This is a genomic window from Acinetobacter sp. WC-141 (assembly GCF_000313935.1).
Classification (GTDB): Bacteria; Pseudomonadota; Gammaproteobacteria; order Pseudomonadales; family Moraxellaceae; genus Acinetobacter.
The window spans coordinates 1-115,343 of record NZ_AMSS01000066.1 but is presented as its reverse complement, the minus strand read 5'-3'; the positions used below and the strand labels follow the sequence as shown (position 1 = coordinate 115,343).

The following is a 115,343-nucleotide window of genomic DNA, read 5'->3' as shown; positions in this document are numbered from 1 at the left end:
TGTGTCTGATACAGCTCAAGCATTAACGACAATGCATATGAAAAAAGTGGTTGATGTAAATGAAGTGACTGCCGCTGGTATTGGTAAAAAATTAGGTACGATTAGCTTTCAAGATAGCGACAAAGGTTTAATTATTACTCCAGCTCTAGCAGACTTACCAAGTGGTACACGCGGCTTCCATATTCATGAAAATGCCTCATGTGCGCCTGCCGAGAAAGATGGGAAACCTGGCGCTGCGTTAGCTGCGGGTAGTCACTATAACCCGAACCAAGCTCCTCATCACGGTACTCCAACAACTGGTCACTTAGGTGATTTACCTGCATTAGTAGTCGATAATACGGGTGTTGCGACGACTGCCGTAATCGCACCTCGATTGAAACTTGCTGATATTCAAGGCCGAGCTATCATGATTCATGCGGGTGGCGACAATTATTCAGATTCACCTCTTCCTCTTGGCGGTGGCGGAGCACGAATTGCATGTGGTGTAATTAAATAATTTATGTCTTTTTCAAATTGTGGGTATCTAAAAAGATATCCACAATTTTGTTAATTTATTGACCGTTACAACTTCGTTTCACCCTAATAAAACCTTAAAAAGTGACTGACTTTTGTAGATAAAAAGAATAATATTTTTGAAGTAATAAAAATTTAAAGTTACATACTGCTTTCTCACGTATTCTCTAATTTAGAACAAAAGCCGTGAATTATCTGACCCAAATATTTAATAGTTTTAAGACAAACTCCATTTTAATTTATTGCCTGCAAATTTTGATTGTACTCACAGGTACAACTTTAGGTTTGCTTTGGCTAGGCCATAACGAACTCATCGTTCCCGTAACTTTAGGTGCGATTGCAGCAGCATTAACCGACTTTGATGATCGCTTAAGTATTCGATTACGAAACTTGATTTACGTCTGCCTCCTATTCTTTACAGTCAGTACTATTCTTGGCTTTTTAGCCCCTTACAAAATTTTCTTTATTTTATATCTTTCTCTTTCGAGCGCTTTTTTCATTTTATTAGGGGCTTTAGGGCAACGTTATGCCACGATTTCTTTTGGCACGATTCTGCTTTCCATTTATAGCATGTTCGGTTTGGGCGAATATGCTCATTGGTATCAGCAGCCCACCTATTTTGTTTATGGAGCTCTGTGGTACGGTTTCACTTCTATTTTATTTTTTATTATTAAACCGACACTTCCCTTACAAGATAAACTCTCACAAATTTTTAAAGAAATTTCTGTTTTACTTCAAGCAAAAGCACGTTTGTTTGATCCCGATAATAAAGAGAATGTTGAACAGCTTTTATATGAATTATCCCTACAAAATACACAAGTTGCTCAAAGCCTCAATCAGATACGTAGCTCCCTACTCACTCGGCTCAAGGCTTCACGTGTTAGTAATAAAAGTATTTATTGGTTAAATCTGTATTTTTTTGCGCGAGACATTCACGAACAAGCAACCTCTAATTATTTACATTACGAACGTATTCAACAGAACTTTAGCCGTAGCGATCTTATTTTCCGTTTCCAGAAAAACCTGCACCTACAGGCACAAGCATGCCAAGATCTAGCACAGTGTATTTTACATAATCGACCATATCAGCCTTCACAAGAAAGCCAAACCGTACTAAATCATTTAGAAAGTTCTTTAAAGGACTGGATACAGCAGCATCCACAAAATTTTGAAGTTAAAAACTTAAAACTTATTTTTGATAATTTAAAAGGAATGCATGAACAGTTTGAACAACTACAATATGCACAGCCCTTCCCTGAAAATAATACTCAAACAAGACAGGAACACTTAAATTTACTTGATGATGATATTCAAGGATTTTCAGATCTGATTTTGAAACTTCGGCAGCAACTTACGCCGCAGTCAGCCCTATTTAGGCATGCCATACGAATTGCCGTCGTTTTCGCAGCAGGTTATGCCATTTCATTATTACCATTTGCTCAGCATGGCTATTGGATTTTACTGACTAGTTTATTTGTTTGCCAAATCACTTATTTTGCGACTAAAAGCCGTCTTAAACTAAGAACTATTGGCACCTTACTCGGGGTTTTATTAGGAATACCTATTTTATATTTTGTACCGAGTATTGAAGGCCAACTCATTCTTACCATTATTTGTGGAGTTAGCTTTTTCTACTTACGCCAGAAGAAATATGCCCTAGCAACACTGATGGCCACCCTCATGGTGCTATTAATTTTTAACTTAAAAGGTGCAGGTTACAGCATTATTTTACCTCGCCTAATCGATACCTTATTAGGCTGTTTGATTGCATGGCTTGCCGTAAACTTTATTTGGCCCGACTGGAACTTCCGCAATATTCCTAACAATATTAAGAAAAGTAGCAAAGCGACGCTAGATTATTTCAATGTGATTGCTCAGCAATATCAATATGGTAAAAATCAGGATATAGAATACCGTCGAATTCGTCGTGCTGCCCATAATGCTCAAATCGAACTATCTAACATGATCTCGAGTTTAAGTGCTGAGCCGAATCCAAATCCTCAACTCATTCATTACGCTTTTCGTTATCTGGTTTATAGCCACAGCCAACTAAGTTACGTGGCAGCGTTAGGAAGCCAACGTCAGAAAATTGATGAAGAGCAGGTTTTACAGTTATTACTACGTTGCCAAGAAATTTTGAGCCAAAGCGTACTTGAACAAACCCGACCCGACCAGATGCTTATTTCTCAAATATTAAAAGAAATTCAAGACTTAACGGCTCAGGAACAATTAGCTGAGAAATACACTTTGGTCTTGAAACAAATCAGTTTATTGTTAGAAACATTACCAGAATTGCTCATGCTTAAAGACAAACTTTTAGAGCAAGAAATTACCTAATATTGAAAAAATACCGGAATATCGATTCCGGTATTTTTAATTTAGTCATTTCCTTCGAGCTTTCTTTCTTGCATTTCCTGCTTTAAAGCACTTCGTGGTTGAGTAAACCAAAGAGCAATAAAGGTAAATGCAGATAAGACAAAGGCCCATAAATGAAATTGCGTGTAGAGATAACGTACAAGTTCAATCATTGCAAAGAAGCTCATCATCAGTAACATCGAAACTGCTGCGGCAACCGTTCCTTTTGATACCTCAGATGACATGAGTGCAAAGCGATATAAGACTGAAAAGCTAATTCCTTCACCAAAACAGATGAGCGTCATGCCTGTAAGCAAACAAGGAATTAAATAAGTTTGCCAAACTACACCTAATATTAAAATAACTGTACCGAGGAGCATAATCGGTAAACCAATCAGGATGGTTTTACCTAAAGCGAGACGGTCAATAATTTTAATTAAAACGATGTTGCCTACAATCAAACCTAGAAATACTGGAAATTGAGCCAAGCCATATTGCACACTGGTCAGCTTTAACTCATCTACCAAAATGATTGGAGATAAAGCAATCCACAGCATTAAAGGCATGCCCACTAACGGTAAGGCGAGACTTAAACCTAAAAACCGGCGGTTAGTGAACACCTTTTTAAAATCATCAAAAAGATAACTAAAAGGTTGCCGAGTTACACTGGCCTGCTGGCTTGGCATTTGTTTTTTCAAACCTATCCAACTCAGTAAAGCTAATACGGCGATGCCTACAAATCCCCAATGCCAAGACACATAATCAATTAAGAAAGCGCCAAGTACAGGTCCGAGCAAGGGCGCAAGCAGAGAAATATTTGCCATGAGTGCCATAACTTTAATAGCATCACGCTCAGCAAAGCTCTCTTGAATGGCAGCATAACCCACTGCGGAGATTACAGTTAAACCAATTCCCTGCAAAAATCTTAATGCTAGAAATTGTTCTATTTGCCGCGTTAGTAAAATTAAAAAGCAGCATAGAGCAAAGAATAAAACCCCTGCTAACAATACTTTTTTACGTCCGAGACGATCCGACAACGGCCCAAGTAACCATGCAACCGTAGCACCGCCTAATAAATAAAATGACATTGAAGACGGTGCCCAAGTAGCACTTACACCAAAATCTTCAGTAATTGCCAACATCGCTGGCTGAATAAGGTCATTACCAATATAAACCGCAAATTCAAATAGCACTAAGGCCAAAGGAAACATCAACGTTGTACGGTTCAACGTTGCCGTTTGAATATTTTTCATGAGTTGGACACTTCAAAATAGCGGCCATATGTCTCTATGACTACATATTAAATAGGATGTAGTCATGATGACAGTATGGTCAATCAATCTTTAGATAAGTTTTTATATGCCGTGAGAGTGCATGTTTAGAATGTGAAACACCGTATTCACAAGGTGTTTAAGAAAAGAAAAATATGATGTGAGATTCGGTAATTCTTACCAATTGGCACAATTGCCGAGCGCAACAATAGCACTTTTTAAATTGCTCATCAATCATGCAATTTCAAGAATCTCAAATTTCAGTTTTTTGCTCTAAGAAACCTACAAATTTCTGTTGTGTACAAACTCAAAGTTATCCACATATTCGATAAAAAATTAAGCATCAAGGGCAAGGGTTAACTTGAAAGTCTGAGGTTTCCTCTCCTTTTGTACATTGATAGCTTTGCTTTTTATTCACAATTTTCCAGACTTGCTGGTCTCGCTTTAATAAATATTCTGTACGGACTTTTGTTATTGCATCATCGCTAGGCTCTGTCTGTAAAATAGTGACTTGAGCATTAGAGGGATCATCGGCAGCATTCATTTGCTGTGAAATATCCAAATTGTTTGCAGCATTTAAAAGATCGGGTTGATCAAGTAATACTGCTTGGATCGGGCTATCAGCAAGTTGAGCAGAAGAATTTTTAGCTGGTGTACAAGCCGTTAGTGCTGCTAGGCTAAAAGCAATCAGCAAACTCATTTTTCTCATACGTGATATCTCCGATTTACCCAAATTTAATGCTAAAGTCTACAAACAATTTATTCCGTTCAACATTGTAACCGTGTTTATAAATATAAAGCTCTTCTTCAAAGCACCTAACTCAGTGTGAGCTAGCAAGCCAATATTACTGACTTTTAGTCAACAATATTTTTCCAATTCATGCATTTTTCAACAAGAGTAAATCCCGTAGAGTACACATCAAATTTAGGAATTTAATTAGAGTGACTCCCATGAGTAAGATTTTAGTGATTAATGGTGCCAAACAATTTGCACATTCAAATGGTGAATTAAATGACACATTAACCACGCTCGCAACCACCCATCTCAAGGAACTTGGCCATGACGTTCAAGTGACTCGCGCAGATAGCGATTACGATGCAGAAAATGAAGTTGAAAAATTCTTATGGGCAGATGTCGTTATTTACCAAATGCCAGGTTGGTGGATGGGTGCCCCTTGGACTGTAAAAAAATATATTGATGATGTATTTACTGTAGGCCACGGTTCACTTTATGCAAATGATGGTCGTAGCCGTTCTGATGCATCAAAAAAATATGGTTCAGGTGGTTTAATTCATGGCAAAAAATATATGCTGTCATTGACTTGGAATGCACCAATGGAAGCATTTGAAGATGCAGATCAATTTTTCCATGGCGTGGGTGTAGATGGTGTTTATTTACCATTTCATAAAGCAAATCAATTTTTAGGTATGAGTACATTACCGACTTTTATTGTTAATGACGTGATTAAAATGCCTGACGTTGATAGTTATGTTGAAGAATATAAAGCACACTTAAATAGTGTATTTGCAGCAGCTTAATAAGGAGAAATCCATGCTAACCATTATTGCAGAAATTCGCACCAAATCAGCTGGACAGCATCGTCAAAACGTACTGGATGCTTTTCAAAAAATTATTCCAACGGTTTTAGCAGAAGATGGTTGCCATGGCTATGAGCCTTTGGTTGATCACAAATCAAATGCGAGCTTTCAGACTCAAGAACCTGACACAATTGTGATGTTAGAAAAATGGGCAAGCGTTGCCCATCTTGAAGCACATTTGGCTACACCTCATATGCAAGCCCATCATGCAGCAGTTAAAGATGATGTAATTGATGTCAAAATTAAAATTTTAGAAAGCGGCGTATAATTTAGCCCATAAAAAAAGACGATATATTTATCGTCTTTTTTTTGTTTTTATGAGCAAAGCTGTGTTTGGAATCCTCTAGAGCCTTTCCCTCTCGCACACTGATAGCTTTTTTGCTTATTTTGTAATTGCCATTTTTCATCGACTAATTTAAATGCATATTCTGTTCGAGTGGCAGAGACGGAATCATCCATTAAACCGGTTTGAATGACAACAATACGGGAAACAGTTGGAGATTCTACTCGGTTAAACACTTGCTGAACTGAGGTGTTATTGTGCTCTTTTACAATCTCAGGTTGAGCTTTAAGTACTTGTTGCATTGGGGTTTCGGAGCCCACAAAAGGAATTAATTTACTGGTCGTTGCACACCCAGTGAAAAGTCCAGCACAGAGCGCTGAAATTAAAAATAAACGTTGCATTTTTATCACCAAAAACAAAAGGCATAGCTTTATCATGCTATGCCTTTGCTGGTTACTCTGTAGAAACTATGTAGTTCTAAAGATTGCTGCTCTGTTACAGATCAAATAATTTGCCTGGGTTCATAATCCCGTTCGGGTCAAACGTCAACTTCAATGCCTTCATATATTCAATTTCTTCAGCTGAACGTGAATATTCCAAATATGGTTTTTTCGTCATGCCTACACCATGTTCAGCAGAGATTGAACCGTCGTATTTTTTAACGGTATCGAACACATATTTATTGACGACCTGACATTTCGCAAAGAACTCATCTTTAGTTAAGTTTTCAGGTTTTAAAATATTTAAGTGCAAGTTACCGTCACCAATATGACCGAACCAGCAAATTTCAAAATCAGGATAGTTCTCTTGAACAATGGCATCAATCTCGCGAATAAATGCAGGTACGTGAGTAATTAATACTGAAATATCGTTTTTATATGGAGTGAACGGCGCGATTGATTCAGAGATATCTTCGCGTAAACGCCATAAACTTTCGACTTGGTCAAGGCTCTGGCTCATTACGCCATCAAGTACCCAACCCTGCTCCATACAATGCTCAAAAATCTCCATCGCTTTATCGATAATCGGCTCATACGGTGCTTCAAACTCAAGCAATACATAGAATGGACATTCAGTTTCAAATGGACGTTGTACATGACCATTGTTTAAAACTTTTTGCATTGCAAGTTCACCAAAGAACTCAAACGCAGTTAAATCAATATCTTTTTGGAAAGCATGTAGTACAGGCATTACTGCATCAAAATCAGGAACACCTAAAACTAAAACTTGTAAGTTTTGTGGTTGACGCTCAAGTTTAATTTCTGCTTCAGTCACCAAACCTAATGTACCTTCACCACCAATAAACAAATGCTGTAATGCATAACCAGTTGCATTTTTAACCATGCCTTTGTTTAAACGTAAAATATCACCTTTACCAGTAACAACGGTTAAACCAAGTACCCAGTTACGTGTCATGCCATATTTAATGACTTTAATACCACCAGCATTGGTTCCGATATTACCGCCAATCTGGCTAGAACCCGCTGACGCGAAGTCAACCGGATAATACATCCCTTGTTCTTCTGCATAATTTTGCAATTGTTCAGTCACAACACCAGCTTGAACACGCACCATACGGTCTGCCGGGAAGAACTCAAGAATCTGGTTCATTTTGTCCATGCTAATGACAATTTCACCATTGGTTGCTACAGCACCAGCAGAGAGACCAGTACGACCACCTGATGGTGTAATCGCAATATTAAACTGGTTCGCAAGCTTCACAACAGCTTGTACTTGCTCAGTAGTCGATGGAAAAACGATGACCGATGGGTTCGGATTAAAATGCTTGGTATGATCTTTACCCCAGTTTTCGAGACTATCAGCATCGGTTTTAATACGGTTTTCACCGACGATTGCTGTTAATTGGGTAAGTAACTCAGGTGTTAAAGCGACTGGAGCATTCATCGTTTGCAGACCTAGCAAGAAGTAAACTGTGGTGGGACTATGACCTCATATTTCTCAAGGTTTTCACCTGAGCAAAGCCATAATGTTCAAGGAACAGCTATATTCTACATGCAACAGCTCAAGCGATAAAGTTCAGAATAGAGATACTGTCACTACAAAACATGTTTAACGTTCATAAATAGCGTTTTATAAAGCCGCCAAATAACAATCTTTCAGAAGTTATATGACAAGCATATTTTCAAAAGATCGACAAGCCATAAACAGAAGTGATTAGCCATAGATAAAATTGCCATAAGACGAGGGCGCAAACGAAATATCTATAGCACCGCCCAGTATGTTATTATACCGCCACCAAATTTGGCCTTTGTAGCGGAGCCGTAATGAGCCAACATCTTTCACTACCTAAAGATAAAATCCGTTTCCTTTTGTTAGAAGGCGTTCACCAAAACGCAGTCGATACTCTAAACGCTGCGGGTTACACCAATATTGACTATCGCAAAACTGCTCTTGAAGGCGAAGCGCTAAAAGAAGCTGTTAAAGATGCTCACTTTATTGGTATTCGTTCGCGTACCCAATTGACTGAAGAAGTTTTCGAAGCTGCAAATAAATTGATCGCTGTAGGCTGTTTCTGTATCGGAACAAACCAAGTTGATCTTAAAGCAGCAATGGCACGTGGTATTCCTGTATTTAACGCACCGTATTCAAATACGCGTTCGGTAGCAGAGCTTGTACTTGCTGAAACGATTCTTCTTCTTCGCCGTGTTCCTGAAAAATCGGCGGCTTGTCATCGTGGTGGTTGGGATAAGTCTGCTGTCGGTTCTTTCGAAACTCGTGGGAAAACTTTAGGTATTGTAGGTTACGGTTCCATCGGTTCTCAGCTTTCTGTTCTTGCTGAAAGCTTAGGTATGCATGTTATTTATTATGATGCAGTGACTAAATTACCAATGGGTAATGCTCGCCAAGTGGGTTCATTAGACGAACTTTTAGCGACTGCTGATGTCGTTACATTACATGTGCCTGATGTTCCATCTACACGCAACTTCTTCACTAAAGCACAATTTGCAAAAATGAAAGAAGGCGCAATCTTCCTAAATGCTGCACGTGGTACATGTGTAGTTATTGAAGATTTAGCAGATGCAATCAAGTCTGGTCATATTGCTGGTGCAGCAGTTGACGTATTCCCTAAAGAACCAAAAGCAAATGGTGAGGAGTTTGTTTCTCCACTACGTGGTTTAGACAATGTGATTTTGACTCCTCACGTTGGTGGTTCAACCATGGAAGCGCAAGCAAACATCGGTTTAGAAGTTGCAGAGAAATTTGTTGCTTACTCTGACAAGGGTATGACGCTTTCTGCCGTGAACTTCCCAGAAATCGCGTTACCATTGACTGCTGGCCAACATCGTTTATTGCACATCCACAAAAACGTACCGGGCGTATTGTCTAAAATCAACAACTTGTTTGCTGAACAAGGTATCAACATTTCTGGTCAATCGCTTATGACTAAAGGTGACATCGGTTACCTCGTAATGGACGTTGACGCTTCTGCTTCTCATGAAGCTTTAGATATGTTGCATGAAGTTGAAGGTACAATTCGCGTGCGCGTATTGTTCTAATACGAACTGTAAATTTAAAAGCCACAGCATTGTCTGTGGCTTTTTTATGGGTATTTACATTATCATGTGAAAAGTATACCAATCGATCTAATAATAAAATGTCCATTTCAAGCCAAAGAACTCAGCTACACGCTTTGGGCTTTCTCATTCTTGCCATGTTAAGCGTTCAAAGTAGTGCATCCTTGGCTAAATTTCTGTTCCAGAGCTTTCCTACCCTTACCGTTTCAGCAATGCGCTTATGCTTAGGTGCAATTATTCTTGCCTTTATTTTTAGAATTTGGCGAATTAATTTTAGTCAGGTCCGTTGGAAAGCTATTTTAGCGTATGGCTTTGCTCTTGCAGGAATGAACGCACTTTTTTATCTGTCAATTGAGCGATTACCGATTGGTATTGCAGTTGCTTTTGAATTTATTGGACCCTTAAGTGTAGCCTTATATCACGCACGCCAAAAATATGACTTCATTTGGGTCAGTTTAGCGATTGTTGGCCTCATTTTACTTTTTCCTTTCAATCAGGCTCATAGTCTTGATTGGATCGGAGTATTATTTGCAGTTAGTGCTGGTGCATGTTGGGCACTTTATATTATCGCTGGACAGAAACCTTCAGGTATATCAGGGAACCACACCGTGTGTTTAGGAATGAGTGTGGGCGCATGCATACTATTACCCATTACTTTTTTCTCAGGCTCAATAGGGCAAGTGATAGAGTTCCCCTATATTTTTTATTTTATTGGTTTAGCAATTTTAGCCAGCGCATTACCATTCTCTTTAGAAATGCTAGCACTACGTAATTTAACACCTTTAAGTTTCGGGACATTGATGAGCCTAGAACCTGCGGTTGCCGCACTTTCTGGTTTTATCTTTTTAGGTGAATATTTGTTATGGAATCAATGGCTGGCACTCGCAACAATTATTGCAGCTTCGGTCGGTTGTACCATAACCACCCAAAAAGCACGGCTAGAACGTGAAAAAACAGTAAGTTAAATCGGCTAAAACTGCGAGTTAAAACGTGGCATTCGCTATAATTGACCATTGTTAGTTTTAAATAATATTAGATGAGGCTCTACGGTATTTCCATGCAGAATCTTCCCATTATTGCTGTGCTATATATGATTCTGTCGATGGTTTCATATCAAATTAGTGCTTCATTTGCTAAGCAGCTCATTGCAACATTAGATCCTCTCACCGTTACAATTTTAAGGCTGAGCTTTGCAACGTTTATTGTCGCTATCATGTTCCGCTCATGGAAAATCTGGTCACGCTTACCTCATTTAAAATGGCGTGATTTATTGATGTATTGCGCGTCTCTAGGCCTCATGAATATTTTATTTTATACGTCGCTTGGAAAGTTACCTCAAGGAATTGCAGTGGGTTTAGAGTTTATTGGCCCGTTAGGACTTGCTCTACTTTCCATTAAACAAAAGAGTGACTACATTTGGGTGGCACTTGCGATTTTAGGTATTGCACTCATGGTTCCTTGGCAAGATCCAACCCAACATCACTTTTCATATGTGGGCGCTGCCTGTGCACTAGGCGCGGGGCTTTGCTGGGCATTTTATATTTATTTTGGTCAAAAAGTCGTGACCCAAAATATCGGGATGCATGCGTTAACTATCGGAATTGGATTATCCGCACTAACCTTATTACCAATCGGGATCTGGCATAATGCTCCTGCATTACTTGAGACCGAGTACTGGGGTAAAGCTTTAATTATTGCGGTTTTAGCAACCGCTATACCATATGCACTTGATTTGATGGCGCTCAAACAACTCACTAAATTAACTTACGGCACCTTGTCGAGTTTAGCACCAGCATTAGCAGCATTAACGGGTTTCTTATTACTTCACGAAGAAATCAGCATGCTGCAATGGGTAGCTTTAGCTTGCGTAATGCTCGCCTCTATAGGTGTTACTTTAAGAAGTACTAAAAAAGTAGCGTAGTTAAATACTATTGCTGTTTTTTATACTTTTTATATTCCTTTAAATATTTATTACCGAGCGTTTCTTTTTCACTATCTTTAAGAATTTTTCCCGCCTGTTGGAAAAACTTATGCTCTTCTTCTTTTAAATGGTGATGGACTTTTTCACTCAACTGTTTGGCGGTTGCTAACCAGCTTGGGCTACTCATATCCGTTTTTTCGAGCTGCTCGACCAACTCATCCATTTCATGATGCTCAGATAAAGCATGTCTTGTAATATCTAAACCGACATCATCAAACATTAAAGGGATATATAAATAACGGTCTTCAGCAACAGAATGCGCATACAGTTCATTTTTTAATGCATCAAATAATTCTTTTCTTTCTTCGGTTAAACCATGTGTCTGAACGAGTTGTTCAGAAAGGTTGCGTTGATTTTCGTGGCTTTCTCTTAATGCTTCGAAAATATTCATTCTCTTCCTCATTTTTTAGCTAAAAAATCTTTTTTATTTCAAGGATTATCATACGTTGAAATTTATATTGTCTAAGTAGCTTAAAATGAGACTATTTTTTACACAGTTTTATTTCTAGTAAACTTCTGTAATGATTTTTATACTTCTAGCTTTAAATGATACATAAAAGTATGAACTGCATTTTAGGGACAGTTCATACTTTCAATTTTATTTAACCCGTAACAAACATTTGATAGCCCAAACGGCAAATCAGAATACTCACTAAAATTAAAAAGATAATACGGACAAAACCACTACCGTATTTAAGCGCGGTACGTACCCCAACAACAGAACCAAGCACGTTTGCAACAGCCATCATTAAACCAATATGCAAAATAGCGTGACCAGTTGGAATGAGGAAACTCAGCGCGGCTAAGTTCGTCATAAAGTTACCGATTTTTGACAACGCTGAAGCATGCAAGAAATCAACTTGTAAAAAACGAATAAAGAAGAAGATAAAGAAACTACCTGTACCCGGCCCAAAAATACCGTCATAAAAACCGATCGCTAAACTACCAATAGCCGCTAAAATTAGCATCTTATTGGTAATTTTTTGCTCAGTATGAACCTGTCCGAAGTTCTTTTTAACTAGCGTATAAACTGCAATCACAATCAACATCACGAACACGAAAGGACGCAATACAGATTGAGGTATAAGTGATAAACAAGCTGCGCCAGCAAAAGAGCTAATCAAAGCACAAATAGCAATAACCGCTAATAGTTTCCATTGCAACTTTACTTTTTTAGCAAATGTATAAGCCGCCGACGCCGTACCAAAAATAGATGAGACTTTATTGGTACCAATTACCGTAGCAGTCGACATGTTGGGAAAAGTGCTCATGATCCCAGGAATCTGGATGAGTCCACCACCGCCAACAGCAGCATCGATGGCTCCCGCAGTAAACGCAAAAAAGATCAAACTAAGGATAACATCCCATTCCATGCCCATGCTCTATACTCTACATCTACTACAAATTTAAGATACGTTTCGGTACCAACCGTTTTTTATCGGTAATCTCAGCTAAGCCTAAACAGCGCTCAGCCGAAAAAACCAAAACTTCTGCTTCTGCAGAATGCTCAATATTGCTTTCTAAACCGTTGCAAAAATATTTTTCACGCCCTTCAGGCACCTGAATTTTTAAGAAATGATCAACTGGAGCATAAACTGGAAGCAGCAAAGCTTCTCTTTGCTCTTCTGTTAAGCTTTCCAGATATTCAATGGTATAACTCGGAATAAGCTCAAAATGTCCTGTTTGAGTTCGGTTTAGCATCGTTAAATGCCCACCACAACCAAGTGCTTCACCAATATCTTCACCTAATACACGGATGTATGTTCCTTTAGAACAGGTTACATCTAGAGTGATACTATTTTCGGTAAATTCGATTAACTCTAAAGCATAAATGGTGACTGGGCGTGCTTCACGCTCAATTTCAATACCTTTTCGGGCAAGCTCATATAACGGTCTGCCTTCTTTTTTCAAAGCCGAGTACATCGGCGGAACTTGTTGAATATCACCTCTAAATTTTTCTAAGGTTTGTTCAATAAGCTCTTGGTTGAGAACAGGAACAGAGCGTTCTTGTAGAATCTCCCCTTCCACATCACCTGTTGTTGTGGTTTGTCCCAATCGAACGGTGGTTTGATAGCGCTTTGTTGAGTCCAGCAAATAATGTGAGAACTTGGTAGCTTCTCCCAAACAAATCGGGAGTAAACCTGTCGCCAATGGATCTAAAGCTCCAGTATGACCTGCTTTTTGGGCGCGATATAACCAACGCACTTTTTGCAAAGCCGCATTTGAACTTAAGCCTAATGGTTTATTTAATAGAAATACACCACTGATATGGCGACGAGAAATTTTTTGATTTTTTGTCGTCATTTTTACTGGAACACAAAGCTAGAAAAAAGTGCCGACATGTTAGCAAATTCGGCAAGATATTTTCATAATATTTAGATGCCTTTTCACTTATTTTATGGCACATTAATGATCGAGTAAAAAAACAACAAATTAAAACTTAAGGAAGATATCTTTATGCAAGGAATGCAGAAGAAGGTATTGTGGTGTGTGCTCGGATTTTTTATTTTGAGTCTCATTGCATGTGTATATTGGCTAAGTCCTGACTCAAAAAATACCTCAGCTCATATCAATGAAAATAAAGCTCAAAATTTAGTATCAGCTCCTCAGACAAATCATTCATCGCTAAACGAAGATGCGTATCATAGTAAAAGTCAGCAAGATACAGAAGTTAACTGCCAGTTAAAAATTGATAGTTCTCAACATTTGGTCGTAAATAGTCAAACCCGCGACTGTTTTGAATATTTTATTACCCAATATGGGGAAAATGATTTAGAACAAATCAAAAATCACTTTGGGAAATTTATTCAGGGCCAATATTTAGAGCCAGCTCGCTCACAAATTATGGACTTATGGACCCGTTATTTAAAATATCGTGAACAGCTTGCCCAAATCCAGCCACCTTCAGCAAAACAACAAGATAAAAATTATTTTCAAAAGATTTTTAATTCAATTCAAGATATAAGAAAACGCTTCTTTTCTGCTTCTGAAATTGAAGGACTTTTCTCTACTGAAGATATCTATCAGAACTATACGCTTGATCGTATGCAAATACTTGAGGACTCTTCTTTAAGCGAAATTGAAAAAGCAGAAAAGCTTAAAGAGCGTTTTGAAGAACTTCCAGAAGACTGGCAACAAAATCTACAAGAACTCTCTAAACTTGATGATTTACATACGCTGACCAAACAAATTAAAGCTCGTCATGGTTCAGCAGAAGAACTTCGACAAATGCGTACAGCACTTGTTGGAGCCGAGGCGACTCAAAGATTAGAAACGTTAGATAGCCAGCGTAGTGCTTGGCAGCAAAGAGTCACCAGTTACCTCGATAGTCGAGATGAAATTATTAAAAGCAATATGAGTGATAGCACCAAAAATCAAGCTATTCAGCAGTTACGCCAACAACAATTTAACTCATCACAAGAACAACTAAGACTTCGAACTTTTGAAACGGTCCATGATCAGGGAGGTGAACTGCCATTTAATTATTAAGCCTTTTCTTTTAGGAATAGGCTAAACATTCACTAGCAGTAAGAAGCTGCTTTTCATACAAAATAAAAATAGTGAGTAAAAAATGAAAAGGAAGTTAATGTTTTTCTGCACTGCAATGCTCTCAGGACTGAGTATTTCAGTGGCCCATGCTACAAATGCTGAACAAGTTAAAAGCTCGTTCGTCTATTCATCTTACGCACAAACCAAATACCCAATGGTTTTTAATCACGGTATGGCGGGTTTTAACAGAATTGGAACAGATACGCTTGGTCTCGATTACTGGTATCAAATCCTTCTGGATCTTGCTCGTAATGGAGGAAATGTCTGGGCTACAAGAGTGTCACCTTTTAACTCTACAGAAGTGCGTGGAGAACAACTTGCCCAGCAAGTAGAAGAAATTATTGCCATTACAGGGAAACCTAAGGTCAACTTAATCGGTCATAGCCATGGGGGCCCGACAATTCGCTATGTAGCAGGTGTCATGCCAGAAAAAGTAGCGTCACTCACCACGATTGGTGCACCTCATAAGGGATCACCAATGGCAGATGTCATCCTGAACGTTGAGGGTACCCCTCTGTCTGGACTGGCAACGTTAGTAAACTGGTTTTCAGCAGCTATTACTTGGGCAGGAGGCCTAGATCCAACAAGCTATCCGCATGACTCTTTAGCAGCTGCTCATAGCTTATCAACTCAAGGCTCAGCTCAATTTAATGCTCAATTCCCTATGGGTCTACCAACCACTTCTTGTGGCGAGGGGACATATCAAGAGAAAGGCATTTATATGTACTCTTTCTCAGGAAATAAAGCACTAACCAATCCATTAGACCCATTTGATATTGCCCTTACTGGCAGTAGTTTAGTGGTTGATCCATTTGGTGATAATGATGGGCTTGTTTCCCGATGTAGCGCCAAATTTGGTAAAACAATTCGTGATGATTACAACTGGAATCATTTAGATGAAGTGAACCAAGTACTGGGGATACGCTCTATTTTTGCCTCAGATCCAGTTTCGGTTTACCGTCAACACGCAAACCGTTTGAAGCTCCAAGGACTATAATTTTTAAACAAAAAATGCGCCAATTGGCGCATTTTTTTACTCGCTATAAGCTTACGCTTTACGAGCTGGTAATTTTTCACGAATACGTGCAGCTTTACCAGACAAGTCACGGAGGTAGTAAAGTTTAGCACGACGAACGTCACCACGACGTTTCACTTCGATTTTAGCAACAACTGGTGAGTGAGTTTGGAATACACGCTCAACACCAACACCGCTAGAAATTTTACGAACTGTGAATGCAGAGTTTAAACCACGGTTTTTCTTCGCGATTACAACACCTTCAAATGCCTGAAGACGCTCACGCTCACCTTCTTTTACTTTAACTTGGACAATAACAGTGTCACCAGGAGCAAAAGCAGGGATATCAGTTTTTAACTGTGCATTTTCAACAGCTTGAACTAAAGGATGTTTACCACTCATTGTGGGAATCTCCAATATGTGCGGAGTCAGAAGAGGTCTGAGGTTCCGCTGGGGATAGAGGCTAAAGCGCATATCACCCGTTTATCTTTCCCTTTACGACAATATGTCTATAAAGAGCCTTAGAATATACATAAAACTATTCATTAAATAGAATCATGCTTTAACTCGAAGCATTGCTTCTCGTCTTGTTGCAGAACTTTCGTTCCTAAGAATAGTGGTTAAGAATTACCACCATTCCCTTGTGCATCTTTTAGCCATTTTTTTTGCTGCTTATTCAACTCTACTTTTTCGGCCAACTCTGGTCGACGTTCTAAAGTTCGTTGATACCGCTGCAAAAAGCGCCATTTTTCGATATTGCCATGATGTCCAGATTTTAAAACGTCTGGCACATCCAGCCCCTCAAAATGGTCTGGCTTTGTATATTGTGGACAATCTAAAAGACCATCAACAAAAGAATCTTGTACTGCTGACTGTTCATCTGACATTACATTCGGCAAACGGCGAATAATACTGTCAAGTAACACCATAGCGGGCAATTCACCACCAGATAAAACATAATCACCAATTGACCATTCCTGATCAACATAATGCTGGATCAAACGTTCATCCACTCCCTCATAACGTCCACACAGTACAATTAAGCCGTCGTAATCTACAAACTGCTGTACTGCCTGCTCATTTAAGGTTTTGCCTTGTGGAGACATATACACCACAGGAACATGAACATGTCCTGCTTGTGAGGCAAGCTGTTTGGCATGTGCAATTGCTTTCGCCAAAGGCTCAGCCATCATCACCATACCTGGGCCACCACCAAATGGACGTTCATCCACTCTTCTGTAGTTACCCTCAGCAAAATCACGAGGATTAATACAAGTGACTTGTACAATATCCCGTTTTGCCGCACGTCCGCTGATGCCGTAGGCTGTAATCGCTTCAAACATTTCAGGAAAAAGCGTAATGACTGCAAAAAACATCACAGACTCCTCTATTTTCCTGCTGTATTAATCCTAAAAGGATTAATAATCTACGCCCCAATTGACGTAAATACGACCAGCTTCAAGATCAACACGTTGTACTACATCTTTATGCCAAGGAATCATGCGTTCTTCTGAATCAATGCTGTCTGGGGTCGCATGTACCACCATCACATCATTAGCTCCAGTTTCAAACAACTCATGAATTTTACCTAAGTTTACTTCCTGCTCTTCATCGTCTAGGCCAAACACTGTTAAGCCTTTTAAATCTGACCAGTAGTACTCATCTACATCTGCTTTTGGCAGTTGAGACTTAGCAATCCAGATATTAGCGCCAACCAAGTTTTCTGCTCCAGTGCGATCACTCACACCTTTCAAAGCAACAACCAAGCCTTTGCCATGTGGTTTCCAACGTTTTACATCTATTGTTTGCCAACCAGCCTTGGTCTCAATGTACCAAGGCAGATAGTCAAACATGTTGCTCATAGGTTCTGTATTTGAATACACCCAGAGCCACCCATTCAATCCATAAGCTGAACGTAACTGTCCAATCTGAATACGATCTTCTGGAACATTCTGTGTTGATGTCATGGGTTACCTACTACAAAAAATTATGCAGTAGCTTTTTTAGCTTGAGCAGCTAAAGAAGCAACACGTTCAGAAGGTTGAGCACCTTGTGAAACCCAGTGAGCAAAACGGTCTGCATCTAAACGAAGTTTTTCTGCTTGACCTTGTGCAGTCGGGTTAAAGAAACCAATACGCTCGATGAAACGACCATCACGTGCATTGCGGCTGTCAGTCACAACGATTTGATAGAATGGACGTTTTTTTGCGCCGCCACGTGCTAAACGAATAACAACCATGATAAAAGCCTTATAATTCTTACGGATTATCCCTGCGCCGACCATCGGCAACACTTCAAACCCCTTTCATAGAGGGCGACATTCTACGTGATTTTCGCCCTGAAAGAAAGATTATTTTTTGAGTTATCCGCAGTTTTGAATTTAAAATTACTGTAGCCAATTTGATGTGGCAGATAACGCACAATTCGTTGCCCCTTTTGCCCAAAATTTTTGCCCTTGATCATTAAGACAAATGATCCCATCCCCAGCTTGAGAAGTAGTAGGAATAGGCGTAGCAGTTAACACCCAGCTTGAATCAGTTATGCTAGCAAAAGCTAAGTTATATAAGGCTTGGCCTTGTTGAGGACTTACATTTGAGCCATAAATCGAAGTAATGGTCGCATTTGATGGGTAACGATTGTGAACCATTTTTTCTGATTCTAATGTTTGGGCAATATTCATCATTTCAGATTGAACAGCTGCACGATGTCCTTTACGTAAATATTGCAAATATGAAGGGGTAGCTATAGCTGCTAAAATCGCAATTATCGCTACTACAATCATGAGTTCTATTAAGGTAAAACCATTCTTCATTGCCAATTCTCACTGTTTGTTTCACATACATTGCAAGTGGCTGTTCCGCCACAGTCATTATCAACAGCAGTAACTGTTAAACTTTGGCAACGTAAGCCTGAATTCTTAGCAATAAAATTGAAGTTTTTTGAATCTGTAGTTGTCGCTTTAATGACCCATGTCTGCCCATTGGCAGCGCCATTCGTCAATAAATTTTGTGCCGTCGTATCATCGCTAATTTCAATCGTATAACCACCCCGTGGCAACGTTACAGATGTGGTCGTAAATCCTCTATAAGTAAAGTTCTTGGATTTATGTCGTTCTAATTGTTCCGCCAATTTTAAAATTTCACCTTTGGCAGCAGAGGCAGTCGCTCTGCGGCTATAACTTTGATATGAAGGGATAGCAATCGCAGCAAAAATAGCGACAATCACAATGACAACCATGAGCTCAATCAAGGTAAAACCCTGATTGAACCGTAAAATGTAGTACTTATTCATAAGTCATCCCTTCTAGCGATAACGTTCATACCAACGCGTAGGAACTAAATGACTCGTACATTGCCACTGTCCAGTCCCTTGCTCATTACCAGACAGCTTTAATTTCCCACAACTATTTGTCGCAGGTGGGTTATCCTCCGTTGGTACAAATGTTACGCTACGAATACCTGCACCTATGACGTTTGTATTACATTCAGAGGCCCCTGCTGGGCAGTTACTACCAGTTTGTGTTTTAAATCCATTACCATTCTCTTTATTCTGATCAATTGATCCATCAGAATTAAGACAGGCGCCAAATGGTAGGCAGTAAGTCTGCTGGTCTGTTTCACCGACTACACGTGGTAAACATGGGTCTGCCGCTACAATACCTGTTCCCTGCGGATCATAAACAGGCACAATTAAAGTCCCCGTAACGGCCATAGGCTCTTCAAAAGCTTTTAGCCCACCTTTAATACGAAAACTATTATTAGCTTTCTCTGTGCCATCGCTCATACTAGAAAGTGAGCGATACCAACCACCTTGTCCCGTCCCAGTGTTTGGAAAGAAAATCTGGGCTACTCGTGTTTCTCCAGATCTTAAAATTTGTGGATTTTTTCGAAGCGTTGATCGAGTAATATCTTTCGTTTCAAGCTGGCTATCCGTTAAAGACATTAAATTCTTTTTGATAAAGTCTTTATCAATAATTCCATAGACGTTGTTTACAGGTCTTCCGCTTAATGCCGTGCTAGGTGACATTCCCTCACGGCCTGTAAGGGGGTAAACATCTAACGGAGTACTGCGGTCCCCTGAAGCAATGCCTACAGTAATAAAAGTGCGGATTCCATAATCGTGAATTGTCACTGTGGGCGGTTCATAAAAACGCGGCGCATTCCCAGCGGTATAATCGTTTGAGCTATCGTAAGTTGAATCATTCGTTGCCAAATTCGCTAATCGAACAACTCGAACACCGAAACTGCTATAAGTCGAATTTGTTTTTGTCTGATTATTATTAAGATCGATACGGAAAACTTGTCCCCCTAAATCGCCAAAATATAAATGGTCTACCAAACCATCAGCATCTCGATCTAAAGTACTAATGCGACTAACAATACTGTGCTTCATATTAGAGTTATCTATATTAGAGCCTGTATCACTAGTCCACCATAAGCGCTCCCCAGTTTTAGCATCAATAATATAAACAGCGTTTCCTTTTGCTTTTCCATTCGTAAAGCAAGAATTACTCAAGGTAATAGTGGGGTTTTCATAACACTGGTCGTAGCCACCACCAACAATCATGACCCGTTTAATAACTCCGTTATAACGAATATTTGCAAGTACAGGTTTAGACCAACTCTGCCCCATACGACTATAATCAGTTTGATCTGCACCTACTCTAAAGAGGAGCTTAGGTGAAGCAGGATTTAAGATATTTAAACCATAATAACTGCTTCCCCCCATTCGCATACCGCCATAAATATTCATTTGCTTTGCAGTTACTTTTGATACTGCTGAGCTACCGCTTCCCGTTGTAGTAATACTATATGCAGGGTCAGATACCCAAGCCCCATCCATACCGTGAGCAGGAGCTGTAGCATCACTTTGCCCAACAACTAAAGCTTTTGAAGCGACTGGATCATTTAATATATCAGCAGGGACGAAAGCCATTTGTTCTACACCAGTTGAGGCATCCACAATATGCAGACCACCTTCCATCGTTCCATAGAGAATGGATTGTTCACGCGCAGATGTTAAATTCCCACTCTCATCTAATGTTCCATTATAGGTAAGCTGTACTGGTAAAGAATGAATACTACCACCCATCGATAAATAGGGTTCATTCGATGTAACTAATGACGAAGGTAAAGTCGTAGCGCTAATATCAGTTGAGTAACCTAGATAATTTAATATTTTTAATTTCAAGCTAATAGGGAAAGTTTTTAAAATATCTTGTCCAGTTGAGGCATCAAATTTTCCTAATACATAGCTTGCTGTATTACTTGCGCTATCAAAAGGATTAGCTCCAGTGGCCGGAGCAGCTGGGATCTTTAATAAATTAGTGCCAGTAGTCGATATTTTGGTGAGACTACCATCTGCTGCAACAGCAGAAACATCGGTAAATAAGTTCCGGATTTTATTTTGTACTGCATAGTAATATTTAGTGATATTTCCTACGCTATCCACTACTTCTGATTGTCCCGCAATCGGTAAAGGTACGTTCGAATATGAGCCACCTAAAAAGACTTTACCTCCGTCATTGTAATTCGAGCTATTCCAATAATCTTTCGTACCCGTTCTAAATGCCCCAGTTGCGTTGTAAACCAACCCACCAGTGTTAGCTTCAAAAGCGCCCGCATTTGTTCCCGATAAAACAACATGATATTTTTTTAAATTGCCACGCCACGTTAAATATGGGTTGGCAGGATTGGGCTCTAAAGCACGTAAATAACCATATTCCTGTAAATTTTTAGGATTCAGTGCATCATAAGGAACTGAGATAGCACCTGTGGTTAGTGGTTGTAAAGGAACTTTATTCAAATTACCAATAAATGCAACTACACTATCTGTTACCCCCTGAGCACTTTGAGTTGAAAAAAAACCACCATTCCCATAGCCAGGTGTTGTTACCGCATTTGTAGCTTGATTTGGCGAACATAGATCATCCCCCCCACGGTCGAATTGGGTTCTCGAACTCAAACGACAGGCATTTTTTACATCAGAAGAACTTAAACTAGAAAAGTCACTACCAAAACCAACAAATGCTGTTTGAATAGAAACTCCGGCAGGATTCTTTGTTTTATCAAATAGTCGTTTTGCAAACTCCCCCATACAGGCCCAACCAGAGTCTGCTGTAGTGTTAGATAAACCTCCAGAACAATTAAAATCAGCTCCAAAAGTACTACCTAAAGCAGTCGACATCACGGTTGCCGAACGTGTATTTGTTGTATTGTTCGGCTCACCATCTGATAAAAAGTAAATACCCTGCCCGTCACAGCTTTGACGATTGGCCACTGCCGGCAAAGGAGATTGGTAAATGGCATTTAAGTTAGAAGCATTTCTATCTAAAACAATATTCGGATTGCTTGTCGTATCATTTGTTTTTGATTTTGGAGTTCCGCTATCTGCGTTTGCTATCGCATAGTTAAAAGTGGTGTAGTAATAAGTATAAGAATAGGTTGAATCAGAGGAAGTATCATAAGCAATTGCCGTATTTACACCTGGATTAGATGTCGACCAGTTACTCCAATAGCTACTAGAGCGACAGGGCTGCCATAAATTTGCCGTATCAATCTGTGAATCGCGATAATTCGTACAATATGAGTATTCTGTTCTATTATCAAATTTCCGAACACGTTTTATATAACTATCTTTTCGAATAAGATAATTTGTTTCTGAATAGGTCGTTGTACCCATCAAGTAAGCCGCAGCTTCCGCATAAGCATGTGCTGAGGGCGTTGATCCACCAGCAGTTAAATTTGCAACAGCCTGTTTTAATTTATAACGCTGAGAACCTACCGTATTTAAAGTACTTGCATCCCCTAAAGGAGCAGCGGCCACCAAAATTTGTCCACTTCGACTATCACCATTTGCAGAGAAATTCCCTAAACCCACACGGGTATCATTTAGAACAGGATTATTGCTAGCTAAAAAAGCATTCATACCATTTTTAAGCATAGCCAAACGATTTTCGTTATAACTATTAGATGTCATACTTCCCGAAGTATCTAACATCATCACAATGGTTTTTTTTCCTGCTGTAGGTGATGCATAGATTTGTAAATCACTCGCCTGCGCGACGGAGCTTGTTACCAGCCATGTAAAAGCAACCGAACTCGAACAAATGGCATACCATAAATTATTTGGTTTAAAATTCTTCAATTTTAGTTTCACGATATTCCCCATTATGAACCTGGTGCCGCAATTTGAGTGAGCTTATTGGTATAGTTAAATTCTTGAACTTGAGCACTAAAAGGCACGTTATGATTTGCCAAACACTCCGCTAGTGTTTGTTTAGCCGTTAACGCGGTATCAAAATTGTCACTAATTTTTGCTGAACTCGTACTTAAGCAATCACTTTGTAAAGTTTCGATAGAGGTAGAAGCGTAGGCTGGCAAAAAAGCAGTTGTAATCACTCGAATACGTTGCGTAGACAGCATGCTTTTAGGTAATTGTGTCCCTTCAGAGGTATTTGTTCCCCTCGGTAAATTTGAACCTGGAATATCGCTTGCAGCATCTGTTGGAATACTTACAGCGACTTGGGTAACTACTGCTTGGCGATTACTTCCATAGTCACTTGTTAAGTCACAAAAACCTGCTACCCCACCATCTTCAACAACTGCATTATTAGCGCTTCCTGCCCGAAGTAAACTTGCACCTCTTGTCTGAGCAAAATTTGTTGATGTAGAAATAGGCTTATAACAAAAGTTATATTCTGCGCCTGGGTTACTTTCATGCTCTTTGAGCGCAGCACCAATCACATTAGTAATATTAGTCAGAGTGTTAGGATTCATCTGCACAATGAGTTCTAAAGGTGTGTCAGATGATTGAAAATTTAATTGACTGACTTGGCTATTCGTAGCAACTTTTAAAGAAACAATAGCCACTCTTATTGCTAACACACCTACAGAAATAACAACCAACAAAATAATAAGCACAACAATAAGGGTTGCCCCTTTTTCTTTAGGTTTACTTATATGAATTAAATGGGTCATAGACTTTCTCCCATCGCATTACGCAAAGCAATTGTTACGTTATAAACGCGGCGTAAGAAACGAGTTGTATTGTCAGAAGCATGCACGGTTTGATCTAACATAAGAAAAGACTGTGCGGGATCTATTGCTTTGTTTTGGGCATTGTTAGTAGAACGGGCTAATACGGATATTTGTATTGAAAGAATCCGCGGTGCCATTACAGATGGTGTGGCATCTCGAGCAGCCTGTGCGGCAGCCCGATATTGGGGAATCGTATAATAAGCAAAATTGCCAGCCGCATTTTTTGCACCAAATAGAACATGAAAATGATCAATTCGCGGTAATACGATTTGGCCAGCATCCCCTAACCCAGCAATACTGGCAGGCTGAGCTGTGGCAACACCAGAGGGTGTATTTGCATCACATGCAAGTGCATAATCTTGCTGGGAACTACCATTACTATCCAGACGTAAAAAATAACGCTCTACAATTAAATCCCCTGCAAGTACATTCACACCTTCGCAATTGGTCATATTAGTAGGAGCAATAAATTGAATCGTCAGCTGATCACTTTGCACAGTAGCGTTTGAACTATTCTGTATATTTGAAAGGCCTTTCCAGTGATTACTAACGGTACTTACCGTATCCCCTGCACCACGACTTAATAATGTGTCAGCAATATAGGTATTTGTTCCAACATTAGAGACGAAATTGACACTATCATTATTGGTTGCAGTTGAGCCTGTTAATACAACACCGCCCCAAGGGGTTGTATCAGTTAAAATCGGGTTGGTTACATTTCCATAATTTAGAAGGCGTATATCACGTGCGATATATTCCAAACCAAAAATACCGCTATCTTGTATTTCAGCATTTGCTTTTTGTAGACGACTTGATAGAAGTCCGCCAATAAACAATTGAGTCGCCGCAGCTACTAAAATTAGGCCTAAAGCCAATGCAACCATAAGCTCAATTAATGTAAAGCCTTGTTGCTTCCACGATACAAATGAGTGAGTCATTAATATGCCTCCATCATTAAACAATTCGAATTATTGGTATAAACGCCATTCGTACTCATACAGCTCGACACATCCGCACTAGTGGTACCCCCATTTGTTGTAATTACTGGAGAGGTTTTCCCCCAAAAAACAAATAGACACTGCCTCTGCTGGGCCATTGTGCTTGTAACCCCTGGACAATTTGACATCGTGATTTTCATGCCGAGTTGATCTGCATTTCTTGCAGCTTGATAGGCGTCAAATTGGGCAAGTTGAGAAGGTGTACATATAGCGTTAAAACATAATGTCGGAGCTGTGGTAGTAGATGAATAATTGCTATAACTACGGACAAATGCAGGATATTGATTAGCTTGAGAACTATTTATGCGAATATTTTCTGCTAATCCTCTCATAATCATAATAGCTTGAGATTTACTTAATGCTTCTGAAGAAGCATCCATAGCCCGAACTTGCAAAGCAACATATCCTAAAATTCCTATTGCAAGTAAAATTAAAGCGACCAACACTTCTAATAAACCAACCCCAGCTTGAGCTTTTTGCTTAGAGCTCTGCATTAACATGTCTCCTCAGCTTTAAAAATTAATGTGCCAAGCTTTGTTAAAATAAGAATTTTCTTTTTATTTATTTTTGAATTACAAATAGATAAAAGCGTATCTTGGGTGATATTGGTGCTCACCCCATTCGCATTAAAAGTTAAAGTCGTCGCTGTTAATGAACTCTGCGTACCATCAGCAGCTATATTTTTGAGCTCAAGAGTGTTATTGGAAGCAGCTTTCCAATTGAAAGAAGTTGGTGTATTTGAGGCTATTGAATTCAGATTAATGGATACATCTTGACGACCAAGTATGGCTTGGCTCTTCGACTCCGACAAAATATTGATTAAGTCTCGTTGATTTTCATCTAGTCGTTTGCGTTCTAATAAATTCGACATAGACGGCGCAGCCATCATTGCAATAATAGCCATGACCGCAATCGTCACCATAAGCTCAACTAAGGTGAACCCTTCTTGCGGAATAACTCCCCTCATCCCCAGAACCCCAAATAAACTTAAGAATTTTTTATTTATTATTTAAATTTTACGGCTTAGATTTACAAAACAAATACAAAGCAGATAAAGGGTATAAAAAAACAGATAATCGTCACATCAACAATTATCTGTTTAACTATTTTAAAATCAGTATGTTAAATAAGTCACACTTTATGCTTGAGTCACGTGAATGCGTAATTCTTTAGGAAGGCTAAAGGTTATGTTCTCTTCACGTCCATCTAATTCTTTAGGTGCTTGCGCGCCCCAGTCTTGTAAACGTTGAATCACTTGCTTAATTAGAATTTCCGGTGCTGAAGCACCCGCTGTTACACCAATTTTGCAAGTGTCATTGAACCATGACTGTTCTAACTGATCAGCATTATCTACAAGGTAAGCAGCTTTGCCCATACGCTCTGCAAGCTCACGTAAACGATTTGAATTTGATGAGTTAGGTGAACCTACGACCAATACCACATCACACTGTTCCGCCAAGTCACGTACAGCATCTTGTCTGTTTTGAGTTGCATAGCAAATATCATCTTTACGCGGCCCCTGAATATGAGGAAATTTTGCACGCAAAGCATCAATAACTTTAGCCGTATCATCAATAGATAGAGTTGTTTGGGTCACAAATGCAAGTTTTTCAGGATGTCTTACTGCAAGTGCAGCAACATCAGCCTCATCTTCAACCAGATAAATGTCACCACCTTTCAATTTGTCATATTGACCCATTGTTCCTTCAACTTCAGGGTGTCCTTCATGACCGATTAAAATGGCTTCTGTACCTTCTCGCGCATATTTAGTGACTTCAATATGAACTTTAGTAACCAAAGGACAAGTTGCATCAAACACTTTTAAGCCTCGACGCTCAGCTTCTTGCTGAACTGCTTTTGAAACACCGTGAGCACTAAAAATTACAATTGAGTCATCCGGAACCTGATCTAGCTCATCAACAAAAACCGCCCCTCTTTGACGTAAGTCATCTACAACAAATTTGTTGTGTACAACTTCATGACGTACATAAATAGGAGGATTAAAACATTCTAAAGCCCGATTGACGATTGCTATGGCTCGATCAACACCGGCACAAAAACCACGCGGATTAGCTAACACAATTTCCATAACAGCCTCAAAATTAATAAAACAGGGGAATTTCTCTTGAATATTTGCAATTAAAACTATTCAGTTTAAACGCACGGTACACTACAATAGCGAAGATATTTTATCATATCAGGAAAAATATCATGTCGGGTCTATTGTTTGTCGTTTCTGCTGCATCAGGAACAGGCAAAACATCTTTGGTGAAAGCCCTGCTTGACCGTGTGAGCAATTTACATGTTTCAGTCTCGCATACTACCCGAGGTCAACGTCCCGGTGAGTTAGATGGTGTTCACTATCACTTCACCACAAAAGATGAATTTCTAGACCAAGTCAACCATGAAGGTTTTATTGAATACGCTGAGGTATTTGGTAATTACTATGGCACTTCTCAAGCAACTGTAAAACAACAGTTAGCTCAAGGACATGATGTTCTACTTGAAATTGATTGGCAAGGCGCAGAGCAAGTACGCAAACTTTTTCCTGAATCTAAGCAAATATTTATTTTACCGCCAACACAGTTTGACCTACGTCAGCGTTTATCTAACCGTGGTACAGACTCAGTTGAAGTCATTGAACATCGTTTAAGCTGTGCAGTTGAAGATATGCAGCATTACACGAATTTTGATTACATCATTATTAATGATGACTTTAATAAAGCTTTACATGAGCTTGAAGCGGTAATTACAGCAAACCGTTTAGTATTATCTCAGCAAGCGAAACGTCATCAAACATTAATTCAAGACTTGATTACTCCTCAACCAAAACAGGAATAACTTGAGTCTAGATCGAAAGCCTTTTATACTGTTTAGTCTGTTCAAATTCACCATTCCAAAACGAGAACTTTTATGGCACGCGTCACCGTTGAAGATTGTTTAGATCATGTAGACAACCGTTTTGAGCTTGTGCTCGTTGCAAGTAAACGTGCTCGTCAATTGGCACGTCAAGGCATGGAGCCAACTGTAGAATGGGATAACGACAAACCGACTGTAGTTTCTTTACGCGAAATCGCGGCAGGGCACGTTACGAAAGAAATTCTTAAACAACGTGAACAAGATTATCAAACTTCTAGTCTTGATCTTGCTCTTTCTACAAACAGCTTGAATTTAGAAGGTTTTTCTTTCTAAATAATTCTGTTTCATAAAAAAACCATCGTTTTTCTGCGGTGGTTTTTTATTTGGCTTTGTCTTGTATTTAAAGATATTGAAAAAAGCAATTATTTTCATTGAAAAAAAAATACACTTTTTCAAATGAAAAAATTGACAAGTTCCGCAATATGCTTTTCATTAAGAAGTAGATAGATTTAGTTTTTCAGCATTAGGAAAAAGGGTGATTTATGCCAGGCGAAGAGGTCAGCCAAGCCAAGCAACAGCTCAAATTGATTATCGACCCTTACTTATCGGTAAATGAGGTCGAGAAAGTGCTTGCTGCCTGTGATTTTGCCGATCTAGCACATACTGGCATTACACGTAAAAGTGGTGAACCCTACATTTTGCATCCGATTGCTGTCAGCTGTATTCTTGCCAACATGCGTTTAGATGCTGAAACCTTAATGGCTGCACTTTTGCATGATGTTATTGAAGATACTCAATATACAAAAGAAGATATTACTGAAAAATTTGGCCTGACAGTTGCAGAACTAGTTGATGGTGTAACCAAACTTAGCCAGTCAAGTGATAAAGAATTTAACAAGGCCGCTTCATTCCGAAAAATCTTGCAAGCGACCTTACAGGACCCACGTGTCATTATTATTAAATTAGCCGACCGCTATCATAATATGACAACGCTAGGTGCTTTACGTCCAGATAAACGTGCCCGCATTGCTCAGGAAACTTTTGATATATTTGTGCCAATGGCAAGATTAGTCGGCATGAATGAAATGGGCGATAATCTAGAAAATCTTTGTTATCAAAACCTTGATCTTGATATGTTTGATAACGTGCAAAATGCACTACGTCTAACCAAACCAGAGCGATGTAAATATCAAAGTATCTGGGAACAAAATCTTGCCGAACTTCTCCATAATTATCATATTCACGGTCGCATTAAAAAGAAAAACAACAATATCGAATTATTACGCCATTTCGTTAAAAATGAGATGGATTTACAAGAACTTACTCATAGTCATGCGTTTGAAATCGTTTTACAATCAATTGCCGACTGTGACCGCCTAGTTGATGCTTTAAGAGAAAACTTTCAGGTCATTCAATATCAGGACCATATTCGTCGTCCGTTACCTGGTGGTAACCAGTCTTTATTAATTAAGCTCAAAGGCGAAAAAACCACACTATCTCTTACCATTCAAACCGAGCTTATGCGTAAAGCTGCCCGTTTTGGGGTAGTGCTTGGTGAAAATGCACCACAAACTTGTCGTTCAGCCATTCAGGCTTCAATGCAGAACTTAAATACATTGATTGATGGAGAATGTGCAAAAACGACTTTTAATGATTTATTAGATTACTTACACCAAGAAAAAATTTGGGTTTACACACCACATGGTCAACTCCATGAGTTACCACAAGGTGCTACCGTAGTTGATTTTGCTTATTCAGCAAGTTTATTTTTAGGTAATCATGCAGTTGGTGCAAAAGTAGATGGCGAGATTAAACCACTATCGACCCCATTAATTAGCGGTCAGGTTATCGAAGTTATTACAGATGTTTTAGCAACACCAAATCCAGACTGGTTGAGTTTTATTAATACTCAAAAAGCTCGCCGTGCGTTACAGCATGTTCTTAAAGACCAAGACATTGAAGAACAGCGTTTAGTCGGTGCACAGGCACTTTCTCGAGCACTAAAACTCTTTAACCGTTCAATTAATGATCTCTCTGAAGCCGACTGGTTAGATTTACTACAATGGCGTCATATCGATAATAAAAATACATTATTTGAACAAATTGCGGTTGGTGACTTACTTCCTCAACTTGTAGCTAATCACCTATTTGCTCATGACAAACATCCACAAATAGAAAATTCGGATCGACTCATTCAAAGTACTGAAGGTGTCGACGTTAAATATGCGCATTGCTGCAATCCAGTTTTAGGTGACCCAATTCAAGGACATTTAACACGTCGTGGGTTAATTGTGCATCGCATCCGCTGTCATAACTTACTACATGAACAACATCTGCATCCTGAAAATATTATGCCGCTTCAATGGAAAGCAGATGATGTAGATGATGTACGTTTTACAGCCTACCTTGCTATAGAAATGGCAATGAATGATGAGCAGGTATCTGACCTGATCTATCAATGTCGTAAAAATAATGCAGGGGTAGAAATGGTTCACTCAAATGAGCAAAGAACTTTTGTTAATATTGTAGTCAACAACCGTAAACATATTGCAAAAGTCATCCGTGACTTACGTATGCATTATGGTTTTCCACGTATTGAGCGTTTGGATGCGCCTAATCCACAGATGGAAATTTCAAAAGTAAGCTAAGTCTTTACAAGGGCTATTGGTCAGATTCATGTTTCTTTAACAAAATCAAACTTTCCAAATCCACTTAATCATTTAAATCGATGATACTTTTGTCCAAACCTATCATCGATTATGATGGAAAGAGATTTAATCAAGGAGAACCAAATGTCCCGCCAAGTGATACATACTGAAAATGCCCCTGCTGCTATCGGCACATACTCTCAAGCTATTTTAGTAGATAATACGTTATATCTTTCAGGGCAAATTGGTTTAGACCCATACAGTATGGAACTTGTAGAAGGTATCGAAGCTCAAATTCGCCGTGTGTTTGATAATTTAAAAGCGGTTTGTGAAGCTGCTGGCGGATCACTTGCAGATATTGCTAAGCTCAATATTTTTCTAACTGATTTATCAAATTTCCAACTTGTAAATCAAATTATGGGTGAATATTTTGCTCAACCATATCCTGCCCGTGCAGCTCTTGGTGTAGCAAGCTTACCAAAAGGTGCGTTAGTAGAAATGGACGGAATAGTAATAATTAATCAATAAGATATAAAAAATTTAAAAATCTATATCTCAATAATTAGCTTTTAAAATATGAACCATCTTTGCATAAAAATCTAAATTCTTCTTAGATTTCCGCTTAGGTGGTATTTTTTTATCCAAAATCCCAATGATGATAAATGAGATTTTAAATGAATTTCATTGACAAACGATAATAATTATCAATAATATCTATTATCGCATTTATATTTGGGGATCACTCCCATGTACGTTTGCTTGTGTCGTGGCATTACCGATCAAGATATTAAAGACGCTGTTGAAAATGGCGCTGAAAGCTATCGCGAAATTCGTGATTTGCTTGATCTTGGTACATGCTGTGGACGCTGTGCACCAGAAGCACGTGCTATCATTAGTGAAGAATTAGCAGAAATCGCTGCTCGTATTTCTGTAGCGGCGTAAAAAAATTATAAACATTTAACAGTATTTTATGAGCTCCTCCACCGCTTTTTGCGGAACATTAATAGTTCCTCATTCAAGCGGTTTTTTTTGGCTGCAAAATCTCCTTTCCTAATATTGTGTTGTTTTTGATTGCGATTTTCATTTGCTGTTCCATAAATTACTCGCCATATCTATGATTGTTCACTAAAATGGTTTTTTATAGATTGCCTTAATTAAATTGAGGCAGAAATTGTTTTGGAGTAGCTACAATGAAAGGCAATCGTGATGTCATTAATCAGCTTAACCAAGTGCTGTATCATCATTTAACTGCAATTAATCAATACTTTTTACATTCACGCATGTTTAATGATTGGGGAATTGAGCAACTTGGTTCTGCCGAATATAAAGAATCAATTCGTCAAATGAAACATGCAGACAAAATTATTGAACGTATTTTATTTTTGGAAGGCCTACCTAACCTTCAACATTTAGGAAAACTTTATATCGGCCAACATACAGAAGAAGTTCTGCAATGTGACATTCGTAAAGTGAAAGAAAATATAGAAGCGATTCAAAAAACAGTTGTACTCGCTGAAACAGAACAAGACTATGTGACTCGTGATCTCGTGCAAGAAATTTTAGAAAAAGAAGAAGAATATTGGGACTGGTTAGATACTCAAATTGATCTTATTGGCAGCGTAGGCATTGAAAATTATATCCAGAGCCAAATGTAATTTTTCATAAAAAAATCCCCTTGAGCACAAGGGGATTTTTTTATTACTTTTCTTTTAATAACTCTGATAGCGTTATTTTTTGCTTATAAAGATGCTGCAAAATAAATATTTGTTGCTCTGCCTGCTCTACTTTTCCATTGTAAGCTAACAATTTTGCATATTTACGTAAGTTATAGGGAGTTGCTTTATTCTTTACTAAATTTCCCCATTGGACTAAATCAGCTTCAGGTAATGTAGTTTCTGGATTAAGTTCAATCCATTTTAAACGTTGCTCAAACTGAGTTAAAACAAAAATTTTACTGCTTCCCATAAATTCTGCATTTGGTCGCTTATTACTAAAAAGCAAATTACTATTCAGAACATAGACATTGTAATCACGTAAAATCGCAATAATCAGTAGTAAACTTACACCTACTATTAAACGAAGAAGACGTTTATTAAGTACCACTCCCTTGAGTACTGGAGTTTGCGCCTGAACAATACCGAGCAAAAAACCACAGGCAAGCAAGAAATAAGCATAGCGCTGTGGGAATTCCAACATGGCATGAATAAGTACGGTACACACCATCATAATCGCTACAATCGAGATGGTTTCTTTAGCTTGTTGATTTAACCAAAGAAACCAGCAAGTAAAGTAAGCAATGATTATAGTCGCTAATGGAATGCCATTCCAAATAATTAAATCAAGTAATACGTTATGGGCACTGGTGGTCCACTCTCCTGTCGGAAAAGCATGATAAACCGTCATTTGCGCCACACTGGTTTGATTCCAGCCATACCCTAACCAAGGATGCTGCTGCACCGCCAGCAACATTTGTGACCAGATGTTAAATCTTAAATATCCAGAGCTTGCTCGCTCTACTAAAGTACTTGCTTCAGTTACATTTGTATTTGACCATGCTTCAATTAGGCTTGTTGCAAAGGGTAGAATTATCCCTGCAACCACAAAAAAACCTACACACCACAAAAGGCTTTGAATAAATCCAAAACGCTTTTGCTGTCTAAATTGCTTAAACACCCAATAAGCGAATAAAAATGGGAAAACAATCCATGAGGTCCGTGATTGACTCAATGCAACCGTAAATAAAATTATGAGTGCCGAAGGTAGGAGCAACCAGACCGTAGCCTTATTCTTTTCATATAAATACAAACAACCTAACAACCCAATAATTAAAAAGGTTGCCATATTATTAGGTTGACCGAAGTTCCCGTAAGGACGATTACCAATCAGATTGAGCATGTAAATAAAATCTGACTCTAAATTTAACCATTGGCAAATCGCGATAAAGCTTGTGCCGACAGAGACTGCTAATACTAAAATACTAAAACCAGAAAAAATTTGGTCGCGCTTTTGTGGATCTAAAGATAAGTTGTAGCCAGCCAAGACCATAAACCAAAAGCCAAGTAAGTAAAATGCACTCAGTAAAGCTGTACTTAAATCAAAAACTAAACCAAAACCCCATTGTATTATTGGTATTAAAGTAAATGGCAACAATAAGAGCTGTGCTCTAGGAATTTTAATATCTTGCTGAACTAGAGTAACCAATACACACAACCCAGCCCCAAAAGTACTCACTTCACTTGAGAACATCACCCAAGGACTATAATGAAATGGTGACAACCATGCAAAACCCAACAGAATTGCAGCGAAGAATAGAAAGAATACTTGCATAGCAGAAGCTAGTAACTATTAAGAAAATTATAGAAATTATACACTTTACTGATGAGCAAATTTGTTGTTTTAAACTAATCAAAAGTTTAATAAAAAAGAGGGAACTAACCCTCTTTTTTATTTACAATAATTTATTAAGAAACTGAACATGACTTCGGAGCAATAGCGGCTGTAATTTCTGATGAGCCAGCGTTTGCAATCGAACATGCCCAACCACCTGTATCAGTAGTTGCTCCTGAAGCATCTGTAGCCTCAGCTGTACGTGTTAATGTAATAACTCCACTAGTAATTGTCGCGGAACCTTTTAATGTACAGGTAATAGTTCCAGTAGTACCTGCATTTGAAGCTGCCGTAACCGCACTACAATTATTAGTAGTCGAATTTAAGCCAATATTAGCAGGAGTTGTAACAGTTGTGCCTTCTGATAAAGCTAATTCGAACTGAGTTTTCCCTGGACTGATTTCTGCTAATGCCGCTGTGATTTGAGAACGAGCAGTATATTTTTGATATTGCGGAATCGCAATTGCTGCCAAAATACCGATAATCGCAACTACGATCATGAGTTCAATTAATGTAAAACCTTTTTGTGCATTCATAGCCTTTTCCCCAAAGATTGTATGTATGTTTTTATATAAGCTTTTTCAGCTATCAACTATATTGCAGCATCCATGCCAACTTTTCTTTTTATTAAAAAACAGAAACTTATACTAATTTTTTAATTTACTAAATATAAAATCACTGTAAATAAATGACAAAAATTGTCATATTACTTTTCGTTAAAACATATCACAGATCAGAATAAGTAAACAAAATCTATCAAACTTTATATTTATTTTTGTGAACAAATTCTCTTTAAAAATAAACAAATAGGTGACATTTTTTGTCAGTCACCTTTAAAAGTAAAATTATGAAAATTAGCTAATATAGGAATGTTCAAGGCGAGTTAATTAAGAATAATCGGAGTATTACCCAATTCATTGGTTTGATCTGGCATGTTTTCATCATAAAAACGTGACATCACCTCTCCAATTTGCTGCACACCAATCACTACAGCTTGTTGATATTGTTTTTGTGTAAGAAGTTGAACGATAGATTCACAAATCTGTTGCCAGACCTGATCATTGGTGGCATTTCTAATACCACGGTCAAATATAATTTCTACCGTACGTTCACATAAATTTAGGTATAACAATACGCCACTATTTAATTCGGTGTCCCAAACGCCTAACTCTGCAAATAACTGCTGTGCTCTTAATCGTGTATTTTGTCTATAAGCTTGTGAACATGGAATATGGCCTTCAATTACAACCTGTATTTCTCCAACATGGCCATGTTCTGCTTGCTGTACAGCATCGGCAATACTTTGCTTATCTTGTTTCGAAAAATAACGACTACTCGCCGGAAAATAGCATAAATGTTTAAACCAACGTTTTAGGCTTGGCTCTACAGATTCCTCAATTTTGGGATGAGTAATAATTTGTGTTGTTTCTGATGTTGTTACCATGAGCCTGAAGCACCTCCACCACCAAAACGACCTCCGCCGCCGCCATAGCCTCCGCCACCACCGCCGAAGCCGCCTCCACGGCCACCGCCGCCAGAACCACTCAGAATGGCCTGTAAAATAAGTTGGGCAATTGAAGTAATGAGTAAAAAGAAAATTCCAAAACCAAGTAGTAAGCTAGTTACTAAACCTGCGCCATTTACAAAACCTGCCACTGCCGCAGCAACACCAGCAGTAGATGCACTAAGAGGTCGCCCTACAATGAATGATCCTACAATTCCGGCAATAAGAATAAATAAAGCCATTGTGAGCGTTGTTTGCTTGGCTTGTTGTTCTTCTGCAGCTTGATGTTGTCGTTCTTTTAAATCTTGAGCAGCTTGCTGAGCTACTTCTGGATCAAGGTTTAAAATTCTTCCAATTTCATCGAGGCCTGCATTTAAACCCTGTGCATATTGGGCTTGTTTAAAATAAGGAGTAATTTGGTTTCGAATAATCCGACTTGCGATAATATCGGGCAATACGCCTTCTAAGCCATATCCGGTTAAAATTTGTATACGGTGGTCATTTACTGCAACTGCAATGAGTAATCCATTGTCTCGCTTAGCTGAGCCCAATTGCCACTGTTCACCTACTCGTAATGCATAATCAAAAATATCTTCTTGACCAGTAGTGGGAACAATGACAATACCAATTTGTGTTTTGCCTTGTTGATATAAACTTAGAATTTTTTGATTGAGCTGCTGCTTCTCTGTCTCGCTTAAAATGTTAGCTTGATCAATAACAGGCTGGTTTAAAGTTGGCAAACCACGAATTGATTCACCATCTGCCATATCGTTAGAAACTTGAGGCTGAGCAGCAATACTTGAAGCAGATTGTTCATCCGCTTTAGAAGCAGTGGTTTGATTTTGCTGCTTTTGAATAATTTTGCCAGCGACTACTGCATCGGTCTCATCAGTAGCAGTTGCAATATTACTTTCACTCCATGCCGTATTCTGAAAAAGAACACTACAACAGAGCAAAATTAAGGTCCCAATAAAGGCCTTAATTTGCTTAGACTGAAGCAATATAGTATTTCTCATATGGCACTCCTTTGATTTATAAGACTAATCAAAAGAAACTTTTGGGGCCTGTTGTGCAGAAGCTTCTGCAGAGAAATTGGCTTTTGGATGCATACCAATTACTTTTGCTGTCACTGCTTGCGGGAATTGGCGTACATATCCGTTGTAATCTTGCACTGTTGTAATATAACGATTACGTGCAACTGCAATACGGTTTTCTGTACCCTCAAGCTGAACTTGTAATTCTTGGAATTGAGTATTGGCTTTTAAATCTGGGTAATTTTCAGACACAGCAATCAGTCGAGATAAAGCTCCAGTTAATTGACTTTGAGCCTGTTGATATTTTTCAAGTAGAGCTGGGTCTTCTAAGACTTCTTTATCAACTTTTAAACCAGCAACATTTGAACGTGCCTGTGTCACTTCGGTTAATACTTGTTCTTCATGTTTAGCATAACCTTTTACCACATTCACAAGGTTCGGTACCAAATCTGATCGACGTTGATATTGGTTTTGTACTTCAGACCAAGCTGCTGTTACAGCCTCATCTTTTACTTGTAACGTGTTATAGCCACACCCCGAAAATAGTAAGGTACTGGCAAGTGTCGTTGCGATCGCAAGTTGTTTCAAATTTTTCATCGTCACATTATCCTCAAGTTTTTCTTTATATTTTTAACCTCTTTATTCGATTGTATGATGAATTTGGCATTGTTGTGTTGCTTTTATTTTATTGATTTTTAAAAAACCGGATTTTTAAATCCGGTTTTCTATTAACTTAATCTTTGGTCTTTTTCTTGTTGGAAACTTGCCATTTGATATTCGTCTGCTAAAGAACTTTTCCAGTAATCGACCATTTTGCCGTAATCCTTTTGGCTAGGATGAAAATCTTTTTTGTAATATGCGAAGTATTCAGGCATTAATTGCACAAGCATTTTTATGAGTAAATATGACCCAAATAAATTACCTCCGATCTTAGGTAAGCTATTCCACTTATCTTGCCAAAATAAGCGGGTTGTCCCATAAAAAGCGAGACTGGCAAATCCTGTCGTAACACTGCGCATGAGTAAACGACGCACACGATCATCTCCATATACATGCTGATAGACATCGAATGCGACTGAACGATGTTCAATTTCTTCAATCGCATGCCATACCCAAAGTTTTAGTGCATCTTCATCTAGTGTTTTTAATAACTCAGGATGCTGTAAAACATATGCTCCAAGTAATGCAGTAAAGTGTTCAAAAGCACAGGTAAGAGCCAACTGTAATTTAGGCGGAATCGTTCTTAAATATTTATCACGCTCATTTAGCCAGTTTTGAAATCTGTCCAGATTATAATCATCACGACGCCAAGCTTCATTAAACTCACTATGCGCTTTGGAATGCATAGCTTCTTGCCCAATAAAAGCTGCAATTTGTGCTTGTAGTTGAGGATCTGAAACCTTATCACGTACATTACGTACGCTATTTACGAAAAATTGCTCGCCTACCGGAAACGTTGATGAGAGTGCAGTTAAAAAATGAGACATGAGGGGAGAATTGGCAAAATAGTGCCGTTTAATCGCCGTTGGATTAAATTCAAGACGACGCACGGTGATACCCAACGCTTTTCGACGATTTAAATATGATTTTTCTGTCGTCATACCTGCGATGTTCATATTCAACACCTATTGCATTGAAGAAGGAAGTTTCGAGTATGTCGCGAGCTTAAAAAGCTAAAAAGGGCAAAAAAGCTTATTGTATTTGCCAAAAACATCAAACTGACTAATGGTAGACAGTAAAAAAGCCTACTTGAAGTAGGCTTTTTTTGAGTCTTTTAACACATGGCTTTATTAAACGCCAAGGTAATCTAAAATACCTTCGGCAGCTTGGCGGCCTTCCCAAATCGCAGTCACGACAAGGTCTGAACCACGCACCATATCACCACCAGCAAAGATTTTCGGGTTTGATGTCTGGAATTTAAATTCTTGCTGTTCAGCTGCGACAACACGACCTGAACCATCAAGATTAATATTCGCGTTACCGAACCAATCCGCTGGGCTTGGACGGAAACCGAATGCAAGTAAAACCGCATCGGCTGGCAGCACTTCTTCAGAACCCGGAATTGGCTCAGGGCTACGGCGGCCACGACTATCTGGTGCACCCATTTGTGTCGTTACCACTTTTACGCCTGTCACTTTGCCATTGTCGCCAACAATCTCGATCGGTTGACGATTGAATAGGAATTTCACACCCTCTTCATAGGCATTTTTTACTTCACGTGCAGAACCCGGCATGTTGCTTTCATCACGACGGTATGCACAAGTTACATCGTGAGCACCTTGACGTAAAGAAGTACGGTTACAATCCATAGCGGTATCACCACCACCAAGAACAATCACCTTTTTACCATCTAAGCTGATGTATTCACTTGGATCTTTTTCCCAACCTTGGCAACGGTTCACGTTAGAGATTAAGAAATCAAGTGCGTCATAAACGCCGTCAAGATCTTCACCCGGGAACCCACCCTTCATATAGGTATAAGTTCCCATACCCATGAATACTGCATCGTATTCTGCAAGTAATTCATCGATGGTTACATCAGTGCCAATTTCAGTATTTAAACGGAATTCAATGCCCATACCCGTGAAGATTTCACGGCGGCGTTTCATCACATCTTTTTCCATTTTAAATTCTGGAATACCGAATGTAAGTAAGCCACCAATTTCAGGACGCTTATCGAACACAACTGGTTTAACACCGCCGCGAGCAAGAATATCCGCACAACCTAAACCAGCAGGACCCGCACCAATAATTGCAACTTTTTTGTCAGTCCATTTTACGCCTGACATATCTGGACGCCAGCCCAAAGCAAAGGCTGTATCGTTGATATATTTTTCAGCATTACCAATAGTTACTGCACCAAAACCATCATTTAAGGTACAAGCACCTTCACATAAACGGTCTTGTGGGCATACGCGACCACATACTTCAGGCAGTGTGTTCGTTTGATGACAAAGCTCAGCAGCTTGGAAAATTTGGCCTTCAGCGATGAGTTTTAACCAGTTTGGAATGTAGTTATGTACAGGACATTTCCATTCGCAATATGGGTTACCACAACCTAAACAACGGTGAGTCTGATTAGTGACAGTTTCCGATGTAAAAGGCTTATAAATTTCCACAAATTCTGCTTTGCGGACAGTAATATCTTTTTTCTCTGGATCTTGGCGTGGTACATCCAGAAATTGAAAGTCATTATTTAGGCGTTCTGCCATGTCTCTCTCCGTGGGTAGGCGCGGATTTCATTGTTGCCCGCACCTGCCTATGTCTTTGCAGTCGTGGAATTATTGTGGGTCAGCTTGTGTTGTTTTCAAAAGCGTTTGCAAATTAGCAGCTTTTGGTTTCACAAGCCAGAATTTACGGCTGTAGAAATCGAACTCATTGCGGATTTTATAAGCCCAAGCACTACCAGTTTCTTTGATATGCTCATCGATAATACGCAATAAGAACTCTTTATGATCTTCCATAGATTCTGTTGAAATACGATTTAAATCAATCAATTCGTGGTTGTAGTAATCTACGAAGTCATTATCAAGGTCAAGTACATAAGCAAAACCACCGGTCATGCCCGCACCAAAGTTATGGCCTACTTTACCAAGTACAGTCACAACACCACCTGTCATATATTCGCAACAGTGATCACCAGCACCTTCGATTACAGCAAATGCGCCAGAGTTACGAACTGCAAAACGCTCACCCGCTGTACCTGCTGCAAAAAGCTTACCGCCAGTTGCACCATACAAACAGGTATTACCAATAATTGCTGTGTTTTGGGTTTGGAAAGGTGAACCTTGTGGTGGGAAAATCGAAATACGACCACCAGCCATACCTTTACCTACATAGTCGTTTGCATCACCTTCAAGACGGATGTGTAAACCACCAGCATTCCAAACACCAAGTGACTGACCAGCAGTACCCGTTAAGTTCATCACTACTGGGTGTACTTCCATGCCTAAGTTGCCATAGCGGCGAGCGATTTCACCTGACACACGAGCACCGATCGAACGGTCACAGTTCACAACAGTAAAGTTGAACTGACCGCCTGCACTTGACTCAATTGCTGGAAGCATTTCTGCAACCATTCTCTCAGCCAATACGCCTTTATCAAATGGTGCGTTGCCTTGTACTTCACAGTACTGCGCTTTACCTTCAGCAGAAGGATGAGAAGTTAACAATGCGCTTAAATCAAGATGAGCATGTTTTTCAGTTTCACCCGGTAATACTTCAAGTAAATCAACACGACCGATTAAGTCTTTCAACGAAGATACACCTAACGCTGCCAACCATTCACGAGTTTCTTCCGCGATAAAGTGGAAGAAATTAATGAGCATTTCTGGCTCGCCAATGTAGTGCTCTTGACGTAAGTGATCTTGCTGAGTTGCAACACCGGTTGCACAGTTGTTTAAGTGACAAATACGGAGGTATTTACAACCTAACGCAATCATTGGTGTTGAACCAAAGCCAAAGCTCTCAGCACCTAAAATTGCTGCCTTGATCACATCAAGACCAGTTTTTAAACCGCCATCAGTTTGTACGCGTACTTTGCCACGTAAGTCATTAACTCGAAGTGCTTGATGCGCTTCACTTAAACCTAACTCCCATGGAGAACCCGCATGGTGAATTGATGAAAGTGGAGATGCAGCAGTACCACCGTCATAACCAGAAATAGTAATGAAGTCTGCATATGCCTTCGCAACACCAGCTGCAATTGTTCCTACACCCGGCTCAGATACCAACTTCACAGATACCATTGCTTGCGGGTTAACTTGTTTCAAGTCAAAAATTAACTGAGACAAATCTTCAATTGAATAAATATCGTGGTGCGGTGGAGGTGAAATCAGTGTTACACCCGGCACTGAGTAACGTAAACGTGCAATTAAACCATTTACTTTACCACCTGGTAACTGACCGCCCTCACCCGGTTTTGCACCTTGAGCAACTTTAATCTGTAATACTTCAGCAGAAGTTAGGTATGCCGGAGTTACACCAAAACGACCAGATGCGATTTGTTTGATTTTCGAGTTACGAATTGTGCCGTAACGAACAGGATCTTCACCACCTTCACCAGAGTTTGAACGGCCACCAATCGTGTTCATCGCAATTGCAATTGCTTCATGTGCCTCTGGAGAAAGAGCACCTAAAGACATACCAGCCGAATCAAAACGCGGCAAGATATCTTCAACTGATTCAACTTGCTCAAGTGGAATTGAATTCGTTGTTTTTAATTTAAACAAGTCACGAATAGTTGCCACTGGACGGTTATTCACCAGCTCAGCATATTCTTTAAAATGTTCGTATTTACCAGAGCGAACCGCTTTGTGTAATGAGTTAATCACATCCGGGTTGAACGCGTGATACTCTTTATCAAATACGAATTTAAGCAGACCACCTTGATCAATTGGTTTACGATTTGACCATGCAGTAGCCGCTAATTTTTTCTGGTCTTTTTCAAGATCAGCAAATGTTGCGCCTTGAATACGACTTGGAACACCCAAGAAGCACTGATCTACCACTTCTGACGATAAACCGACTGCTTCAAAAAGCTGACCACCACGATACGAAGCAACTGTAGAGATACCCATTTTTGAAAGAACTTTTAATAAGCCTTTCTCGATACCTTTACGGAAGTTCGCTTGAGCATGGATTGGATCACCTAAAAGCTCACCTTTAGCGATCAAATCATTTATCACGTCATATGCAAGGTATGGGTAAACTGCTGTTGCACCGAAACCAAGTAATACCGCAAATTGATGCGGATCACGTGCGAAACCAGTTTCAACCAAGATATTTGCATCAGTACGCAAACCAGTTTTAATGAGGTGATGGTGTACCGCACCTGTTGCAAGTGCTGCATTTGCAGGCAAGAAACCTTGGCGAATATTTTTATCAGTTAAAACAATTAAAGTTTTACCATCACGAACAGCTTGTGCCGCTTCTTCGCAAATACGTGTAATCGCTGCTTGTAAACCTTCTTCTTCAGCATAGTTCAAATTGATATCAACAGACTCATAGCCTGCACGATCAATACTACGGATTTGCTGTATTTTTGAGTTAGACAGAACAGGGCTCGAAATAATGATTCGATCTGCGTGCTCTGGGCCCTGCTCAAATACATTTTGCTCACGACCCAAACAGGTTTCGAGCGACATAACAATCGATTCACGTAGTGGATCAATTGGCGGGTTTGTTACTTGCGCAAATTGTTGACGGAAATAATCAGTCACATGGCGTACTTGACGAGACAATACAGCCATTGGCGTATCATCACCCATAGATCCTACAGCTTCCTGTCCGCTTTCAGCAATTGGACGCAACAACTGATCACGCTCTTCAAATGTCACCATAAACATTTTTTGAGCTGCTTTTAAAGCATCGCCAGTTAAACCTTGATCAACTAATTGTTCTTCAAGTTCAGGGTTTGCATTTAAGCGAATTGCATGATCACGTAACCATTCACGGTACGGACGCATATTTTTAAGATGTGTATTCACATCTTTCGTATCAAGCACTTTGCCAGTTAAAGTATCAACTACCAAAATTTGACCTGGTCCAACACGACCTTTAGAAACCACGTCTTCAGGTTCATAACCCCATACACCAATTTCAGATGCTAAGGTAATGTAATCATTTTTGGTAATTACCCAACGTGCAGGACGCAAACCATTACGGTCAAGCATACAAATCGCATGACGACCATCTTGAATAACCAATCCCGCAGGACCATCCCAAGCTTCCATATGCTTAGAGTTGAACTCATAGAATGCGCGTAAGTCTGCATCTAAAGTTTCAACGTTTTGCCAAGCTGGTGGCACGAGCATGCGCAGTGCACGGAACAAATCCATACCCCCACCCACCAAAATCTCAAGCATATTATCTAAGCTTGATGAGTCTGAACCCGTACGGTTCACGATTGGGTTAAGCTCAGTTAAGCCTGGTAGCAATGGGTTTTCAAATTTAGGCGTACGTGCCAATGCCCAGTTACGGTTGGCTGTAATGGTGTTAATTTCACCATTATGCGCAAGATAACGGAAAGGCTGAGCCAACGGCCAACGCGGTAAAGTGTTAGTAGAGAAGCGTTGATGGAATACAACGATGTGTGATTTTAAACGTTCATCTGCTAAATCTGTATAGAACTCAGCAATCGCAGCTGGCATCATCAAGCCTTTATAGCTGATTACTGTCGAACAAAGCGTAGTCACATAGAATGACGGATCATTTTGTAATTGTTGTTCTGCACGGCGACGTGCCAAAAATAGTTTACGGTTAAACTCAACTTCGGTTACACCCATTGGACAGTTCACAATGACCTGTTCAAAAGCAGGTAAAGATTGAAGCGCAATCTCACCTAATGCATCGTTATTTGTAGGGACAACACGCCAAGCCAGTACGCGTAAGCCTTCTGCCTCAATTTCTTTAGTTAAAATATTTTTAGAATGTTGCGCTAATGCCAGATCAATATTTAAAAATACAGTACCCACAGCAAAAACTTCGCTCAGTGTAATATCACTCAGTTTTTTTGCTTCATCACGGAAAAATTGCTTTGGCATCGCCAACAATAAGCCGCAACCATCTCCCGTCTTGCCATCTGCGGCAATACCACCACGGTGCGTCATGCAACTTAAACTGTGAATAGCGGTTTCTACAAGATGATGACTTGATTCGCCCTTCATATGGGCAATCAGTCCAAAACCACAGTTATCCTTAAACTCATCAGGTTGATATAAACCTTGAGCGGGAGCTACAGTATTAGGCGATGGCATGTGCATAGCGTACCCTTCTTTCAATAAGGCTCTTTCGAGCGTCAAACAAACAACTTATTTCTGCGATATTGCCTATGGACGATAGTTAGCTCAATGTTTCGCAAAAAAAAATTTTGGGCTGATAAGCCAATATACGCTGTTCCATTTTTACGTACACTGGTTTTTGCTAGAAAAATGTTTTGACTTATTTCGCACTCTTTTAAAGCAGTTCGACCCCACGACTCTGCATAGAATTCACTCTTTAGAGCGCTAAAATAGTTAGCAGTACATTAATAAGCACAAGAATAAAGCAAAAACTATGCCAATATGGTTTTTATTACTTAAGTGTTTATATTTCTTAAAAATAGATCGATTTTATTCAGGTTATCATTTTAATAAATGACTAAATATGCACCACACTTGATCAAAAAGTGTATATATCTCTTATTAATGCACTATATTTGTGCAAATTATTCTTATCGTTAGTTCCCTCTTGTGCCCTCATTTATGGCATTTTTTGGAGAAGCTTCAGTTGCACGATTTTGTTGAGTCCTTTTAGCAGTATCAGCTGCAGAATTAGACTGGTGTACATCTACAACATTTCCTTCAGCATCTCGACGAATAATAGTTGTCCGAGTTGTAGAGTTTGTTGCTGGGGCAACCGTTTTAGGTTGTGTACTTACAGCCCCATTTACACCTGCGCCCATAAGCAAAGATTCATCTATTTTAGGCAATGGAGCTGGACGTAAACGTACTTCATAAGTTTGGCTAATTCCACCTTTCATTTCATCCGCACCCAAGTCATTGACTAAAGGTACATAAGTTGAAAATTGTTGTGGTTGCGGCTTAATTGATTCAGGTAAATCAAGATTCAGTTGTGTTAACTGCTGAATCGCATCTTCAGAACGTTTAAATACACCATATGTCAAAACATATTGTTCAGATTGCTTATCTCCACTTAAGCGGAAATAAATAAATTTATTTCGGTCTGAACGACTCTTTAAAAAGTTTTTAATAATATCTTCATCAGATGCACGGAACAGCTCAAGCGTCCACTGTTTCTTATTTTCGTTAATAAATTTTGTACCACGGAATTCTGCTTCATGTTGACCAGATACAACAGTCCGCGTCGTTAAATCAAGAGGCCTAACTTCATCAGCCAAAGCCCCTAAGTTAGCCGTTGTTGCCACTTTTTCTGGCTGAATTTGTACTGGTGTTTCTGAATCGGCTGCTTTTTCTACTTCGACAAGCTTTTTACTATCAGTCATTACCCAGAAAAGAAAAGCCAGAAACAAGCAGACGATACCACCCACCAACCAGATATATTGTTGAACATTCTGCCAAAGTGTACGTGATACAGTCATGTGTTACCTTAATTTATTATCCGTGTTGATTTGCCAAAATAGCTTGTTTCATGAGTTCAACATCAAAGTCTTTAGTAATTACCGCTTGTCCAAGTTGCTTTAACAACACTAAGCGTAATTGACCATTGAGGACTTTTTTATCATGTGCCATATATCCAAGGAATTCATCCAATGGAATTTTTGGACATGATATCGGCAAATTAGCGCGTTGAATAATTTTTTTTGTACGCTCTACATCATCGCTTGAAATCCAGCCTAAACGCTGTGATAAATCAGCTGCCATCACCATACCGGTAGCCACCGCTTCGCCGTGCAACCAAGTACCGTAACCAAGGTAAGATTCAATCGCATGACCAAACGTATGACCTAGGTTGAGCAAAGCTCTCTCGCCTTGCTCTTTTTCATCGTTTGCAACAATACGGGCTTTATGAGCGCATGAACGATAAACAGCTTCTGCTAAAAGATGAGCATCTCGTCCAATCAACCCATCCATATTCTGTTCTAACCAAACTAGAAAATCAGCGTCGCCTAACAAAGCATATTTAATAACTTCCGATAATCCAGCAGACAACTCTCGATCAGGCAAAGTGTTAAGTTGAGCCATATCAGCCAAAACAACTTGAGGCTGCTGAAATGCGCCAAGCATATTTTTACCCAGTGGATGATTAATTCCAGTTTTACCACCTACACTTGAATCTACTTGTGAAAGAAGTGTGGTCGGAACCTGAACAAAATATACACCACGCTGGAAACACGCTGAGGCAAAGCCAGCCATATCACCAATAACACCGCCACCTAAAGCCAGAACCGTACAATCTCGGTTAAAACCAGCTTCAAGTAATGCATCAAAAATTAAATTTAAATGTTGAATATCTTTATATTTTTCACCATCCGGCAAAATACAAGTCGCTACCGTTTTACCTAAACTTTTTAACGCTTCTTGATAGTGAGATAAATATAAAGGAGCTACCGTTTCGTTACTTACAATCATGACCTGTTGACCATGAATATAAGGCTCAAGCAACTGCTTAGGATCAAGTTGACTGCCAATAAAAATAGGGTAACGGCGTTCGCCTAATTCAACATGTAAAGTTTGCATGAGTTTATTAAACCACGAGTAAGTTTGGCTATTTTAGCGTGTTAGACAAAATAAGTTGCAAAATCTTTTGAGCAAGATCGCGTGCAGCACCCTGATTGGTTTCAATCGTGTAATGAGCAACTTCACGATATAAAGGATCACGTATTTTTAACAAATCTCGTAATTTTTGTTCAGGGTTTTCAACTTGTAATAGAGGTCTGTTTTTATCACGATAAGTTCGTTGTAATTGTAGTTCCACGGGAGTGTAAAGATAAACAACTATACCGCGCTGTTTTAGAAACTCACGATTAGGGGCTTGAGTAATCGCACCTCCCCCTGTGGCTAAGACCAGAGCCTTACGGGAAGTCAACTCATTCAACACGATGGTTTCACGAGCACGAAATCCGAATTCCCCTTCTTTTTCAAAAATCCAAGGAATAGTAGCGCCTGTTTTGCGTTCAATTTCATGATCACTATCTAGAAATTCACGCCCTAATATTTCGGCTAAATGACGTCCAACGGTTGTTTTTCCTGCCCCCATGGGCCCTACCAAATAAATATTTGGCAGGGTTTCAAACGCTTTGCTTGGCAAGGCGCCACCTATTTCAATTGCTTTCATTAAAAAATATATTAATGATTTCTCACCAAAGTGTCATTAACAATTCGTGGCGTAACGAAAATCAGTAACTCTTGTTTATCATCAGATTTCACATCTTTTCTAAATAAATGCCCAAGTACAGGAATATCACCAAAGAAAGGAACCTTGGTTTGTGAGTTAGATGTGGTCTGCTCAAACACCCCTCCTAAAATGACTGTTTCACCGTTATTGACCAATACATTAGTGTTAATCTGATTTTTATTTAAAATTAACTCTCCATTAGGTGCAGCCCCCGCAACAGAATCTTTTGAAATATCTAATTTCATTTGAATTTTACCGTCAGGTGTAATACTTGGAGTAACATCTAAACTTAAAAGTGCATCTTTAAATGATGTGCTTGCCGTTGAACCCGCAGCAGAATTAGTCGTGGTTTGATAAGGAACTTGTTGACCAGTTGCAACTTTCGCCGATTGTTTATCTGCTGTCATCACTTTAGGCGTAGAAATAACCTCACCATAGCCATCGGCTTGTAATGCAGAAAGTTCAAGATCAAGCATAAAATCAGACATACTAATCAAACCAAAGGCAATACTTCCAGCCGGATTGGTTACACCTAAATCGACATTCAAGTTATCTGGACGTTCAATCGTATATTTATAGCCACCCGTGTTACTGTCTTTTTCTGGCTTTCGCAAATTCCATAAGGTTGTTTCACTACCACCAACCAGTAAGTTATTATTATTGGTAATCCCTTGGGATAATATGCCCCATTTAACACCAAGTTCTTTGGTGAAAGATGTAGATGCTCTAACGATACGCGCCTCAACCATGACCTGTTTAACTTGCACATCCAATAAATCAATCATTTTACGGATTTGATCAATCGACTGAGCCGTATCATTAATAATTAAGGTATTGGTACGATCATCTTGAGTAATCGTTCCACGCGGACTTAATAAACTTCCTACGTTATTACCCAAACTATCAACACCCGTATTTAAATTAGTAGATGTTGAGGTTCCACCACCAGAAGTTCGTTGTAAACCATTGCTATTATTTGAGCCTTGAGTAATTAAGCTCATAATATCCTGAGCTCGCGCATATTTAAGTTGAATATATTCAGTTTGTAATGGGGCCAGTTTGACACTCTGTGCGACAGCTTTTGCTTCTTCTTCTTCAGCCTTAATCAATTCTGTAACAGGAGCAATCCAAATGACGTTACCATTTCTGCGTTTATCCAGATTTTTAGTCTTTAAAATAATATCAAGCGCCTGATCCCACGGAACATCTTTTAAGCGCAAAGTAATATTACCCTGAACACTATCGGCAGCCACCATATTAATGCCCGTAAAGTCGGCAAGTAACTGTAGAACTCTACGAACTTCAATATCTTGAAAATCGAGCGAAAGTTTATTCCCAGAATAATTTGGCGTCTTATATAAAGAAGTTACATTTTTATCCTGAGGACGCTTTAAGCTAATGGTCAATTTATTTTCCGCTTGATAAGCCATATATTCATAGCTACCAGTGGATTGAATCGTAATAACGCCATTGCCTTTTTCGTTATAAGACTCGATTGTTGAAACAGGAGTCGCAAAATCATTTACATTTAAGCGTTTAGCTAAATGTGTAGGAATTTTAGAGCCTAATGTTCTTACTACAACTTTACTGCCTTGCTGTTGCACATCAACAGGCGTATTACTGCCCAATAAATCAATAACAATCAGTCCTTCGCCTTGACCACCGCGTTGAAAGCCAATATTTGAAACACCTTGGGGTTGTATCGTACTTGTTGGTAAAGGTTTAATCGTAGCTTGAGCTGAATTAATCTTTAAAATAAAAGTATTGCCTTCAATGCGTGTTGTGAACGCACCTGCTTCTTTTAAATTTACAGTTAAACGTGAGCGCTGGTCGTCAGAGCTTACATCGACTGAGCTTGCTTCATTTGTACCAATTGCCACTTTTGACTGCGTTAAAGTCTGTTGAGCTTTATTAAAATCCAAAATCAAACGTGAAGGATTTTCAAGTTGATATGCCTGTGGTTGCGGCGGCAAACCATTAAACATAACTCTAATTTCCGTACCCTGACCTGCAATTTGTGTCGGTACAATATTGGTCATGCTGACCTGTGCAGATGCAACCTGCATAAGTGCAATGGTTACAGCCCCCATAGAAAACTGACGGAATACGTGATTCATTGTCTGACCATCCCCAATTAAATAATCTTTAAAAATACTTTTTCTTTGTTATTCCCTAAATTTTAGGGTGCGGGCCCAATTAACACTAAGGTTCTTGGTCTCTCCACATAGCCTTCACGCCCATCAGGGACAATTTCTACTAAATCAATCTGGGTTGGACCAATATGGGTAATACGCCCTTGATTCATCCCGATATAGTTCCCCACCTGTACTCGCTCAATTTGCTGGTCAGGTGATTGGATAAGAGCCAGCACTTGCCCACGGTTGTTACGTATGCTTCCTTTCATGTTTAAGGATTCTAATGCATAACTTTCTAGTGGCTGAGGTGCACGTGAGAAATTCGGATATACCCGTTTTCCTGCCATAATTTTGAGCTCAGCAGCAAGTGAGCTTGGTAAAAATGGACTCTTTAGCTGATGAGCCGCATAGTTAAATTGTGGCACAGGCGTAAAAACAGGTGCTGGATCTATCGGCTGTGGTGGCTGATTACGTATATTGGCCATTTGCTGATTTACAGCGTCAATCCTCGAGTCACATCCAACTAAAACTAAACATGCCAAAATAGAAAGAGAAATTTGCTTAAGTTTCATTGTAATGCTCCTATTTCGACTGTGTATTAGCAGTAGAGGAAACAGGTGCTACTGAGGCCGAAGCGTTATTTTCCGGATGTTCAGCATTTTCTACAGCGCCCATATAGCGATAAGTTTTTGCTTTAATAGAATAATTAAGTACAGGAATATCTGACTTGCTATCTTTAACAGGTGCAGCTTCTACAACAAAGTCATGCATTGTCACAATACGTGGTAATGCCGCAATACTACTAACAAAAGCACCAAAAGCGTGATAATCGCCAGTTGCTTCCATCGTAATAGGTTGTTCAATAAAAATTTCCTGCTTCACTTCATCTTCTAAACGGATATTTTTAAACTTCAGACCAGAGTTCACTCCAGTTAAGTTGATATCTTCAACCAAGCTTGGAATTTCGGTTTCTTTTGGCAATTGTTCTAATTGCTGATTAAAGTTTGCTTGCATGTCTTGAAGTTGAAGCTGATATTGCTGCAAATTACGTAATTTTGAATCTTTTTCTCGAAATTCATTTAACAAATTACTTTCTTGCGCTTGTGCATTATCAATCGCTTGTAGCTTTGGCTGAATAACAACAAAATAGCCCAAAGCCAACACAGCAAAGAAAATAAAAATCCAGCACGTAATTTTCACAGATATTGGCCAGCTGCCATAACTGTTCATATCTAGTGTGTTAAATTGCTGAAGAAATTTCTCTAAAGTAATCTGTTTTTTCTTAGATGGAGCTTGCTCTAACGACAACTCATGAAGTTCATCCGGACTCATTTAACCGCCCCCTTATCCGTACTTACAGACGTATTGGCGGTATCATCTGTTGTAGTCACCCCCACTTCGCCCAAATCAACAGTCACAACAAAACTTCCATAACTATCTTCCACTCTAGGAAGTAGTGAACTCGCGGTTTTATCTTTTTTCTCTTCAGTCGCTAAAAAAGAGTTCATAAAAGCGTTGCGATACCATGGTGATGCTTCGAGATTGCGCAATAACTCTGCAACCGTATTTGGACTTTCTGCTTTACCTTCAATGGTAAATTTATCCCCAGTTCGGCTAAATTTAGTTAAATACATCGCTGCCGGAGTCACCCGTACCAATTCATCTACCAAACGCACGACAACAGGACGCTGACTTTGCAGTCCCTGAATAAGTTTCATACGTTCGATAATGGCGTCGCGCTGTTCTTGCAAACCATTTAAAGTTTTAAGCTGCTGATCTAGCCCCTGATTTGTACTGGTGATGAGTTGATTAGCTTGTTCTTGATCATTTAATTTTTGATTCAAATAAAACCACCCAGAAAATACAGTGGTGATCCCCAAAACAACGACCCCAAAACATAAAATAATAAATTGTTTTTTACGTTGCTCCCTAAGCTCATCACGCCAAGGGAGTAAATTAATTGTTGCCATTAATCAAAACCCCTTAAAGCCAAGCCACACGCCACCATTAATGATGAGGCATCATTTTCAATTTTTTGAATGTCGACTTGAGGAGAAAAACCCATTTGTAAAAACGGATTGGCAATGGTCACACGGTAACCAAGTTTTTGCTGCAATAATTTGGCAAGCCCAGGAATATTGGCATTCCCGCCCGCTAGTAAAATATGGTCTATTTCATTGAACTGTGAGGAAGAGAAGAAAAATTGTAGAGATCTGGCTGCTTGCTGCACGACCGCATCTAAAAATGGCTCTAAAACTTCGATGTCATAGTCATCTGGTAAAGAGCGCTCTTTTTTAGCTCGTCCTGCTTCTTCTAAAGACAAACCATAACGACTTTGAATTTCCAAAGTAAGCTGTTTGCCACCAAAGACTTGTTCACGGGTATAAATGATTTTGCCATTTTGCATAACCGATAATGTGGTCATGGTATGGCCGATATCTAAAATACCAATAGTATTTGCACCCATGGGCAAACTATCAGCAAATACACTAAAAGCACGCTCGACAGCATAACTTTCGACATCAGCAAGCTTAGGCGTTAAATCCACCAGTTCCAGTACTTCTACTCGTGTTTCAACATTTTCTGTTCGTGTTGCCACTAAAAGAACATTTACACGATTTGGATTAGGCAGTCGATCTGGTAAAACCTCAAAATCCAGACTCACTTCATCCAAAGGGAACGGTATATACTGCTCCGCATCTAATCGAATCTGAACTTCTCGTTCATCATCATTCATATCCGCATCCATTTCGATGGTTTTATGAATAACCGTCGATGTTGGAACAGCAATTGCAGTGTTACTGGTTTGGGGATTTGCTAAATTCATCGCCCGCTCCAAAGCTTCTGCAACTGCCTCTGGATTCAAGATATTTTTCTCAACTACACTGTTCTCGGGTAAAGGCATCAAAGCATAGCTTTCCACCCAATATTTACCGTTCTTAACAGAGAGCTCTAACAACTTAACAGAAGTCGAACTAATATCGACACCCATTAACCCCTTATTCGGTTTACGATATAACCTGAGCACACTATTGTCCTATTATTTTTTTATCCCCAAAAAAAATTACAAACCAATAATCTAGGTCTTTATTTTTACACGGATACAATATCTCATCTAACAATCCGCATGTCTAAAGGCTATACTGACCACAATTAGTTTGTATTCGATCTTATTAAAGCTTACTTATCATGAAAAAGCTATCCAGTTTGGGCTTCGTGCGTCCAATTTTTTTGATCATTATTATTATCTTAGTCTCACTTCCGATGGGCTTTTATGGCATGTATCTCTATATCGCCCCATCGCTCCCCGAAATGAGTTCACTAAAGAAAGCTCCGCTTTTAAAACCACTACAGGTCTACACATCAGATAATCAACTGATTGCAGAGTATGGTGGTAAGCTTTCTATTCCGGTTGAATACAAACAAATTCCTCCTGCTTTTATTCATGCATTTTTAGCAGCAGAAGACTCTTCTTTCTTTGAACATAGCGGGATCAGTTTTAAAGGTTTAGGGCGTGCTTTAAGTGAAAGTGTGACTGGTTCTGATGTGCAAACTGGTGGTTCAACCATTACCATGCAGGTTGCCAAGAACTATTATTTGAGCCCAGAAAGAACATTAAAACGTAAAATAACCGAAATCTTTTTGGCTCGAAAAATTGAGCAGAATTTAACTAAAGAAGAAATTCTCAGTCTTTATGTGAACAAAATCTTCTTAGGAAAAAATGCCTACGGTATCGCAGCAGCAGCCAAAATTTATTACAACAAAAGCATTAATGAGCTCAGCATTGCTCAAATGGCAATGATTGCAGGTTTGCCAAAAGCACCGTCTAAATACAATCCTGTGGTTAATCCTGAACGTGCACTTGAACGCCGTAACTGGATTTTAGGTCGTATGTTACAGCTGGGTTATATCTCTCAAGCAGAATATCAAAAAGCTGTAGCTGAACCGATCAACCTCAATATGCCCAATCGGGAACTAAATAATATTCACCCGTATGCAGGCGAAATGGTTCGTTCAGAACTAGTCAAGCATTTTGGCGAACAAGCAATTGACTCGGGTTATAAAGTCTATACAACCATCAATGCTAAACGCCAAGCGATTGCAGAAAAATCTGTGCAAGATGGCCTTGAAGCTTATGACCGTCGTCATGGCTGGCGCGGTGCAGAAGCGCACGACAAACCATTAAGTGAATTTAGAGCATATGCCAACACCTATCCTGCACAAGTCACTAAGGTAAATAGCAGCTCTTTTGACGCATTAATGCAAGATGGCACAACAGTTACTGTACAGTGGTCAGGTATGTCATGGGCCCGTCCCTATCGCAATGCAAATAGTGTAGGTGGTGCCCCTTCCCGTGCCTCTCAAATTGTTAAAGTTAAAGATATTGTTCGTTTACGTCCAAATGATGCAAAAACAGCATGGTCTTTAGTTCAGGTTCCAAAAGTTCAAGGTCAACTTATTGCAATTAACCCAAATGATGGTTCAATTGAAGCAATTGTAGGTGGTTATAATTTCTATCAATCGAAATTTAACCGTGCCTTGCAAGGCTGGCGCCAACCAGGTTCTACAATTAAGCCTTTCCTCTATGCTTTAGCATTAGAAAGAGGTATGACACCGTATAGCATGGTGAATGATAGCCCAATTACGATTGGCAAATGGACACCGCGAAACTCTGATGGGCGTTACTTAGGTATGATCCCATTACGTCGTGCTTTATATTTGTCTCGTAATACCGTATCAGTAAGACTTCTACAAACTGTAGGGATTGAACGTACTCGCCAATTATTTATGGATTTTGGTTTACAAGAAGATCAAATTCCACGTAACTACACCATTGCCTTAGGTACTCCTCAAGTATTGCCAATTCAAATGGCAACTGGTTATGCAACATTTGCAAATGGCGGTTACCGCGTGCAACCGCATTTCATTCAACGTATTGAAGATGCTTATGGCAAAGTCATTTATGAAGCCAAACCAGAATATGCATGCATTCCATGTATTAATGCACCTGACACAACAGATGATGAGCAAAAAACTACAACGACTGATGATGAAGTCATCGAAGTTACGAATAAAGACGTAGAGCAGAAGGAAAAGGCCGCTCAGCAGCTCAATCTTAAACAGACTGATAAAAACAACAGTCAATATCGCCAAGCTCAACGTATCTTAAAATCAAGCTCTGCTTACGATATGGCGAACATCTTGCGTGATGTAATTGAGCATGGTACAGGTCGTGCTGCGCTTAAAATTGGCCGTAGTGATTTAGGTGGTAAAACAGGTACTACGAATGATGCAAAAGATGCATGGTTTGCAGGCTTTAACGGCAAGTTAGTGACTGTAGCATGGGTTGGATTTGACCAACCGACTACGCTTGGCCGCCGTGAATATGGTGGTATTGCAGCATTACCGATCTGGATTAACTTTATGGGTCAAGCATTGCAAGGTACGCCAGCAGCGTGGGTTCGTTTAGATAAAGATGCTCAAGGCCCTATTTCTCGTGACAAACAACAAACCGTTACTGAAGTAGGCGATAAGAAAACTTATCGTGCGGCTCCACCATTAGCGCGTCCGCTCTATCGCCCAGCACCTCCGCAACCAAAACTGAGTAATGACAATGACTTCTCTGATTTACCGGGTGAAGAAATTATTATTCCATCTAAGGCTGCGCCTCCTACCATGCGACCTTCACAGGAAACCGCACCGAAGCGAGAAAAAGATGAACTAGAAAATCTGATTAATCAGATTGAATAGCAAAAAAAGAAGCCATCTGATGATGGCTTCTTTTTTTTGCGCTCTTAAAAACAGATCATCAGATGGCTTCTTTTTTGCGCTCTTAAAAATAGGTCGTTAAATGGTTTCTTTTGTGCGTTTCTGAAAGACATAAATTTGAAAAGATGCCGTTACTTCTAATTGTGACTGCTGCTCTAACTGCGAACGGCGCTCAGGAGAAGCTTTATACGCATAAGGCGTCATAGCAATCAGATTTTTTAAGGCCTGTTGATCAAGCACAAAGGGTGCATTAATAATTTGCTCTTGCCTGAGTTCAAACAAATCTTGTAACTGCTCTACAAACTTTTCTGGTGTGTGAGGGTTAACCTGCTCAAATAAAGCCTCACGCATTGCATACAAATGTTCAGAGGCTGGCGTGACGACAATTAAATAGCCTTCATTTTTTAAAACACGTGCAATTTCTGCTTGTGGAATTGGGCTGAACAGACTGGTACATGCATCCATGCTTTGATTAAGCACAGGTAAAGTCGCTCCTGTTCCCACAACCCAAGTTACTTCAGCATTAAGCTTTGCTGCACGCTGTACTGCATTTTTTGCGATATCAACACCGACACATTGCTTAACGACTTGCTGCATGGCACTTGTGTAATAGCCTTCGCCACACCCAATATCAAGTACAGTTTTTACGCCTAGCTGTTTTAACAAAGCGACTACAGCATGTTGTAAAGGCTGATAATACCCCCCTTGTAAGAAAGCTCGTCGCGCGTCGACTGACTCTGGTGTGTCTCCAGGATTTTTACTATGTTTATGCTGCACAACATGTAAGTTCACATAACCTTGTTTAGCGACATCATAACTATGTCCTTTTTCGCATCGCCAAGTTTTATCCATTAGATCTAAAGGCTGACGGCAAACAGGACACATCAATACGCTCATGTTTTTCTCTCAATAAAAAAGCCGGCAATGCCGGCTCTAGTTAAAACCTTTCTTAACGCAATTTTAAAGTCATTAGACCTAAAACTACTAATATAATTGTAATAATCCAAAAACGGATCACAACTTGGGTTTCTTTCCAGCCCTGCTTTTCATAGTGATGATGCAACGGCGCCATTAAGAACACGCGTTTATTGCGCATCCGTAGCGATCCAATTTGCAGGAATACTGATACTGCCTCCATTACAAACACACCACCCATAATCGCAAATACGATTTCTTGGCGTACCATAACAGCAATTGTTCCCAGCATCGCACCTAAAGCTAACGCGCCAACATCACCCATAAAGATTTGAGCAGGATGTGCGTTATACCAAAGAAATGCCAAACCTGCACCAATCATGGCAGAACAGATCACAACAAGCTCAGAGGTATATTTCACATATGGAATATGCAAATAGTTAGCAAAACGAATGTCACCTGACAAGTAAGCAAATACACCTAGACCAGTGGCCACCATTACAACCGGCATGATTGCTAAACCATCTAAACCATCAGTTAAGTTAACCGCGTTAGAGGCACCATTAATGACCAGATAAGTAAATACAATAAAAGCCAAGCCTAACGGAACAATTGAGAGTGGAATTGAAAGATTCTTAAAGAATGGAATCAATAAATCCAGCATGTTTGCCGTGTAAGCTTCATTAGATTGTTGGGTCGCAATTAAATATAAAGCAATACCGGCACCAAGTGATGCAACAGAGGTCCAGAAAAACTTCTTACGGGCAGGTAAACCTGCATTGTCTTTATAGCGAATTTTAATCCAGTCATCGGCCCAGCCCACGGCACCGAACACGACCATTACACCAAGCACAATCCAGACATAAGGGTTAGATAAATCCGCCCAAAGTAAAGTACTAATACCAATTGAAAGCAGAATTAAAATCCCGCCCATGGTTGGTGTACCCATCTTTTTAGCATGATTCTCAGGAGCAAATGAACTTACTGCCTGACCGTACTTTAACGCTTGTAATTTACGAATCATGATCGGTCCGAGGACCAAACCAATGGTCAGTGAAGTTAATACACTGAGTAAAGAACGTAATGTTAAATAACGAACGACCTGAAACGAACTGTGATAGCCCGCAAGTTGTTCAAACAACCATAACAGCATTTAAAGTTTCTCCATCAAATCAGCCATCAACGTTTCCATATGTGTAAAGCGAGAACCTTTAAACAGGAAACTCATGGACTGTGGTTGATGTGTTTGGATTAGATTGATTAGAAATGGAAGCGCCTCAGCTTGTGTCTGAAATGCTTTCACTTTATTGGAATGAGAGTCTGCACCCTCGAGAGCGGCTGAAGCAAACTGCCCAACTGCAATAATATGATCTAAAGGAAGCCCGGCAAGATCACGGCCTAAATCGTGATGTTCTTGCCAACTGCTATCTCCCAACTCACCAATATCACCCATGACCATCACTTTTATGCCTTGTTGCTGCAACAATACTTGTGCAGCAGCGCGCATAGAACTTGGATTGGCGTTGTAAGTATCATCAATAAATAAGTAAGGAGATTTTTGAATAAAGTTCAGACGCCCTTTAGCACCCTGAGCTTGCTCTAAGCCTTGAACAATATCTTCAAGCCCAATCCCAAGCGCTAAGGCAAAGGCTACAGCCGCAGTTGCATTTTGAACATTATGCTCACCGGCAAAAGGGAGCTTAACTGCACTGCTGCCTTGAGGCGTATGTAGAATAAAATTTGTTGATTGAGGCAATAATTCAATATCTGTTGCATACACATCGCCACCTACACCAAATGTAGAAATACGATGCGCTTTTGCAGCTTCAAGAATCTCAGCAGTGAAGTCATCTTGTTGCGGAACGATTGCAACGCCATCTGGCAAAATATGACGATAAATTTCCGATTTAGCGCGGCAAATACCTTCACGCCCGCCAAACTCACCTAAATGAGCAGTCCCAATATTCAAAATGCCTGCAACATGCGGCTGAACTAATTTAGAAGTATAGTCAATTTCACCTTGATGGCTTGCACCCAATTCCATCACCGCATATTGATGTTCCTTGCGAAGCTCTAGCAACATCATGGGTACACCAAGGTCATTATTTAAATTACCACGAGTGATTAATGTCGGAGCTAAGCGCGATAATATACTTCCCAACATTTCTTTAGTTGTGGTTTTACCGCTACTGCCTGTTAAAGCAATCACTTTTAACTGTGTGTTTTGCTCACGACGATAAGCGCCGAGTTGCCCCAAAGCCAAGCGAGTGTCGGCAACAACCAACTGTGCAATATCGACATCTAAAGGGCGTTCAACAATTGCGATTTGACAACCATTCGCTGCAACCTGAGCTACAAAGTTGTGTGCATCAAAACGTTCACCCTTAAGTGCTAAAAAGGCATCCCCAGTTTCTGCATGACGTGAATCCGTCAAAATACGTTTAATTTCAGTTTGAGGGATTTGGTCTTTATGCCAATAGCCCTGCGTTGCCTGTTGTAATTGTTGAGCTGTCCACGGTTCCAAAGGCACGGTACTGGTGGTTGAAGTATGCATAAATAATCCTATTGTGCAGGGTAAGCAGCATCTACGGTATGGTGCTGTGCAGCAATTGCTGATTGTACTTCGACAGCATCATCAAACCAGTGGCGCACACCATTAATTTCTTGATAATTTTCATGGCCTTTACCAGCAATAACCACAATATCACCAGCTTGAGCTTGCTGTGCAACAAACTTAATTGCTTCACGGCGATCATGAATTTCCTGCATGCGATGTCCAGAGAAATCAATTCCTTGCTTCATATCAGCAAAAATTTGTTCGGGATCTTCAGTTCTTGGATTATCTGAAGTCAGAATAATCGGATTCGCCCCATCCAAAGCTGCTTGAGTCATGAGTGGACGTTTACCACGGTCACGGTCCCCACCACATCCGAATACTGCCCAAAGCTGATTAGAAACATGTCGTTTTAAAGTTTTGAGCACCTGAATCAACGCATCAGGTGTATGTGCATAATCTACAACAAATAAACGCTCACCATCACGAATAACCTGCATTCGTCCTGGCGCACCAATAAGCTTAGGAACAAAAGTAACTAAAGCTTCTAAATCAAAACCTGCTTGCTCAGCAGCAATAAGTGCTGCAATCAGGTTTTCAACATTGAAATGCCCCAATAATGGACTTTGAACAGCAAAAGAACCTTGCGGGCTGACTAAATTAAAAGTCGCCCCTGCCAAACTGTAACTTAGATCACTAATATAATAATCAGCCGTATTTTGAGTAAGCGAATACGTCAGAATCTTTGGCTGAGCAGAATTTTGTTTTGCTGCATTTATCATTAGCGCAGCATGTTCGTCATCAAGATTAATAACAGCTACTTTTAGAGAGTTGAAACGGAATAAAAGCGCCTTTGCTTCTGCGTATGCCTCTAAAGTGCCATGATAATCAAGATGATCACGGCTCAAATTACTATAAACAGCAATTTCAATCGCACAACCATTTAAACGACCTTGCTCTAAGCCATGTGAGCTTGCTTCCAAAGAAGCAAAAGTTGCACCTTGTTTAGCATAATCATGTAATGCATTTTGTAGTTGTAAAGCATCGAGCGTAGTATGAGTTGATGGCGTTAAGTCAGGCAAAATACCATTACCTGTTGTGCCCATCACGGCACAGCGCTGTTGTTGTGAACTAATTAATTCAGCAACTAAACGTGAAATCGTCGTTTTACCGTTTGTGCCTGTTACTGCAACAAGACGTGCTGGTGTAACAGGATCTATATGTTGTAAATAACGCTCTTGCCATTCGCCCATGCGCTGACGTACATCAGGGCATACCCATTCATTTGCAACACCTAATTCGGTTTCGCTAATAATAGCCAACGCTCCATTTGCTAAAGCTGCTTCAGCAAATGTACGCGTTTTTTCAGGCTGGCTATAACTTGTCAAAGCAATAAAGATTTGGCCTGACTCAACCTTACGGTTGTCTAAACTAAAGCCCTGAAAAGGCTGTTTAGACCACTGTGCATCAATCTCGGCTGGATTGAGTTCTTGAAAAGAAACAGACATAGCTTACCTGCGAATAGGATTTACTGAAGTATCAAGGGGCTTATCAAGCGGCACATTCATTAAACGCAATGATTCTTGCATAATGCGTGCAAAAACAGGGGCAGCAACCAAACCACCGTAATAACGGCCTTGCGGATTTTCAACCACGACAATAACAGCTAAACGCGGGTCACTAATTGGAGCTACACCAGCAAATAAAGCACGGTATTCATTATTTGAATAACCCTTGCGGTCTGCACGAAGTTTATGAGCTGTACCTGTTTTACCACCCACACGATAACCTGGGATATTAGCTTGCTTTGCAGTACCGCCAGGCATCGTAACCTGCTCTAGCATGAGTAAAACTTGATCGGCAATTTTTGGAGCAAGAACTTGCTCACCTTTAGGTGGCTGATCTAACTTATGTAGACTTAAAGGCATCTTCTGTCCATGGTTTGCAAGCATTGCATAGCCTTGCGCTAACTGAAGAATAGTCGCGTTTAAGCCATAACCATAAGCCATGGTACCAATTTGGGAAGAGTTTAATTTACTTACCGGAAGCACTAAACCTGAGCTTTCGCCTGGAAATTTCACAGCCGAACGTTTACCAAAACCGGCACGATTAAAGAAGCTCGGCAGTGTTTCTTTCGGCAGTGACAATGCAATTTTTGCAGAACCCACGTTTGAAGACTTAATAATCACGCCACTTACAGTTAAAGCACCATAATTATGGGTATCACGAATCGTATGCCAACCTAAACGCATTGAGCCTGGGGAAGTATTTACAATTGTATTAGGCGTATATTGACCAGTTTCTAATGCAGAAGAAATTGTAAATGGCTTCATGGTTGAACCCGGCTCGAACATATCAATCGCACCGCGGTTACGCATGGCATCTTTATTAGATAGCCCGTTTTTATCATTCGGGTTATATGACGGCCAACTGGTCATTGCCAAAATTTCACCTGTTTTAACATCAACAGCAATTGCTGTTGCCGAGCGGGCATTATTTGCAACACCAGCTGCGGTCAGCTCTCGATACATAATGTATTGCAAACGAGAGTCGATACTTAAAGTGATATTTTCCCCTGGTTCACCCTCACGAATAACCTCTGAAACTTTTAAGCGGTTCCCGCGCTTATCACGAATAATTTTTTGCTCACCATCCACACCCGACAGCTGTTTATTGAGCTGCATTTCCAAACCTTCAATCCCTTGGCCTTCACTGTTGGTTAAACCAATAATCTGGGCATTTGGCTGTGGTTGAGGATAATAACGTTTATATGTTTTTTCGGCATATACCCCTTGAAAGTTACCTTTCATAATGAGGTCAGCCTGTTGCGGTGGGATTTCTTTTTTCAGAACCAAATATCGAGAACGCGGGCGCGCATTCATCTGTTTTTTTAGATCGGCACGATCTAAACCAACGACATCCGCCAACTCATCAAGATTTAAGTTTTTATCGGGTAATTGTCTTTTTAATTTACGATTATTCGGATCTTTCTTTAATTCCGCTGTAATTTGGTCATATAAGTGCTTGGTATCGAAATAATCACGTGGATCCATTACGATTTTCATGATGGGTGTACTAATAGCCAAAGGTACACCATGGCGATCACTAATCACGCCACGCATGGCTTCTATACGCTCAGTACGCAAAATATTGGCATTGGCCTTGTTTTGTAAAAAATCTTTATTAATTACTTGTACATAAAATGCACGTGCAATTAAAACAACAAAACAGAGCAACACTACTGCCCAGAGCAGATAAAACCGCCACATATCAAAGGCAAGAGTTGGTTTTTCCGAAATAGACTGCTGTTTTTTCCGTGTTTGTTTTGTTCGCTTATCTACCATACAGCAAGGCCTTACTTATTTTGCTCTGAGGTCATTGGTAAAGAAATTACCACCGTTTCTGCAGCCGGTGGCGAAAACATCCGTAGCTGAGTTACAGCACGCGTACCAATCTGTGCCGTTGCACCAAAGGTTTGTTGCTCAATAAGCAAACGCCCCCATTCAGCATTGAGATCATCTCGTTCACGCATATAAGAGCTAAGCTCTCTATAATCATGACGATATTCAAATACTTGAAATACCACCATCATGGCACTTATAAAAACAAGCGCCACCAATACTGTATACACCACAACTTTTTTCACCACTTTGTTTTCTGTGGTTGCGATTTCATCACTGCTTTTCATTACGCGCCTTTTTCTTCCAAGCGTTCAGCAACCCGAAGCCATGCACTACGTGACCGAGGGTTCGCTTTTACTTCTTCTTCGCTCGCACGAACCCGTGAAATTTTCTTCAATCTTCTCGTATCTACCCGCTGCTCAGGCATTCCCCAACCAAAATCTTCTGCTAAGGTAGATTCTTTTTGAATAAACTGCTTAATCAGTCGGTCTTCAAGAGAATGGAAACTAATAACAGACAAACGTCCTTCTGGTTTGAGTAAGTCTACAGCTTGCGGCAAAAATACTTCAATATCTTCGAGCTCTTTATTAATAGCAATTCGAATAGCCTGAAATGTACGTGTCGCTGGATGTTTATGTTTTTCCCATTTTGGATGAGCTGTTTTAACAATTTCCGCCAATTGAGCGGTTGTATCTAGTTTTCCAGCGTTTTTAATGGCTTTAGCAATACGTCGACTATAACGCTCTTCACCATATTGATAAATAATATTTGCTAATTGTTCTTCTTCAATTTCAAGTAACCACTCAGCTGCAGTTAAACCCTTAGAATTATCCATTCGCATGTCCAACGGACCATCTTGCATGAAACTAAACCCACGCTCTGCCTGATCAAGTTGAGGAGATGACACCCCTAGATCGGCCATAATGCCATCAACACTCATTACGCCAATTTCCTGCATCTTCTCTTTAATATCAGCAAAACTGGCATGAATGATGGTAAATCTTGGATCTTCTTGTGCCAAAGCAGCAGCAACTTCCAATGCTTGAGGATCTTTATCAAATGCATACACTCGTGCATTTTCATCAAGTTTAGAGAGCAATAAACGTGTATGCCCACCTCGTCCGAAGGTTGCATCGATATACACCCCTGTTGTGCGATCTGCCAATAAGCTCTCAACGGTCTCAAAAAGTAAGACAGAAATATGCGACATAGGTGTTAAATCATTGCGTAAAAATGTAACTGCACATTATCACCTTGTTTATGACCAACGCCAAACGGCTTTTTGTAGGAAAATATTAATTTTTCATAGATAAAACCGTTTTGTTAGCATTTTTTAAGCAAAAAAAGAAAGCAAGCTCACTTTTTTAAGTTTGCTTGCTTTCTTTATGAATATTTACCTTTTAAGTTTTCTTTTTTGACTCGTGTTTTTAAATCATTTTATTTACTGCTTACCATCATAAATTTGATCAAAGACAGCCCCATTAGCAAAGTGAGTTTTTTGGGCTTTAGCCCAGCCGCCAAAAACATCATTAATGGTGAATAATTTAATTTTTGGGAATTGTGCTGCATATTTAGCGGCCACTTGAGCATTACGTGGTCGGAAATAATGTTTAGCAGCCAGCTCTTGCCCTAAGGGTGAATATAAAAAGTTCAAATAACCTTTTGCTAAAGTTCGGTTCCCATCTTTATCTACGGTTTTATCTACAATCGCGACGGATGGCTCTGCCAAAATTGAAATTGAGGGATAAACGATTTCATATTTATCTTTATCAAGCCCTTTAGTTGCCAATAAAGCTTCGTTTTCCCATGATAATAAAACGTCACCAATTCCACGCTCAGCAAATGTTGTTAATGAACCGCGTGCTCCCGAATCAAGCACTTTTACATTGTGATAAAGCTTTTTAACTAACTCACGAGCTTTAGCATCATTGCCGCCCGGTTGTTTTAAGGCATAACCCCATGCAGACAAATAAATCCAACGCGGTGCACCCCCTGTTTTAGGATTAGGGGTGATAATTTCCACACCTGGTTTGGTTAAGTCATTCCAGTCACGTATATTTTTCGGATTACCCTTTCGCACGAGAAATACTACAGTCGAAGTATAAGGCGCAGAATTATTTGGAAATTCTTTTTGCCAATTCGGTTGGATAAAACCTGCTTTCACAATCTCATCAATATCATTTGCTAACGCTAAAGTTACAACATCGGCTTCTAGACCCGTAGCTACTGCCCGAGCTTGTTTACCAGAGCCACCATGCGACTGTTTAAATTCAACATCCTGTCCTGTACGCTGCTTCCAGAACTTACCAAAAGCCTGATTATATTCTTGATAAAATTCTCGGGTAGGATCATAAGAAACATTTAAAAAAGAAGTAGCGGCCTGAGCTGCTGTTGCCATTCCCAAGTACACAGCTACAGCCATTATTGATATTTTTTTCATTTACAAAATCCATCATTGGTTTTAGTTTTACTATATTTTTAATTTTATAATTTACAATCAATTACTTATATTAATATATTTTTTATTAATCTCTTTAAAAGATATAGATTAAGATGTCTAAGTTATTTCATTTTTGAAAAATTTTGTAATTATTCTTACAACTTAATGAGAGCATTCACTTTATCTACACATTAATTTGTTAAATAATGAAGCGTAAAGGATACATATGGTCTACATTTGCGTCGACCAGATTAAAATATAGGTAAATTTTGTAAAAAGTGTGACACAGTTCCACTTTTTTATTAAGATTTATGTTTAAATCGTAGCATTACCGTAATTTTACATTTTGTTAAACTCAAAAAAAAGATGAAATGTAATGAACAGAGGGGATGATTAATAATGAAAATTCATTATGGAAAAGCGTTAAGCTTAAGTTTGGTGCTAGGTTTTGCATCACAATTTTCTGCAGCAGCAGTACTTAAAGATACTCCAAACAAAACTGGATCAGATAAGCAGACTTCGCTTATTGAAAAAGCTTTAGATCAGCAGAAACGTAATCCTATTGTATTACCTTCTACAGATGATGAGCTTAAAGTACTCAATACTATTCGTGTTACACCAACTCAAAATTTTCTTGCCGCTCAGCATGAGCGTTTTTCACGTTTTGTTCAGGCAATCTTTCAGCCGCATGCTTCTTAAAACCTGAAACATCCCCTCTTCGTTTCAGTTTTAGCCCAGTCTGATGTTAAATAAAACGTCAGAATACTGGGCTTTTTCGTTATAATAGTTTCAATTTTTATTTTGACCCATTACCTATGAAAGTTCGTACTCGTATTGCACCTTCCCCTACCGGTTTTCCTCATGTCGGCACTGCCTACATCGCTTTATTCAACATGTGTTTTGCGAAACAACATGGCGGAGAATTCATTTTAAGGATTGAAGATACAGACCAGCTTCGCTCTACACCAGAATCTGAAAAAATGATTTTAGATTCATTGCGTTGGTTAGGTCTAAATTGGTCGGAAGGTCCAGATGTAGGTGGCCCTCATGCACCGTATCGCCAATCTGAACGTATGGGAATTTATAAGCAATACGCATTAGAACTTGTTGAAAAAGGTCATGCTTTTTACTGTTTCGCTACAGCCGAAGAACTAGACCAGATGCGTGCAGAACAACAAGCACGTGGTGAAACACCAAAATATGACGGTCGTGGATTGAAGCTTTCTCAAGAAGAAGTAGCACGTCGCTTAGAAGCTGGTGAACCCCACGTCATCCGTATGAAAGTACCTGAAGAAGGTATTTGCAAATTTAATGACCTATTACGCGGGGAAGTTGAAATTCCTTGGGCACAAGTCGACATGCAAGTTCTTCTTAAAAATGATGGGTTACCGACTTATCATTTAGCGAATGTGGTTGATGACCATTTAATGGAAATCACTCATGTATTACGTGGTGAAGAATGGCTTCCATCGGCACCGAAGCATCAGTTGCTTTACCAATATTTTGGTTGGGAAATGCCAACACTCTGCCATATGCCATTGTTGCGTAACCCAGATAAATCAAAATTATCTAAACGTAAGAACCCGACATCAATTAACTACTACCGCGATATCGGCGTTTTACCAGAAGCCTTATTAAACTATTTAGGCCGTATGGGCTGGTCAATGCCAGATGAGCGTGAAGTGTTTACGCTACAAGACATGATGGATAGCTTTGATATTCAACGTGTATCACTAGGTGGCCCAATTTTTGATGTTGAAAAACTGAATTGGTTAAATGGTCAATGGATCAAAGGATTAACCCCTGGCCAATTATTAGACCGTTTATTAACATGGAAGAGTGACCGCAGCACTTTAGAAGATATTGCAGCTGCCATTCAACCACGTATTAATTTACTTTCAGAAGCCGTGAATTGGGCTGGTTTCTATTTTAACCATATGCCACAAATTACCGCGGAAATGTTTGAAAGTAAAAAATTGACTCAAGAGCAAGTCCGTCAAAGTTTACAATTTGCAATTTGGCGTCTTGAAGGCCAGTTTACTTGGAATAATGACACTGTGAGCCAAACTCTAATGGATCTTGCGAACCAGATGGAGATTAAATTACGCGATTTCATGCCAGCGTTCTTTATCGCAATTGCGGGTTCAACCAGCTCAACCCCTGTAATGCAGTCAATGGTCACCCTTGGACCTGATTTAACTTTTGCTCGTTTACGCCGCGCCTTAGAAATTGTTGGTGGACCAAGCAAGAAAGAAGTTAAAAATTGGGAAAAACTCAATGAGAGCTTAAAATTGCCGAAAAATGAAGCAACTAGCGAAGCTTAATTCACTTTTTTGTTGACGTGTGAGCGCATTCACCCTAATATTGCGCTCACACAAACTGGGGTCATAGCTCAGTTGGTAGAGCGCTACAATGGCATTGTAGAGGTCAGCGGTTCGATCCCGCTTGACTCCACCACGCTCCTTTGTGTTTGCCTCATCAAGTCCCTATCGTCTAGAGGCCTAGGACATCGCCCTTTCACGGCGGTAACCGGGGTTCGAATCCCCGTAGGGACGCCATATTCTGCTTTAAAAATTATTAAAAGACTCTATCGTCACCTTACTGTTTATTCTTTATCTCTTTCTAGATTGCACATTTGTCTATTTTATCTAAAATAGCGTCTTTCTTAATTCTCTCAATGTGTAATATGCAGCCATCTGACAATCAACTAGATGCTCATCAGCATCAGAACAGTACTGCACCTTTAAAAAGAGCCATGAGCACTCGCCATCTTGTTATGCTATCACTAGGCGGAGCAATCGGAACTGGCTTATTTTTAGGTTCAGGGGAAGTCATTTCACAAACTGGAGCTATTGGCGCAATTATTGCGTATATTCTTGGTGGCGCGATCGCTTATATGGTCATGCTTTGCCTAGGAGAGCTTGCTGTACACATGCCTGTCTCAGGTTCTTTTGGTGCCTATGCAAAAAAATATATCAGCCCTAGTACAGGCTATATGATTTCTTGGATGTACTGGCTAACCTGGACTGCAACGCTTGGAACTGAATTCACAGCCGCAGCATTACTCATGCAGGAATGGTTCCCACATATTTCAATGTGGATATGGACAATTGTTTTTGCAATCACTATTTTTGGCTTAAATATTAGTTCAACTCGCATTTTTGCTGAGTCTGAATTTTGGCTAGCTCTTGTTAAAGTCATTACCGTTATTGCTTTTATTGTGCTTGGCCTATTAGCAATTTTTGGTTTAATCCCTTTTCATGGCAGCCAAACTGCACCGCTATTTAGCAATCTTACCGCTCAAGGCTGGTTCCCACATGGTTTAATTCCTATTTTTACCACCATGCTGATTGTTAACTTTGCTTTCTCAGGCACTGAATTAATTGGTGTAGCAGCAGGTGAAACCAAAGATCCAGCTCAGAATGTACCCAAAGCAATTAATGCCGCGATTTGGCGTCTTCTTATTTTCTTTGTGGGTACCATTATTGTTATTAGCGCTTTGCTTCCCTTCCAGCTTGCAGGTTTAGGCGGTGAAAGCGTAAGTAGCAGTCCATTTGTTACTGTATTTAATTATATTGGCATTCCATATGCGGATGACATTATTCGGTTTGTAATTATTACGGCTTTACTTTCAGCAGCAAACTCAGGACTTTACGCCGCTTCACGTATGATGTGGTCATTGTCAGAGCAAAAATTATTACCTAGTGTATTTGCTACGCTTTCAAAAAGTGGAACACCGATTGTTGCTCTAGTGGTAACAATGTTTGGAGCAATTCCAGGCTTGTTATCAGAGCAATTTGCACCAGAGACTATTTTTAAAAATCTGCTTGGCGTTGCAGCATTTACCATGGTTATTGTCTGGATGAGCATTTGTTTAAGCCAATTTAATTTCCGTCGCCAATGGTACAAATCTGGCCATACAGTTAAAGACTTACAATATGCAGCTCCTTTATTTCCTATTGTGCCGATTTTAGGTTTCGTTTTCTGTTTTATTACTTGTTTAAGTATGGCAGCAGACCCTGAAATGCGCGCTGGTTTTATAGGCTGTCTTATTTTTACAGCTTTATGTTATGTCAGCTATTTTATTTTTTATCGCAACAAGGCTTAAATCTCTTGGTGTGAAATCAAAGTGTAGCAAAAAGCTACACTTTTTTTTGTCTACATACTGGTTTTATATAACGTACCGTTGTAGATTAAAATTTATATTAAAAACAATTCCTTGTATAGAATGAAAATTATATTTATCCACGGGATGAATCAACAGAATTACACAGCGCATCGCTTGAAAGAGCATTGGTTAAAAGTATTTAAGCTCGGTCTAAAACAGATGCCTTGCAAAATTAATGTGCGCGATCTTCATATTCATATGCCATTTTATGGCGATCTGATGACTAAATATCAGTTAAGCAATCAACTAGACCTTAACACTTTATTACCTAAATCATTTTTAAATAATTATTTACCCATTCACTTCCATCATAATAATCCTCCCACTAAAGAACACACGCCATTTGTCCCATTATTACCCCTAGCAACCGACCCAGCTGAAAAAAGCTTTTCAGAACGACTTTATCTCACTTCTCAGCTCGTAAAAGATCGGGTACTCAAAGAGTTAGTTGTTCTTTTAAATAACTTCCCTAAATTGCATGAAAGCTTGATACAGCAGTTTTTGATTGAAACTTATATGTACTTATCTAACCCTGAATTTATGCAAGAAGTGAATGAACGGATTTTAAAGAAAATGCGAGAAGAGGAAGATTATATTGTCGTTGCACACTCTCTCGGTTCAGTGATTGCTTTTAACCTATTTTCAAACCCCTCACATCGTTTTTCAATTAAAAGGTTTATAACTTTAGCTTCTCCTTTATCTTTTCGGGTTATTCAAAGTAAGCTGCCCAGTCCTATTGTCAGGCCACCATGTATTCACGGTGAATGGTTTAATTTTTACTCTCAAGATGATTTTTTGACTGCATTTCCATTATGTGAAGCTCCATTTAACTTTGATCCCCCTATTATTAATCAGAAAATTTTCACCTTCGCCAATCAGCCACACGAGATTTTAGGATACTTACAACATCCCTCCGTTATAAAGGCAATTATTGAGCCTTTCCAAGAAAAATGAGGGATAAATGTATATATTTTCTACAATATGAGTTATTTTTAAGCACTTGACTGTTTTTTTTAATATTTCTTCAGAAAACTATTTGACACTTTTATTAAATCGCCCTAATATACGCCCACCTCTGAAACGTCCCTATCGTCTAGAGGCCTAGGACATCGCCCTTTCACGGCGGTAACCGGGGTTCGAATCCCCGTAGGGACGCCAGTAATTTTTCAGATGTATGCCTCACATATGTCCCTATCGTCTAGAGGCCTAGGACATCGCCCTTTCACGGCGGTAACCGGGGTTCGAATCCCCGTAGGGACGCCAAATTCTAAAAAGCCACTGCATAATGTCAGTGGTTTTTTTTCTTGCCTAAAAAATAAAAAGCCGATCAATGACTCGCTTTTCCTATGTTAAATTAACTTGCAATTCCCACTTGTACTTCAAGACGACCCGACTGTACTCGTAATCCTCTAATTTCAAATTGATCTACCAATTGCTGAACCAGCTCCCGGCTTTCTCTCAAAATATTTAAACCAGGTAAAATACTAAAATCTGTCAGACTCAAAAGCTTTTCAACCATCCATGAACGGTTATTAATAAAGTCAATAAACCCTGCTTGCTCTAGGTCAATAAACCACATACGGTGACCATCGCGTTGAATGCCGGGAATATCCCCAATCAAATGATTAATGAGTGATGGAATGGGCAACATATTTACGACTTCAAAGCCAACTCGACCAATACGGCGAACAGCCCAATTTGACAGCGTTCCCCCGTGACGAATCTGTACATCGAGACTCTCATCCATTTGACGTAGGCGCAAAAATTTTTCCTGCCCAATACGACATTCCAAGACTTTAAAATCCAAACTTAAACGGTACATGAAACGGTGGTAATGCCCATCAATCTCGACTTGAAAACTGTCATTGCCACACTTGATTTTAATATCATCAATTTCAGAGCGGTCTATGCGCTTACGGATTTGATTATTTAATAACATTTCAGGTAAGTACAACGTTAAGGTACTCTTCCCCAAAAATGTACGAGCCATGATCAACGCGACTTGGCGTGCGGTTTCGCTGGTTTCAGACACCATATCTCGTACAGTGCCTGCCGCCAGATTTGTCATTCCGACAACTCCACGTCTAGTGTGCGTAGTCACTTGATCGAGTGCACCTAATGCAGCGTCCGCCACCTCTGCAATATTACGTGTGGTGTCGCTAGCAAACCCAACTGCATCTTGGGCATGTTGCAATGTCTTATGCAGTAATCGACGAGATAATGACGGTTTTGCGGTATCTGGGGTGGCTACAACTGATGGTGTTGTTGTAGGCTTCGACTCATTGTCATCTTGTTGACCCAAGTCCTTCTCTCCTTTTTATATTTATTCCATGTCCTATTTACGAGTATTTAAGCTCATTTATAGTGCTAATCACACTTCATTTTTCTGTAGATTAGCATGCTCTACAATATTATTTTAAATTTTATGTGTACGCATAAATCATCTACTTTTTGTATTTCGTTGTTTATTCAAAATTAATTTTTTGCTAGCTCCAAGCACTTCATCCATATCTTACAAATTTTTTTCTTTTTCGTCATTTCCGTTAGAATAGATTCAAACTGAATGTGGAGTTCTCATGCAATATCGTTGCCCTCAATGTCAAAGTGTTAAAATTATGCCTGTAAGCCAAGGTATTAACAGTGTAAAACCAGCAGTTCCTAAAAGCCTTGCGATCTTAATCCCTGCACTTTTTATGCTTTTACTCTTGGTTGTGATTAGCATTTTTATGTGGATTTTTGGCAATGGTGCAGGTAGCACTCTTCAAATTGCAACAGTAGTTGTTTTTGTTGTGACTGTAGGGGCAGGTTTCATGTTCTGGCGTGATTTGCCGGACTTTAAATTGTCTATGCAAGCATTTATGCAGTCACAAAAACACTGGAAATGTCGTGACTGCAATCACGAATGGGAAATTTAAAAAAGTATTCACATCAGCTTAATGCTGATGTGAATGTTCTTTGTCATTATCGTCATGCTCGTGTGAAGCATGTTGAGTAATATGCTGACAATTGATCTCGGCATCGTCTTCAATTTGCAACGTCACTTCGCCAATACCATGTTCATGAGAAAGCATTTCAACAGCATCTTGATAGAGCTTGGTCCGATCAGCTTGTGGCGCAAACAAGTGCACCGTTAAATGGATATTTTTAGAAGTAATCGCCCATACTTTAAGTTGATGAATACTCTCAACACCATTTAAAGAAAGCAAATCTGCACGTAACTTTTCAATATCTACTTCTTCTGGTACGCCTTCGAGCAAAATATTAATACTCTGTTTAAGCAAAATCCATGTACGCGGTAACACCCAAAAGCCAATGAGTACCGCAATAAGCGTGTCAATCCAGTACCAGTTGGTGAAGTAAATGATAAGTGCTCCGATAATAACGCCTACCGAACCCAGTGCATCACTTAATACTTCTAAATAAGCGCCTTTCACATTTAGACTGTTATTGGCACTCGACATTAGAATTTTCATTGAGATGAGGTTAATCACTAAACCAATGGTCGCCACAATGAGCATACCCACGCTTTGAATTTCAGGTGGCTTAGAGAAGCGGATATAGGCCTCATATAAAATATAAACCGCCACCACAAACAGCATGAGCGCATTAAATAAAGCGGCCAGAATTTCAAAGCGCTGATAGCCAAAAGTACGTTTATTATCGGCGGGACGCTTTGAAATTTGAATGGCAACCAAAGCAATTGCTAAAGCAGCTGCATCTGTAAACATATGCGCAGCGTCAGAGAGCAATGCCAAACTTTGCGTGATTAAACCTGCAATAACTTCAACAATTAAAAATGTTGTAGTAAGTGCCAAAGCAATCGTTAATTTCTTAGCATTACCTTCAGTCACTACAGCATGACTATGATCATGACCATGATGTCCACCCATTTTGCGGACTCCTTTTTATTTATCTTTATGATGAGTTAAAAGTAACGATGAAGACACATTACTTTTAACTCCTACAAACACTTTTTCGACTTAAATTCTGTAATCAAAAAAGATATCTCAAATCGATGACACTATGAATGCTCAACGCTTTTCGTCTTGCCTTCATTCATCCATCGATAAATGACTGGTAATAAAACCAAAGTTAATATCGTAGATGAAATAATGCCACCAATAACAACAGTTGCCAAAGGCCGCTGGACTTCTGCACCTGTTCCAGTTGCCAAAGCCATTGGAATAAAACCAAGTGACGCGACACAAGCCGTCATGAGTACAGGTCTTAAACGTAAGATCGCCCCGTTCCATGTTGCAGTTTGAATATCAAATTTTTCTCTAAGCTCTTTAATAAAGCTCAGCATCACCAGACCATTCAAAACTGCAACACCTGATAAGGCAATAAAACCCACACCTGCCGACATAGACAGTGGAATATCTCTTAGCCAAAGGGCAATAAGACCACCCGACAAAGCAAACGGAACGCCGCTAAACACCAGCAAGCTTTCTTTAACATTATGGAATACAGCCATGAGTAGAATGAAAATCATAGCAAGCGCCAATGGCACAACAATTTTCATTCGTGCAGCAGCTGAGGCAAGATTTTCAAACTGACCGCCATATTCCAACCAATAGCCTGCTGGCAGTTGTTCTTTTGCAAGCGTTGTTCTTAACTCTTGAACAAATGATCCTAAGTCACGTCCTTCTACGTTAGCGGTAATAATGACTCGACGCTTACCATTTTCACGCCCAACCTGATTTAAGCCTGAGGTACGCTCAACTTTAGCGACATCTTGAAGCTGGATGAGTCCACCATTAGGTAGCTGAATCGGAAGTTGGGCTAAGTTTTGAATTGTACGTTGCTGGTCCTCTAAACGAATTTCAAAATCGAATCGTCTATCACCTTGTAAAATCTGCCCTACATTTTGTCCACCGACACTTGCCGCCACAATATCTTGAATAGCTTTTGCAGATAATCCGTATTGTGCAGCCAAAGGTCGATTAATTTCGATACTCAATACAGGCAAACCGCTAGTTTGTTCGACCTTAACGGCAGTAGCACCAGAAATCGTCTGTATTTTTTGAGCAAATGCTTGAGCTTGTTCATTAAGAACTTGCATATCATCGCCAAAAATCTTGACACCAATATCACTACGAATGCCTGAAATCAGCTCATTAAAACGTAGTTCGATCGGTTGAGAGAACTCGCTGTTATTGCCTGGTAATGTCGCCAAGAAAGCTTGCATACGCGAACGTAGCTCATCTAACGTTTCTTTAGAGTTTGGCCATTGGTCATGCGGTTTAAGCAAAATAACCGCATCAGAGATATTAGGTGGCATCACATCAGTTGCAACCTCAGCCGTTCCTGTGCGTGCAAAAACAGCCTTTACCTCTGGAAAGTTTTTCAAAATGAGCTTTTCAGTATTTTCCTGCATTCGCAGTGATTGCTCGAGCCCAGTACTCGGTGAACGCATTTGCTGCAAGGCAAAATCACCTTCACTAAGTTGCGGTGCAAATTCACTGCCCATTTGGGTAGCTAACACACCTGTGAGCACTAAAATACTTAATGCAAAACTAACAATCACAAGCTTAAGCTGATAAGCCTGATCGAGAATATCTCGATATTTTTGCTTTAAAAGTAACATCCAACGTGTTTCTTTTTCTTTCACTTCACCCGTAACAAAAAGAGCAACTGCCGCAGGTACAAATGTCACAGAAAGAATCATGGCACCCAATAACGCCATCACTACAGTCATAGCCATTGGATGGAACATTTTGGCTTCAACACCAGATAAAGCAAAAATAGGTAAATAGACCACCAAAATAATCATTTGCCCAAAAATAAGTGGTCGACGGGCCTGTTTTGCTGCAAGGAATACTTCTTTGAATCGCTCAGCTCGTGTAAGGGGGCGATGTAAAGCATGCTGTGCTTCTGCTAGACGTCGAATACAGTTTTCTACAATAACAACTGCGCCATCTACAATAATCCCGAAATCAAGCGCTCCTAAGCTCATGAGGTTGGCACTAATGTTTTGTTCAGCCATACCGGTCAAAGTAAATAACATCGAAAGTGGAATAACGCAGGCTGTAATTAAAGCTGCTCGAAAATTTCCTAGAAAAATAAACAAAATCACAATAACCAGAATCGCTCCTTCTACAAGGTTCTTCTGCACCGTTGCAATTGCTTTATTTACCAAGCTCGTCCGGTCATAAACCGTTTCGATTTCGACACCTTTGGGTAATGTAGACTGAATTTCCTTAATTTTGCTATCAACCGCCTGAGCAACGGTACGGCTATTTTCCCCCATCATCATCATGGCAATACCAAGAACGGTTTCTTCACCGTTATAAGTTGCAGCACCTGTTCTTAAATCATGCCCAATAGAGACATTTGCCACATCTGCCACACGAATTGGTAAACCATTTTTGGTACTCACAGTAATATTTTGAATATCTTCAACACTACTTAGCATGCCCGGCACACGAACGGTGAGTTGCTCTCCATTTTCTTCAATAAAACCTGCACCGCGATTTTCATTGTTTTCTTGCAGAGCAGTTTGAAATTCATTGATTGAAATCTGAAGCTGCTGCAAACGTTTTAAATCAGGCGATACAATATAAGTTTTATTGTAGCCACCAATACTATTGATTTCGGCTACGCCTTTCACCCGCTGTAATTGAGGACGTACAATCCAGTCTTGAATTTCACGCAAGTCCATGGCTGTATAGGCCGTGCCATCTGCTTTCTTAGCACCAGATTTTGCTTTTACCACCCATTGGTAAATTTCACCCAATCCCGTTGAAACAGGAGACATCACCGGGTCAACCGATTCAGGCAGTTGTCCGTCCGCCTCTTGAAGTCGCTGATTAATCAGTTGTCTTGCCCAATAAATATCGGTTCCATCTTTAAAAATAATGGTGACTTGGGAAAGGCCATAACGGGAAATAGAGCGGGTTTGTTCCAGATTGGGAATTCCAGCCATCGCATTTTCAATAGGATAGGTAATCCGCTGTTCGACCTCTAAAGCGGTATATCCATTTGCTTGAGTATTAATCTGGACCTGAGCATTGGTAATGTCTGGAACTGCATCAATAGGAAGCTTTTGATAACTCCAGATCCCGACTCCAATCCATGTCAGTACAAATAGCATGACCCAAATGGCATTTTGGATAGCAAACTGAATAATTCTGTCAAACAGTCCCTGTGGTTTGGGCAGCTCCGGTTTATTAATGTCCATGCTCCGCCTCTCCCTTTTCCAGTTCGGATTTCAGCAAGAAGCTGCCCTCTGCAACATAGCGCTGGCTTGGATTAATACCTTTTACAACTTCGACCCATTGACCATCTTTAGAACGTTGCCCCAACTGTACCGTCACAGGTTCAAACTCAAAGCCTGTTTTGACCATTTTGGGGGTAAAGATAACGTCTTTACCTTCGACTTGTTGAATCGCTTGAGCCTTTACACGTGTCACTTTTTGTGTTGAACCTGAATTTAGCTCGACGTTAACCATCAAGTTCGGACGCAATTCACTACTATTTGCCAAGACCTTGGCACGCACTTGTAAACGACCCGTTTGAGCATCGGCCTCTGTTGTTAAGCTTTGGACTTGAGCGTTAAATACATTCCCAGTTTGCAAAGATTTAAATTCAATCTGCTGATTTGGCTGTAAATTCAGATTTGCGGTGCTTGGTAAAATAAACTCAAGCCACAACTGATCAAGCTGATTAATAATAAAAAGCTGATCTGCTAGCTGTACGTTTTCTCCCACCACAATATCTTTATTACTCACCACGCCAGCAATTGGCGCTGTTAAGGTATAGCGTCCTCCTGAACCTGAACCCGCTCCGAATGCACTTAAGCGTGAACGAGCTGCTTTAACTTGAATTTGAGCTTGCTGATAGGCGTTATAAGCTCGTTGATAATCTTGTTTGGCTGAAATCCCTTGAGACCATAAGCTACGTTCACGCTCATAGTCCTGACGCGCTAAATCAAGATTAGACTGGGCAATTTGCAAATTCGCTTGTTGATCGACCAGATCTGGAACCAATAAGCTTGCGAGAGCCTGCCCTTTTTTAACCTGTTGCCCCAATTCAACATATACCGCTTCGACACGACCACTAAAACTTGGTGAGACATGGGCTTGACGGTCTGTATTGACCACCAGTTTAGCTGGATAAGTTTGAAGTAGAGGAACTTCACCTAGTTCAGCTTGTTCAATTTTTAAATTTTGTTCCTGCATTTGCTGAGCAGTGAGTAGCAGTGGTTTTTCACCTTCTTCATGGTGTTCTTCACCCTCTTCTTCAGCATGCCCGTGACCTTCCGAAGCTTCGGAAGAATTAGATTTATTTTTTGAATTTAAAACCAGTAAACCAATTAATAGTGCAGTGATTGCAGCAATCACCCCGCCCCAAAGCCATTGAGAATTTTTCTTTAAATTTGTCGACATTATTATTCTCCTGCCTGAGTTGGGAATGTTTGACTTTGTTGCCAAGCACGTTGATTGAGTTGCATTAAGGCATCTTTCGCCATGATCTGTTCTGGTTCTAACCCAAGACGCAAACTTTGAATTTCAATTGAATTTTGCCAAGCTTGTTTTAATAGCTCGACTTTACGTAAGCGTACGTCTTGCAATTGCATGGTGGCTTGCTGAACATCAGTAACGGCGAACTTACCCAAACGAAAACCTTGCAATGTTTTTTGCTGAACTTGAATAGCAAGAGGAACTTGCTGATCATTCAGTTGTTTAAACTGAATATGTAAACCTTTTAACTCTGATATTAGGGTTTCAATATCAACCTGATTTTGCTGTCGATAAAAGCTTTGCTGACGTTGAGATAGCTCTTGTTTGGCCTGAGCAATCTTGATTCCATATTGCTGGCGATTAAAAAGATTTAAAGGAATTTCCACACCTAAACGAATTTGATTATCTGTACTCTGTTCTGGAGAACGAGTGCTATTAACACCTAAAGTTACAGTAGGTTGTGGTCTTGCTTTTGCTTTAAGCTGTTGAATATTAGCTTGCTGCGCAAGAGCATCTAGCTGGAAAGAACGCTCTAATAAATTATTTTGCGCATCTTGGCTGGGTTCTACATTCGCTGCCAATGCCCATAACTGATTTGGACTTTGGAATAGCTGAAACTGACTTGAGCCACCGCCCCATAAGTTGACTAGTTGTTGCTTGGCAACTTGAAGTTTTAAATCAACTTGTTGATATAAACGCTGGTTTTCCAAGTGAGACATGCGCACTCGGTCTACATCCACTTGGGCAATACTGCCTGCTTGATAACGCTTTTCCGATGCCAACAAATTTTCTTGGCTGACAGATAGCTGCTCTGCAATGAGAGACTTTTCAAGCTCAAGCAAAGCTACTTGTGACCAAAAGTATTTAACGATTAATTCAAGCTCAGCTTGATAACGCTGCTCAGCCAAATCAATTTTTGATATTTCCACTTTTGCTAAATTTTGCGCAGCCTTACGCTGGCCAAAAATATCCAAAGGCTGAGAAATTCCAATTGCGAGTTCTTTTTCTTGATCACTTTGGAAACCCGTTTGTTCAATGGAAAGACTTGGGTTGGCCCATAAACGACTTTGTTTTAAATTGGCCTCAGCCATTTGCTGCTGTGCTTGCCAAACACCTTGCTGACTTTGATATTTTTGTACCTGCTCTAAGGCTTGGTCAAAAGTAAACGCTGCTTTTTGAATATAACGTTCTTGTTGAATCTCAGATTGAGCCATCGTTACTTGTCCAGCCAATAGCATCGCAACAGATAGGCTTGATATTGTTAAAACCTTTTTTAACGTTATCTTAACGTTACTCTCTAAGTGAGAAGTAGAACTCACTCGAGTTGAAAAAATAGAAGACATGTTTTTGCCCCGCAATAAATAAGAGATGCGGTGGGCTTGTTTTGGCTACCCCACCTATAGCGGGGTTAAAACAGGAGGAGGTTTTAAAGCAGTAAGATGGGGTGACTGGTAAGAATTAGACCAGTGATAAATTTGTGAGAGTTCCTGCACATGCACTACAGGCGCTTCAGCTTGCTTTGCAACTTCAGTCATCACCACATGAAAACATGAAGGCAAGTGATCATGATGGTCTTGCAAATTTAAAGGTGCTTTATGAGAAGTGTTTCCGGCATCTTTCTGTTCAGAATAAGCTTGATGTGACGGTTGATATACATTCAAAGCTGCATGATGCCCAAAATGATGCAATGCTTTTTCCTGATTTTCATGCGCGCAAAATGCTGCCGCCACATTCCATAAACTCTGGAATATGAGCAAACTAAACAAGATGGACATAAAAATTGCGGAACGTGGCAAAAGCACACCATTAAACTAAAAAGTTGAACAAAGCCACTATAACAGGCTCTAGGCATGTAATAAAATTACAAAACCTCGATTCACAAATCCTCACCTTTTAATTTAGAACTTATCTCACGTTAGACGAGACAAAAATAATTTCTTTTGAGTAATCATTATGTACAAGCTTTTTTCCGCATCTATATTAACAATTGCCCTCGGCTTAACTGGCTGCGCAACGAGTATGTTGTCCACCGCTTTACCAAATGAAACCACCGAAGTTAAAACTACTGTTTTAAAAACCGATCAAATTATTGCCTTGGGTCAAGCAGTCCAAGATCAGCAGGAATATGGTTTCATATTTGTCGGTAAAGACTATAACTATTTGATGACGGATGGCAGCTCAAACCTTCTAAATATTATTAAAAGCATTCCTGCAGAACAAAGAACGTTAAAAACACCCTCACCTCTTGTACTGGAGATGGATGATTCCACTCATTTCCATGGCGAAATAACGATTCGTTATAATATTCCTACGTCCAAAATGGATGAGAAGCAAAAGGAACTTTTAAAAACATTAGGTTTTAAAAATCAATTCATGGCGATGGAAAATCAACAACAAGTTTTTTACCCTTTCACCATCATCCGCTTTAAAGGAAAGGTTTATCAAAAAGTAGAGAAACAAAAGATTCAACAGCAACTCTCAGTCCCTTACTCGATCGTCTTACAACAAAAAGATGAAATAACAAAGAAACATCCGTTTAAACGTGTAACACGTATGGCTTTGTACCCTTTAGCAATGACCTTTGATGTGATTATGGTAGCCCCATCATTAATTTGGTCTGACCTACACGGGGACTTTACTAAATAACACCTATAAAAGGCATAAAACAAAACCAGCCCTTAGGCTGGTTTTGTTTAAAAAAATTTCTTTTGTTTGATATTTATAAATTTTAATAAGATTTTATGGAAAAATAAAAAGTCGAAAATATCAAATAAAAATTATCTTTTAGTTTTTGGAGCCTATTTTTATCGCAGTTATAGAAGAGAAACTCATATAAATATCGCTTAGCGTAAAAACACGTGTAACTTTTATGTAAGCCAAAACCTCACTATTTTTCATCCAAATGCGCTATATCACATTTACAAAAAAAAAACATAAGATTTCAATATAAGGGACTAGCTTAAAAGTGTGAGTCAATTCAATCAAATTGAGGAACAAGGGAGACTATCATGAATATGAAATCAATCAAGCATGGGCTTAATCACTTGTTTGCTTTTGAAAACTTACATGCCGATATGCATTCGCAAGCTGTAGATGAAATTGAACAAGGTTTACGCTTTGAAGAGTTAGCCGTACAAGATCATGAACGTATGCAAAATTGGCTAGATATTACTCCAAACGACCGCAATGCAATGTGGTGCTACCTCCGCGCAGCTTTAAGAGGTAACGCCGATGCTTCATTTAAACTTGGTATTGGTTATCTAAATGGTCAATTTGGCCTCGATAAGAATTATAGTGAAGCTGAAAAATGGCTGAAAAAAGCAGCCAGTCAAGGTCACCCTGATGCCGAGCGTTGCCTAGAGGAAGCATTTAGTAAACTAGCTTTCTCATAAAACAAAAAACCAGCCCTTAGGCTGGTTTTTTCAATTAGCAGAAATTACCCGCTAATTTTTTTGTATTTCGTACGCTTTTGAACAGCATCGTCACCTAAACGTGACTGACGATATGCTTCGTATTCTGCATAGTTACCTGCGTAGAATTCTGGCTGTTCATTTTCAAATGACAAGATATGTGTCGCAATACGGTCAAGGAACCAACGGTCATGCGATACCACCATTACCGTACCTGGGAATACAAGAATTGCATCCTCAAGCGCACGTAAAGTTTCAATATCCAAGTCGTTTGATGGCTCATCCAGTAAGATTACATTTGCACCTAACTGTAAGATCTTCGCCAGTTGTAAACGGTTACGTTCACCACCAGACAATTCACCTACACGTTTTTGCTGATCTTGACCTTTAAAGTTAAAACGGCCGATATAAGCACGCGATGCGATTTCGTAATCACCGATTTTTAAGATATCTAAACCGCCAGAAACTTCTTCCCAAACAGTTTTATTATTATCTAGAGTGTCACGAATCTGACCAACATAAGCCACTTTAACTGACTCACCTAAGGTCACAGTACCTGTATCAGGTTGCTGTTCGCCAGTCATCATACGGAATAAAGTCGTTTTACCCGCACCGTTTGGACCAACGATACCAACAATCGCTGTTGGAGGTACGGTAAACGTTAAGTTTTCGTACAACAAGCGACCGTCAAATGACTTACTGATACCTTCCACTTCCACAACTTTGTTACCCAAACGTGGGCCAGGTGGAATATAGATTTCAGAAGTTTCATTACGTTGTTGGAATTCTTTAGAGTTAAGCTCTTCAAAACGTTCCATACGCGCTTTGTTTTTCTTTTGCTGGCCTTTAGCATTTGAACGAACCCATTCAAGTTCTTTTTTCAATGCTTTAGCAAAAGATTCTTCTTGTTTATTTTCCTGCTCTAAACGAGCATTCTTTTGTTCTAACCAAGAAGAATAGTTACCTTGATAAGGAATACCCATACCACGGTCAAGTTCAAGAATCCACTCAGCCACGTTATCCAAGAAATAACGGTCATGCGTAATCGCAACGATAGTGCCTGGGAAATCTTTCAAGAAACGTTCTAACCAAGTTACAGATTCTGCATCTAAATGGTTCGTCGGTTCATCCAGAAGTAACATATCTGGTTTAGAAAGTAATAAACGGCAAAGTGCAACACGACGACGCTCACCACCAGAAAGTAATGTTACGTCTGCATCCCAAGCTGGAAGATTCAAAGCATCCGCAGCAATTTCAAGCTGGTTGTTTAGGTTGTGTGCATCCCAAGCATGGATAATTGATTCTAATTTTTCCTGCTCTTTTGCAAGTGCATCAAAATCTGCATCTGGATCTGCATATTCTGCAAAAACCTGATCAAGACGTTCTAATGCATCTAAAGCTTCACGTACGCCATCTTCAACGTTACCACGAACGTCTTTAGTTGGATCAAGTGGCGGTTCTTGCTCTAAATAGCCGATTTTAATTCCAGGTTGTGCACGAGCCTCACCAGAGAAATCTTTATCTACGCCAGCCATAATACGAAGCAGGGTAGATTTACCTGCACCGTTCAAACCGAGCACACCAATTTTGGCACCCGGGAAAAATGATAAAGAGATGTCTTTTAAGATTTCGCGCTTTGGCGGAACCATCTTAGACACTCGGTTCATCGTATAAATATATTGGGCCACGCAGGACTCCTCAATTGAAAAACCAATACATCGCATAAGCGATAAATAATCGCGCGTATTATACGCTGAAAACCTCATTGACTTGAAGTTATGATTTCCATCGTACGGATTTATCAAACAATTTTCTTTTTCAATAAGTTGCAAAATGTTTATGTATAAGATTTATACAGCGTTTCAGCGTATATTTTTCTATCTTTATTCCTAAAATTAGAAAACAAACCAGAATTTCTGCAATTTTCAATATGAATTTTAGGCTAGACTCGCTCAATATTTAACTCACGAAGATGAAGTAATCATGACTTATAAAGATGAAACCTTAGCAATCCATGCTGGTTATTCACCAGAAGCAACCACAAAAGCAGTTGCGGTTCCTATTTATCAAACCACTTCTTATGCATTTGATAATACACAACACGGTGCCGATCTTTTTGATTTAAAAGTTCAGGGCAATATTTATACCCGTATTATGAACCCGACTACTGCTGTACTTGAGCAACGCCTTGCTGCACTCGAAGGCGGAATTGGTGCTTTAGCCTTGGCTTCTGGAATGGCAGCAATTACTTACTCAATTCAAACCATTACCGAAGCAGGAGACAATATTGCTTCTGTCTCAACTTTATATGGAGGAACGTATAATCTATTTGCCCATACCTTGCCAAAACAAGGTATTGAGGTCCGCTTTTTTGATTACCAAAAGCCCGAAAGCTTACGTGACTTAATTGATGATAAGACGAAACTTGTTTTTGTTGAGTCAATTGGTAACCCACTTGGAAATATTATCGATTTAGAAGCAATTTCAAACGTCGCACATGAATATGGAGTTCCAGTAATTGTAGATAATACAGTCGCTACCCCTGCCTTATTAAAACCTTTTGAATATGGGGCCGATATCGTCATTCATTCGCTTACTAAATATATTGGTGGGCATGGCAATAGTATTGGCGGTGCGATTGTAGATAGCGGTAAATTCCCTTGGGGTAAATATCCGGAACGTTTTAAAGTTTTGAACACGCCTGACCCAAGTTATCACGGGGTTAATTATGTCGAAGCTTTAGGTGAAGCTGCTTATATTGCCCGCGCACGCGTAGTTCCATTACGTAATACAGGCGCGGCAATTAGCCCACTGAGTGTTTTCTTAATTTTACAAGGCTTAGAAACTCTAAACCTCCGCATGGAGCGCCATACTGAAAATGCTCAAAAAATTGCGGAATATTTACAGACTCATCCAAAAGTAAAATGGGTCAACTACGCAGGTTTAAAAGATCATCCACAGCACCAACTTGCTCAAAAATATGTAAAAGGTAAACCTTCTGCAATTTTATCTTTCGGCGTACAAGATGGTCTCGAAGGCGGTACTCGGTTCATTGATGCACTTCAGCTATTTACTCGTCTTGTGAATATTGGTGATGCAAAAAGTTTGGCATGTCATCCTGCAACGACGACTCATCGCCAGCTCAATGAACAAGAACTTAAATCTGCTGGTGTAAGCGAAGATATGGTTCGTCTTTCAATTGGAATTGAGCATATTGATGACTTAATTGCCGATTTAGAACAAGCACTTTCAGCTGTGTAATTTTTAAACTACTTAACAAGCCTCTGGAAATAGAGGCTTTTTTCATTTTTTATTCATTCTACAACTTAAAACAATTAATGGATTAAGATACTAATTTAGAGTTTTTACTCTAAATAAATTGTTAAATTTCATATATTTACATACTAGACAATTTTTAAACATCTATTAAGATATGAGCAATATTTATGAGTTCATCTGGATGAACCTACGGTTGTAAAAAATAAAAATTACATACCGGAATAAATAGTCCCTGCCCCTACTTAGGTAAAATGCTGTGAATAAAAAATTAGAAGCTCTGTTCCAGGAAAAGGTACAAGATAAAGTCATTTTAGTGACAGGCGCCTCGAGTGGAATCGGATTAACGATTTCAAATAAGCTTGCTGATGCTGGTGCCCATGTTTTACTGGTTGCCCGTACTCAAGAAACTTTGGAAGAAGTGAAAGCAGATATTGAAAGTCGTGGCGGTAAGGCATCAATTTTCCCATGTGATCTCAACGATATGGACATGATTGATCAAGTGTCTAAAGAAATTTTAGCGACTGTTAATCACATTGATATTTTAATTAATAACGCAGGTCGCTCTATTCGCCGTGCCGTACATGAGTCTTATGATCGTTTTCATGACTTTGAACGTACCATGCAATTAAATTATTTTGGCGCCGTACGTTTAGTTCTCAATATTTTGCCGCATATGATTCAGCGTAAAGATGGGCAAATCATTAATATTAGCTCGATTGGTGTATTAGCAAATGCGACTCGCTTTTCTGCTTATGTCGCGTCTAAAGCTGCTCTTGATGCATTTAGCCGCTGTCTATCGGCCGAAGTTCATGCGCATAAAATTGCGATTACTTCAATTTATATGCCATTGGTTCGCACCCCAATGATTGCACCCACTAAAATTTATAAATATGTACCAACACTTTCACCTGAGCAGGCTGCTGACTTAATTGCTTATGCAATTGTGAAACGTCCAAAGCGTATGGCAACTAACTTAGGCCGATTAGCTTCAATGACATATTCGGTTGCACCAGGCATTAACAATATGTTTATGTCGATTGGTTTCCGTTTATTCCCAAGTTCAGATGCAGCAAAAGGTGAAAAAACCGAGAAATTAAACTGGGCACAAAAAGCATATGCACGGATCTTCCCAGGCGAACACTGGTAATCTTGAGTTAATAGCATAGTTAAAAAAAGCGCCTTAAATAAGGCGCTTTTTTTAACTAAAGAACTGATCAATCAAGAAACTGAACATGTCCTGTCTTTACATCGTAAATTGCACCCACAACTACGATCTCACCTCGATCAACCATATCTTTAAGCACACTGCTGTTGTTGATAATATATTGAATATTGTAGTGAACATTCATGGCAGTAACCTGACTAATAAAAGCATTACCTAACTCACGTGGCTGCATAATGTCATATACGCTATCAACCGAATGCATTAATGGGCCAAGCACATATTGAATATGTGGCATTTCTTTCACATCAGCCACTTGCTTATGCTCTAAGCGTAATTGACATGCACTCGTCACAGCACCGCAATCGGTATGCCCTAACACCACAATCACTTTAGAACCTTTAGCCTGACAAGCAAACTCAAGTGAACCTAATACTTTCTGACCAGCAATATTACCCGCGATTCGTAAGCTAAACAGATCACCAATACCCACATCAAAAATCATCTCGGTGGGTGCCCGTGAGTCCATACAACCAAGAACTGCTGCGATCGGATGCTGCCCTTCGTCTGCAGTTACACGAATTTGTCGGTAAATATCTCGTTGTAGACGTTCATTTTTTACAAAGCGTTCATTCCCTTCTTTAAGTAAGTTTACAACCTGCTGTGGACTCAACTTTTGTTGCAAATCATGTGTACTAATATCAATATCAAGTATCGCATCGTCAACATCTTGATAGTGCTGTTTGAACCCAACGAGTTTAAGGTTGACCTCACGTTTAATTGCAGTTTCATTTTGATAATCTTGAATAACTTGATAGATATCAGGATCAATCGAATCACATTGAGTCGCATCAATAATGAGTTGCTGATGTTTATGCACATGTTCCAATGCTGAAATAAGCGCAGAACGATTAAGAAAGGTCACTTGTGATGGGAGTTCAATACGAGTCACTACGCCATGTAAGCGCTTCTCTCTATAAACGCGAATACCTTTATTAAAATTACCATAGAGAATAAAAGCACTACTGGTGAATAGGCCAATTAAAATTCCCATTAAAAGATCGGTCAGCAAAATTGCAACCAAGGTAATAATAAAAGGTAAAAATTGTTTCCAGCCCTTTTGATAAAGCTGTTTAAAGAGTTTTGGATGAGTAAGTTTAAAGCCTGTCACGATGAGGATTGCAGCCAACGCAGATAGAGGAATCATGTTCATTAATGGCACGAAGAACAAAACCGCTAACAGCAACAATACACCATGAATAATGGTAGAGCATTTACTACGCGCGCCTGTATTTGCATTCACCGAACTACGCACAATCACTGAGGTGACGGGCATTCCACCAATTAAACCAGAAATAATATTACCTGTGCCTTGTGCCCAAAGTTCACGGTTAGGAGGTGAAGAACGTTTTTGAGGATCAATTTTATCTGCGGCTTCCAGATTCAATAATGTTTCTAAAGATGCCACGACAGCCAGAGTAATTGCCCCTGTGTAAATCATAGGCTCAGCTAAATAGCTAAAGTCAGGAAAAATTAATACCTCTTCGGGTGCTTGTAATATATTTGGTAATTGAATGAGATTATCAATTTGCACTGCCCATGGAGATCCCATACTTACCAAAACAAAATTTAAAACTGCTGCGAGCACAACCGCAATCAATGCCGAAGGTAAAGCTAATTTTTTGAGTGGACTACTATCCCACGCTAAAATTAGAAATAAACTGAGCAAACCAATAAGTGCAGCTCCTCCATCAAAACGTTGAAGGAAGGCATCGGGTGTTGAAGTCCAAACCTGTCTCCATGAAAAATCAGAAAGGCCAAACAGATAAGGTAATTGGGTCGCAATCAGAATGACACCAATGGCCGCGAGTAATCCTAAAATGACATTATTTGGAATAAAGTTCGCAAAAAAACCTAATTTGAATAATCCAAATAGAATTTGCAGGACACCGGCAAAAATAATACATAATAAAAAGGCGGCATAATTGCCGCCTAATTGTTCTAACTGTACAAGAATTACAGCAGTTAAGCCTGCTGCTGGACCAGCGACACTGATGTGGGAACCACTCAGTAAACCCACAATAATACCGCCTACAATACCAGCAATAATACCAGAGATAATGGGAGCTCCGGAGGCTAAAGCGATACCCAAGCACAGCGGTAATGCCACAAGAAATACGACAACTCCTGACAGGAGGTCTTTTAAATGAAATCTATTTTTCAGGTTTAAAACCGACATAAAACAACCATTTATAATAAAAAGAAATAAGCAAAGTTGTACTATTACAGCCTGAAAGAGAGAAAATGCTTCAAGGCTGGGTTGATGATGTCGGACAACTGAATATCATTAAAGTTTAGTTATGCTATAACGTTGTGTATTTAATTGTGTATTTAACAACGATTTGTTGATCTTAAGATTCACCTCATCTTTACGACTGCAATTTTTTTCTTAATCGCTCTTTAATATCTATTAGAAATAATGGTTCACCAATAAAAAAAGCCTCCAACTGGAGGCTTTTTATGGTCTTAAAGGCTCTTATTTAGAACCTTTAATTCCTGCTTGTAGCAACAATGCACCCAAACCACCAATTTTTTGTTCTTGTGGTTTCTCTTGCTTAGCGCGCTGAGGACGTTCAGCTTGATCTTTACGCGGTTGAGGACGTTTACCTTGAGGTTTACGTTCAAAACGTTGTTCTGTATTTTGTTCACGGCGTGGTGGACGCTGAGCTTTTACAGGTGCAGAACCTTCAGCACGCATACTTAAGTTCACGCGGTTACGTTCAACATCAACCTGCATTACACGTACTTGTACAATCTGGCCCGGTTTTACAACTTTATGCGGATCAGATACAAACTCATTTGCAAGTTCAGAAATATGAACTAAACCATCCTGATGCACACCAATATCAACAAAGGCACCAAAGTTTGTGACATTCGTGATCACACCTTCAAGCTGCATACCTTCGGTCAATTGACCAACTTCAGTGATATCTTCACGGAATTTAGCAGTACGGAACTCTGGACGTGGGTCACGACCTGGTTTTTCAAGTTCAGCTAAAACGTCTTGAATTGTTGGTAAACCAAATTTGTCATCAACAAATTCATCAGCTTTTACTTGGCGAATGATTTCGGTATTACCAATAATGTCTTTCACAGTTGTCGCTTTTGCTGCAACAATTTTCTCAACAAGACCATAACTTTCAGGGTGAACTGAAGATGCATCTAAAGGTTCAGAACCATTTTGAATGCGTAAGAAACCAGCCGCTTGTTCGAAAGTACGCTCGCCTAAACGTGGTACGCTTTTCAAAGCTTGACGGTTATCAAAACGGCCATGCTCTTTGCGGTATTCAACAATTTGTTGAGCAATTGCTTTGTTTAAACCTGCAATATAAGCCAAGATTGCTGGTGAAGCGGTATTTACATCAACACCTACAGCATTCACACAGTCTTCTACCACTGCATCAAGTGTTTTTGCTAAACCAGTCTGGTTCACATCGTGTTGATATTGGCCCACACCAATTGATTTCGGGTCAATTTTAACAAGTTCAGCAAGTGGATCTTGTAAACGGCGCGCAATAGAAACTGCACCACGAATTGAAACATCAAGCTCAGGGAGTTCTGCCGACGCAAGTTCACTTGCAGAGTAAACAGATGCACCCGCTTCACTTACAGTTACTCGTGTTAAATTCAGATCAGTATTCGCAGCCATCATTTCAGCAACAACAGCTTCTGTTTCACGGCTAGCTGTACCATTACCAATTGCAATGAGCTCTACGTTATATTCACGGCATAGACGTGCAAGTTCTGCAATTGAACCTTCTTTATCATCTTTTGGTGCAAATGGATAAATCGTGCTGTGAGCAAGTACATCACCAGCATCGCTGATCACTGCTAGTTTCACACCTGTACGAATACCAGGGTCAACACCCAAAGTCGTACGGCTGCCTGCTGGCGCTGACAATAATAAATGACGAAGATTTTCAGCAAATACCTGCATTGCTTCTGCTTCAGCAGTAAGACGTTTTTCTGTTAGCAATGAATGTTCGATTTGAGGACGAATCTTGCCTAACCAGAATAATTTTGCAGTTTGCTTTAAGAAATCCTGACGTGCTTGAGGTTGAATTTGCTCAAGGTTGTATTCAGTTTCAATACGTGCCAATGGCGCATCATCTTCACCATCTACTTTCAAACCCAATACGTTTTCTTGGCGACCACGTAACATCGCTAATAAACGATGTGAAGGTAATTTGTTTAGACCTTCAGAGAACTCAAAGTAATCACGGAATTTTTTACCAACTTCTTTCTTTTCTTCAGACGCAACTGTACTTTTTAAAACTGCAGTTTTTGCAAAAGTTGTTTTTAATTCTGTGGTAAGCGCAATATTTTGTGCCCAGTCATCAATCAGAATATGCTGAATCGCATCTAATTGACTTTCAACATCTGGATAGTCTTCATGACTAAAACCAGCCAAAGCTTCTGTAGGGTCAACTTGTTCTGCAATAATTTTTTCAGCAATTGGTCCTAAACCTGCTTCTTTTGCTTTAAAAGATTTACTTGTACGCTTAGGGCGATACGGTGCATAAATTTCTTCTAAAGCATTTTTTGTTTCGGCTGCATTCACCCGCGCCAACAAGTCATCACTCAATTTATTCTGTTCTTGCAATGACTGAATAACCTTTTCACGGCGCTCATATAAATCACGTAAATACGCTAAACGAGTATCTAATTGGCGTAACTGCGTATCATCTAAACCTTGTGTTACTTCTTTACGGTAACGGGCAATAAATGGAACACTGGCACCTTCATCAATTAAGCGGATGGCAGCTTCTACTTGGTTTGGACGTACGGCAAGCTCACTTGCCAACTGCTGAACTAAGTCAGTCATCGTGTTTGATCCCACAAGGATAAAGTTTAAAAGCACTGATTATAAAGACCAAGCCCATAAAATCCACACTTGTTTGCGTATTCAAAACGTTTTTTTGTATTGACTCTGAATATTTATGCTTTTTAGGGCTACTCAAGCACATAAAAACAGGCATTTAAGTCTAAAAAATTTAAAGCTGGATCGGGTCGTTACTCTTTATAAAATTATAAACGCACAACTTATGTCATGAAGATGACAAAATTTTATTATAATTTATGAGAAAATGATCATATTGATACATTCTCTAAAAGAGAAAAATATAGAGATTCAACAAGTTTTTACTCATCTAATCTCTTATTGAACATTACTGTTTGTTTCCAGCTACAATTAAAAGCTTTCTAACTATTCTTTTTGCTTAACTAAAATAATTTATTTGAAACAATTAGTTATTAATATTTAATTATTAAAAAATTATCAAATATTTAAGTATTTGTTTCTTTAGATCAGTCTTTGCTAAATTATGGGCTTAAGATGTTGTTTTTTGGTTTCAAACTCTCTTGAAAATTGTAATTTTGAGCAAATTGATACATAGTCTTAACAAGAACATCAGCATTATACTGAGGGCTTGTTGGCAATAAGCCTCACCGACCCAATAATATATAAATTATGAATTTAAAAGGGAGTACATCATGAGTTTAGTTGTACCTGCTGAACATCCTGAAACCGTACACAACGAAACGGATCGTGTCGAACGTATTTTAGTGGTCGATGACGATGTGCGTTTACGTACCCTCTTGCAACGTTTTTTGGAAGATAAAGGCTTTGTTGTAAAAACTGCCCATGATGCTTCACAAATGGATCGTCTATTACAACGTGAGTTATTTTCACTTATCGTACTCGACTTTATGTTGCCGGTTGAAGATGGTTTGAGCATTTGCCGTCGTTTACGCCAATCAAATATTGATACGCCAATCATCATGTTAACAGCACGTGGTAGCGATTCAGACCGTATTGCTGGCCTTGAGGCTGGTGCAGACGATTACTTGCCAAAACCATTTAATCCAAATGAACTTTTAGCCCGTATCCGTGCTGTATTGCGTCGCCAAGTTCGTGAAGTTCCAGGTGCTCCAAGCCAACAAGTTGAAGTTGTGAGCTTTGGTCCATGGTCCTTAGATTTATCTACTCGTACACTGACACGCGAAGGACAAATCGTTACCTTAACGACTGGCGAATTTGCAGTATTAAAAGCATTGGTACAACACCCACGTGAACCATTAACACGCGACAAACTCATGAATTTGGCTCGTGGTCGTGAATGGGGTGCAATGGAACGTTCGATTGACGTTCAAGTGTCTCGCCTACGTCGTTTAATTGAAGATAATCCTGCACGTGCACGTTATATCCAAACTGTATGGGGTGTGGGCTATGTATTCGTTCCAGATGGTGCTGAATAAGCTTGAGATAAAATAGAGTGAGTTTAGAACCAATCGCGCCACAAAACTTTACTGATTACGCTACCTACTCTGAACGGAAACGAACTCGGTGGGAACGTTTTCTCGACAAAATTAAGCCACGCTCTGCTGCCATGCGTACCACTATTCTGGTACTGCTGGTGGTATTTTTTAGCTTATTTATGTCGTTATGGTTCTTTTGGCGCACACTCTATTTGCCTGAAATTCAACAACATGCTCGTTATCTTGCAGTTGAACTTGAACTCGTCAACAATCCGGACATACAGATTTTTCATCGCAAAAATGAAGTGGATATTGATGAGTGGTTACGTAATCGTGTTGGTATTGAATACATTACCAACCCTAAAGAATATCCAAGCGTCCGCGATAAAGTTATTGCCGAGTTTTTTACCAATCAAATCGAACAAAAACTGGCCAATGAAATTGGGGCTAAGGATGTTACGGTTTACTTCCAGTTTAAGCCTAGCCCACGTATCTGGATTCAAACCCCTGAAATGCACGGGAACTGGGTCCGCGAGCCTTTAAAAACCTATGCGAACTATAGCCCTGAACTATTAATTGGTTGGGTTGTTGGTGTTCCATTACTGTCAGCTATCATTATCTTGATTTTAGTCAGACAAATGAACCGCCCTTTACGTCGTTTGCAAAATGCTGCTAATGAATATAGTAAGTCGGGTACTGCTCCCTACTTAGACACCAATCATGGTCCACTAGAGATTCGACAGGTGAACCAAGCCTTTAACCGGATGGTTTATACGCTTGATCAAACCGAGCGTGAACGACGTATTATGTTGGCCGGCATTTCACATGATTTGCGAACCCCTTTAACGCGCATTCGTTTAACAGCAGAGATGCTACCTGATGAGTTTTTACGTGAAGGTCTGGTCTATGACGTAGATGATATGGATGCAATTCTCAATCAGTTTATTTCGTATATGCGCGATGGATCAGATGAGGAATTGAAAGACACCAATATCAATATGCTTTTGCAAGAACTTGTTGTGCAGTTTAAACCACTTGAAATTCACTTCGAGATGCAAGATGTGCCCATCATTCCGGCACGTAGTCTTTCCTTAAAAAGATTGATTGCCAACTTAATTAATAATGCAAAACGCTATGGCGCTGAACCGATAGAGCTCAGTGCAAAAGTTGAAAATGAAAAGATTTTAATTATCGTTGCCGATCATGGTGAAGGTATTCCAGCAGATCAAATTGAAGAGTTAATGCAGCCTTTTGTCCGCGGAGACTCAGCAAGAACCATTCAAGGTAGTGGTCTTGGCCTTGCCATTGTCAAACGTATTGTCGATATTCATCATGGTGAAATTCAAATTCATAACCGTGAACAAGGTGGTTTAGAAGTTATTATTTCTTTACCCATCCCAAAACCAAACCCTGAAGAAAACACTTCGATCAATCCATTAGAAAAAATCAAGCAAACTTTGAGTGAGCGCTTTTAATTTAACCAGTTAGTGATTAAAAGCCTTATTTTAAAGATAAATAAAATATTTAAAAATCAATAAAATAAAAACCATAAATATAATTTATACCACCATTTATTTACAAAATTAGACCTTAGCCTAACACCTATGCACTTTTCAATTTTTCATAGCTAAAATCGCCTATGTTTTGACAATTCTGAGGATGTCCAATGTCTTTAAGTCGTATTCGCCTAGCTTCTCTTCATGACAAGGTCATCAGTGCTGAACAAGCTGCGCAGTTCATCGAAGATGGAATGACCGTAGGTATGAGTGGTTTTACTCGTGCTGGTGAAGCTAAAGCTGTTCCACAAGCACTTGTAGAACTTGCAAAGAAAAATCCGTTAAAAATCACGTTAATTACGGGTGCCAGCTTAGGTAATGACTTAGACAAACAACTCACGGAAGCAGGTGTTTTATCTCGTCGTATGCCATTCCAAGTGGACAACACTTTACGTCGTGCCATTAACAATGGCGAAGTTATGTTTATTGATCAACATTTATCTGAAACTGTTGAACAAATGCGTAACCAACAGCTTAAACGTCCTGATGTTGCGGTAATTGAAGCAATTGCAATTACTGAAGATGGCGGCATTATTCCAACAACTTCTGTAGGTAACTCTGCAAGTTTTGCTATTTTTGCCGAGAAAGTTATTGTTGAAATCAACACATCTTTAAGCGAAAGCTTTGAAGGTTTACATGACATCTACATTCCAACTTATCGCCCAACACGTACTCCAATTCCATTAACAAAAGTGGATGAGCGCATTGGTACATCTGCAATCCAAATTGATCCTGCTAAAATTGTCGGTATTGTATTTAACGATACTCACGATTCACCATCAACGGTAACTCCGCCAGATGATGAGACTCAAGGCATCGCAAACCACTTAATTGCTTTCTTTAATAAAGAAGTTGCAGAAGGACGTTTACCGAAAAACCTTGGTCCATTACAAGCAGGAATTGGCTCTATTGCCAATGCTGTATTAACAGGTTTAAAAGATTCTGACTTTGAAGACCTCATCATGTACTCAGAAGTACTACAAGACTGTACTTTTGAACTCATTGATGCAGGCAAAATGAAATTTGCTTCTGGTAGCTCAATTACACTTTCTGCAAAATGTGGCGAAAAAGTTTTTGGCAATATTGAAGCTTACAAAGACAAATTAGTGCTTCGTCCACAAGAAATTTCTAACCACCCTGAACTGGTTCGTCGTTTAGGTATTATCGGCATTAACACTGCGCTTGAGTTTGATATTTACGGTAATGTGAACTCAACTCACGTGTGCGGTACTAAAATGATGAATGGTATTGGTGGTTCAGGTGACTTCGCTCGTAACGCACACTTGGCAATCTTTGTGACTAAATCAATTGCTAAAGGCGGCGATATCTCTTCTATCGTGCCAATGGTGAGCCATGTTGACCACAGTGAACATGATGTTGATATTTTAGTAACAGAACAAGGCTTAGCAGACCTACGCGGTTTAGCACCTCGTGAACGCGCTCGCGCTGTGATCGATAATTGTGTACACCCGCTTTATCGTGATGCATTAAATGATTACTTTGATCGTGCATGTGCTAGAGGTGGACACACTCCTCATTTACTTCGTGAAGCATTGTCTTGGCATGCAAACTTCGAAGAAACAGGTCAAATGCTTCAAGCAGCACCAGTTGCAAAATCAGCTTAAATCACTGGTTGAATTCAAGCACTCCTACGGGGGTGCTTTTTTATTTGTGTAAATTATTAATAAACACTGCTCAAGCTTGAATTTTTATTTTATCTTTTCAGCACAGCAAAACAAAAAGTAGAAATCTATATGTTTATTATTCGCCAATTTACAAATGCGGATCTGGAAGATGTCGTCATTTTATGGGAAAGCTGCGGCCTGACGCGCCCTTGGAATAATCCTGAAACCGATATTTTCAGAAAAGTCTCACAACAAGATGATTTATTTTTAGTTGCTATTAAAGATGAGCAACTCATTGGTACGCTTATGGGCGGCTATGACGGCCATAGAGGCTGGATTAATTATTTAGCTGTTCACCCCCATCAGCAACGCTTAGGCATAGCTACAGCGCTCGTTCAACAGCTTGAAAAGCGACTGATTGCTCGCGGCTGCCCAAAACTACAATTATTGGTGCGTAAAGATAATCTAAATGTACTGAATTTCTATGAACAGCTCGGCTATGACGAAGTAGAAGCGGTGTGTTTAGGAAAACGTCTAATTAACGATAGTTCACATGATTAGAACCTTATTTATTATCATTTTGGCATAACACAGAAAACAAACTGAGTTTGGGGATAAGTAAGTGTGCTTGTGGATAAATGTCATTTTACCCACAAGTAAAGAAATGAATTGTTCAAATAAAATAATACGCATGAAAAAAGCCCCATACATTAAGTATGGGGCTTTTTCGAATATGGTGGCGAGACCCAGGATCGAACTGGGGACACACGGATTTTCAATCCGTTGCTCTACCTACTGAGCTATCACGCCAATGGCCTGTATTAAGCCGTATCTCAGAACAATAGTCAACAATTATCCTGAGTTTTTGATTTAAATGAGTATTTTTTATACTTAATACTTAAAAAAAATCCCTGATGGGATCAGGGATTGAAAACACAAATAATGGTGGCGAGACCCAGGATCGAACTGGGGACACACGGATTTTCAATCCGTTGCTCTACCTACTGAGCTATCACGCCGAAGTGGGCGTATTAAACAATGTTTATATGATCACGTCAAGCAACTTCCGTGTTTTTTGTAACAAGTGATTATTTTTAAATCACCATCACATACGAACAGGAATTTTAATGATGCAATTTACCAATATGAGCCAAACAGCGATGAATTGCGCCGCAGCCCGGCTCAAAAATTTTAACGCCTTTTGACTCTTCTATACGGCAAGCTTCTTCAACTAAGCGCTCTGCTACCCCACGACCACGGTTAGCAGGATGCACAACAATATATTCAAGAACCTTGCTTTCGCCTTGTCCTGAAGACCAGATTGCACCTATAATTTTGGTGTTAAATTCAGCAGTGTATAGCGTGGTATACTGTTGTAAATCTTGTTCAAGTTGTTCAATCGCATCGTGCCCGTCACCAAACTCCGGACTTGTATCATACAAACGCTCAAGCTGATCGCGGATCTCTGAATTATCTAGAGAACTATAAGCATGTACGGTAATAGGCATTGATTAACCCTCCTGAGCAAACTATGATGCTGTCACGAATTCGTCACAGCGAAATTATCGTTACATCCAATCATTTTTGACGTTTTTTGAGGAACGTGTCCATGACGCAACGTATCAGTGAAGTGGTTAGAAATACCAATGAAACCAAAATTCGAGTTCGATTAAATCTCGACGGTACTGGTCAAGGCACACTAAACACTGGAGTTCCATTTTTAGACCATATGATTGATCAGATCAAGCGACATGGCTTATTTGATATCGATATTCATTGTGATGGAGACCTCGAGATTGATGATCACCACACCGTAGAAGACTGTGGCATCACGCTTGGACAAGCTTTTGCACAGGCTTTAGGCGATAAAAAAGGTTTAAAACGCTATGGTCACTTTTATGCACCATTAGATGAAGCCTTGTCTCGTGTTGTTGTAGATTTATCTGGTCGTCCGGGTTTATTCATGGATATTCCATTTACCCGTGCACGCATCGGTACATTTGATGTCGATTTATTTTCTGAGTTTTTCCAAGGTTTCGTAAACCATGCGCTTATGACCTTACACATTGATAATTTGAAAGGTAAAAATAGTCACCATCAAATTGAAAGTGTGTTCAAAGCGCTAGCTCGTGCTTTACGTATGGCATGTGAAGTTGATCCACGTGCAGAAAACACGATTGCATCGACAAAAGGTAGCCTCTAATGACACGTATCGCGTTACTTGATTATGGCATGGGCAATCTACACTCAGCAGCTAAAGCACTTGAGCATGTGGGCGCTACAGTCGATGTGACCAATGATCCAAAGTTAATTGCACAAGCCGACAAAATTGTTTTTCCAGGCGTTGGTGCAATGCGTGACTGTATGCAAGGCATGCGTGAAGCAGGTATTGATGAAGTCGTACGTAAAGCTGCTTTTAATAAGCCAGTTCTTGCGATTTGTGTAGGCATGCAAGCATTACTACAAAGTTCTGAAGAAAATGGCGGTGTAGACGCACTCGGTATTTTTGACGGTGTAGTAAAGCACTTCCCTCAAATGGAAGGTTTAAAAGTACCACACATGGGCTGGAACCAAGTTCACCAAATGGACCCAAGCCATCCAATGTGGAACAACATCGAACAAGATGCTCGCTTCTACTTTGTACATAGTTACTATGTCGAACCAAAAGATGAAAGCATTGTGGCTGCGACTTGTGAGTATGGTGTGAACTTCTGCACAGCAATTCATAAAGATAATTTATTCGCGACTCAATTCCACCCAGAGAAAAGTCATACTGCTGGTTTGCAGTTACTGAAGAACTTTGTGGAATGGAATATTTAATTTCATTTAAAACTGAAAAAGATCAGGTCGAGATGGCCTGATCTTTTTTTTTATTTATAATAACAACCAATCATTTATAGAATGATATTTTATTCCACAAAATATTGAAGATTTATACTTTTAAATAAAACCAAATGATCAGGAAAACAAAATGAATTCACCTTTTGAAAATCAGCCACTTCAACAAGATTCCCCCTTTAAAGCGAATGGTCGTTTTGGACGACTCTCTTATGCTGCTTGGACATTCTTATTTTCACTCGTCATCGGTATCGCTGTTGTCATCATCGCTTTTACTTTTGGATTTACATCTAGTCAGGAACTAACAGGCCTTTCTACAGCAGGCATGATTGTTATCCTCATTCTTTACATTGTCTGCCTCTATGTAAGTTTTGTATTTACAATTCGTCGCTTACATGACCGCAATAATACAGGATGGCTATCATTGCTGATGCTTATACCTGGCATAAACTTTATTTTCATGATTTATCTCTTTGCAGCAAAAGGTACAGAAGGCAATAATGATTATGGCCCGCAGCGCCCTACCCCAGGTTGGGAACGCGTTTTAGGCTGGATTTATATTATTCTGATTCCGCTTGCATTAATTTTTGCGGTTGTTGCCACAATGATGGCTCCTACCTATGAAGGCTACATTGAGAAAAGCGAAAGCGTTGTCATTGGTACGCCCTCTCAGTCTCAATAATTTTTAAAGACACCCATAAAGCCTAGTTCTCTAGACTTTATTCATATATAAAGCTAATAGCCCAATTCTTTTGTACGCTGTTAAATATGTCCGAATCCTCTCCCCTCCTTGATAAAACCTCTATTCAGCAGCTTCCCCCTTTTGAAAATCTGACACACCACAATATTGTTGTTATTGAAAATATTGAGCAATGCAAAAGTATTGAAGAAGAATTAAAAAACGCTGCAATTTTGGGATTTGATTCTGAGTCTAAACCTACATTTAAAGTGGGTGAAATCTCAACTGGTCCACACTTGATTCAACTTGCTACAACACAAAAAGCATATTTATTTCACGTCAATTCATCGACTTTAAAATTTTTACAGCCCATTTTGTCGAACTCTCAGCAAATTAAAGTTGGCTTTGGACTTAAAAATGATAAGCACATTTTTCATAAAAAAGGCATAGAGCTAGAAAGTTGTGTCGATCTTGCTAAAGGCTTTAGCTACTTCGGTTTTACACAGCAAATGGGTGTACAAAAAGCGGTTGCACTGTTATTTGGTCAATATCTTGCAAAGTCGAAAAAAGTTGGAACTTCAAATTGGGCACGAAAGCCACTTAGCTCTCAGCAGATCAGCTATGCGGCTGCCGATGCATATGCTGCTTTATTGGTATTTGAAGAGCTCAGAAAACAAAAACTATTACCCGCTCACATTTCTCAAACTATTCAAACTGCACTTCAAGCGTAAAGTTATAAAAGTCTTTTCTAAGGCTTAGCGATTGATCAATACTTTGCTAAGATGTGCAAAATTTCATAATCATGATGAAGCAAGGAGCGGAAGCATGCTAATCATTCCTGCAATTGACCTGAAAGATGGTAAATGTGTGCGTTTAAAACAAGGGCGTATGGAAGACGATACTGTTTTCTCTGACGATCCAGTTGCAACTGCCCAGCATTGGGTAAATGAAGGCGCACGTCGTTTGCATTTGGTCGATTTGAATGGCGCTTTCGCAGGCACTCCAATTCATAAGCCTGTTGTGGAAGCAATTGCTAAAGCTCAGCCAGAATTACCAATTCAAATTGGTGGTGGTATTCGTTCATTAGAGACCATTGAGCACTATTTAGAAGCTGGCGTGACTTTTGTCATTATCGGCACTAAAGCAGTTCAAGATCCGGAATTTGTAGAAGAAGCGTGTAAACGCTTTGCTGGTCACATCATTGTTGGTATTGATGCGATAAATGGCATGGTTGCAACTGACGGCTGGGCAAACGTTACTGATGTGAAAGCAACGGATTTAGCGAAACGCTTTGCAGATGCAGGCGTGTCTAGCATTGTTTACACAGACATCGCTCGTGACGGCATGATGCAAGGTGTAAATGTTGAGCAAACTGTAAACTTGGCTCAATATTCAGGCTTACCCGTGATTGCTTCTGGTGGCGTAACAAATCTTGAGGATGTACGCAACTTAATCGGCCAACCGGGCATTTTAGGTGCTATCACAGGTCGTGCAATTTATGAAGGTACTCTAAACCTTCGTGAAGCTCAGCTTTTGTTAGATGAAAACCGTCTTTAATTTTTAAGATGTAAAAAAAGAGCCTATTTAGGCTCTTTTTTATTGCTGATATGACAAATACATTCTAATCAATACACCACATTACGAATAAACTTAAGTACTTGGTTACCACTATTGATATAGGTGTAAGTGACTGAGCTGGCAAAAACAAAAGATGAGCCAGCAGCAATAATTTTTGTACTATCTGCAAATTGTATGGTCAGCTCACCTTCTAATACATAAATAAGCTCTTGCCATCCTTCCGCGTCGGCTTCGGCAATATAAGATTCCCCCACTGCCAACGACCATGTCCACAGCTCAACTTGTGAGCGAGATGGAGCTGAAGCCAATAGGGTTGCGCTGCTTTCTTCTTTTTCACCTTGCCAAGCGAGTACATTTACCATGGCTTGTTCTTTGTGCTCAGGCGCACTCACAATTGTTCTAAAATCTACGCCCAGCACGACCGCAATCGCATCGAGTTTGGCCAAGCTAATATTGACTTGCCCAGTTTCTAAAGCTGCGATTGTCCGTCTGCTCACACCCGCCTGATCGGCCAAGTCCTGTTGGCTTAAACCTCGCTCGTCTCTTAATGAACGAATGTTTGTGCCGACATGCTGCAAAACGGTACTGGTCTGGCTCATAAAATAAAGTAGCAAAGAAAATATGAGCAATATATTGCACAAAACAGAAGAATAGCGCAATATGTGCAGTATATTGCACAATTCTTTCTAATTTGAGTATGTCACCAACTTCTTTGAGCTCAAGCAAAGCTCCACAGTTAGCACTCGTCTTAATTACGATCATTTGGGGTGGAACATTTCTTACCGTGCAGTATGCATTGCACTTTTCATCGCCTATGTTTTTTGTGGGCTGCCGCTTTGCTGTCGCGGCGCTTACCTTGCTGCTTATTTCTTTCAAGAGTATGAAAGGCGTTACTTTAAAAGATTTAGGTGCTGGCAGTGCGATTGGTCTTGTCATTGCGGCAGGTTATGGCACACAGACGATTGGTCTTCAAACCATTCCAAGTAGTGAGTCGGCTTTTTTAACCGCGCTTTATGTTCCACTTGTACCTATTTTAATGTGGCTCATCTTTAGAAAAGTTCCACACATCATGACTTGGGTGGGAGCAGCCCTTGCTTTTGCTGGCCTTATTTTATTGACAGGTAATGGTTTTGAACAAATCTCTTTAAATTTTGGACAGCTTGTAACAGTACTCGGATCACTTGCGATTGCTTTAGAAATTATTTTTATTAGTTACTTTGCTGGAAAAGTAAATTTACGTCGCGTCACCGTCATTCAACTCGGCGTAGCCTCTCTAGTTTCTTTTGCCATTATGCCTGCGGTGGGTGAACATGCAATTCCTGCATTTTCATGGCCACTTGTACTCCTTGCTGTTGCATTAGGTTTAGCCAGTGCGCTTATTCAATTTGTAATGAACTGGGCTCAACGTATGGTTGATCCTTCCCGTGCTGCAATTATCTATGCAGGAGAACCGGTTTGGGCAGGAATTATTGGTCGAATTGCAGGTGAGCGTTTGCCAGTTATTGCTCTTTTCGGAGGAGCTTTAGTGGTCTTAGGTGTATTAGTGAGTGAGTTGAAACTTAAGTTGCCAATTAGAAAAACTAAAAGAATTAGAGAATAAAAAAGAGAGCGAAATGCTCTCTTTTTTATTTATTAAGGCTGATACATCGGTCGGTTATCATTTAGCGCAATCAAGCCGCGAATTGCACGATATACAATCCAGATCCACGCAGCACCAATTACGCCCACACAGAATACGGTCGATGAAACGGCAACGCCTGCAAATAGATTAGTATTTTCGCCCGTAAAGAACAGGAAAATAAACGGCAGAAAGGCAATAATATTCCAAGCCAGATACCACCAGAATGTTCTGATTTGCCATGTAAAGTGGCTCGCAAAAATTGAACCTTGCACATCGGAACGTTTTACATAGTTAATAATTAAAGCAATAACCGCAAGTAAGCCGCCTGTAAAAATAGCGACAATATAAAGTACATATAAAATAAGCGTTAAAGTACGATTTGGATCTTGGTCGATAGAACTATTCATTTTTATACCTCTCAAGTTTAATAAAACGATTTACTTTTACGAGCCCCGCAACACATTTAAGGGAGAAATTAGCCACAAAATCAAAAGTAAATGAAGGAATATGGTACAAAAATAAATCTTACGGAATGGTTGTTTTTGTGTTTTATGTCTCAGTTTTTGTTGTGCCCACCATGCAGCAGGCCATCCCCCTAAAAAGCTGACAATGTGCAATGTTTGCTCAGGCACACGGCGATTACCCAATTGTGCAGCTTCTTTATCTTGTGAATATAGCCAGTAACTCAGCACATTCATCATTAAAACAAGCAATAAGGTATAGGCTGGTAAAACATGGATAAAACTCATGATGCCCATTAAAACGAAATAAAACACGATCCCCATTTGCATTGCAGACCATGGCCTGCCTTGAAAAGAGGATTGTGTTTTTACAGGTTTTGACGTTTTACGAGTTTGAGATGCTTTTAAATAGGTGACCTGCTGAGCACGAAAACGACCTTGTTCATCGAGAATAATTAAATATTCCAGTGCACAGCCAATAATTGGCCGAGGACCGGGGCGTGCAAAATCTTTAATATGCAAAAAGACTCGCTCTTTTTCAGCATCATCTGGCTGAATAAAGCCATAACCTTTTTCGTCGAACCATTCGACTAATCGCCCCTGATCTCGCATCTTTATTCCTTTATCCTTTTACGTGGCTTAAACGATCTTGCATCATTGCTCGCATTTCCTGCGGGTCTTTTTGCAAAATGTCGTCACCGGTACGTCCTTCTTCTTTATTTTTTTGAGCAACCTGCAAGCGCATTGACCAAAAACGGCACGCCGCCATTGCCAAGAATACATCTAAACATTCAAGTTCATCTGAAGTGAGCGCACGAACTTTTTGATATGCCTCTAAGTAAGCTGCTACTTTGTCTGAGTTTAAATTCGCCGCTGGATATTCTGTACAAAAATCATTGATAGTAATCGCAATATCAAACAGTAATTCGTCTTGATTTAACTCGTAAAAATCTAGAATACCTTGTAATTGCTCGCCTTCAAACAAAGTATTGTCGCGGAACAAATCTGAATGAATAAAACCTGTTGGACGATTTGAATACTGCGCTGTTTTCGCATTAAAAGCTTGATAGACCTGCTCAAGTAACGTTTGGTCTTCTCGAGTCATGTTTGGTTTAAGCTGCTCTGCAACGCCTGTCCAATATTGATGATCACGTCGATATTCACGTTCAAGCGGAAAATCTTGTAAAGCCACATGCAATTTCGCCTGTGCATCTGCAATCGCTGCAACTTGCGCGACTGTGGTTTGCATGGGATGGTGACCCATTAAACGTGGAGCAATCTGTGCAGGCTTATCTGCAATCACATGAACCGCTTGTCCGCTATGTTTTAACGGCACTGCAACGGGTACATCATGAGTTCCCAATTGTTCAAGAACAGGGATAAGCTCGCCTGCCCCTTGTGCATCTAACTCTTCAAACACGGTAAGTACATATTGTTTGCGGTTTACATCAACCAAAAAATAATTGGTGTTTTGAATACCTCCCTGAATTGGGTTCAGCTCCAACACCTCTAATCCATAAGGTGCAGCAAAGGCGCGAACTTCATCTAAACTCAACGGGGTATAAACCGACATGGAAAACCTGCAAAAAACATCTGTGAAGTTTGATAGAATACCTCTTCCCTCCATGAAGGTGTAGCGCCTGTGTAGGAACTTTCACCAACGGCGATTATTTTTGGAAAAAGCTATGCTTGCTAAACGTATTATTCCTTGCCTAGACGTTGATAATGGACGCGTAGTTAAAGGCGTTCAATTCCTCGATATTCGTGATGCTGGCGACCCTGTAGAAGTGGCACGTCGCTATAACGAACAAGGTGCAGACGAAATTACTTTCTTAGACATTACCGCTACACATCATGGACGCGATACCACTTACCGTACTGTTGAACGTATGGCCGAGACTGTATTTGTGCCATTAACTGTCGGTGGTGGTGTACGTAAGGTTGAAGATATTCGTGCGTTATTAAATGCAGGTGCAGATAAAGTGAGTATTAACTCAGCTGCCGTATTTAACCCAGAATTTGTTCAAGAAGCTTCTCAACACTTTGGCGCGCAATGTATTGTCGTTGCAATTGATGCCAAAAAAACTGATGATAACAAATGGGAAATCTTTACTCATGGTGGCCGTAAACCAACTGGTATTGATGCCATTGAATGGGCTGTAAAAATGGCTGACTACGGTGCGGGTGAGCTACTCATTACTAGTATGGACGCCGACGGTACTAAAGCAGGTTATGACATTGCTTTAATGCGTGCGATTAATGACCGCGTTACCATTCCAACCATTGCTTCAGGCGGCGTAGGTAACTTACAACACCTTGCAGACGGTATTTTACAAGGTGGTGCCGATGCAGTATTGGCTGCAAGTATTTTCCACTTTGGTCAATATACCATTCCAGAAGCTAAACAATATTTAGCTGAACAAGGCATCGAAATGCGCTTGTAAGCTTATTGATATTTAAAGGGGCGATATGGCCCCTTTATTTTTATGCAGCACCATCTACTGCATTTATATCGCTAACGAGTTCAGGCTTTTCTTTTTTCTCGACCCATTTTGCTGGAAAGATTTTTTCTACAGCTTGAGTTAGCGGTTTAACAAATACAGTAGGCAACCGAACACCCAAAGGATTTTGTTCTTTTAAATCTGCCGAAGACACCACTCGTGTTCCCATCACATAATCAAACCAAGGTTTGGTCACACACCAATTGGCATCTTGATTAGAGTTCATGTGGTGGTCGTAATGCCATGGAATTTTACGCTTTGCCCACTCAGGCTCCAGATGTGCACGGCGATGAATATAATAATAATTTCCTGCACTGTACCAAGCTGCGAGTGCCATGCCTTTTGAAAACGGGTAAAAAATTGCACTTGAAACGCTTGCCACGACTGCCAGTGAAATTAACTCATTTTTAGTCCGCCAGTTACCAACACCTTCCACATAGCAATCATCATGAAATTGCTGTTTACGTACTTCACGATGGTGTGCCCAATGAGACTCCATACTTTTTGGTACGGGGCTATAACGTGGTTGTCCAGCACGATGTACGCCATGCAAAATATATTTGTGCGCCACCCATTCAAATGCATTTGCAACCGCAATTCCTGCAATGAACCCTTTTAACATCACCTAACTCCTTTTTCTTTTTATTCAGCATATAAAATTCGTTATGCTAGGTATTGACCATAATTTATGGTTTCATTGACAAATCACGACAAGAAAGAGGTGGTCACGGATGCCACAACTAAAGAACTATACAGGCTCAGTATATGGAGGACTGGGACATCTATTAAAAGCTTACTGCGAAGCTAATCAGCTAGTTATTCCTGAACAATTAGAGCAAATTCAAAATCTCGAACGCTTTGACTATGTCGTTTGGCGTGATTTATTAGAAGTTATTTATAAGCTAGACCCAAAGCCCGCGTTAGGGCTAGAAATTGCCAAATACGTGCAACCCAAACACTTAGGGATTATTGCTTACCTCGCACTCTCTTGCGATAACTTAGGTGAAGCCTTAATTCGCTATCATGATTTTCACCGTCTGATTTATGACGGCAGCCCTTTAGTGGTTGAGCTACAAGGAAGATATAGTTCTATTCGCTGGGAAGCGACTGAGTTACACCCCACCCAACTGACTGATGAAATCGCGATTGCACTGGTCATTCAGTTCTTACGTCTTTTTATGTCTCATGAAGACGTGCATTTACATGAAGTACATTTCTTAAATGCTGCCCCTAAAAACATTAGGGTTTATGAACAATACTTTCAATGTCCCGTTCGTTTTAGCCAACCGCGTACCGAGTTACTCATTCCAATTACAGAAATTAATAAGCCGCTTAGCAACGCCGACCACACCTTACAGCAGCTATTGGTTCAGCAAGCACAAGCGCTGTTAGAGCAATTACCAAATTCGACCCAACTTGATCAGCGCTTACAGCATTCAATTTTGACTGGACTACAAAAAAATCAATATCAAATTGAATATATTGCTGCTCAATTAGGCCTATCCGTGCGGCAGCTCCAAAGACACTTACAACAACAAAACACCACCTTTCAGGAACGCGTTCAGCAAGTGCGCTTTATGCTCGCAACCGAGTATTTAAAAGACCCGCATTTAAGTTTACAAGAGATTGCTCTTTTGCTTTGTTACTCGGAGCAAAGTGCTTTTCAAAGAGCGTTTAAGCATTGGACCAATCAAACACCACAGCAATGGAGAGAACAATTTTTAGACAAAGAATAACCAACCAAAACTTACAAATCTTTTCTTGATTAAAACAACACTGAAAACAAAAATTTCATATAGTCACATGCTTCAAATTTATGTGACGCAATTCACATTAATTAAAATAGATCAAATAAATGAGTAATCAGAATGAATAAATATTTTGCTGAATTTCTAGGTACGTTTTGGCTAGTCTTTGGTGGTTGTGGTAGCGCAGTATTAGCCGCAGCTTTCCCTGAACTTGGTATTGGCTTTGCAGGTGTAGCCCTTGCCTTTGGTTTAACCGTACTGACAGGTGCCTATGCTCTAGGGCATATCTCAGGTGGACATTTTAATCCCGCGGTAAGTGTTGGCCTTTGGGTCGGCGGCCGCTTCGATGTTAAAGATTTAATTCCATATATTGTTGCTCAAGTGGTCGGTGCGACTGCTGCTGCGTTTGTTCTCTATATTATTGCTCAAGGCCAAGCAGGCTTTAGCGGTGTTGGTGGTTTTGCTACCAACGGTTTTGGTGACTTATCACCAAACAAGTTTGGCTTAGGTTCTGCTTTCATTATTGAAGTCGTTCTTACAGCTTTCTTCTTAATCATTATTTTAGGTGCAACTGACCGCCGTGCACCTGCTGGCTTCGCTCCAATTGCGATTGGTTTAGGCTTAACACTCATTCACTTAATCAGTATTCCCGTTACAAACACTTCGGTAAACCCTGCACGTAGTACAGGCGTTGCGTTCTTTGCTGAAACTGCTGCTTTAAGTCAGTTGTGGTTGTTCTGGGTAGCGCCGATTTTAGGTGCTGTGATTGGTGCAATTATTTATAAGGTGGTTGCTGGAGACAAAGATTAACACGACGGAGTCCTGCTTCATAAAATCGAATGTAATCAGCTAATTCTCATTACTTTTGTTTCGGCAAAAGTAACCAAAACCATTGCCATTCACAAAACCTGTTCTCTGGGATCATTTATCTGATCCCACACAGTAACAATCCTGATCTTAAAATGGGCAGGTTGTGAATGGCTTTATCACGAATCAGATTTCACGCATTATTCAATAACCATAGAACTTTGATTAGACTAAGCTCTACTAATGAATCATTTATAAAAACGGATTATTAATTTCTTGTTCAGCTGGTCGTTCAATTTTCTCAGGCAATTCTTCTTTTTCCAAAGCTGCAACAACATCATTTAAAAAGCTCTGTAAAGCCTTCGCTTGTTCTAATCCGACTTTGTCTTTGGTGATTTGCAAGTTGCCATAAATACTGACGCAATCGATATCATTTTCTAATGTTAAATCTTCAATTGATGAAGACTCTGTACCCTTTTCAAATGGCTTAAACATAGGTGTTGTCTCGTTGTTATATCTTCACAGTGTAATACGACCAATTTAAAAAAAATCAATCAAAATTAAAAGAGCCGATAAAATTAAGAATAATCCCATTAGGATATTAAAATATTTCAAACGGTTGCCCTGATTGAGCACCACTGAAAATTTATCACCACATACCCCCCAAAAGAACAAACACGCATAGCAAGTGAAAAAATAAATAACGATAAAGATCGGCAAAGCCTGTGGGTATTCAATACTTGTAAACATGGTAATGCCCGACACACAAGCCAACCATGCTTTCGGGTTGAGCCACTGTAGCAAAAAACCATCTTTAAAATTAGGAATAATCATCTGTTCTGCTGGAGCATTTGAAATAGAAATATTGGCAGCAGAAAGAATAATTTTTATACCGATATAACAGACAAATAACGTTCCACAAATCGCAAGAATTTTTAATACCACAGGAAACTGAGTTAATAAACTCTGAAGACCAAATGCCATAAAAATCAAAAGTAAGGTAAAACCAATCGTCGCACCTGAAATGTAAGGAAGTGACCGTTTTAAACCGTGATTTAAACTGGTCGATAAAATGACAGTATTCACTGGACCGGGGGTAATAGACATTGCAAATGAAAAAAGAAACATTGAAGCAAACATTGTTATTGTCCTTATTAAAATAGAATCCATAGACAGATCTGTCTATGGATTCTATTTTAAATATTTACGATTTTGCAATAACAATCAAAAAAGCTGTTTACTTCATTATTTGCAAGAAATAGTTCACCAACGCTTCAACCAGTTGTTTCACAATGGCTTGACGTGTTTCTTCGTCAATCGTTGGAACTTTTGCTTCCATCGGTTCTGATGAACCACTTTTTTGCTTTTTAAACTGGTCTTGTAGCGCTTTAATTTGATCAGCGTTTAAGTCCTGCTCACATTGGCTCTCGCCATCCCAATGTAAATAATCTAGCTTCTGATTTGGTTTAACCGCTGCTGCAGTTAAAGGTAGGCGATAGACATTACGCTTTTGTTGCTCAGTTAACTGTGGAAACAGGTTAACGCCTAAGCGTTCTTCGAGGTAGCAAACGCTTACCACTTTCACTTGTAGAGAGTTATTGTTGGGGGCGTAATAAGCCCCGATCGCGCCAGTTTTTGGCATATATACCGCTTTATAAACTGCGGTTGGAACAATCACACCCTGCCCAATGGTTTTAAGACGTTTACCTTCAAAAACAGGGCCGGTAACCACATATACATCTTGTTTTTGCTTAGTCGCAATAGCACGTGTGGCTTCTTCAAGCTTACGCCAGACTTCCTGATTATTTTTAGGCGCTTGCGGCACCATGTTACTTAACGAGAAGCTATCGGACTGTGAGCTTTTATTTGGCATATCGCCATTTGGCGCCATATGCCCGCGGTCATAACCTGAACCACGATAATCACTTAACAGTGCCCGATGCTTTTGAGCAACACGAGTTTCTTCATGGAAGTTATCTTCACGCTTAATTTTGACACTCAAACGTTCTGCATTTAAATGCTCAGCCGACCATAACGGCGTTTTAGAGATACCTGAATACAAGACATTAAAGCCGTTAAAGCACAGCGGATAACTGTCTTTTTTTAAGCTTTCTTTATTTAAAGCAGGTGGTACTTCACGGTAAAATTGATTAAGACAAGTCGAGTTAGTACTTAAAGGTGAAAACCACTGCGAAATCTTTTCACTACCAAAAGCAATCGCAAAACTTCCCGCAGCAATACAAGCAAGAATAATCTTGCCAAAATGCTCACTTAGAGAGAAAGAGTTTGTACCTTTACTACGTTTTTTACTTGCCATATTTCTATCAATACCACTGTTCACATGCAGCTTAACAATCCTGATTTTTTAAGTATATCTCTTATCTTTCAAATGGTTAAAACATGGTCATCTTTTTTGTAACTCTATTTCCTATTACGTAACAATCTGTTGGAATTATGAGAGGCTTTGGCTATTGAATTACGCCAATTGCGTATCTTTCGTTGAAAAACACTGATTGCTTATGACATGGTTAGCTCCACAAATTTGGATAAAAATATAATCGGAGTCCACTTGATGATCCATTCAAAGATTATTGGTATTGGTGTAATCACAGGATTGTGTAGTATGGCAGCTTTGGCTGAACCAGCAGTCCAGCCAGGAGATACTTTAGAAAGTTTATCTAAAGTAAAAGTTACTACAACGGTAAATGGCCAACCTGGTTCTATCAGCGATTTAGTCAATAGCGGACAAGTACAACAAGTTTCTGCTGCACCTACAAATGCAGCACCTACTGGAGCTCCTATTCCGGCAGACGTTCCACCAGCACCTCCAGCAGGCGGTGAAATGGCACCTCCAGCAGCGCCAACTGATGCAGTACCACCTGCACCGAACCAAGCGCCTCCAGCGCCACAAGATCCGAACACTCCACCGCCTCCGGCAGATCCAACTCAGTCGGCAGACCCGATGGCAAAAGATGGTGGTTTGCCAGCAGATGCACCTATGCAAGCTCAATAATCAGAACCATAAAAAAACCAAGACATCTGTCTTGGTTTTTTATTACATCAAATTTTTAGATTTCGATTTGGCTACCTAATTCAACCACACGGTTAGTTGGAATTTGGTAGAAGTCACTCACCGGACTGGTGTTACGCTGCATAGAGATAAATAGTTTTTCTCTCCATGGAGACATGCCATCACCCACCGAATGAACAATACGATCGCGCGAAATAAAGAAGCTGATATGCATCAAATCATATTCAAGACCTAACTGCTCATAGGCCTGCATAAGTGCTTTTGGTACATTCATTTCATCTTTAAAACCGTAGAAGATTTTAATACGGAAGAAATGTTCAGCTAAGGTTTCTGTTGAAATACGCTCTTCTGGTGCAACAAATGGCACATCTTCAATGACTACGGTCACCAAGATATTACGCTGATGCAGCACTTTATTGTGCTTGATGTTATGCAGCATGGCATGCGGCACAACGTTTGGTGTACCCGTCATAAAGACAGCATCACCCGGCACCCAGTGCACGCTATTACCAATACTTTTCACAAATAAATCTAGTGATAATGTATCGTGTTCAAGTTTAGCAAAAGTAAGCTCACGACCACGTTTCCATGTCATTAAGATGGTGACTGCAATCGCGCCAATCAATAATGGCACCCAACCGCCCGACAAGATTTTAAGTGAAGTTGCTGCGACTAAAACCGACTCTAAAACAAAGAATGGAATAATCAAGAGTAGCACTTTTGGCATGCTCCATTTCCAAGCCGAATAGATGAAAACAGCAACCAAAATCGTGTCACACAGCATGGTCAAAGTTACAGCTAGGCCATACGCACTTGCCAAGTTTGAGCTGGTTTTGAAAATCAAAATTAAGATAATAATTGCGATTAAAAGTAACCAGTTTAAGAAAGGAACATAGATCTGACCTTCTTCAGATTCAGAGGTATGTTTAATACTTAAACGTGGTAAATAACCCAATTGAATCGCTTGGCGAGCAAGTGAAAACACCCCAGAAATTACGGCTTGAGAAGCAATCACGGTTGCCATGGTCGCCATAATAATCATTGGGTAAAGTGCCCACTGTGGCACCAATAAATAGAACGGGTTTTGAATTGCCGCCGGATCTCTTAGCAGTAATGCGCCCTGTCCTGCGTAGTTTAAAACCAAGCATGGCAACACCACAAAGAACCATGCGAGACGAATTGGAACTGGTCCAAAATGTCCCATATCGGCATAAAGTGCTTCACCACCAGTGACTGTTAAAACAACAGCACCCATCACAAAAAACGTCATGATTGGATGATGATAGATAAACTGAATCGCCCAATGCGGACTAAACATGCCTAACACCACAGGAGTCTGAATGACGCTGTGAAGGCCTAATAATCCTAACGATAAGAACCACACCATCGTGATCGGACCAAAAAACTTACCGACAAAGGCTGTACCGTGTTTTTGTACCAGAAACAACGCGATGATAATGGTGATCGCAATTGGCATGATGAACGGGTCAAACACATCAGTTGCAATAGACAAGCCTTCGACTGCCGAGAGTACCGAAATCGCAGGGGTAATAATGCCATCACCAAAAAAAAGTGATGCTCCAATAAAGCCAATGGCAATCATGTAGATTTTCTTATTATCGGCAATTTTGGCTTTACGTAAGTTCAATGCGAGTAAAGCCATAATTCCGCCTTCGCCATTGTTGTCTGCACGCATAACGATGGCGACATACTTGATGCTGATAATCAGCATTAAGCACCAAAAAATAATGGATAAAATTCCTAATACGTTTTCAGGCTGAATTCCCAACCCATGCGCTGCATGGAAGGACTCTTTTAGGGCGTAGAGTGGACTTGTTCCAATATCTCCAAAGACCACCCCAAGAGCTGCCAAAGCCGTGGCAGGCAAGGTTGCTTTTTTGGCCGTATTTTGCATTGTGTAATTAAACCAATATGATTTTTATCGCAATCTTATCACCTCTATTATTTTTTTTCTGTAAAGCTCATCTTAAATCTTGGCAGAACTTGTTTTTTTAGTTACTATCGCACGCCTTGGTGAGGTGTCCGAGTGGCTTAAGGAGCACGCCTGGAAAGTGTGTATACGTTTGCGCGTATCGAGGGTTCGAATCCCTCTCTCACCGCCAAGATTCTGTTGTAAAAACACCGAAGCATACCTAAAAGGCTTAAATCACAATGGTTTAAGCCTTTTTTAATGTTCTTTTAAATCCTTGGCTATCCTTGTACTCCTGAAACATCATGGGGGACAAGTGGGGGATGATTTGGTTATACTATAAATCGTCCCCCAAATTCCAAAGAAATAGCTAAAAATGCTGACAGATGCTCACGTTAGAAAAATAAAACCGCTTGAAAAGAAAAAGCGTTATGCCGATGAAAAAGGGCTATACCTTGAGGTCACGCCTTCAGGTGGAAGGTTCTGGCGATTGAAGTATCGCTTCAATGGTCGTGAAAGTACTTTAACCATTGGGAGCTATCCAGAAATCTCATTAGCTCAAGCTCGTCGCACCCGTGATGAAGCTCGTATACAGCTTTATAAAAATATTGACCCTAATGCCATAAAGAATGATCGCCTTCAGCAAACTGATGAAAGTAAGCTATTTAGAGTCCTTGCGATGGAATGGATGGAAGATCGTAAAGCCGTCATAAAAGAAGCAACTTATCTACGTGATTTATCTGTTTTCGAAAAAGATATATTCCCTGCATTGGGTAACATGCCCATTGATCAGATCAAAGGGAAAGATGTGCTTGCCTGCGCTAAAAAAATTGAAGCACGTGGTGCGCAAGAAATGGCCAAACGCTCCATTCCTTTAACTGGGCGTATTTTCCGTTTTGCGATTCGTAAAGGATTGATTGAGAATGATCCAACCCCTCACCTTCACGAAGCCTTAAAGCCTCGTAAGGTGAAGCATATGGCTCGATTGGATATTTCAGAATTTCCTCCTTTCCTTGAGCGTATGGATCGTTATCATGGTAATCCTGTGATTAAAACAGCATTACAACTGATGACTTTAACTTTTGTTCGAACTGCTGAACTCAGAATGATGAAATGGGAGGAAATCGATTTTGAGAATAAGATATGGCGTATACCAGCCGAAAAAATGAAAATGGCTTTACCTCATCTCGTTCCATTATCTACGCAAGCAATTGAACTACTAGAGAGCTTATTACCGCTCACAGGCAGAAAGCCCTATGTTTTTTATAACCACAGCACAGCCAAGCCTATGAGTAGCAATGCAATTTTGTGCGTGATCCGTACGATGGGCTACAACGGTAAAATGACTGGACATGGCTTCCGTGGACTTGCATCTACAACCCTACATGAACAAGGCTATATGCACGATGCGATTGAAATTCAATTAGCTCATAGAGTCGGTAATGCGGTTTCACAGGCGTATAACCATGCTCAGCATTTAGAGTATCGAACGAAGATGATGCAGGAGTGGTCTGATTTTATTGATAGTTTAAGAAATAAAATTGTGCCTTTTCCTAAGCATAGAAGAGCTTAGATCGAAAGCCACGCTCTTACCAAAGTAATAGAATTAGTATTAGAACTTGGGATTTATATACGAAAGGGATGTTATTTCTTTACCACAGTATGAGCATTTATAGATGCCTCTATATGAAGGAGCTAGATTTAAATGCTCATGTTTTTTCAAGATCTTGTTTTGCTTTTCGCCTATTAGGACATAATTATGCCCCAATATATTCATACAACTCGTCTTAGTCATTTTTTAGAAACCAAAAATTAATTTGTTCAACAATATCATATTTATAATTGATTCAAGCATTTATAAATACCATCTAAGGCTTTCAAATATCTGATATTCTTCCTAGCACTGTGCAATCATTCAGATTAATGATTATAGAAGTAATATTATAAGGATGTTGAGATTTCATTATTGGCTTACTCCATCAATTTGTACTTTAGAATAAGGCCCACTACTTTCACCCCAAGAAATCAAACGGCCTTCAAACTCAGGTACTAAAAACTCAATTAATTGATTTAAATCATGTTTATATATCTTATCGACCTCAGGCTGTTGAGTATATTTTTGATAGCGCTCCCTCCATTTACCCGAACTATCTCTCTCATTTAATAAATTAGGTTTTTCAGTTACTTTCAAAGTAAGCATGAAATGCTTTATGTAAGCTGGATGATGTTCCATCAAGTTATGGGCCACACTCACCATATCGTTAATATTATTACCTACAGCATAACCAAATTTTGCACTTAAAATAGAGTTGACCACTGTTTTATAAGGTGCATGCAAAATGTATTGGGGTGCATTAATTCCCATTAACTCAAGCTCTTTTCGAATAGAAAGCCACTGAAAGTTGACTTGACTCTCAGTAAGGTAATGCGTTTTTATCCATAATTCAGTAAATTCGGTCAATAATTCAGATTTAGTTTTTGATGGAACTTGTGTTTCAAGATCAACCTGTTCTAGTGATTCGATATATTTTTGAACTTTTAGTTTATCTTTTTGATTCTTACTCTCTTGTAAATAACTATGTTGTAAGCCTAATTTTTGCTTTAACTTTCGATATTCTGACTCATAATCAAAAAAGTATATTTGCTTTGTTGCTTCGTTCTGGACTAAGTTTTTAAATTCGACGAACTCAGTATTCCACTGATTAACGATTTGATTATTCTTTATTTCAGGCTTTAAATAATGACACTCTAAAGTAAAAACTTTTGTTTTAATTGATTGAGCGACTGTAGAATCATTCACTACAAATGCATTTGCATTATTGTTGTAGTAAATATCTTGCATTGACTGCTTCTTCGCTTTTTCTGTGGGTTCAAAATGATTAAAAATCCACAGTAAGCAAGCATTGTGATGTGTGCTGAAAAAACAGGAGGTTTTAACTTGGTAAACTAAACACACTCATCAGGAGTTTACCATGAGCAAGAAACACAAGACTTACACCACAGAATTTAAAGCTGAAGCCATCAAATTAATTGAAGCCAATCAAGGCAATGTCTCGGAAACAGCCAGACAACTTAGCATTTCAATGCAAACTCTTTCAAATTGGAATACCAAAGCAAAGGCTGGAACTTTAGCAGGTACAAAACAGTATTCACCTGATCTAAACGCTCTACTCGAAGAAAATAAAAAACTCAAACAACAGCTCAAAATAGCTGAAATGGAACGTGAATTTTTAAAAAAGGCAGCAGCGTACTTTGCCAAAGAAAGTCAGTAAGGTACGCCTATATGAAACAAAAAAGATATTCTTTTCCAATTACCTTAATGGCTCGATTACTTCATGTTTCAGTTTCATGTTTTTATGATTGGCTCAAGAGAGGCGTGAGCAAAAGAACGATTCAACGAAATCAACAGACGATATTGGTGAAAATAGCCCATGAGGAGACAAAGCAGAGCTATGGTTATATTCGATTAACCAAATACTTACAAGCTCAGGGTATAAAAATGAGTATGTACGCTGTACGTCAGATAA

General features: G+C 39.7%; 101 protein-coding genes, 7 tRNA genes and 5 pseudogenes (1 of these 113 running past the window's edge). 48 read left to right on the top strand and 65 right to left on the bottom strand.

The window, feature by feature from the left end:
• Both sodC and yccS read left to right on the top strand, forming a co-directional pair.
• Positions 1 to 496, top strand: partial view of a superoxide dismutase family protein gene (sodC, locus tag ACINWC141_RS13635; protein ID WP_081400157.1) — the 3' portion only. Its footprint begins 74 nt before the window's first position; the window shows 496 of its 570 coding nt (coding positions 75-570); the start codon falls outside the window, past its left edge; its stop codon occupies positions 494 to 496.
• A gap of 203 nt (positions 497 to 699) precedes the next feature.
• Positions 700 to 2,850: a YccS family putative transporter gene (gene yccS / locus ACINWC141_RS13630; protein WP_034678649.1), complete on the top strand. Its 2,151-nt coding sequence runs from the start codon at positions 700 to 702 to the stop codon at positions 2,848 to 2,850.
• A gap of 41 nt (positions 2,851 to 2,891) precedes the next feature.
• Here the strand turns inward: yccS and craA are convergent, their stop codons facing one another.
• Entirely contained in the window at positions 2,892 to 4,121 is a 1,230-nt protein-coding gene (gene craA, locus ACINWC141_RS13625) for a chloramphenicol efflux MFS transporter CraA (protein ID WP_009391960.1), read from the bottom strand.
• 361 nt (positions 4,122 to 4,482) lie between these two features.
• Positions 4,483 to 4,848, bottom strand: coding sequence for a hypothetical protein (locus tag ACINWC141_RS13620; RefSeq protein ID WP_009392065.1), 366 nt, complete (start codon positions 4,846 to 4,848; stop codon positions 4,483 to 4,485).
• A 242-nt stretch (positions 4,849 to 5,090) separates the two neighbouring features.
• On the opposite strand from ACINWC141_RS13620, the gene ACINWC141_RS13615 reads away from it, so the two are divergent.
• On the top strand, positions 5,091 to 5,678 hold the full coding sequence (locus ACINWC141_RS13615; RefSeq protein ID WP_034678647.1) for an NAD(P)H-dependent oxidoreductase: 588 nt from the start codon (positions 5,091 to 5,093) through the stop codon (positions 5,676 to 5,678).
• 13 nt (positions 5,679 to 5,691) lie between these two features.
• Positions 5,692 to 6,006 (top strand): putative quinol monooxygenase, encoded by a 315-nt coding sequence (locus ACINWC141_RS13610; RefSeq protein ID WP_009392038.1) that lies wholly within the window; start codon positions 5,692 to 5,694, stop codon positions 6,004 to 6,006.
• Positions 6,007 to 6,053: 47 nt separating this feature from the next.
• Here ACINWC141_RS13610 and ACINWC141_RS13605 read toward each other — a convergent pair whose 3' ends face one another.
• Positions 6,054 to 6,422, bottom strand: coding sequence for a hypothetical protein (locus ACINWC141_RS13605; protein ID WP_009392048.1), 369 nt, complete (start codon positions 6,420 to 6,422; stop codon positions 6,054 to 6,056).
• A 94-nt stretch (positions 6,423 to 6,516) separates the two neighbouring features.
• Positions 6,517 to 7,926 (bottom strand): D-2-hydroxyglutarate dehydrogenase, encoded by a 1,410-nt coding sequence (locus tag ACINWC141_RS13600; RefSeq protein WP_009392035.1) that lies wholly within the window; start codon positions 7,924 to 7,926, stop codon positions 6,517 to 6,519.
• 380 nt (positions 7,927 to 8,306) lie between these two features.
• Here ACINWC141_RS13600 and serA point away from each other — a divergent pair, with 380 nt between their 5' ends.
• The 3 genes from serA (at position 8,307) to ACINWC141_RS13585 (ending at position 11,478) form a co-directional block, all read left to right on the top strand.
• A complete protein-coding gene (gene serA, locus ACINWC141_RS13595) occupies positions 8,307 to 9,539 on the top strand; it encodes a phosphoglycerate dehydrogenase (RefSeq protein WP_004789759.1) in 1,233 nt (410 codons plus the stop codon).
• A 98-nt stretch (positions 9,540 to 9,637) separates the two neighbouring features.
• Positions 9,638 to 10,522 carry an EamA family transporter gene (locus ACINWC141_RS13590; protein WP_009391941.1) on the top strand — a complete coding sequence of 295 codons (885 nt, stop codon included), beginning with the start codon at positions 9,638 to 9,640 and terminating at the stop codon, positions 10,520 to 10,522.
• 92 nt (positions 10,523 to 10,614) lie between these two features.
• Positions 10,615 to 11,478 carry an EamA family transporter gene (locus ACINWC141_RS13585; protein ID WP_034678645.1) on the top strand — a complete coding sequence of 288 codons (864 nt, stop codon included), beginning with the start codon at positions 10,615 to 10,617 and terminating at the stop codon, positions 11,476 to 11,478.
• Between the two features lie 7 nt (positions 11,479 to 11,485).
• Here the strand turns inward: ACINWC141_RS13585 and ACINWC141_RS13580 are convergent, their stop codons facing one another.
• The 3 genes from ACINWC141_RS13580 to truB all read right to left on the bottom strand — a co-directional run bounded on the left by ACINWC141_RS13580 (position 11,486) and on the right by truB (position 13,842).
• Complete coding sequence (locus ACINWC141_RS13580) at positions 11,486 to 11,929, bottom strand: hemerythrin domain-containing protein (RefSeq protein WP_003653765.1); 444 nt, start codon at positions 11,927 to 11,929, stop codon at positions 11,486 to 11,488.
• 211 nt (positions 11,930 to 12,140) lie between these two features.
• Complete coding sequence (locus ACINWC141_RS13575; RefSeq protein WP_005301047.1) at positions 12,141 to 12,917, bottom strand: sulfite exporter TauE/SafE family protein; 777 nt, start codon at positions 12,915 to 12,917, stop codon at positions 12,141 to 12,143.
• Between the two features lie 19 nt (positions 12,918 to 12,936).
• Positions 12,937 to 13,842, bottom strand: a complete 906-nt coding sequence (gene truB, locus ACINWC141_RS13570; RefSeq protein ID WP_009392064.1) for a tRNA pseudouridine(55) synthase TruB — start codon at positions 13,840 to 13,842, stop codon at positions 12,937 to 12,939.
• A 153-nt stretch (positions 13,843 to 13,995) separates the two neighbouring features.
• On the opposite strand from truB, the gene ACINWC141_RS13565 reads away from it, so the two are divergent.
• Together ACINWC141_RS13565 and ACINWC141_RS13560 are read left to right on the top strand one after the other, a co-directional pair.
• Positions 13,996 to 15,027: a lipase secretion chaperone gene (locus tag ACINWC141_RS13565; protein ID WP_009392058.1), complete on the top strand. Its 1,032-nt coding sequence runs from the start codon at positions 13,996 to 13,998 to the stop codon at positions 15,025 to 15,027.
• Positions 15,028 to 15,142: 115 nt separating this feature from the next.
• On the top strand, positions 15,143 to 16,084 hold the full coding sequence (locus ACINWC141_RS13560) for a lipase family alpha/beta hydrolase (RefSeq protein ID WP_081400156.1): 942 nt from the start codon (positions 15,143 to 15,145) through the stop codon (positions 16,082 to 16,084).
• 51 nt (positions 16,085 to 16,135) lie between these two features.
• Here the strand turns inward: ACINWC141_RS13560 and rplS are convergent, their stop codons facing one another.
• The 12 genes from rplS to ispH all read right to left on the bottom strand — a co-directional run bounded on the left by rplS (position 16,136) and on the right by ispH (position 27,228).
• Positions 16,136 to 16,504, bottom strand: a complete 369-nt coding sequence (gene rplS / locus ACINWC141_RS13555) for a 50S ribosomal protein L19 (protein ID WP_009391971.1) — start codon at positions 16,502 to 16,504, stop codon at positions 16,136 to 16,138.
• Between the two features lie 218 nt (positions 16,505 to 16,722).
• Complete coding sequence (trmD, locus tag ACINWC141_RS13550; RefSeq protein ID WP_009392015.1) at positions 16,723 to 17,478, bottom strand: tRNA (guanosine(37)-N1)-methyltransferase TrmD; 756 nt, start codon at positions 17,476 to 17,478, stop codon at positions 16,723 to 16,725.
• A gap of 42 nt (positions 17,479 to 17,520) precedes the next feature.
• Positions 17,521 to 18,069 (bottom strand): ribosome maturation factor RimM, encoded by a 549-nt coding sequence (gene rimM / locus ACINWC141_RS13545; protein WP_009392005.1) that lies wholly within the window; start codon positions 18,067 to 18,069, stop codon positions 17,521 to 17,523.
• 20 nt (positions 18,070 to 18,089) lie between these two features.
• Positions 18,090 to 18,341 carry a 30S ribosomal protein S16 gene (gene rpsP / locus ACINWC141_RS13540; protein WP_000260334.1) on the bottom strand — a complete coding sequence of 84 codons (252 nt, stop codon included), beginning with the start codon at positions 18,339 to 18,341 and terminating at the stop codon, positions 18,090 to 18,092.
• A gap of 147 nt (positions 18,342 to 18,488) precedes the next feature.
• On the bottom strand, positions 18,489 to 18,914 hold the full coding sequence (locus ACINWC141_RS13535; protein WP_009392044.1) for a type IV pilin protein: 426 nt from the start codon (positions 18,912 to 18,914) through the stop codon (positions 18,489 to 18,491).
• Positions 18,911 to 19,393: a type IV pilin protein gene (locus ACINWC141_RS13530; RefSeq protein WP_009391932.1), complete on the bottom strand. Its 483-nt coding sequence runs from the start codon at positions 19,391 to 19,393 to the stop codon at positions 18,911 to 18,913. Before ACINWC141_RS13530 ends, ACINWC141_RS13535 begins: the two co-directional genes overlap by 4 nt.
• A gap of 12 nt (positions 19,394 to 19,405) precedes the next feature.
• Positions 19,406 to 23,260 carry a PilC/PilY family type IV pilus protein gene (locus ACINWC141_RS13525; RefSeq protein ID WP_009392020.1) on the bottom strand — a complete coding sequence of 1,285 codons (3,855 nt, stop codon included), beginning with the start codon at positions 23,258 to 23,260 and terminating at the stop codon, positions 19,406 to 19,408.
• An 11-nt stretch (positions 23,261 to 23,271) separates the two neighbouring features.
• Positions 23,272 to 24,081: a PilX N-terminal domain-containing pilus assembly protein gene (locus ACINWC141_RS13520; protein WP_009392061.1), complete on the bottom strand. Its 810-nt coding sequence runs from the start codon at positions 24,079 to 24,081 to the stop codon at positions 23,272 to 23,274.
• Positions 24,078 to 25,079 (bottom strand): PilW family protein, encoded by a 1,002-nt coding sequence (locus ACINWC141_RS13515; protein ID WP_009391987.1) that lies wholly within the window; start codon positions 25,077 to 25,079, stop codon positions 24,078 to 24,080. The genes ACINWC141_RS13520 and ACINWC141_RS13515 overlap by 4 nt, the downstream gene beginning before the upstream one ends.
• Entirely contained in the window at positions 25,079 to 25,639 is a 561-nt protein-coding gene (gene pilV, locus ACINWC141_RS13510; RefSeq protein WP_081400150.1) for a type IV pilus modification protein PilV, read from the bottom strand. The genes ACINWC141_RS13515 and pilV overlap by 1 nt, the downstream gene beginning before the upstream one ends.
• On the bottom strand, positions 25,633 to 26,106 hold the full coding sequence (locus tag ACINWC141_RS13505; RefSeq protein ID WP_009392010.1) for a pilus assembly FimT family protein: 474 nt from the start codon (positions 26,104 to 26,106) through the stop codon (positions 25,633 to 25,635). Before ACINWC141_RS13505 ends, pilV begins: the two co-directional genes overlap by 7 nt.
• Before the next feature lie 171 nt (positions 26,107 to 26,277).
• A complete protein-coding gene (ispH, locus tag ACINWC141_RS13500; RefSeq protein ID WP_003653781.1) occupies positions 26,278 to 27,228 on the bottom strand; it encodes a 4-hydroxy-3-methylbut-2-enyl diphosphate reductase in 951 nt (316 codons plus the stop codon).
• Positions 27,229 to 27,350: 122 nt separating this feature from the next.
• Here ispH and gmk point away from each other — a divergent pair, with 122 nt between their 5' ends.
• From gmk to bfr, 7 genes and pseudogenes are all read left to right on the top strand, one after another.
• A complete protein-coding gene (gene gmk, locus ACINWC141_RS13495; RefSeq protein ID WP_009391949.1) occupies positions 27,351 to 27,980 on the top strand; it encodes a guanylate kinase in 630 nt (209 codons plus the stop codon).
• Positions 27,981 to 28,052: 72 nt separating this feature from the next.
• The gene (rpoZ, locus tag ACINWC141_RS13490) at positions 28,053 to 28,331 is read left to right on the top strand and encodes a DNA-directed RNA polymerase subunit omega (RefSeq protein WP_002116990.1); all 279 of its coding nucleotides are present in this window, start codon (positions 28,053 to 28,055) and stop codon (positions 28,329 to 28,331) included.
• Positions 28,332 to 28,411: 80 nt separating this feature from the next.
• Positions 28,412 to 28,501 (top strand): annotated as a pseudogene (locus tag ACINWC141_RS20125) (hypothetical protein); the annotation flags it as partial.
• 39 nt (positions 28,502 to 28,540) lie between these two features.
• Positions 28,541 to 30,646, top strand: coding sequence for a RelA/SpoT family protein (locus ACINWC141_RS13485; protein ID WP_009392022.1), 2,106 nt, complete (start codon positions 28,541 to 28,543; stop codon positions 30,644 to 30,646).
• Between the two features lie 144 nt (positions 30,647 to 30,790).
• Positions 30,791 to 31,174 (top strand): deaminase RidA, encoded by a 384-nt coding sequence (ridA, locus tag ACINWC141_RS13480; protein WP_002116996.1) that lies wholly within the window; start codon positions 30,791 to 30,793, stop codon positions 31,172 to 31,174.
• A 219-nt stretch (positions 31,175 to 31,393) separates the two neighbouring features.
• On the top strand, positions 31,394 to 31,588 hold the full coding sequence (locus ACINWC141_RS13475) for a bacterioferritin-associated ferredoxin (RefSeq protein WP_009392016.1): 195 nt from the start codon (positions 31,394 to 31,396) through the stop codon (positions 31,586 to 31,588).
• A 248-nt stretch (positions 31,589 to 31,836) separates the two neighbouring features.
• Entirely contained in the window at positions 31,837 to 32,301 is a 465-nt protein-coding gene (bfr, locus tag ACINWC141_RS13470) for a heteropolymeric bacterioferritin subunit Bfr (RefSeq protein ID WP_009391921.1), read from the top strand.
• 43 nt (positions 32,302 to 32,344) lie between these two features.
• Here the strand turns inward: bfr and ACINWC141_RS13465 are convergent, their stop codons facing one another.
• From ACINWC141_RS13465 to ACINWC141_RS13390, 16 genes are all read right to left on the bottom strand, one after another.
• On the bottom strand, positions 32,345 to 33,973 hold the full coding sequence (locus ACINWC141_RS13465; protein WP_009391925.1) for a PglL family O-oligosaccharyltransferase: 1,629 nt from the start codon (positions 33,971 to 33,973) through the stop codon (positions 32,345 to 32,347).
• 134 nt (positions 33,974 to 34,107) lie between these two features.
• Positions 34,108 to 34,569: a pilin gene (locus ACINWC141_RS13460; protein ID WP_009392029.1), complete on the bottom strand. Its 462-nt coding sequence runs from the start codon at positions 34,567 to 34,569 to the stop codon at positions 34,108 to 34,110.
• Between the two features lie 347 nt (positions 34,570 to 34,916).
• A complete protein-coding gene (locus tag ACINWC141_RS13455; RefSeq protein ID WP_009391958.1) occupies positions 34,917 to 35,477 on the bottom strand; it encodes a TPM domain-containing protein in 561 nt (186 codons plus the stop codon).
• Positions 35,471 to 36,553 carry a TPM domain-containing protein gene (locus ACINWC141_RS13450; RefSeq protein WP_009391986.1) on the bottom strand — a complete coding sequence of 361 codons (1,083 nt, stop codon included), beginning with the start codon at positions 36,551 to 36,553 and terminating at the stop codon, positions 35,471 to 35,473. Before ACINWC141_RS13450 ends, ACINWC141_RS13455 begins: the two co-directional genes overlap by 7 nt.
• 24 nt (positions 36,554 to 36,577) lie before the next feature.
• The gene (locus tag ACINWC141_RS13445; RefSeq protein WP_009392013.1) at positions 36,578 to 37,168 is read right to left on the bottom strand and encodes a LemA family protein; all 591 of its coding nucleotides are present in this window, start codon (positions 37,166 to 37,168) and stop codon (positions 36,578 to 36,580) included.
• 131 nt (positions 37,169 to 37,299) lie between these two features.
• Positions 37,300 to 38,187, bottom strand: coding sequence for a metal-dependent hydrolase (locus ACINWC141_RS13440; RefSeq protein ID WP_009392056.1), 888 nt, complete (start codon positions 38,185 to 38,187; stop codon positions 37,300 to 37,302).
• 174 nt (positions 38,188 to 38,361) lie between these two features.
• Positions 38,362 to 39,783 carry a glutamate synthase small subunit GltD family protein gene (locus ACINWC141_RS13435; RefSeq protein ID WP_009392028.1) on the bottom strand — a complete coding sequence of 474 codons (1,422 nt, stop codon included), beginning with the start codon at positions 39,781 to 39,783 and terminating at the stop codon, positions 38,362 to 38,364.
• A gap of 69 nt (positions 39,784 to 39,852) precedes the next feature.
• Positions 39,853 to 44,328 carry a glutamate synthase large subunit gene (gltB, locus tag ACINWC141_RS13430; RefSeq protein WP_171061975.1) on the bottom strand — a complete coding sequence of 1,492 codons (4,476 nt, stop codon included), beginning with the start codon at positions 44,326 to 44,328 and terminating at the stop codon, positions 39,853 to 39,855.
• Between the two features lie 461 nt (positions 44,329 to 44,789).
• Positions 44,790 to 45,671 carry a hypothetical protein gene (locus ACINWC141_RS13425; RefSeq protein ID WP_009391930.1) on the bottom strand — a complete coding sequence of 294 codons (882 nt, stop codon included), beginning with the start codon at positions 45,669 to 45,671 and terminating at the stop codon, positions 44,790 to 44,792.
• Between the two features lie 16 nt (positions 45,672 to 45,687).
• On the bottom strand, positions 45,688 to 46,770 hold the full coding sequence (gene aroB, locus ACINWC141_RS13420) for a 3-dehydroquinate synthase (RefSeq protein ID WP_009391922.1): 1,083 nt from the start codon (positions 46,768 to 46,770) through the stop codon (positions 45,688 to 45,690).
• Between the two features lie 28 nt (positions 46,771 to 46,798).
• The gene (gene aroK / locus ACINWC141_RS13415) at positions 46,799 to 47,368 is read right to left on the bottom strand and encodes a shikimate kinase AroK (protein WP_004789808.1); all 570 of its coding nucleotides are present in this window, start codon (positions 47,366 to 47,368) and stop codon (positions 46,799 to 46,801) included.
• Positions 47,369 to 47,379: 11 nt separating this feature from the next.
• A complete protein-coding gene (locus tag ACINWC141_RS13410) occupies positions 47,380 to 49,545 on the bottom strand; it encodes a type IV pilus secretin PilQ (RefSeq protein ID WP_009392009.1) in 2,166 nt (721 codons plus the stop codon).
• 62 nt (positions 49,546 to 49,607) lie between these two features.
• Positions 49,608 to 50,135 (bottom strand): pilus assembly protein PilP, encoded by a 528-nt coding sequence (locus tag ACINWC141_RS13405; RefSeq protein WP_009391937.1) that lies wholly within the window; start codon positions 50,133 to 50,135, stop codon positions 49,608 to 49,610.
• Positions 50,136 to 50,145: 10 nt separating this feature from the next.
• Complete coding sequence (locus tag ACINWC141_RS13400) at positions 50,146 to 50,895, bottom strand: type IV pilus inner membrane component PilO (protein WP_009391992.1); 750 nt, start codon at positions 50,893 to 50,895, stop codon at positions 50,146 to 50,148.
• Complete coding sequence (locus tag ACINWC141_RS13395) at positions 50,892 to 51,533, bottom strand: PilN domain-containing protein (protein ID WP_009392006.1); 642 nt, start codon at positions 51,531 to 51,533, stop codon at positions 50,892 to 50,894. The genes ACINWC141_RS13400 and ACINWC141_RS13395 overlap by 4 nt, the downstream gene beginning before the upstream one ends.
• Positions 51,533 to 52,591, bottom strand: coding sequence for a pilus assembly protein PilM (locus ACINWC141_RS13390; protein WP_034678635.1), 1,059 nt, complete (start codon positions 52,589 to 52,591; stop codon positions 51,533 to 51,535). Before ACINWC141_RS13390 ends, ACINWC141_RS13395 begins: the two co-directional genes overlap by 1 nt.
• Before the next feature lie 161 nt (positions 52,592 to 52,752).
• Between ACINWC141_RS13390 and ponA the strand changes: the two genes are divergently transcribed.
• Positions 52,753 to 55,314, top strand: a complete 2,562-nt coding sequence (gene ponA, locus ACINWC141_RS13385) for a penicillin-binding protein PBP1a (RefSeq protein ID WP_034678633.1) — start codon at positions 52,753 to 52,755, stop codon at positions 55,312 to 55,314.
• Positions 55,315 to 55,410: 96 nt separating this feature from the next.
• Here the strand turns inward: ponA and ACINWC141_RS13380 are convergent, their stop codons facing one another.
• The 8 genes from ACINWC141_RS13380 to ACINWC141_RS13345 form a co-directional block, all read right to left on the bottom strand.
• Positions 55,411 to 56,229, bottom strand: a complete 819-nt coding sequence (locus ACINWC141_RS13380; protein WP_009391970.1) for a putative RNA methyltransferase — start codon at positions 56,227 to 56,229, stop codon at positions 55,411 to 55,413.
• A 52-nt stretch (positions 56,230 to 56,281) separates the two neighbouring features.
• Positions 56,282 to 57,400, bottom strand: a complete 1,119-nt coding sequence (gene mraY / locus ACINWC141_RS13375; protein ID WP_009391943.1) for a phospho-N-acetylmuramoyl-pentapeptide-transferase — start codon at positions 57,398 to 57,400, stop codon at positions 56,282 to 56,284.
• Positions 57,401 to 58,801 carry a UDP-N-acetylmuramoyl-tripeptide--D-alanyl-D-alanine ligase gene (locus tag ACINWC141_RS13370; protein WP_009392021.1) on the bottom strand — a complete coding sequence of 467 codons (1,401 nt, stop codon included), beginning with the start codon at positions 58,799 to 58,801 and terminating at the stop codon, positions 57,401 to 57,403.
• Positions 58,802 to 58,809: 8 nt separating this feature from the next.
• A complete protein-coding gene (locus ACINWC141_RS13365) occupies positions 58,810 to 60,309 on the bottom strand; it encodes a UDP-N-acetylmuramoyl-L-alanyl-D-glutamate--2,6-diaminopimelate ligase (protein ID WP_009391973.1) in 1,500 nt (499 codons plus the stop codon).
• Positions 60,310 to 60,312: 3 nt separating this feature from the next.
• Complete coding sequence (gene ftsI / locus ACINWC141_RS13360) at positions 60,313 to 62,145, bottom strand: penicillin-binding protein PBP3 (protein ID WP_009391985.1); 1,833 nt, start codon at positions 62,143 to 62,145, stop codon at positions 60,313 to 60,315.
• A gap of 11 nt (positions 62,146 to 62,156) precedes the next feature.
• Entirely contained in the window at positions 62,157 to 62,489 is a 333-nt protein-coding gene (gene ftsL / locus ACINWC141_RS13355) for a cell division protein FtsL (protein ID WP_004789835.1), read from the bottom strand.
• Positions 62,489 to 63,412 (bottom strand): 16S rRNA (cytosine(1402)-N(4))-methyltransferase RsmH, encoded by a 924-nt coding sequence (gene rsmH, locus ACINWC141_RS13350; RefSeq protein ID WP_009392067.1) that lies wholly within the window; start codon positions 63,410 to 63,412, stop codon positions 62,489 to 62,491. The genes ftsL and rsmH overlap by 1 nt, the downstream gene beginning before the upstream one ends.
• Before the next feature lie 231 nt (positions 63,413 to 63,643).
• A complete protein-coding gene (locus ACINWC141_RS13345; RefSeq protein ID WP_009392049.1) occupies positions 63,644 to 64,642 on the bottom strand; it encodes a sulfate ABC transporter substrate-binding protein in 999 nt (332 codons plus the stop codon).
• A 399-nt stretch (positions 64,643 to 65,041) separates the two neighbouring features.
• Between ACINWC141_RS13345 and ACINWC141_RS13340 the strand changes: the two genes are divergently transcribed.
• The 8 genes and pseudogenes from ACINWC141_RS13340 to ACINWC141_RS13305 all read left to right on the top strand — a co-directional run bounded on the left by ACINWC141_RS13340 (position 65,042) and on the right by ACINWC141_RS13305 (position 70,073).
• A complete protein-coding gene (locus tag ACINWC141_RS13340) occupies positions 65,042 to 65,341 on the top strand; it encodes a hypothetical protein (protein WP_009392034.1) in 300 nt (99 codons plus the stop codon).
• A 116-nt stretch (positions 65,342 to 65,457) separates the two neighbouring features.
• The gene (gene gltX, locus ACINWC141_RS13335; protein WP_009392019.1) at positions 65,458 to 66,966 is read left to right on the top strand and encodes a glutamate--tRNA ligase; all 1,509 of its coding nucleotides are present in this window, start codon (positions 65,458 to 65,460) and stop codon (positions 66,964 to 66,966) included.
• A 57-nt stretch (positions 66,967 to 67,023) separates the two neighbouring features.
• Positions 67,024 to 67,099: transfer RNA gene (locus ACINWC141_RS13330), tRNA-Ala, on the top strand.
• Positions 67,100 to 67,124: 25 nt separating this feature from the next.
• Positions 67,125 to 67,200 (top strand) — tRNA-Glu (locus ACINWC141_RS13325).
• Between the two features lie 128 nt (positions 67,201 to 67,328).
• Positions 67,329 to 68,750, top strand: a complete 1,422-nt coding sequence (locus ACINWC141_RS13320; protein WP_009392011.1) for an amino acid permease — start codon at positions 67,329 to 67,331, stop codon at positions 68,748 to 68,750.
• A 120-nt stretch (positions 68,751 to 68,870) separates the two neighbouring features.
• Positions 68,871 to 69,771: pseudogene (locus tag ACINWC141_RS13315) on the top strand (hypothetical protein).
• Between the two features lie 121 nt (positions 69,772 to 69,892).
• Positions 69,893 to 69,968 (top strand) — tRNA-Glu (locus ACINWC141_RS13310).
• 29 nt (positions 69,969 to 69,997) lie between these two features.
• Positions 69,998 to 70,073, top strand: a tRNA-Glu gene (locus tag ACINWC141_RS13305).
• 91 nt (positions 70,074 to 70,164) lie between these two features.
• Here ACINWC141_RS13305 and ACINWC141_RS13300 read toward each other — a convergent pair.
• The gene (locus ACINWC141_RS13300; RefSeq protein ID WP_009392017.1) at positions 70,165 to 71,112 is read right to left on the bottom strand and encodes a hypothetical protein; all 948 of its coding nucleotides are present in this window, start codon (positions 71,110 to 71,112) and stop codon (positions 70,165 to 70,167) included.
• Between the two features lie 274 nt (positions 71,113 to 71,386).
• Here ACINWC141_RS13300 and ACINWC141_RS13295 point away from each other — a divergent pair, with 274 nt between their 5' ends.
• Positions 71,387 to 71,725, top strand: coding sequence for a hypothetical protein (locus tag ACINWC141_RS13295; RefSeq protein ID WP_009391948.1), 339 nt, complete (start codon positions 71,387 to 71,389; stop codon positions 71,723 to 71,725).
• A gap of 18 nt (positions 71,726 to 71,743) precedes the next feature.
• On the opposite strand, the gene ACINWC141_RS13290 is transcribed toward ACINWC141_RS13295, so the two are convergent.
• The 5 genes from ACINWC141_RS13290 to ACINWC141_RS13270 all read right to left on the bottom strand — a co-directional run bounded on the left by ACINWC141_RS13290 (position 71,744) and on the right by ACINWC141_RS13270 (position 79,068).
• Positions 71,744 to 72,700: a cation diffusion facilitator family transporter gene (locus tag ACINWC141_RS13290; protein WP_009392042.1), complete on the bottom strand. Its 957-nt coding sequence runs from the start codon at positions 72,698 to 72,700 to the stop codon at positions 71,744 to 71,746.
• 131 nt (positions 72,701 to 72,831) lie between these two features.
• Entirely contained in the window at positions 72,832 to 75,990 is a 3,159-nt protein-coding gene (locus ACINWC141_RS13285; RefSeq protein WP_009392027.1) for an efflux RND transporter permease subunit, read from the bottom strand.
• A complete protein-coding gene (locus tag ACINWC141_RS13280; RefSeq protein ID WP_009391972.1) occupies positions 75,980 to 77,197 on the bottom strand; it encodes an efflux RND transporter periplasmic adaptor subunit in 1,218 nt (405 codons plus the stop codon). The genes ACINWC141_RS13285 and ACINWC141_RS13280 overlap by 11 nt, the downstream gene beginning before the upstream one ends.
• Before the next feature lie 2 nt (positions 77,198 to 77,199).
• Complete coding sequence (locus ACINWC141_RS13275; protein ID WP_034678626.1) at positions 77,200 to 78,615, bottom strand: TolC family protein; 1,416 nt, start codon at positions 78,613 to 78,615, stop codon at positions 77,200 to 77,202.
• 54 nt (positions 78,616 to 78,669) lie between these two features.
• Positions 78,670 to 79,068: a cation efflux protein, CzcI-like gene (locus ACINWC141_RS13270; protein ID WP_009392055.1), complete on the bottom strand. Its 399-nt coding sequence runs from the start codon at positions 79,066 to 79,068 to the stop codon at positions 78,670 to 78,672.
• Between the two features lie 157 nt (positions 79,069 to 79,225).
• Here ACINWC141_RS13270 and ACINWC141_RS13265 point away from each other — a divergent pair, with 157 nt between their 5' ends.
• Together ACINWC141_RS13265 and ACINWC141_RS13260 are read left to right on the top strand one after the other, a co-directional pair.
• Positions 79,226 to 79,918 carry a YidX family protein gene (locus ACINWC141_RS13265; RefSeq protein ID WP_009392041.1) on the top strand — a complete coding sequence of 231 codons (693 nt, stop codon included), beginning with the start codon at positions 79,226 to 79,228 and terminating at the stop codon, positions 79,916 to 79,918.
• A gap of 362 nt (positions 79,919 to 80,280) precedes the next feature.
• Positions 80,281 to 80,664, top strand: a complete 384-nt coding sequence (locus ACINWC141_RS13260) for a tetratricopeptide repeat protein (protein ID WP_009392024.1) — start codon at positions 80,281 to 80,283, stop codon at positions 80,662 to 80,664.
• Positions 80,665 to 80,708: 44 nt separating this feature from the next.
• Here the strand turns inward: ACINWC141_RS13260 and ettA are convergent, their stop codons facing one another.
• Positions 80,709 to 82,370, bottom strand: coding sequence for an energy-dependent translational throttle protein EttA (gene ettA, locus ACINWC141_RS13255; RefSeq protein ID WP_009392033.1), 1,662 nt, complete (start codon positions 82,368 to 82,370; stop codon positions 80,709 to 80,711).
• 295 nt (positions 82,371 to 82,665) lie between these two features.
• Here ettA and ACINWC141_RS13250 point away from each other — a divergent pair, with 295 nt between their 5' ends.
• A complete protein-coding gene (locus tag ACINWC141_RS13250; RefSeq protein WP_009392062.1) occupies positions 82,666 to 83,943 on the top strand; it encodes an O-acetylhomoserine aminocarboxypropyltransferase/cysteine synthase family protein in 1,278 nt (425 codons plus the stop codon).
• A gap of 274 nt (positions 83,944 to 84,217) precedes the next feature.
• Entirely contained in the window at positions 84,218 to 85,108 is an 891-nt protein-coding gene (locus tag ACINWC141_RS13245; protein ID WP_009392054.1) for an SDR family NAD(P)-dependent oxidoreductase, read from the top strand.
• Positions 85,109 to 85,175: 67 nt separating this feature from the next.
• Here ACINWC141_RS13245 and ACINWC141_RS13240 read toward each other — a convergent pair whose 3' ends face one another.
• Together ACINWC141_RS13240 and ACINWC141_RS13235 are read right to left on the bottom strand one after the other, a co-directional pair.
• The gene (locus tag ACINWC141_RS13240; protein WP_009391959.1) at positions 85,176 to 87,362 is read right to left on the bottom strand and encodes a solute carrier family 23 protein; all 2,187 of its coding nucleotides are present in this window, start codon (positions 87,360 to 87,362) and stop codon (positions 85,176 to 85,178) included.
• Positions 87,363 to 87,659: 297 nt separating this feature from the next.
• Positions 87,660 to 90,008, bottom strand: a complete 2,349-nt coding sequence (locus tag ACINWC141_RS13235; RefSeq protein WP_009391977.1) for a Tex family protein — start codon at positions 90,006 to 90,008, stop codon at positions 87,660 to 87,662.
• Between the two features lie 668 nt (positions 90,009 to 90,676).
• Between ACINWC141_RS13235 and ompR the strand changes: the two genes are divergently transcribed.
• The 5 genes and pseudogenes from ompR (at position 90,677) to ACINWC141_RS13215 (ending at position 95,183) form a co-directional block, all read left to right on the top strand.
• Positions 90,677 to 91,441 carry an osmolarity response regulator transcription factor OmpR gene (gene ompR / locus ACINWC141_RS13230; RefSeq protein ID WP_000060753.1) on the top strand — a complete coding sequence of 255 codons (765 nt, stop codon included), beginning with the start codon at positions 90,677 to 90,679 and terminating at the stop codon, positions 91,439 to 91,441.
• Positions 91,442 to 91,458: 17 nt separating this feature from the next.
• Entirely contained in the window at positions 91,459 to 92,916 is a 1,458-nt protein-coding gene (locus ACINWC141_RS13225) for an ATP-binding protein (RefSeq protein WP_009392031.1), read from the top strand.
• Between the two features lie 27 nt (positions 92,917 to 92,943).
• Positions 92,944 to 93,072: pseudogene (locus ACINWC141_RS19725) on the top strand (hypothetical protein).
• A 35-nt stretch (positions 93,073 to 93,107) separates the two neighbouring features.
• Positions 93,108 to 94,622 (top strand): succinyl-CoA:acetate CoA-transferase ScpC, encoded by a 1,515-nt coding sequence (gene scpC / locus ACINWC141_RS13220; protein WP_009392045.1) that lies wholly within the window; start codon positions 93,108 to 93,110, stop codon positions 94,620 to 94,622.
• Between the two features lie 129 nt (positions 94,623 to 94,751).
• On the top strand, positions 94,752 to 95,183 hold the full coding sequence (locus ACINWC141_RS13215) for a GNAT family acetyltransferase (protein WP_004789884.1): 432 nt from the start codon (positions 94,752 to 94,754) through the stop codon (positions 95,181 to 95,183).
• 173 nt (positions 95,184 to 95,356) lie between these two features.
• On the opposite strand, the gene ACINWC141_RS13210 is transcribed toward ACINWC141_RS13215, so the two are convergent.
• From ACINWC141_RS13210 to ACINWC141_RS13200, 3 genes are all read right to left on the bottom strand, one after another.
• Positions 95,357 to 95,432, bottom strand: a tRNA-Phe gene (locus ACINWC141_RS13210).
• A gap of 133 nt (positions 95,433 to 95,565) precedes the next feature.
• Positions 95,566 to 95,641 (bottom strand) — tRNA-Phe (locus tag ACINWC141_RS13205).
• 105 nt (positions 95,642 to 95,746) lie between these two features.
• Positions 95,747 to 96,130: a GNAT family N-acetyltransferase gene (locus tag ACINWC141_RS13200; protein WP_004789887.1), complete on the bottom strand. Its 384-nt coding sequence runs from the start codon at positions 96,128 to 96,130 to the stop codon at positions 95,747 to 95,749.
• Positions 96,131 to 96,231: 101 nt separating this feature from the next.
• On the opposite strand from ACINWC141_RS13200, the gene hisB reads away from it, so the two are divergent.
• The 5 genes from hisB (at position 96,232) to hisA (ending at position 99,696) form a co-directional block, all read left to right on the top strand.
• The gene (gene hisB / locus ACINWC141_RS13195) at positions 96,232 to 96,825 is read left to right on the top strand and encodes an imidazoleglycerol-phosphate dehydratase HisB (protein ID WP_002116767.1); all 594 of its coding nucleotides are present in this window, start codon (positions 96,232 to 96,234) and stop codon (positions 96,823 to 96,825) included.
• Positions 96,825 to 97,442, top strand: a complete 618-nt coding sequence (gene hisH / locus ACINWC141_RS13190; RefSeq protein ID WP_009392040.1) for an imidazole glycerol phosphate synthase subunit HisH — start codon at positions 96,825 to 96,827, stop codon at positions 97,440 to 97,442. Before hisB ends, hisH begins: the two co-directional genes overlap by 1 nt.
• Positions 97,443 to 97,593: 151 nt before the next feature.
• Positions 97,594 to 98,142 carry a DUF805 domain-containing protein gene (locus ACINWC141_RS13185; RefSeq protein WP_009391976.1) on the top strand — a complete coding sequence of 183 codons (549 nt, stop codon included), beginning with the start codon at positions 97,594 to 97,596 and terminating at the stop codon, positions 98,140 to 98,142.
• A gap of 86 nt (positions 98,143 to 98,228) precedes the next feature.
• Complete coding sequence (locus tag ACINWC141_RS13180; protein WP_009391978.1) at positions 98,229 to 98,870, top strand: 3'-5' exonuclease; 642 nt, start codon at positions 98,229 to 98,231, stop codon at positions 98,868 to 98,870.
• Between the two features lie 94 nt (positions 98,871 to 98,964).
• Complete coding sequence (hisA, locus tag ACINWC141_RS13175) at positions 98,965 to 99,696, top strand: 1-(5-phosphoribosyl)-5-[(5-phosphoribosylamino)methylideneamino]imidazole-4-carboxamide isomerase (RefSeq protein ID WP_009392039.1); 732 nt, start codon at positions 98,965 to 98,967, stop codon at positions 99,694 to 99,696.
• A gap of 68 nt (positions 99,697 to 99,764) precedes the next feature.
• Here hisA and ACINWC141_RS13170 read toward each other — a convergent pair whose 3' ends face one another.
• A complete protein-coding gene (locus ACINWC141_RS13170) occupies positions 99,765 to 100,316 on the bottom strand; it encodes a helix-turn-helix domain-containing protein (protein ID WP_009392012.1) in 552 nt (183 codons plus the stop codon).
• A 98-nt stretch (positions 100,317 to 100,414) separates the two neighbouring features.
• Here ACINWC141_RS13170 and ACINWC141_RS13165 point away from each other — a divergent pair, with 98 nt between their 5' ends.
• Entirely contained in the window at positions 100,415 to 101,317 is a 903-nt protein-coding gene (locus tag ACINWC141_RS13165) for a DMT family transporter (protein WP_034678618.1), read from the top strand.
• Between the two features lie 32 nt (positions 101,318 to 101,349).
• Here ACINWC141_RS13165 and ACINWC141_RS13160 read toward each other — a convergent pair whose 3' ends face one another.
• The 3 genes from ACINWC141_RS13160 to ACINWC141_RS13150 are packed head-to-tail and all read right to left on the bottom strand — an operon-like array spanning position 101,350 to position 103,372.
• Positions 101,350 to 101,745 carry a DUF4870 family protein gene (locus ACINWC141_RS13160; protein ID WP_009391942.1) on the bottom strand — a complete coding sequence of 132 codons (396 nt, stop codon included), beginning with the start codon at positions 101,743 to 101,745 and terminating at the stop codon, positions 101,350 to 101,352.
• A 36-nt stretch (positions 101,746 to 101,781) separates the two neighbouring features.
• The gene (locus tag ACINWC141_RS13155; RefSeq protein WP_009391964.1) at positions 101,782 to 102,411 is read right to left on the bottom strand and encodes a DUF1294 domain-containing protein; all 630 of its coding nucleotides are present in this window, start codon (positions 102,409 to 102,411) and stop codon (positions 101,782 to 101,784) included.
• Between the two features lie 10 nt (positions 102,412 to 102,421).
• The gene (locus tag ACINWC141_RS13150; protein WP_009392032.1) at positions 102,422 to 103,372 is read right to left on the bottom strand and encodes a homoserine kinase; all 951 of its coding nucleotides are present in this window, start codon (positions 103,370 to 103,372) and stop codon (positions 102,422 to 102,424) included.
• 112 nt (positions 103,373 to 103,484) lie between these two features.
• Here ACINWC141_RS13150 and hisF point away from each other — a divergent pair, with 112 nt between their 5' ends.
• Entirely contained in the window at positions 103,485 to 104,243 is a 759-nt protein-coding gene (hisF, locus tag ACINWC141_RS13145; RefSeq protein WP_009391946.1) for an imidazole glycerol phosphate synthase subunit HisF, read from the top strand.
• Between the two features lie 40 nt (positions 104,244 to 104,283).
• Here hisF and ACINWC141_RS13140 read toward each other — a convergent pair whose 3' ends face one another.
• The gene (locus ACINWC141_RS13140) at positions 104,284 to 104,922 is read right to left on the bottom strand and encodes a hypothetical protein (RefSeq protein ID WP_009392008.1); all 639 of its coding nucleotides are present in this window, start codon (positions 104,920 to 104,922) and stop codon (positions 104,284 to 104,286) included.
• A gap of 109 nt (positions 104,923 to 105,031) precedes the next feature.
• Here ACINWC141_RS13140 and ACINWC141_RS13135 point away from each other — a divergent pair, with 109 nt between their 5' ends.
• Together ACINWC141_RS13135 and aqpZ are read left to right on the top strand one after the other, a co-directional pair.
• Entirely contained in the window at positions 105,032 to 106,036 is a 1,005-nt protein-coding gene (locus ACINWC141_RS13135; RefSeq protein WP_009392036.1) for an AraC family transcriptional regulator, read from the top strand.
• A 132-nt stretch (positions 106,037 to 106,168) separates the two neighbouring features.
• Positions 106,169 to 106,858 carry an aquaporin Z gene (gene aqpZ / locus ACINWC141_RS13130; RefSeq protein ID WP_001045987.1) on the top strand — a complete coding sequence of 230 codons (690 nt, stop codon included), beginning with the start codon at positions 106,169 to 106,171 and terminating at the stop codon, positions 106,856 to 106,858.
• A 249-nt stretch (positions 106,859 to 107,107) separates the two neighbouring features.
• On the opposite strand, the gene ACINWC141_RS13125 is transcribed toward aqpZ, so the two are convergent.
• The 3 genes from ACINWC141_RS13125 to ACINWC141_RS13115 form a co-directional block, all read right to left on the bottom strand.
• Positions 107,108 to 107,350: a hypothetical protein gene (locus ACINWC141_RS13125; RefSeq protein ID WP_009391931.1), complete on the bottom strand. Its 243-nt coding sequence runs from the start codon at positions 107,348 to 107,350 to the stop codon at positions 107,108 to 107,110.
• A gap of 45 nt (positions 107,351 to 107,395) precedes the next feature.
• Positions 107,396 to 107,995, bottom strand: coding sequence for a LysE family translocator (locus ACINWC141_RS13120; RefSeq protein WP_009392047.1), 600 nt, complete (start codon positions 107,993 to 107,995; stop codon positions 107,396 to 107,398).
• Positions 107,996 to 108,092: 97 nt separating this feature from the next.
• Complete coding sequence (locus ACINWC141_RS13115) at positions 108,093 to 109,172, bottom strand: DNA/RNA non-specific endonuclease (protein WP_009391957.1); 1,080 nt, start codon at positions 109,170 to 109,172, stop codon at positions 108,093 to 108,095.
• A gap of 255 nt (positions 109,173 to 109,427) precedes the next feature.
• Here ACINWC141_RS13115 and ACINWC141_RS13110 point away from each other — a divergent pair, with 255 nt between their 5' ends.
• Complete coding sequence (locus tag ACINWC141_RS13110) at positions 109,428 to 109,868, top strand: hypothetical protein (RefSeq protein ID WP_034678609.1); 441 nt, start codon at positions 109,428 to 109,430, stop codon at positions 109,866 to 109,868.
• 55 nt (positions 109,869 to 109,923) lie between these two features.
• Here the strand turns inward: ACINWC141_RS13110 and ACINWC141_RS13105 are convergent, their stop codons facing one another.
• A complete protein-coding gene (locus ACINWC141_RS13105; RefSeq protein WP_009391934.1) occupies positions 109,924 to 111,801 on the bottom strand; it encodes a potassium transporter Kup in 1,878 nt (625 codons plus the stop codon).
• A gap of 118 nt (positions 111,802 to 111,919) precedes the next feature.
• Here ACINWC141_RS13105 and ACINWC141_RS13100 point away from each other — a divergent pair.
• Both ACINWC141_RS13100 and ACINWC141_RS13095 read left to right on the top strand, forming a co-directional pair.
• Positions 111,920 to 112,009 (top strand) — tRNA-Ser (locus ACINWC141_RS13100).
• A 183-nt stretch (positions 112,010 to 112,192) separates the two neighbouring features.
• On the top strand, positions 112,193 to 113,389 hold the full coding sequence (locus ACINWC141_RS13095; protein ID WP_009391962.1) for a tyrosine-type recombinase/integrase: 1,197 nt from the start codon (positions 112,193 to 112,195) through the stop codon (positions 113,387 to 113,389).
• 390 nt (positions 113,390 to 113,779) lie between these two features.
• Here ACINWC141_RS13095 and ACINWC141_RS13090 read toward each other — a convergent pair.
• Positions 113,780 to 114,736: pseudogene (locus ACINWC141_RS13090) on the bottom strand (DUF6035 family protein); the annotation flags it as partial.
• A 52-nt stretch (positions 114,737 to 114,788) separates the two neighbouring features.
• On the opposite strand from ACINWC141_RS13090, the pseudogene ACINWC141_RS19720 reads away from it, so the two are divergent.
• Positions 114,789 to 115,343, top strand: a pseudogene (locus ACINWC141_RS19720) (IS3-like element ISAba22 family transposase); the annotation flags it as partial.

Excerpts from the sequence above, each read along its gene's own strand:
- craA (WP_009391960.1), bottom strand. The coding sequence starts at position 4,121 with ATGAAAAATATTCAAACGGCAACGTTGAACCGTACAACGTTGATGTTT.
- ACINWC141_RS13620 (WP_009392065.1), bottom strand. The coding sequence starts at position 4,848 with ATGAGAAAAATGAGTTTGCTGATTGCTTTTAGCCTAGCAGCACTAACG.
- ACINWC141_RS13615 (WP_034678647.1), top strand. The coding sequence starts at position 5,091 with ATGAGTAAGATTTTAGTGATTAATGGTGCCAAACAATTTGCACATTCA.
- ACINWC141_RS13610 (WP_009392038.1), top strand. The coding sequence starts at position 5,692 with ATGCTAACCATTATTGCAGAAATTCGCACCAAATCAGCTGGACAGCAT.
- ACINWC141_RS13605 (WP_009392048.1), bottom strand. The coding sequence starts at position 6,422 with ATGCAACGTTTATTTTTAATTTCAGCGCTCTGTGCTGGACTTTTCACT.
- ACINWC141_RS13600 (WP_009392035.1), bottom strand. The coding sequence starts at position 7,926 with ATGAATGCTCCAGTCGCTTTAACACCTGAGTTACTTACCCAATTAACA.
- serA (WP_004789759.1), top strand. The coding sequence starts at position 8,307 with ATGAGCCAACATCTTTCACTACCTAAAGATAAAATCCGTTTCCTTTTG.
- ACINWC141_RS13590 (WP_009391941.1), top strand. The coding sequence starts at position 9,638 with ATGTCCATTTCAAGCCAAAGAACTCAGCTACACGCTTTGGGCTTTCTC.
- ACINWC141_RS13585 (WP_034678645.1), top strand. The coding sequence starts at position 10,615 with ATGCAGAATCTTCCCATTATTGCTGTGCTATATATGATTCTGTCGATG.
- ACINWC141_RS13580 (WP_003653765.1), bottom strand. The coding sequence starts at position 11,929 with ATGAATATTTTCGAAGCATTAAGAGAAAGCCACGAAAATCAACGCAAC.
- ACINWC141_RS13575 (WP_005301047.1), bottom strand. The coding sequence starts at position 12,917 with ATGGGCATGGAATGGGATGTTATCCTTAGTTTGATCTTTTTTGCGTTT.
- truB (WP_009392064.1), bottom strand. The coding sequence starts at position 13,842 with ATGACGACAAAAAATCAAAAAATTTCTCGTCGCCATATCAGTGGTGTA.
- ACINWC141_RS13565 (WP_009392058.1), top strand. The coding sequence starts at position 13,996 with ATGCAAGGAATGCAGAAGAAGGTATTGTGGTGTGTGCTCGGATTTTTT.
- ACINWC141_RS13560 (WP_081400156.1), top strand. The coding sequence starts at position 15,143 with ATGCTCTCAGGACTGAGTATTTCAGTGGCCCATGCTACAAATGCTGAA.
- rplS (WP_009391971.1), bottom strand. The coding sequence starts at position 16,504 with ATGAGTGGTAAACATCCTTTAGTTCAAGCTGTTGAAAATGCACAGTTA.
- trmD (WP_009392015.1), bottom strand. The coding sequence starts at position 17,478 with ATGTTTTTTGCAGTCATTACGCTTTTTCCTGAAATGTTTGAAGCGATT.
- rimM (WP_009392005.1), bottom strand. The coding sequence starts at position 18,069 with ATGACATCAACACAGAATGTTCCAGAAGATCGTATTCAGATTGGACAG.
- rpsP (WP_000260334.1), bottom strand. The coding sequence starts at position 18,341 with ATGGTTGTTATTCGTTTAGCACGTGGCGGCGCAAAAAAACGTCCATTC.
- ACINWC141_RS13535 (WP_009392044.1), bottom strand. The coding sequence starts at position 18,914 with ATGAAGAATGGTTTTACCTTAATAGAACTCATGATTGTAGTAGCGATA.
- ACINWC141_RS13530 (WP_009391932.1), bottom strand. The coding sequence starts at position 19,393 with ATGAATAAGTACTACATTTTACGGTTCAATCAGGGTTTTACCTTGATT.
- ACINWC141_RS13520 (WP_009392061.1), bottom strand. The coding sequence starts at position 24,081 with ATGACCCATTTAATTCATATAAGTAAACCTAAAGAAAAAGGGGCAACC.
- ACINWC141_RS13515 (WP_009391987.1), bottom strand. The coding sequence starts at position 25,079 with ATGACTCACTCATTTGTATCGTGGAAGCAACAAGGCTTTACATTAATT.
- pilV (WP_081400150.1), bottom strand. The coding sequence starts at position 25,639 with ATGTTAATGCAGAGCTCTAAGCAAAAAGCTCAAGCTGGGGTTGGTTTA.
- ACINWC141_RS13505 (WP_009392010.1), bottom strand. The coding sequence starts at position 26,106 with ATGAGGGGAGTTATTCCGCAAGAAGGGTTCACCTTAGTTGAGCTTATG.
- ispH (WP_003653781.1), bottom strand. The coding sequence starts at position 27,228 with ATGGAAATTGTGTTAGCTAATCCGCGTGGTTTTTGTGCCGGTGTTGAT.
- gmk (WP_009391949.1), top strand. The coding sequence starts at position 27,351 with ATGTCGGGTCTATTGTTTGTCGTTTCTGCTGCATCAGGAACAGGCAAA.
- rpoZ (WP_002116990.1), top strand. The coding sequence starts at position 28,053 with ATGGCACGCGTCACCGTTGAAGATTGTTTAGATCATGTAGACAACCGT.
- ACINWC141_RS13485 (WP_009392022.1), top strand. The coding sequence starts at position 28,541 with ATGCCAGGCGAAGAGGTCAGCCAAGCCAAGCAACAGCTCAAATTGATT.
- ridA (WP_002116996.1), top strand. The coding sequence starts at position 30,791 with ATGTCCCGCCAAGTGATACATACTGAAAATGCCCCTGCTGCTATCGGC.
- ACINWC141_RS13475 (WP_009392016.1), top strand. The coding sequence starts at position 31,394 with ATGTACGTTTGCTTGTGTCGTGGCATTACCGATCAAGATATTAAAGAC.
- bfr (WP_009391921.1), top strand. The coding sequence starts at position 31,837 with ATGAAAGGCAATCGTGATGTCATTAATCAGCTTAACCAAGTGCTGTAT.
- ACINWC141_RS13465 (WP_009391925.1), bottom strand. The coding sequence starts at position 33,973 with ATGCAAGTATTCTTTCTATTCTTCGCTGCAATTCTGTTGGGTTTTGCA.
- ACINWC141_RS13460 (WP_009392029.1), bottom strand. The coding sequence starts at position 34,569 with ATGAATGCACAAAAAGGTTTTACATTAATTGAACTCATGATCGTAGTT.
- ACINWC141_RS13455 (WP_009391958.1), bottom strand. The coding sequence starts at position 35,477 with ATGGTAACAACATCAGAAACAACACAAATTATTACTCATCCCAAAATT.
- ACINWC141_RS13450 (WP_009391986.1), bottom strand. The coding sequence starts at position 36,553 with ATGAGAAATACTATATTGCTTCAGTCTAAGCAAATTAAGGCCTTTATT.
- ACINWC141_RS13445 (WP_009392013.1), bottom strand. The coding sequence starts at position 37,168 with ATGAAAAATTTGAAACAACTTGCGATCGCAACGACACTTGCCAGTACC.
- ACINWC141_RS13440 (WP_009392056.1), bottom strand. The coding sequence starts at position 38,187 with ATGAACATCGCAGGTATGACGACAGAAAAATCATATTTAAATCGTCGA.
- ACINWC141_RS13435 (WP_009392028.1), bottom strand. The coding sequence starts at position 39,783 with ATGGCAGAACGCCTAAATAATGACTTTCAATTTCTGGATGTACCACGC.
- gltB (WP_171061975.1), bottom strand. The coding sequence starts at position 44,328 with ATGCCATCGCCTAATACTGTAGCTCCCGCTCAAGGTTTATATCAACCT.
- ACINWC141_RS13425 (WP_009391930.1), bottom strand. The coding sequence starts at position 45,671 with ATGACTGTATCACGTACACTTTGGCAGAATGTTCAACAATATATCTGG.
- aroB (WP_009391922.1), bottom strand. The coding sequence starts at position 46,770 with ATGCAAACTTTACATGTTGAATTAGGCGAACGCCGTTACCCTATTTTT.
- aroK (WP_004789808.1), bottom strand. The coding sequence starts at position 47,368 with ATGAAAGCAATTGAAATAGGTGGCGCCTTGCCAAGCAAAGCGTTTGAA.
- ACINWC141_RS13410 (WP_009392009.1), bottom strand. The coding sequence starts at position 49,545 with ATGAATCACGTATTCCGTCAGTTTTCTATGGGGGCTGTAACCATTGCA.
- ACINWC141_RS13405 (WP_009391937.1), bottom strand. The coding sequence starts at position 50,135 with ATGAAACTTAAGCAAATTTCTCTTTCTATTTTGGCATGTTTAGTTTTA.
- ACINWC141_RS13400 (WP_009391992.1), bottom strand. The coding sequence starts at position 50,895 with ATGAGTCCGGATGAACTTCATGAGTTGTCGTTAGAGCAAGCTCCATCT.
- ACINWC141_RS13395 (WP_009392006.1), bottom strand. The coding sequence starts at position 51,533 with ATGGCAACAATTAATTTACTCCCTTGGCGTGATGAGCTTAGGGAGCAA.
- ponA (WP_034678633.1), top strand. The coding sequence starts at position 52,753 with ATGAAAAAGCTATCCAGTTTGGGCTTCGTGCGTCCAATTTTTTTGATC.
- ACINWC141_RS13380 (WP_009391970.1), bottom strand. The coding sequence starts at position 56,229 with ATGAGCGTATTGATGTGTCCTGTTTGCCGTCAGCCTTTAGATCTAATG.
- mraY (WP_009391943.1), bottom strand. The coding sequence starts at position 57,400 with ATGCTGTTATGGTTGTTTGAACAACTTGCGGGCTATCACAGTTCGTTT.
- ACINWC141_RS13370 (WP_009392021.1), bottom strand. The coding sequence starts at position 58,801 with ATGCATACTTCAACCACCAGTACCGTGCCTTTGGAACCGTGGACAGCT.
- ACINWC141_RS13365 (WP_009391973.1), bottom strand. The coding sequence starts at position 60,309 with ATGTCTGTTTCTTTTCAAGAACTCAATCCAGCCGAGATTGATGCACAG.
- ftsI (WP_009391985.1), bottom strand. The coding sequence starts at position 62,145 with ATGGTAGATAAGCGAACAAAACAAACACGGAAAAAACAGCAGTCTATT.
- ftsL (WP_004789835.1), bottom strand. The coding sequence starts at position 62,489 with ATGAAAAGCAGTGATGAAATCGCAACCACAGAAAACAAAGTGGTGAAA.
- rsmH (WP_009392067.1), bottom strand. The coding sequence starts at position 63,412 with ATGTCGCATATTTCTGTCTTACTTTTTGAGACCGTTGAGAGCTTATTG.
- ACINWC141_RS13345 (WP_009392049.1), bottom strand. The coding sequence starts at position 64,642 with ATGAAAAAAATATCAATAATGGCTGTAGCTGTGTACTTGGGAATGGCA.
- ACINWC141_RS13340 (WP_009392034.1), top strand. The coding sequence starts at position 65,042 with ATGAAAATTCATTATGGAAAAGCGTTAAGCTTAAGTTTGGTGCTAGGT.
- gltX (WP_009392019.1), top strand. The coding sequence starts at position 65,458 with ATGAAAGTTCGTACTCGTATTGCACCTTCCCCTACCGGTTTTCCTCAT.
- ACINWC141_RS13320 (WP_009392011.1), top strand. The coding sequence starts at position 67,329 with ATGCAGCCATCTGACAATCAACTAGATGCTCATCAGCATCAGAACAGT.
- ACINWC141_RS13295 (WP_009391948.1), top strand. The coding sequence starts at position 71,387 with ATGCAATATCGTTGCCCTCAATGTCAAAGTGTTAAAATTATGCCTGTA.
- ACINWC141_RS13290 (WP_009392042.1), bottom strand. The coding sequence starts at position 72,700 with ATGGGTGGACATCATGGTCATGATCATAGTCATGCTGTAGTGACTGAA.
- ACINWC141_RS13285 (WP_009392027.1), bottom strand. The coding sequence starts at position 75,990 with ATGGACATTAATAAACCGGAGCTGCCCAAACCACAGGGACTGTTTGAC.
- ACINWC141_RS13280 (WP_009391972.1), bottom strand. The coding sequence starts at position 77,197 with ATGTCGACAAATTTAAAGAAAAATTCTCAATGGCTTTGGGGCGGGGTG.
- ACINWC141_RS13275 (WP_034678626.1), bottom strand. The coding sequence starts at position 78,615 with ATGTCTTCTATTTTTTCAACTCGAGTGAGTTCTACTTCTCACTTAGAG.
- ACINWC141_RS13265 (WP_009392041.1), top strand. The coding sequence starts at position 79,226 with ATGTACAAGCTTTTTTCCGCATCTATATTAACAATTGCCCTCGGCTTA.
- ACINWC141_RS13260 (WP_009392024.1), top strand. The coding sequence starts at position 80,281 with ATGAATATGAAATCAATCAAGCATGGGCTTAATCACTTGTTTGCTTTT.
- ACINWC141_RS13250 (WP_009392062.1), top strand. The coding sequence starts at position 82,666 with ATGACTTATAAAGATGAAACCTTAGCAATCCATGCTGGTTATTCACCA.
- ACINWC141_RS13240 (WP_009391959.1), bottom strand. The coding sequence starts at position 87,362 with ATGTCGGTTTTAAACCTGAAAAATAGATTTCATTTAAAAGACCTCCTG.
- ACINWC141_RS13235 (WP_009391977.1), bottom strand. The coding sequence starts at position 90,008 with ATGACTGACTTAGTTCAGCAGTTGGCAAGTGAGCTTGCCGTACGTCCA.
- ompR (WP_000060753.1), top strand. The coding sequence starts at position 90,677 with ATGAGTTTAGTTGTACCTGCTGAACATCCTGAAACCGTACACAACGAA.
- scpC (WP_009392045.1), top strand. The coding sequence starts at position 93,108 with ATGTCTTTAAGTCGTATTCGCCTAGCTTCTCTTCATGACAAGGTCATC.
- ACINWC141_RS13215 (WP_004789884.1), top strand. The coding sequence starts at position 94,752 with ATGTTTATTATTCGCCAATTTACAAATGCGGATCTGGAAGATGTCGTC.
- ACINWC141_RS13200 (WP_004789887.1), bottom strand. The coding sequence starts at position 96,130 with ATGCCTATTACCGTACATGCTTATAGTTCTCTAGATAATTCAGAGATC.
- hisB (WP_002116767.1), top strand. The coding sequence starts at position 96,232 with ATGACGCAACGTATCAGTGAAGTGGTTAGAAATACCAATGAAACCAAA.
- hisH (WP_009392040.1), top strand. The coding sequence starts at position 96,825 with ATGACACGTATCGCGTTACTTGATTATGGCATGGGCAATCTACACTCA.
- ACINWC141_RS13185 (WP_009391976.1), top strand. The coding sequence starts at position 97,594 with ATGAATTCACCTTTTGAAAATCAGCCACTTCAACAAGATTCCCCCTTT.
- ACINWC141_RS13180 (WP_009391978.1), top strand. The coding sequence starts at position 98,229 with ATGTCCGAATCCTCTCCCCTCCTTGATAAAACCTCTATTCAGCAGCTT.
- hisA (WP_009392039.1), top strand. The coding sequence starts at position 98,965 with ATGCTAATCATTCCTGCAATTGACCTGAAAGATGGTAAATGTGTGCGT.
- ACINWC141_RS13170 (WP_009392012.1), bottom strand. The coding sequence starts at position 100,316 with ATGAGCCAGACCAGTACCGTTTTGCAGCATGTCGGCACAAACATTCGT.
- ACINWC141_RS13165 (WP_034678618.1), top strand. The coding sequence starts at position 100,415 with ATGTCACCAACTTCTTTGAGCTCAAGCAAAGCTCCACAGTTAGCACTC.
- ACINWC141_RS13160 (WP_009391942.1), bottom strand. The coding sequence starts at position 101,745 with ATGAATAGTTCTATCGACCAAGATCCAAATCGTACTTTAACGCTTATT.
- ACINWC141_RS13155 (WP_009391964.1), bottom strand. The coding sequence starts at position 102,411 with ATGCGAGATCAGGGGCGATTAGTCGAATGGTTCGACGAAAAAGGTTAT.
- ACINWC141_RS13150 (WP_009392032.1), bottom strand. The coding sequence starts at position 103,372 with ATGTCGGTTTATACCCCGTTGAGTTTAGATGAAGTTCGCGCCTTTGCT.
- hisF (WP_009391946.1), top strand. The coding sequence starts at position 103,485 with ATGCTTGCTAAACGTATTATTCCTTGCCTAGACGTTGATAATGGACGC.
- ACINWC141_RS13140 (WP_009392008.1), bottom strand. The coding sequence starts at position 104,922 with ATGTTAAAAGGGTTCATTGCAGGAATTGCGGTTGCAAATGCATTTGAA.
- ACINWC141_RS13135 (WP_009392036.1), top strand. The coding sequence starts at position 105,032 with ATGCCACAACTAAAGAACTATACAGGCTCAGTATATGGAGGACTGGGA.
- aqpZ (WP_001045987.1), top strand. The coding sequence starts at position 106,169 with ATGAATAAATATTTTGCTGAATTTCTAGGTACGTTTTGGCTAGTCTTT.
- ACINWC141_RS13125 (WP_009391931.1), bottom strand. The coding sequence starts at position 107,350 with ATGTTTAAGCCATTTGAAAAGGGTACAGAGTCTTCATCAATTGAAGAT.
- ACINWC141_RS13120 (WP_009392047.1), bottom strand. The coding sequence starts at position 107,995 with ATGTTTGCTTCAATGTTTCTTTTTTCATTTGCAATGTCTATTACCCCC.
- ACINWC141_RS13115 (WP_009391957.1), bottom strand. The coding sequence starts at position 109,172 with ATGGCAAGTAAAAAACGTAGTAAAGGTACAAACTCTTTCTCTCTAAGT.
- ACINWC141_RS13110 (WP_034678609.1), top strand. The coding sequence starts at position 109,428 with ATGATCCATTCAAAGATTATTGGTATTGGTGTAATCACAGGATTGTGT.
- ACINWC141_RS13105 (WP_009391934.1), bottom strand. The coding sequence starts at position 111,801 with ATGCAAAATACGGCCAAAAAAGCAACCTTGCCTGCCACGGCTTTGGCA.
- ACINWC141_RS13095 (WP_009391962.1), top strand. The coding sequence starts at position 112,193 with ATGCTGACAGATGCTCACGTTAGAAAAATAAAACCGCTTGAAAAGAAA.